Annotated in this window: 105 protein-coding genes and 11 pseudogenes (2 of these 116 cut by a window edge); 61 read left to right on the plus strand and 55 right to left on the minus strand. The window is 70.3% G+C overall.

What is annotated here, in order from left to right:
- Both ACHMXE_RS04240 and ACHMXE_RS04245 read left to right on the plus strand, forming a co-directional pair.
- A protein-coding gene (locus ACHMXE_RS04240; RefSeq protein WP_395347000.1) for a TonB-dependent siderophore receptor crosses the window boundary here: on the plus strand, positions 1-871 show its final stretch. The gene continues 1571 nt to the left of window position 1, outside the view; 871 of the gene's 2442 nt are visible here — the last part of the coding sequence; its start codon lies off the left edge, out of view; the stop codon is at positions 869-871.
- Positions 872-909: 38 nt separating this feature from the next.
- Entirely contained in the window at positions 910-1044 is a 135-nt protein-coding gene (locus ACHMXE_RS04245; protein WP_395347001.1) for a hypothetical protein, read from the plus strand.
- 37 nt (positions 1045-1081) lie between these two features.
- On the opposite strand, the pseudogene ACHMXE_RS04250 reads toward ACHMXE_RS04245, so the two are convergent.
- Both ACHMXE_RS04250 and ACHMXE_RS04255 read right to left on the minus strand, forming a co-directional pair.
- Positions 1082-1914, minus strand: a pseudogene (locus tag ACHMXE_RS04250) (YhcG family protein); the annotation flags it as partial.
- A gap of 28 nt (positions 1915-1942) precedes the next feature.
- Positions 1943-2179 (minus strand): hypothetical protein, encoded by a 237-nt coding sequence (locus ACHMXE_RS04255; protein WP_395347003.1) that lies wholly within the window; start codon positions 2177-2179, stop codon positions 1943-1945.
- Between the two features lie 260 nt (positions 2180-2439).
- On the opposite strand from ACHMXE_RS04255, the gene ACHMXE_RS04260 reads away from it, so the two are divergent.
- Both ACHMXE_RS04260 and ACHMXE_RS04265 read left to right on the plus strand, forming a co-directional pair.
- Positions 2440-2892, plus strand: coding sequence for a PaaI family thioesterase (locus tag ACHMXE_RS04260; protein WP_395347004.1), 453 nt, complete (start codon positions 2440-2442; stop codon positions 2890-2892).
- 169 nt (positions 2893-3061) lie between these two features.
- On the plus strand, positions 3062-4036 hold the full coding sequence (locus ACHMXE_RS04265) for a tripartite tricarboxylate transporter substrate-binding protein (protein WP_395347005.1): 975 nt from the start codon (positions 3062-3064) through the stop codon (positions 4034-4036).
- On the opposite strand, the gene ACHMXE_RS04270 is transcribed toward ACHMXE_RS04265, so the two are convergent.
- Both ACHMXE_RS04270 and ACHMXE_RS04275 read right to left on the minus strand, forming a co-directional pair.
- Complete coding sequence (locus tag ACHMXE_RS04270; protein WP_395347007.1) at positions 4023-4970, minus strand: LysR family transcriptional regulator; 948 nt, start codon at positions 4968-4970, stop codon at positions 4023-4025. The two genes, ACHMXE_RS04265 and ACHMXE_RS04270, sit on opposite strands and share 14 nt — an antisense overlap.
- A gap of 12 nt (positions 4971-4982) precedes the next feature.
- Positions 4983-6479 carry a M81 family metallopeptidase gene (locus ACHMXE_RS04275; protein ID WP_395347009.1) on the minus strand — a complete coding sequence of 499 codons (1497 nt, stop codon included), beginning with the start codon at positions 6477-6479 and terminating at the stop codon, positions 4983-4985.
- Positions 6480-6570: 91 nt separating this feature from the next.
- Between ACHMXE_RS04275 and ACHMXE_RS04280 the strand changes: the two are divergent.
- Together ACHMXE_RS04280 and ACHMXE_RS04285 are read left to right on the plus strand one after the other, a co-directional pair.
- Positions 6571-6729, plus strand: a pseudogene (locus tag ACHMXE_RS04280) (LysR family transcriptional regulator); the annotation flags it as partial.
- Between the two features lie 130 nt (positions 6730-6859).
- On the plus strand, positions 6860-7576 hold the full coding sequence (locus ACHMXE_RS04285) for a LysR substrate-binding domain-containing protein (protein ID WP_395347010.1): 717 nt from the start codon (positions 6860-6862) through the stop codon (positions 7574-7576).
- Here the strand turns inward: ACHMXE_RS04285 and ACHMXE_RS04290 are convergent.
- From ACHMXE_RS04290 to ACHMXE_RS04315, 6 genes and pseudogenes are all read right to left on the minus strand, one after another.
- Complete coding sequence (locus ACHMXE_RS04290) at positions 7548-8030, minus strand: MarR family winged helix-turn-helix transcriptional regulator (protein WP_395347011.1); 483 nt, start codon at positions 8028-8030, stop codon at positions 7548-7550. The genes ACHMXE_RS04285 and ACHMXE_RS04290 overlap by 29 nt on opposite strands.
- A gap of 51 nt (positions 8031-8081) precedes the next feature.
- Positions 8082-9593, minus strand: coding sequence for a penicillin acylase family protein (locus ACHMXE_RS04295; RefSeq protein ID WP_395347012.1), 1512 nt, complete (start codon positions 9591-9593; stop codon positions 8082-8084).
- 73 nt (positions 9594-9666) lie between these two features.
- A pseudogene (locus ACHMXE_RS04300) lies at positions 9667-10419 on the minus strand (penicillin acylase family protein); the annotation flags it as partial.
- The gene (locus tag ACHMXE_RS04305) at positions 10416-10808 is read right to left on the minus strand and encodes a Rid family hydrolase (protein ID WP_395347013.1); all 393 of its coding nucleotides are present in this window, start codon (positions 10806-10808) and stop codon (positions 10416-10418) included. The gene ACHMXE_RS04305 and the pseudogene ACHMXE_RS04300, both read right to left, overlap by 4 nt.
- Before the next feature lie 178 nt (positions 10809-10986).
- Positions 10987-11559 (minus strand): annotated as a pseudogene (locus ACHMXE_RS04310) (aspartate/glutamate racemase family protein); the annotation flags it as partial.
- A 13-nt stretch (positions 11560-11572) separates the two neighbouring features.
- Positions 11573-12562 (minus strand): tripartite tricarboxylate transporter substrate binding protein, encoded by a 990-nt coding sequence (locus ACHMXE_RS04315; RefSeq protein ID WP_209542157.1) that lies wholly within the window; start codon positions 12560-12562, stop codon positions 11573-11575.
- Between the two features lie 108 nt (positions 12563-12670).
- Here ACHMXE_RS04315 and ACHMXE_RS04320 point away from each other — a divergent pair, with 108 nt between their 5' ends.
- A complete protein-coding gene (locus ACHMXE_RS04320; RefSeq protein ID WP_209542159.1) occupies positions 12671-13693 on the plus strand; it encodes an AraC family transcriptional regulator in 1023 nt (340 codons plus the stop codon).
- Between the two features lie 40 nt (positions 13694-13733).
- On the opposite strand, the gene ACHMXE_RS04325 is transcribed toward ACHMXE_RS04320, so the two are convergent.
- Positions 13734-14138, minus strand: coding sequence for a hypothetical protein (locus tag ACHMXE_RS04325; RefSeq protein ID WP_281081517.1), 405 nt, complete (start codon positions 14136-14138; stop codon positions 13734-13736).
- A 206-nt stretch (positions 14139-14344) separates the two neighbouring features.
- Here ACHMXE_RS04325 and ACHMXE_RS04330 point away from each other — a divergent pair, with 206 nt between their 5' ends.
- A complete protein-coding gene (locus tag ACHMXE_RS04330; RefSeq protein ID WP_281081516.1) occupies positions 14345-14650 on the plus strand; it encodes a helix-turn-helix transcriptional regulator in 306 nt (101 codons plus the stop codon).
- On the plus strand, positions 14647-15873 hold the full coding sequence (locus ACHMXE_RS04335; protein WP_395347014.1) for a type II toxin-antitoxin system HipA family toxin: 1227 nt from the start codon (positions 14647-14649) through the stop codon (positions 15871-15873). Before ACHMXE_RS04330 ends, ACHMXE_RS04335 begins: the two co-directional genes overlap by 4 nt.
- 21 nt (positions 15874-15894) lie before the next feature.
- On the opposite strand, the gene ACHMXE_RS04340 is transcribed toward ACHMXE_RS04335, so the two are convergent.
- The 3 genes from ACHMXE_RS04340 to ACHMXE_RS04350 form a co-directional block, all read right to left on the minus strand.
- Complete coding sequence (locus ACHMXE_RS04340; RefSeq protein ID WP_209542162.1) at positions 15895-16731, minus strand: glutathione S-transferase C-terminal domain-containing protein; 837 nt, start codon at positions 16729-16731, stop codon at positions 15895-15897.
- 11 nt (positions 16732-16742) lie between these two features.
- Entirely contained in the window at positions 16743-17345 is a 603-nt protein-coding gene (gene wrbA / locus ACHMXE_RS04345) for an NAD(P)H:quinone oxidoreductase (RefSeq protein WP_209542163.1), read from the minus strand.
- 107 nt (positions 17346-17452) lie between these two features.
- Positions 17453-18349, minus strand: a complete 897-nt coding sequence (locus tag ACHMXE_RS04350; RefSeq protein ID WP_209542164.1) for a LysR substrate-binding domain-containing protein — start codon at positions 18347-18349, stop codon at positions 17453-17455.
- A 112-nt stretch (positions 18350-18461) separates the two neighbouring features.
- On the opposite strand from ACHMXE_RS04350, the gene ACHMXE_RS04355 reads away from it, so the two are divergent.
- Entirely contained in the window at positions 18462-18968 is a 507-nt protein-coding gene (locus ACHMXE_RS04355; protein ID WP_209542165.1) for a DUF2165 family protein, read from the plus strand.
- Between the two features lie 15 nt (positions 18969-18983).
- Here ACHMXE_RS04355 and ACHMXE_RS04360 read toward each other — a convergent pair whose 3' ends face one another.
- The 6 genes and pseudogenes from ACHMXE_RS04360 to ACHMXE_RS04385 all read right to left on the minus strand — a co-directional run bounded on the left by ACHMXE_RS04360 (position 18984) and on the right by ACHMXE_RS04385 (position 24098).
- Entirely contained in the window at positions 18984-19997 is a 1014-nt protein-coding gene (locus ACHMXE_RS04360) for a LysR substrate-binding domain-containing protein (protein ID WP_395347015.1), read from the minus strand.
- Between the two features lie 28 nt (positions 19998-20025).
- A complete protein-coding gene (locus ACHMXE_RS04365) occupies positions 20026-20928 on the minus strand; it encodes an ABC transporter ATP-binding protein (RefSeq protein WP_395347016.1) in 903 nt (300 codons plus the stop codon).
- Between the two features lie 82 nt (positions 20929-21010).
- Positions 21011-21160, minus strand: a pseudogene (locus tag ACHMXE_RS04370) (ABC transporter ATP-binding protein); the annotation flags it as partial.
- Positions 21157-21984 carry an ABC transporter permease gene (locus ACHMXE_RS04375; protein WP_209542167.1) on the minus strand — a complete coding sequence of 276 codons (828 nt, stop codon included), beginning with the start codon at positions 21982-21984 and terminating at the stop codon, positions 21157-21159. The pseudogene ACHMXE_RS04370 and the gene ACHMXE_RS04375, both read right to left, overlap by 4 nt.
- The gene (locus ACHMXE_RS04380; protein WP_209542168.1) at positions 21981-22907 is read right to left on the minus strand and encodes an ABC transporter permease; all 927 of its coding nucleotides are present in this window, start codon (positions 22905-22907) and stop codon (positions 21981-21983) included. The genes ACHMXE_RS04375 and ACHMXE_RS04380 overlap by 4 nt, the downstream gene beginning before the upstream one ends.
- A gap of 15 nt (positions 22908-22922) precedes the next feature.
- Positions 22923-24098, minus strand: a complete 1176-nt coding sequence (locus tag ACHMXE_RS04385) for a spermidine/putrescine ABC transporter substrate-binding protein (protein ID WP_209542169.1) — start codon at positions 24096-24098, stop codon at positions 22923-22925.
- Between the two features lie 242 nt (positions 24099-24340).
- On the opposite strand from ACHMXE_RS04385, the pseudogene ACHMXE_RS04390 reads away from it, so the two are divergent.
- From ACHMXE_RS04390 to ACHMXE_RS04410, 5 genes and pseudogenes are all read left to right on the plus strand, one after another.
- Positions 24341-24679 (plus strand): annotated as a pseudogene (locus ACHMXE_RS04390) (DUF1989 domain-containing protein); the annotation flags it as partial.
- Positions 24680-24749: 70 nt separating this feature from the next.
- Positions 24750-25046 carry a DUF1989 domain-containing protein gene (locus ACHMXE_RS04395; protein WP_395347432.1) on the plus strand — a complete coding sequence of 99 codons (297 nt, stop codon included), beginning with the start codon at positions 24750-24752 and terminating at the stop codon, positions 25044-25046.
- The gene (locus ACHMXE_RS04400) at positions 25043-25936 is read left to right on the plus strand and encodes a polysaccharide deacetylase (RefSeq protein WP_395347434.1); all 894 of its coding nucleotides are present in this window, start codon (positions 25043-25045) and stop codon (positions 25934-25936) included. The genes ACHMXE_RS04395 and ACHMXE_RS04400 overlap by 4 nt, the downstream gene beginning before the upstream one ends.
- Positions 25924-26580: pseudogene (locus tag ACHMXE_RS04405) on the plus strand (amidase family protein); the annotation flags it as partial. The gene ACHMXE_RS04400 and the pseudogene ACHMXE_RS04405, both read left to right, overlap by 13 nt.
- A gap of 274 nt (positions 26581-26854) precedes the next feature.
- Positions 26855-27277: a hypothetical protein gene (locus ACHMXE_RS04410; RefSeq protein WP_395347474.1), complete on the plus strand. Its 423-nt coding sequence runs from the start codon at positions 26855-26857 to the stop codon at positions 27275-27277.
- Here ACHMXE_RS04410 and ACHMXE_RS04415 read toward each other — a convergent pair.
- The 3 genes from ACHMXE_RS04415 to ACHMXE_RS04425 are packed head-to-tail and all read right to left on the minus strand — an operon-like array spanning position 27189 to position 29763.
- A complete protein-coding gene (locus tag ACHMXE_RS04415; RefSeq protein WP_395347017.1) occupies positions 27189-28172 on the minus strand; it encodes an NmrA family NAD(P)-binding protein in 984 nt (327 codons plus the stop codon). The genes ACHMXE_RS04410 and ACHMXE_RS04415 overlap by 89 nt on opposite strands.
- A 16-nt stretch (positions 28173-28188) precedes the next feature.
- Entirely contained in the window at positions 28189-29172 is a 984-nt protein-coding gene (locus ACHMXE_RS04420; RefSeq protein ID WP_395347018.1) for a tripartite tricarboxylate transporter substrate binding protein, read from the minus strand.
- Between the two features lie 33 nt (positions 29173-29205).
- Positions 29206-29763 (minus strand): DUF3237 domain-containing protein, encoded by a 558-nt coding sequence (locus tag ACHMXE_RS04425; protein ID WP_395347019.1) that lies wholly within the window; start codon positions 29761-29763, stop codon positions 29206-29208.
- A gap of 121 nt (positions 29764-29884) precedes the next feature.
- Here ACHMXE_RS04425 and ACHMXE_RS04430 point away from each other — a divergent pair, with 121 nt between their 5' ends.
- A complete protein-coding gene (locus ACHMXE_RS04430) occupies positions 29885-30823 on the plus strand; it encodes a LysR substrate-binding domain-containing protein (protein WP_209542176.1) in 939 nt (312 codons plus the stop codon).
- A gap of 9 nt (positions 30824-30832) precedes the next feature.
- Here ACHMXE_RS04430 and ACHMXE_RS04435 read toward each other — a convergent pair whose 3' ends face one another.
- Positions 30833-31741, minus strand: a complete 909-nt coding sequence (locus ACHMXE_RS04435; protein ID WP_208512720.1) for a LysR family transcriptional regulator — start codon at positions 31739-31741, stop codon at positions 30833-30835.
- 141 nt (positions 31742-31882) lie between these two features.
- Between ACHMXE_RS04435 and ACHMXE_RS04440 the strand changes: the two genes are divergently transcribed.
- Genes ACHMXE_RS04440 through ACHMXE_RS04450 form a run of 3 tightly spaced genes read left to right on the plus strand, consistent with a single transcriptional unit; the run spans position 31883 to position 34319 of the window.
- Positions 31883-32434 carry a cupin domain-containing protein gene (locus tag ACHMXE_RS04440; protein WP_209542178.1) on the plus strand — a complete coding sequence of 184 codons (552 nt, stop codon included), beginning with the start codon at positions 31883-31885 and terminating at the stop codon, positions 32432-32434.
- 20 nt (positions 32435-32454) lie between these two features.
- Positions 32455-33288 carry an alpha/beta fold hydrolase gene (locus ACHMXE_RS04445; protein ID WP_209542179.1) on the plus strand — a complete coding sequence of 278 codons (834 nt, stop codon included), beginning with the start codon at positions 32455-32457 and terminating at the stop codon, positions 33286-33288.
- Between the two features lie 44 nt (positions 33289-33332).
- Positions 33333-34319 (plus strand): tripartite tricarboxylate transporter substrate binding protein, encoded by a 987-nt coding sequence (locus ACHMXE_RS04450; protein WP_209542180.1) that lies wholly within the window; start codon positions 33333-33335, stop codon positions 34317-34319.
- A 6-nt stretch (positions 34320-34325) separates the two neighbouring features.
- Here the strand turns inward: ACHMXE_RS04450 and ACHMXE_RS04455 are convergent, their stop codons facing one another.
- Positions 34326-34937, minus strand: coding sequence for a response regulator transcription factor (locus ACHMXE_RS04455; RefSeq protein WP_209542181.1), 612 nt, complete (start codon positions 34935-34937; stop codon positions 34326-34328).
- Between the two features lie 182 nt (positions 34938-35119).
- Between ACHMXE_RS04455 and ACHMXE_RS04460 the strand changes: the two genes are divergently transcribed.
- Positions 35120-37126 (plus strand): PAS domain-containing protein, encoded by a 2007-nt coding sequence (locus ACHMXE_RS04460; protein WP_395347021.1) that lies wholly within the window; start codon positions 35120-35122, stop codon positions 37124-37126.
- Here the strand turns inward: ACHMXE_RS04460 and ACHMXE_RS04465 are convergent.
- On the minus strand, positions 37070-37465 hold the full coding sequence (locus ACHMXE_RS04465) for a hypothetical protein (protein ID WP_395347023.1): 396 nt from the start codon (positions 37463-37465) through the stop codon (positions 37070-37072). The genes ACHMXE_RS04460 and ACHMXE_RS04465 overlap by 57 nt on opposite strands.
- Positions 37466-37602: 137 nt before the next feature.
- Here ACHMXE_RS04465 and ACHMXE_RS04470 point away from each other — a divergent pair, with 137 nt between their 5' ends.
- The 6 genes from ACHMXE_RS04470 to ACHMXE_RS04495 all read left to right on the plus strand — a co-directional run bounded on the left by ACHMXE_RS04470 (position 37603) and on the right by ACHMXE_RS04495 (position 42171).
- On the plus strand, positions 37603-38349 hold the full coding sequence (locus tag ACHMXE_RS04470) for a response regulator (RefSeq protein WP_203206563.1): 747 nt from the start codon (positions 37603-37605) through the stop codon (positions 38347-38349).
- Positions 38350-38492: 143 nt separating this feature from the next.
- Complete coding sequence (locus ACHMXE_RS04475) at positions 38493-39341, plus strand: helix-turn-helix domain-containing protein (protein WP_395347024.1); 849 nt, start codon at positions 38493-38495, stop codon at positions 39339-39341.
- 105 nt (positions 39342-39446) lie between these two features.
- Positions 39447-40397: an alpha/beta fold hydrolase gene (locus tag ACHMXE_RS04480; RefSeq protein ID WP_395347027.1), complete on the plus strand. Its 951-nt coding sequence runs from the start codon at positions 39447-39449 to the stop codon at positions 40395-40397.
- Between the two features lie 50 nt (positions 40398-40447).
- Positions 40448-41269 (plus strand): alpha/beta fold hydrolase, encoded by an 822-nt coding sequence (locus ACHMXE_RS04485; protein WP_209542186.1) that lies wholly within the window; start codon positions 40448-40450, stop codon positions 41267-41269.
- Positions 41270-41296: 27 nt separating this feature from the next.
- A complete protein-coding gene (locus ACHMXE_RS04490) occupies positions 41297-41848 on the plus strand; it encodes a hypothetical protein (RefSeq protein ID WP_209542187.1) in 552 nt (183 codons plus the stop codon).
- Positions 41845-42171 carry a cell envelope biogenesis protein TolA gene (locus ACHMXE_RS04495; RefSeq protein ID WP_395347029.1) on the plus strand — a complete coding sequence of 109 codons (327 nt, stop codon included), beginning with the start codon at positions 41845-41847 and terminating at the stop codon, positions 42169-42171. Before ACHMXE_RS04490 ends, ACHMXE_RS04495 begins: the two co-directional genes overlap by 4 nt.
- A 265-nt stretch (positions 42172-42436) precedes the next feature.
- Here the strand turns inward: ACHMXE_RS04495 and ACHMXE_RS04500 are convergent, their stop codons facing one another.
- The 12 genes and pseudogenes from ACHMXE_RS04500 to ACHMXE_RS04555 all read right to left on the minus strand — a co-directional run.
- A complete protein-coding gene (locus ACHMXE_RS04500; RefSeq protein ID WP_395347030.1) occupies positions 42437-43024 on the minus strand; it encodes a gamma-glutamylcyclotransferase in 588 nt (195 codons plus the stop codon).
- A 51-nt stretch (positions 43025-43075) separates the two neighbouring features.
- Positions 43076-44287 (minus strand): amidase, encoded by a 1212-nt coding sequence (locus tag ACHMXE_RS04505; protein WP_395347031.1) that lies wholly within the window; start codon positions 44285-44287, stop codon positions 43076-43078.
- Complete coding sequence (locus ACHMXE_RS04510) at positions 44287-44910, minus strand: ANTAR domain-containing protein (protein ID WP_209542190.1); 624 nt, start codon at positions 44908-44910, stop codon at positions 44287-44289. The genes ACHMXE_RS04505 and ACHMXE_RS04510 overlap by 1 nt, the downstream gene beginning before the upstream one ends.
- Positions 44910-46028: a transporter substrate-binding domain-containing protein gene (locus ACHMXE_RS04515; protein ID WP_203206557.1), complete on the minus strand. Its 1119-nt coding sequence runs from the start codon at positions 46026-46028 to the stop codon at positions 44910-44912. The genes ACHMXE_RS04510 and ACHMXE_RS04515 overlap by 1 nt, the downstream gene beginning before the upstream one ends.
- Positions 46018-47469: an amidase gene (locus tag ACHMXE_RS04520; protein WP_209542191.1), complete on the minus strand. Its 1452-nt coding sequence runs from the start codon at positions 47467-47469 to the stop codon at positions 46018-46020. The genes ACHMXE_RS04515 and ACHMXE_RS04520 overlap by 11 nt, the downstream gene beginning before the upstream one ends.
- Complete coding sequence (locus ACHMXE_RS04525) at positions 47456-47671, minus strand: hypothetical protein (RefSeq protein WP_209542192.1); 216 nt, start codon at positions 47669-47671, stop codon at positions 47456-47458. Before ACHMXE_RS04525 ends, ACHMXE_RS04520 begins: the two co-directional genes overlap by 14 nt.
- 2 nt (positions 47672-47673) lie before the next feature.
- Positions 47674-48684: an alpha/beta fold hydrolase gene (locus ACHMXE_RS04530; RefSeq protein ID WP_209542193.1), complete on the minus strand. Its 1011-nt coding sequence runs from the start codon at positions 48682-48684 to the stop codon at positions 47674-47676.
- Between the two features lie 43 nt (positions 48685-48727).
- Complete coding sequence (locus ACHMXE_RS04535; protein ID WP_209542194.1) at positions 48728-49423, minus strand: ABC transporter ATP-binding protein; 696 nt, start codon at positions 49421-49423, stop codon at positions 48728-48730.
- Positions 49407-51260 (minus strand): ATP-binding cassette domain-containing protein, encoded by a 1854-nt coding sequence (locus tag ACHMXE_RS04540; protein ID WP_395347033.1) that lies wholly within the window; start codon positions 51258-51260, stop codon positions 49407-49409. Before ACHMXE_RS04540 ends, ACHMXE_RS04535 begins: the two co-directional genes overlap by 17 nt.
- A 13-nt stretch (positions 51261-51273) precedes the next feature.
- Positions 51274-52140: a branched-chain amino acid ABC transporter permease gene (locus ACHMXE_RS04545; protein WP_209542196.1), complete on the minus strand. Its 867-nt coding sequence runs from the start codon at positions 52138-52140 to the stop codon at positions 51274-51276.
- Positions 52141-52152: 12 nt separating this feature from the next.
- Entirely contained in the window at positions 52153-52482 is a 330-nt protein-coding gene (locus tag ACHMXE_RS04550; RefSeq protein WP_395347034.1) for a transporter substrate-binding protein, read from the minus strand.
- Between the two features lie 67 nt (positions 52483-52549).
- A pseudogene (locus ACHMXE_RS04555) lies at positions 52550-53491 on the minus strand (ABC transporter substrate-binding protein); the annotation flags it as partial.
- Between the two features lie 297 nt (positions 53492-53788).
- Between ACHMXE_RS04555 and ACHMXE_RS04560 the strand changes: the two are divergent.
- The 20 genes and pseudogenes from ACHMXE_RS04560 to ACHMXE_RS04655 all read left to right on the plus strand — a co-directional run.
- Positions 53789-54484 (plus strand): TetR/AcrR family transcriptional regulator, encoded by a 696-nt coding sequence (locus tag ACHMXE_RS04560; RefSeq protein WP_203206543.1) that lies wholly within the window; start codon positions 53789-53791, stop codon positions 54482-54484.
- A gap of 36 nt (positions 54485-54520) precedes the next feature.
- On the plus strand, positions 54521-55027 hold the full coding sequence (locus ACHMXE_RS04565) for a hypothetical protein (RefSeq protein WP_209542198.1): 507 nt from the start codon (positions 54521-54523) through the stop codon (positions 55025-55027).
- Positions 55028-55105: 78 nt separating this feature from the next.
- On the plus strand, positions 55106-55765 hold the full coding sequence (locus ACHMXE_RS04570; RefSeq protein WP_209542199.1) for a hypothetical protein: 660 nt from the start codon (positions 55106-55108) through the stop codon (positions 55763-55765).
- 520 nt (positions 55766-56285) lie between these two features.
- Entirely contained in the window at positions 56286-63719 is a 7434-nt protein-coding gene (locus ACHMXE_RS04575) for an amino acid adenylation domain-containing protein (protein WP_395347035.1), read from the plus strand.
- Between the two features lie 10 nt (positions 63720-63729).
- The gene (locus tag ACHMXE_RS04580; protein ID WP_395347036.1) at positions 63730-65043 is read left to right on the plus strand and encodes a glycosyltransferase; all 1314 of its coding nucleotides are present in this window, start codon (positions 63730-63732) and stop codon (positions 65041-65043) included.
- Positions 65044-65078: 35 nt separating this feature from the next.
- Positions 65079-65279, plus strand: coding sequence for an MbtH family protein (locus tag ACHMXE_RS04585; RefSeq protein WP_057591017.1), 201 nt, complete (start codon positions 65079-65081; stop codon positions 65277-65279).
- Between the two features lie 28 nt (positions 65280-65307).
- Positions 65308-65475, plus strand: coding sequence for a hypothetical protein (locus ACHMXE_RS04590; RefSeq protein WP_209542201.1), 168 nt, complete (start codon positions 65308-65310; stop codon positions 65473-65475).
- A 57-nt stretch (positions 65476-65532) separates the two neighbouring features.
- On the plus strand, positions 65533-66468 hold the full coding sequence (locus ACHMXE_RS04595; RefSeq protein ID WP_209542202.1) for a LysR family transcriptional regulator: 936 nt from the start codon (positions 65533-65535) through the stop codon (positions 66466-66468).
- Between the two features lie 170 nt (positions 66469-66638).
- Positions 66639-67646, plus strand: a complete 1008-nt coding sequence (locus tag ACHMXE_RS04600; RefSeq protein ID WP_209542203.1) for an MDR family oxidoreductase — start codon at positions 66639-66641, stop codon at positions 67644-67646.
- Entirely contained in the window at positions 67643-69772 is a 2130-nt protein-coding gene (locus tag ACHMXE_RS04605; protein WP_395347037.1) for an acetate--CoA ligase family protein, read from the plus strand. Before ACHMXE_RS04600 ends, ACHMXE_RS04605 begins: the two co-directional genes overlap by 4 nt.
- Before the next feature lie 12 nt (positions 69773-69784).
- On the plus strand, positions 69785-70420 hold the full coding sequence (locus tag ACHMXE_RS04610; RefSeq protein WP_395347038.1) for an enoyl-CoA hydratase/isomerase family protein: 636 nt from the start codon (positions 69785-69787) through the stop codon (positions 70418-70420).
- Between the two features lie 14 nt (positions 70421-70434).
- The gene (locus ACHMXE_RS04615; RefSeq protein WP_395347039.1) at positions 70435-70602 is read left to right on the plus strand and encodes a hypothetical protein; all 168 of its coding nucleotides are present in this window, start codon (positions 70435-70437) and stop codon (positions 70600-70602) included.
- 34 nt (positions 70603-70636) lie between these two features.
- Entirely contained in the window at positions 70637-71404 is a 768-nt protein-coding gene (locus ACHMXE_RS04620) for an ABC transporter ATP-binding protein (protein ID WP_209542205.1), read from the plus strand.
- Positions 71401-72240, plus strand: coding sequence for an ABC transporter permease (locus ACHMXE_RS04625; RefSeq protein ID WP_209542206.1), 840 nt, complete (start codon positions 71401-71403; stop codon positions 72238-72240). Before ACHMXE_RS04620 ends, ACHMXE_RS04625 begins: the two co-directional genes overlap by 4 nt.
- A gap of 38 nt (positions 72241-72278) precedes the next feature.
- Positions 72279-72437 (plus strand): hypothetical protein, encoded by a 159-nt coding sequence (locus ACHMXE_RS04630; protein WP_395347041.1) that lies wholly within the window; start codon positions 72279-72281, stop codon positions 72435-72437.
- Positions 72434-73381, plus strand: a complete 948-nt coding sequence (locus ACHMXE_RS04635; protein WP_395347042.1) for an ABC transporter substrate-binding protein — start codon at positions 72434-72436, stop codon at positions 73379-73381. Before ACHMXE_RS04630 ends, ACHMXE_RS04635 begins: the two co-directional genes overlap by 4 nt.
- A gap of 18 nt (positions 73382-73399) precedes the next feature.
- The gene (locus ACHMXE_RS04640) at positions 73400-74185 is read left to right on the plus strand and encodes a class II aldolase/adducin family protein (protein ID WP_395347043.1); all 786 of its coding nucleotides are present in this window, start codon (positions 73400-73402) and stop codon (positions 74183-74185) included.
- 129 nt (positions 74186-74314) lie between these two features.
- Positions 74315-75100, plus strand: coding sequence for an alpha/beta fold hydrolase (locus ACHMXE_RS04645; protein ID WP_209542209.1), 786 nt, complete (start codon positions 74315-74317; stop codon positions 75098-75100).
- A 75-nt stretch (positions 75101-75175) separates the two neighbouring features.
- A complete protein-coding gene (locus ACHMXE_RS04650; protein ID WP_208512467.1) occupies positions 75176-75856 on the plus strand; it encodes a heavy metal response regulator transcription factor in 681 nt (226 codons plus the stop codon).
- A gap of 47 nt (positions 75857-75903) precedes the next feature.
- A pseudogene (locus ACHMXE_RS04655) lies at positions 75904-77130 on the plus strand (heavy metal sensor histidine kinase); the annotation flags it as partial.
- 128 nt (positions 77131-77258) lie between these two features.
- Here ACHMXE_RS04655 and ACHMXE_RS04660 read toward each other — a convergent pair.
- The 6 genes and pseudogenes from ACHMXE_RS04660 to ACHMXE_RS04685 form a co-directional block, all read right to left on the minus strand.
- Positions 77259-77708 carry a type II toxin-antitoxin system YhaV family toxin gene (locus tag ACHMXE_RS04660; RefSeq protein ID WP_203206535.1) on the minus strand — a complete coding sequence of 150 codons (450 nt, stop codon included), beginning with the start codon at positions 77706-77708 and terminating at the stop codon, positions 77259-77261.
- The gene (locus ACHMXE_RS04665) at positions 77708-78025 is read right to left on the minus strand and encodes a type II toxin-antitoxin system PrlF family antitoxin (protein ID WP_395347045.1); all 318 of its coding nucleotides are present in this window, start codon (positions 78023-78025) and stop codon (positions 77708-77710) included. Before ACHMXE_RS04665 ends, ACHMXE_RS04660 begins: the two co-directional genes overlap by 1 nt.
- On the minus strand, positions 78009-79106 hold the full coding sequence (locus ACHMXE_RS04670; RefSeq protein WP_395347046.1) for a zinc-binding alcohol dehydrogenase family protein: 1098 nt from the start codon (positions 79104-79106) through the stop codon (positions 78009-78011). The genes ACHMXE_RS04665 and ACHMXE_RS04670 overlap by 17 nt, the downstream gene beginning before the upstream one ends.
- A 14-nt stretch (positions 79107-79120) precedes the next feature.
- Positions 79121-80026 (minus strand): isocitrate/isopropylmalate dehydrogenase family protein, encoded by a 906-nt coding sequence (locus ACHMXE_RS04675; protein WP_395347047.1) that lies wholly within the window; start codon positions 80024-80026, stop codon positions 79121-79123.
- A 194-nt stretch (positions 80027-80220) separates the two neighbouring features.
- Positions 80221-81597 carry an MmgE/PrpD family protein gene (locus ACHMXE_RS04680; protein ID WP_209542213.1) on the minus strand — a complete coding sequence of 459 codons (1377 nt, stop codon included), beginning with the start codon at positions 81595-81597 and terminating at the stop codon, positions 80221-80223.
- Between the two features lie 49 nt (positions 81598-81646).
- Positions 81647-82623 (minus strand): annotated as a pseudogene (locus tag ACHMXE_RS04685) (Bug family tripartite tricarboxylate transporter substrate binding protein).
- A 104-nt stretch (positions 82624-82727) separates the two neighbouring features.
- Between ACHMXE_RS04685 and ACHMXE_RS04690 the strand changes: the two are divergent.
- From ACHMXE_RS04690 to ACHMXE_RS04705, 4 genes are all read left to right on the plus strand, one after another.
- On the plus strand, positions 82728-83684 hold the full coding sequence (locus tag ACHMXE_RS04690) for a LysR family transcriptional regulator (protein WP_203206530.1): 957 nt from the start codon (positions 82728-82730) through the stop codon (positions 83682-83684).
- 91 nt (positions 83685-83775) lie between these two features.
- Positions 83776-84588: an alpha/beta fold hydrolase gene (locus ACHMXE_RS04695; RefSeq protein ID WP_209542215.1), complete on the plus strand. Its 813-nt coding sequence runs from the start codon at positions 83776-83778 to the stop codon at positions 84586-84588.
- Positions 84589-84593: 5 nt separating this feature from the next.
- On the plus strand, positions 84594-85724 hold the full coding sequence (locus ACHMXE_RS04700; RefSeq protein ID WP_209542216.1) for a PAS domain-containing sensor histidine kinase: 1131 nt from the start codon (positions 84594-84596) through the stop codon (positions 85722-85724).
- Positions 85721-85972 carry a hypothetical protein gene (locus ACHMXE_RS04705; protein WP_057591029.1) on the plus strand — a complete coding sequence of 84 codons (252 nt, stop codon included), beginning with the start codon at positions 85721-85723 and terminating at the stop codon, positions 85970-85972. The genes ACHMXE_RS04700 and ACHMXE_RS04705 overlap by 4 nt, the downstream gene beginning before the upstream one ends.
- Before the next feature lie 4 nt (positions 85973-85976).
- Here the strand turns inward: ACHMXE_RS04705 and ACHMXE_RS04710 are convergent, their stop codons facing one another.
- The 3 genes and pseudogenes from ACHMXE_RS04710 to ACHMXE_RS04720 form a co-directional block, all read right to left on the minus strand.
- Positions 85977-86309, minus strand: a complete 333-nt coding sequence (locus tag ACHMXE_RS04710; RefSeq protein ID WP_209542217.1) for a hypothetical protein — start codon at positions 86307-86309, stop codon at positions 85977-85979.
- Positions 86310-86526: 217 nt separating this feature from the next.
- Positions 86527-88057: pseudogene (locus ACHMXE_RS04715) on the minus strand (tripartite tricarboxylate transporter permease).
- A gap of 10 nt (positions 88058-88067) precedes the next feature.
- Complete coding sequence (locus ACHMXE_RS04720; protein ID WP_057591037.1) at positions 88068-88493, minus strand: tripartite tricarboxylate transporter TctB family protein; 426 nt, start codon at positions 88491-88493, stop codon at positions 88068-88070.
- Between the two features lie 215 nt (positions 88494-88708).
- On the opposite strand from ACHMXE_RS04720, the gene ACHMXE_RS04725 reads away from it, so the two are divergent.
- On the plus strand, positions 88709-89908 hold the full coding sequence (locus ACHMXE_RS04725; protein ID WP_209542219.1) for a hypothetical protein: 1200 nt from the start codon (positions 88709-88711) through the stop codon (positions 89906-89908).
- A 21-nt stretch (positions 89909-89929) separates the two neighbouring features.
- Here the strand turns inward: ACHMXE_RS04725 and ACHMXE_RS04730 are convergent, their stop codons facing one another.
- Positions 89930-90745: a helix-turn-helix domain-containing protein gene (locus ACHMXE_RS04730; protein ID WP_395347051.1), complete on the minus strand. Its 816-nt coding sequence runs from the start codon at positions 90743-90745 to the stop codon at positions 89930-89932.
- A 420-nt stretch (positions 90746-91165) separates the two neighbouring features.
- Between ACHMXE_RS04730 and ACHMXE_RS04735 the strand changes: the two genes are divergently transcribed.
- On the plus strand, positions 91166-91996 hold the full coding sequence (locus ACHMXE_RS04735; protein ID WP_395347435.1) for an autoinducer binding domain-containing protein: 831 nt from the start codon (positions 91166-91168) through the stop codon (positions 91994-91996).
- Positions 91997-92023: 27 nt separating this feature from the next.
- Here the strand turns inward: ACHMXE_RS04735 and ACHMXE_RS04740 are convergent, their stop codons facing one another.
- Positions 92024-93178 (minus strand): hypothetical protein, encoded by a 1155-nt coding sequence (locus tag ACHMXE_RS04740; RefSeq protein ID WP_209542222.1) that lies wholly within the window; start codon positions 93176-93178, stop codon positions 92024-92026.
- Positions 93179-93405: 227 nt separating this feature from the next.
- On the opposite strand from ACHMXE_RS04740, the gene ACHMXE_RS04745 reads away from it, so the two are divergent.
- Both ACHMXE_RS04745 and ACHMXE_RS04750 read left to right on the plus strand, forming a co-directional pair.
- Positions 93406-94410, plus strand: coding sequence for a PhnD/SsuA/transferrin family substrate-binding protein (locus ACHMXE_RS04745; RefSeq protein WP_209542223.1), 1005 nt, complete (start codon positions 93406-93408; stop codon positions 94408-94410).
- Positions 94411-94520: 110 nt separating this feature from the next.
- Entirely contained in the window at positions 94521-95132 is a 612-nt protein-coding gene (locus ACHMXE_RS04750) for a CHAP domain-containing protein (protein ID WP_209542224.1), read from the plus strand.
- Positions 95133-95148: 16 nt separating this feature from the next.
- Here ACHMXE_RS04750 and ACHMXE_RS04755 read toward each other — a convergent pair whose 3' ends face one another.
- Entirely contained in the window at positions 95149-96720 is a 1572-nt protein-coding gene (locus tag ACHMXE_RS04755) for a hypothetical protein (RefSeq protein ID WP_209542225.1), read from the minus strand.
- Positions 96721-96732: 12 nt separating this feature from the next.
- Positions 96733-97527 carry a CHAP domain-containing protein gene (locus ACHMXE_RS04760; RefSeq protein WP_209542226.1) on the minus strand — a complete coding sequence of 265 codons (795 nt, stop codon included), beginning with the start codon at positions 97525-97527 and terminating at the stop codon, positions 96733-96735.
- Between the two features lie 241 nt (positions 97528-97768).
- On the opposite strand from ACHMXE_RS04760, the gene ACHMXE_RS04765 reads away from it, so the two are divergent.
- Complete coding sequence (locus ACHMXE_RS04765) at positions 97769-98527, plus strand: hypothetical protein (protein ID WP_209542227.1); 759 nt, start codon at positions 97769-97771, stop codon at positions 98525-98527.
- Between the two features lie 33 nt (positions 98528-98560).
- Here the strand turns inward: ACHMXE_RS04765 and ACHMXE_RS04770 are convergent, their stop codons facing one another.
- The 4 genes from ACHMXE_RS04770 to ACHMXE_RS04785 all read right to left on the minus strand — a co-directional run bounded on the left by ACHMXE_RS04770 (position 98561) and on the right by ACHMXE_RS04785 (position 105486).
- A complete protein-coding gene (locus ACHMXE_RS04770; RefSeq protein ID WP_209542228.1) occupies positions 98561-99613 on the minus strand; it encodes a hypothetical protein in 1053 nt (350 codons plus the stop codon).
- A gap of 670 nt (positions 99614-100283) precedes the next feature.
- Complete coding sequence (locus tag ACHMXE_RS04775) at positions 100284-101357, minus strand: cupin domain-containing protein (RefSeq protein ID WP_209542355.1); 1074 nt, start codon at positions 101355-101357, stop codon at positions 100284-100286.
- 142 nt (positions 101358-101499) lie between these two features.
- Positions 101500-104859 (minus strand): glycosyltransferase, encoded by a 3360-nt coding sequence (locus ACHMXE_RS04780; protein ID WP_209542229.1) that lies wholly within the window; start codon positions 104857-104859, stop codon positions 101500-101502.
- A gap of 105 nt (positions 104860-104964) precedes the next feature.
- A complete protein-coding gene (locus ACHMXE_RS04785) occupies positions 104965-105486 on the minus strand; it encodes a helix-turn-helix domain-containing protein (RefSeq protein ID WP_203206512.1) in 522 nt (173 codons plus the stop codon).
- Between the two features lie 99 nt (positions 105487-105585).
- Between ACHMXE_RS04785 and ACHMXE_RS04790 the strand changes: the two genes are divergently transcribed.
- The 6 genes from ACHMXE_RS04790 to ACHMXE_RS04815 form a co-directional block, all read left to right on the plus strand.
- The gene (locus ACHMXE_RS04790) at positions 105586-106569 is read left to right on the plus strand and encodes a tripartite tricarboxylate transporter substrate binding protein (RefSeq protein WP_209542230.1); all 984 of its coding nucleotides are present in this window, start codon (positions 105586-105588) and stop codon (positions 106567-106569) included.
- Complete coding sequence (locus ACHMXE_RS04795; RefSeq protein ID WP_395347053.1) at positions 106569-107225, plus strand: glutathione S-transferase family protein; 657 nt, start codon at positions 106569-106571, stop codon at positions 107223-107225. The genes ACHMXE_RS04790 and ACHMXE_RS04795 overlap by 1 nt, the downstream gene beginning before the upstream one ends.
- A gap of 19 nt (positions 107226-107244) precedes the next feature.
- Positions 107245-108039, plus strand: coding sequence for an aldolase (locus tag ACHMXE_RS04800; protein ID WP_209542356.1), 795 nt, complete (start codon positions 107245-107247; stop codon positions 108037-108039).
- Positions 108040-108070: 31 nt separating this feature from the next.
- Positions 108071-108763 (plus strand): glutamine amidotransferase, encoded by a 693-nt coding sequence (locus tag ACHMXE_RS04805; RefSeq protein ID WP_395347054.1) that lies wholly within the window; start codon positions 108071-108073, stop codon positions 108761-108763.
- Positions 108760-109470 (plus strand): MOSC domain-containing protein, encoded by a 711-nt coding sequence (locus ACHMXE_RS04810; protein WP_395347055.1) that lies wholly within the window; start codon positions 108760-108762, stop codon positions 109468-109470. Before ACHMXE_RS04805 ends, ACHMXE_RS04810 begins: the two co-directional genes overlap by 4 nt.
- A 100-nt stretch (positions 109471-109570) precedes the next feature.
- A protein-coding gene (locus tag ACHMXE_RS04815) for a hypothetical protein (protein WP_209542234.1) crosses the window boundary here: on the plus strand, positions 109571-110795 show its 5' portion. Its footprint extends 407 nt past the window's final position; only the first 1225 of its 1632 coding nucleotides appear in the window; it begins with the start codon at positions 109571-109573; its stop codon lies off the right edge, out of view.

A 110795-nucleotide genomic window follows, 5' to 3' on the forward strand; every position in this document is an offset into this window, starting at 1 on the left:
CGCCGACCCGTGGTTCGATGCGCGCACCACGCTGTCGCAGACCGGCTTCTACCTGCAGGACCAGATCAAGTGGGGCGACTGGGTGGCCACGCTGGGCGGCCGCTACGACAGCGCGCGCGCCGTGTCCTTCAGCCACATCGACGGCTCGACCACGCGCATCGACGACCACAAGTTCACCAGCCGCGCCGGCCTGGTCTACCTGCATCCGAGCGGCTGGGCGCCGTACTTCGGCTATTCGGAGTCGTTCTCGCCCACGGTCACGGTCGACCCGCAGACCAACCAGCCGCTGAAGCCCGAGACCGGCCGCCAGTACGAGGTGGGCGTGCGCTACCAGCCCGCGGGCCGCAAGGACAAGTACAGCGCCGCCGTGTTCGACCTGCGGCGCCAGAACTACATCACCTACGACGCCGACTACACGCCGCGCCAGACCGGCGAGATCCTGGTGCGCGGCCTCGAGCTCGAGGCCTCGTTCGAGCCGCTGCCGCGCATGAACGTGACGGCCGCCTACACCTACACGCCCAAGGCCGAGGTCACGGCCAGCAGCACGCCCAGCGAGATCGGCAAGCAGATGCAGGCGGTGTCGCGCAACCAGCTCTCGGTGTGGGCCGACTACCGCTTCGCCAACGGCGTGAAGCTCGGCCTGGGCGCGCGCTTCATGGGCTCGAACCGCGGCTACCAGCAGAGCACGCCGGTGCCCGTGCCCTCGTACACCGTGTTCGACGCGTTGCTGGGCTACGACTTCGAGCGCTGGAGCCTCGCGCTGAACCTTCGCAACCTCGGCAACCGCAACTACGTGGCGAACTGCAGCTCGGGCAGCTGCTACTACGGGGAGCCGCGCAAGGTGCTGGCGACGGCGACCTACCGCTGGTAGGCCCTGGGGAGGCCGTCCCTTGGGGCCATCACGTCGACGTGCCGTCCAAGCTCGACGACGTGGATCGAAGATTTTTCTACCTTGAAGCGCGCCGCGATCAGTTGGAGTTGCAGAACCTGGCCGATACCCAGCCGGTGTGCCTGCGGCGCTGGGGCCGCTTCCCGCGCGTGTGAAGCTCGAGTCGGGAAGAGGCTAGAGCATTCTTCGGTCTCAGGATGAAGCCCCATCCACCTTGCGTTGTTCGATCTGCAACTGCGCCCGCTGGGCCGCCTGGTGCAGCCGCTCCATCAGCACCGCGCGCGGAGGCAGGGTGGTCAGGTACTCGGCAACATGGATACCGGATTTGTTCAGCTCCAGCAGTTCGATCTGTTCGGACTTCTTGCCGGTACGAGAATGATCCCCAGTGGCGAAGCCTCCTCGGGCTCCCTCTCGTACCTGTCGAGCCAGCGCAGATACAACTCCATCTGCCCCTTGTATGCCGCCTTGAACTCGCCGACTTTCAGCTCCACCGCCACCAGGCGCCGCAGCTTGCGGTTGTAGAACAGCAGATCGAGATGGAAATCGTCGCCGTCGATCTGGATGCGCTTTTGCCGGGCGACGAAGGTGAAGCCCGCACCCAGTTCCAGCAGGAAGGACTCCATTTCCCGAATGATGGCCGCCTCGAGATCGCTCTCCTGCCAGGTGTCACGCAACCCCAGGAAGTCGAGGATGTAGGGATCGCGCATGACCAGCGCCGGCGACATGCGCTCCGCGCCCTGCAGCGCCGCCAACTCCTGCGCGATCAACGCTTCCGGCTGCTTGGATAGCGCCGTGCGCTCGTACAGCATCGAGTCGATGCGCTCGCGCAGCGTCCGCACGCTCCAGCACTCGGCGCTGGCCATCTGCGCGTAGTAGTCGCGCTGGAACGGGTCTTTCAGCGGGATCAGGGCGATGAAGTGCGTCCAGCTCAATTGTCGTATCAGCGATACGACAATCTGCTCGTCCGGGAACGTGACGGCAAACTGCACCATGCGGCGCAGGTTCTTGACCGAGAAACTGCCGCCCCCGACAACCGACGCACACGCAGTCCGCTCAGCCAAGCACCCAGACCACGAACACCGCATCCGCCACCGCGAACGCCAGGTCGACGAAGAAGATGAGCCGCATCGGCCCGCGCAGCACTACCCAGCTGCCGGGCTGGCCGCGGCGATGCCGGCCCACCATGTGGGCATTGACCGCGAACTGCCCCGCATGCACCAGCGCGAGCACGGCGGCCATCGATGCGCGTTGCGCCGGCGTCTCGAACAGGCCGCTCCCCGCCAGCAGCACGAGGCAGAAACGCCAGCCAGGCCAGGTTCATCGCGCCGAGAAAGCGCACGGCGCCGGCGATCGCGGGCAGCAGCGGCGATGCACGCTCCGTCTTCGCCACGAGCAGCCGCGCGGCACGCAGCGAGTCGAGGCAGAAGAAGCGCGCGCCCAGCGCGAACCAGGCGGCATTGAGCAGCAGAAGAACTGTCCAGACCGTGGATTGCAATGCAACGTCTCCGGGCTTGTTCGTGAAGCCTCGACTTTAGGTCAATAATGTTGACATGACAAATCCCCAGCCATCGCCCTCCTCCTCGCCCGCCACGGGCCTCGACGTGCTGCAAGCCATGATGGACGGGCGCATCGAGCGCTCGGGCATCGCCCACACCATGCCGATGCAGCTCTCGGCGATCGAGGCCGGCAAGGTCAGCATGCGCGTCACGCCCGACGAGCGGCATCTCAATCCCGCGGGCATGGTGCATGGCGGCTTCGCGGCCACCTGCCTCGACGGCGCCGCGGCGCTCGCGCTGTATTCGGCGCTCGACGCGGGCACGGCCTACTCCACCGTCGACCTCAGCGTGAAGTACCTGCGACCGCTGGCGCCGCACACCGAATACCTGGCCAGCGCCACGCTGATCGAGCGCACGCGCTCGCTGGGCATCTGCAATGCCGAGTTGCGCGGTGCGGACGGCAAGCTGCATGCGATGGCTTCCGCCACGCTGATGGTGAAGGGCTGAACGCGACGGCCAGGCGGCACGACGCGCCCCGCGATCCATCGGAATTCACGATGCAATCGCATCGAAGACTCGCGCGTTCGCCGCGCGAGGTCCGCTGTAAGCTGGACCTGGCCGATGGGAAAGATCCCATCGCTTCGAACCGCCATCGCGTGTCAAGGAACCCAGTGCCATGCCGTCCGTCTCCCACCGCCGCCGCTTCCTGGTCGGTCTGACTTCACTGCTCGCCGGCGCTGCCGGCAACGGCTTCGCCGCCGACGCCTCCGCGCCCCTCAAGCTGATCGTGCCCACGCCGCCCGGCTCCGCGGCCGATGCGCTGGCACGCGCGCTGTCGGTGTCATTGGGGCGCCAGAGCGGCCGTGGCGTCGTCGTCGAGAACATCGCCGGCGCGGGCTCGCTGGTCGGCACGCAGCAGCTTGCGCGCGCGCCGAAGGACGGGCTGGTGCTCGGGGTGGTCAGCTCCAACCACACGATCATTCCCGGCATCTTCAAGAACGCTCCTTTCGATGCGATCGCCGACTTCGAGCCGATCGCGATGATCGGCAGCCTGCCGATGATGCTGGTCGCCTCGAACAACGTCGGGGCATCGACGGCGGCGGAGCTGGTGAAGCTCGCGAAATCCCGCTCCACGACCCTGGCGGAGGGGCTGGTGACCGGCAGCGTGTACCAGATCGCCAGCGAGGTCTTCAAGGAACAAGCGGGCATCGCGACCAACCGCATCTTCTACAAGGGCTCGGCACAGATCACGAACGACCTGCTCGCCGGCATCCTGGACATCGCGTTCGTCTCCGCGCAGGGCGCGGCGCCGCACATCGCCGCGGGCAAGCTCAAGGCCATCGCGGTGAACACGCCCACGCGCACGGAGATCGCGCCGCAGGTGCCGACGCTCGCGGAAAGCGGGTTCCCCAAGTTCGATGTCGATGCCTGGCTCGCGATCGTCAGCCCCGCAGGCATTCCGGCGGACAGCGCGGCGGCGCGGCGCCGGGAGATCGAAGCCGCGATGGCACAGCCCGAGATGAAGAAGGCGCTGCAGATGCAGGGGATTCAGCTGCGGCGCATGACGCCTGCGCAGATGGTCGAATTCATGAAGGCCGAGGTGGTCCGCAACGAGCAGGTGATCCAGCGCGTGGGCGTCAAGGTCGACTGAGGACGTGCACGCGCGGACTCGCGTTCGCCGCCACCGCGACAGCCTCCGGCGAGGCGGAGCGCAGCCTTCGAGACGCGCGTTCGAACACCCGCAGCACGATGGGATCGGCCTCGTCGCGGCGGCGCACGGCGTGGAGCTCCAGCGCGTGAGGCGCGGCCTCGATGTCCAGGCGCCGCAGCACGCCACGTGCCAGGTCCTCGCCCACCAGATGCTCGGGCAGCATGCCGATGCCGGCGCCCGCCCGCACGATGTCGATCATCGCCTGCATGTGGTTGCAGGCATTGATGCCCGAGGGGGGCAGGCCGGCCTCGCGCAGCATGCCCGTCGTCAACAGATGGTGGTGCGAGGGACGCGGCAAGGCCCAGATCGGGCCATCGTGCAGCGACACCCGGTCCTGCCTTGCGGCGAAGTAGGTGGCGCTCGCCATCCAGGCCAGCCCGGTCCGGCCGATCGGCTGGGCGACCAGTTCCTGCGCATCGAGGGGGCCGCTGACGATGCCCATGTCGAGCACGCCATCGGCGATCTTCTGTCGCAGCGCCGCGCCGGCATCGACGATCAGGTCCCAGTTCAGATGCGGCATGTCCGTGGCGACGTCGTGCACGAAGCCGAACATGCGCGGCGCCGCGGCGATCTCGTCGAGGCCGAGCCGCACGGTGCCGGTCGCGTAGGCCTCGTCGGTCACCGACAGCAGCACGCCATTCACCTGTTGCAGCAAGGGCTCGCAGCGCCGCACCAGGTCCCGGCCTCGCAGCGTCAGCAGCATGCGACGGCCTTCCTTCTGGAAGACGCGTGTCTTCAGCCGCGCTTCCAGCTCGCGCACACGGCTCGAGATGCCCGACTGGGTGGTGTTCAGGCGTTCCGCCGCGGCCGCGAACGAGCCGAGCCGATCGATCCAGAACAGCGTCTCGAGGTGGTGCAGGCCGAGGCGAAACATGGCCGCGCTCCCTCAGGGCCGCGTGCGCGTGGCCGGGGACAGCTTCTTCCACGTCAACGCCCCGGGGTCGGAGGGAAACATTCCCTTCGCGTGCGCGATCACGACATCGGTTTCGGGATGTTCGGTCAGCGGCTCGAAGTCAGCGCGGAAGTGGTGAGAACTCTTGACGACGACGATCTTCATCGCCTCCGGCGCGATGTCGACCATGCGAAAGAGCTCGCGGTCCTGTGTGCCGATGCGTCCGCTGGAGACCACGATGAGCACGCCCTCGATCTCCAGGCAGGCGGTGGGACCGAGCACGGCCTGGAACCCGGTCATCTTCGGCCCCTTGAAGGTGACCATGCCATCGGAGAGCGAACGGACCCTGAACCTGCCCTGCAACGGCGGCTCGCTCTGGCCTATGGGCGTGGCCAGCGACTCTCCGACAGCGCAGTCGATCGTCTGGCCGATGCCGGCACGGTGCGCCAAGGCTGCCGCCGCGGGGTCGTAGAGCACGCCCAGCGCCACCCGGCCCGGAAAGCGGCGACCCGCGCCGGCATCGAGCAGCGCATGCAGCATGCCGGTGGTGGACGCGGTGCCGCCGACGCCGGGGTTGTCCTGCAGGTCCGCGACCACCACGGTGCGCGGGCTCTGGTCGGCGCGCTGCAAGGCGGCGTTCACCGCCTCGTTGGCGTCCAGCGCCTTCAACCGCCACTGGCCGGGCTCGCCGACATGCGCATGGAGCAGGGCCACGGCCTCGCGCGCACGCTCGCCATGGGACCAGACGGTCGGCCCGCATTCATCGAAGTCCGAGGCCGGGAAAGCCATGCAGAAGCTGGAGACCGTGCCCAGCCGCCGGTCGATGTCCTCGAGCAGTTCATAGCAGCCTCGGGCAGGTTCGGCCGATGTGCTCTGCATGCTCACCGAGATGAGGAAGGGAAGACGTTCGCAATGCCAAGGCTCGCGCCCGCCATGGCGCGTCAATCGATCGAGCAGATCCGCCGCGCGCTCGCCCGTCTTCACATAGTCGATGTGCGGATAGGTGCGGAACGCCACCAGCGCATCGGCATGCGCGAGCATCGCGCGGGTGACGTTGGCATGCAGGTCCAGGCTCGCCACGAGCGGCACATTCGTGCCGACGGCCTTTCGGATGCGCGCGAGCAGCTCGCCCTCGGCATCGTCGAACGACTCGCTCATGGCGGCGCCATGCAGCTCGAGGTAGATGGCGTCGTATGCGAGCGTCTTCACGTCGCGCAGGATGGTGTCGCAGATGCGCTCGAAGGCATCGTCGGTGATGTATGAGGAGGGAACGGCGCCAGCCCACAGGCTCGGAACCAGCGTCCAGCCATGTCGCTTCGCGACGCTGGCGAAACCGCTGGCGGAAACGTCCACCTTCGAGATCATCTCCAGCATCGCGTCGCCGTGCGTGGGTTTCGGAAAGCTCTCGCCACGCTCGAAGGCGGCCCAATCGGCGCGGTTCGAGGCAAAGGTGTTCGTCTCGTGCTTGAACCCGGCCACCAGTACGCGCATATCGACTCCACATCAGTTTTGTTGAGGCGATTCTTTGCGTCGAGCCAGCAACCAGCAATGGATTTATAGTGCTTCTGCCTCAATGAAACTAATGAGCTCGAGCACCACGCCCTCGCTGTCCCCCTCGCTGCTGGCGTGGCTGCGCTGCTTCGACGCAGCCGCGCGCTGTTGCAGCTTCACCAAGGCGGCCGCGGAACTGCACGTCTCGCAGGGCGCAGTGAGCCAGCAGGTCAAGCGACTGGAGGACCGGCTCGGACACGTGCTGCTGCTGCGCACGCCCGCGGGACTGGCGCTGACGTCGCAGGGGGAGCATCTCTACGCGGCAACGCGCGAGTCGTTCCGCAACCTGGCGAGCACCGTGCACCGGTTGCAGCTCGCGCATGTGGGGCGAGCCGGTCAACATCAGCTGCTCGCCGTCGCTCGCCATGTTGTGGCTCACGCTGCGGCTGGGCAGCCTCTACCGCGCCAATCCGGACATGGCGTTCCGGGTGGTCGGAGAGTCCGACCGCGTCGATCCCTCGCGCATGTCGCGCGAAGGCATCGCCGCGGCGGTACGGCTGGGCGCCGCGGGCAGCGAGGATGCGAAAGCGGTCGACCTGCTCGACGAATGGCTGGTGCCGGTCGCCGCGCCGAGCTTCATGCAGGCCCATCCCGAGTTGCGCAAGGCGAGCAAGCTCAAGGGCTCGCAGCTGCTGCATGCCGCGGACCCGGGGGAAGGCGGCGAGCCGACGGAGGAGTGGGCGCAGTGGCTCGGCGCCGTGGGCATGGACCTGGCGCCCTCGGCGCTGCGGCAGGGGACGCAGTTCAACCTGTCGCTGTTGGCGGTGCAGGCGGCGCTGGGAGGCCAAGGCATCGCGATGGGGCGGCTGGCGCTCGTGCTGCACTACCTCACGTCGGGACGGCTGGTGCTCGCATTCCCCAGCGGGTGCTTTCCAACGCGACGTACCGCTTCATCGGCAGCCCTTCCCATCCCGCCACGCCGACCGTGCTGGCCTGGCTGCTCGACGAGGCGGCGCGTTTCCGCCAGCAGCGCGATGCCTACTTCGAGAGCGCGGGCATCTCGGCGGCCTAGATCTGCCGCGCCAGCTCGAGCATGACCTTGCGCCAGGCCTGGCGCTCGCTTTCGCCCACCGACTTCAGCGCGCGCTCCATCGCCGCGGCCTCGTGCGCGGACGCCTGTCGCTCGATGCGCGCGCCCTCGCGCGTGAGCCGCAGCAGCTTGCTGCGATGCTCGTGCGGGCTGCGCTCGGCCAGCACCAGCCCCTGTTCCTGCAGATGCTTGAGCGGCCGGTGCATCGCCTGCTTCGACACGCCCAGCAGCGCGATCAGCTGGCCGACCGCGATGCCGTCGGTGCGCGCGATCGCATAGAGCATGCGGTGATGGACGCGCGACAGGCCATGGCCGGCGAGGAACACATCGGCCTTCGCGACCAGGCCGCGGAACGCGAAATGCATCAGCAGCAGCGCGCCGTCGTCGGCGCGCGCTTCCTTCAGGCCGGCTTGCGCCACCTGCAGCAGATCGAAGATGTTCTCGGGGCGGGGGGCTGCCATGGGCTGGGCGATCGGAACGAAGAGACGACGGCCCGCCAGTCTAACGACGCCTCACTCGCGCAACACCAGCCGCTCGAGCTTCGGATCGGCCGCGATCTCCGCCTCGGTGAACGGCGGCGTCACGAGCTGCTTGTGCGAGAACAGCGGCAGCTGGTCGTCGTGGTGCGGCGAAGACGGGTCGCTGGACTGGCCGGCCGCCATCATCAGCCTGGCCACCAGCCGGCCCTGGTCCCAGGTCACGAGGTGCACGTACGAGGTGCCCGCAATGATGTCGCCGAAGCCCTCGCGACCGAGCGGCGCGCCGTCGAGCGCGTTGAGCACGCCCTGCTCGCCCGAACCGCCGTGCAGCGGCACGCGGCCTTGCGGCGTGGGGCGCGCGAGCATGTCGCCCCAGCGCTCGTCGCCACGCAGGCCCAGCGCGGCGAGCGCCTGCGCCGTGTCGCGCACCGCGGCGACGATGGCCGCGCTCACGGCCGGCGCGGTGGAGACCGGCCGCACGCGGTACGGCCGCGCGCTGTCGTAGGGCTCGGCGTAGAGGCCGGGCACGGATGCAAGCCGCGGGCCCAGCTCATGGAACAGCAGCGTGCCGCGGCTGTCCGCATCGTGGCGCCGGTCCCAGGCCGAGAGGATGCCGCAAGCCGCCTGCACCTGCGCATCGCCCTTCGCGCCCGCGCAGGCCGCGAGCACCGCATCGAGCGTGGTTTCCGCCAGGTAGTTGCGGTTGTCGAACACCATGCCGAGCGCCTCGGCGCTGTCGATGCGGCCGTCGCGTATACCGTCCTGGATCTGGCGCTGCGACATCAGCGTGCGCAGGCCGGGTGGCGCCTTCGGACTGCCAAGCAGCAGCGAATAGCCGTCGAGCTGCTGCCCCACCAGCGACAGGCTGTAGCTGTCGTTCGCGTTCTGCACGATGCCGCGCGTGGCGAGCGCCGGGATGCGGCTCGCGGGTGCGAGCTTCGGCCGGCCCTGCGCATCGCGCACGGCGCAGGCGCCGCGACGGCCATCGAGCGCGGCCGGCACCGTCATGTCATCGGGCGGCGGCACGGTGGCGCAGTCGCGCAGCGCCGTATCGTCGATGTCCAGCAGCGGGCCCGACTCGATGTACATCGCGCGGCCCTGGCTGTCGCCCGCGATCAGGTGGGCCGTGATGCCGCGGTTGCTGGCCACCGCCTGCTCGAAGCCCGAGATGTCGCGCGCCTTCGCGACCGCGAGCATCTGGTCGAGCGCGCGTGCATTCGCAATGCTGGGGTCGGTGATCGCATACCAGCCCGCGGCGCGGTCGCCATCGGCCGGCAGCCGGTACAGCGGGCCGAGGTGCGACACGGGCAGGTCGTGCTGCTGCGTGGCCACGCTGCCATCGGCCTGGCGCACGCGCAGCGCCACGCGCTTCGTGCCGAGGTCGCGGCGCTGGCCGTCGACCGTGTACGAGGGCTTGTCGCCGTCGCGCACGTCGAGCGCGATCAGCAATGGATAGGTCACGGTCGACGGCGCCTCGATGCTCCACGCCAGGTGCTGCGTGAAGCCCGACAGCGGCAGCGGCAGGCCGAGGAAATCGGCGCCCATCACGTCGATCTCGCCGGGGATGCTCCAGGTGCATCTGGTGCATCAGCAGCCAGTGGCCCTGCCACAGCGTGTGGGGGTTCGCGACCATGATCGATGCGCCCGTGCCCGTGGCCTCGGAACCGTAGGCCCAGGCATTGCTCGCCATGCGCTGCGCGGGCGGACGGTCTTCGGCGGCCTTGGCGACTGCCGGCGCGCCCAGCTGGTCCCAGGTCGAGGCCGCGGCATAGGGCGCGACGGCCAGTGCCTTCCACAGCGAGTTGACCTGCATCGTGGCGCGCACCACGTCGCTGGCGCGCATCCGCGGTGGCGCCGCGCCCTGGCAGGCGGTGGCGGCGGCTTCGACGCCGATGTCGCGCAGCCGGCGGTTGAAGCCGGCCGCATAGCCCTCGGCCAGGCCACGCGCATCGGCCGAGAGATCGCGCCATGCGGCCTCGACCTCCTCGTCGGACAGTTGCATGCGATAGAACAGGTCACTGTTCAGGTTCGAGGTCTGCAGAAAGGCCACCAGCGATGCCCCGTCGGGCCCGAAGCGTTCGGAACGCTCGCCACGCAAGGTGACAACGCGGTCGGCCAGCAGGCACAGGTGGTCGCGCGCCACCGCATAGCCGTAGCCATAGCCGAGGCCCGCGTAGTCGGCGGCTTTCACATGCGGCAGGCCGTACTGCGTCCAGCGAACTTCCGCGCTGTACATGTCCGGCGATGCGGGCGGATCGCCGCCGACGGGGCCGGGCAGAAAACCACCGCCGCCCCCGTCGCCGCCGCAGGCCACGATCGCGCCTGCCACCACCGCACCGCACGCCAGCGCGCGCAGCGGCGATGCCTTCATCGCACGCCTCCGCCGGCACCGTGGCTCTTGCGCGCGATCACCTGCATCTCGACCCAGGCCTTGGGCACCGCGATGCCGGCCAGCATCGCGGTGCCGGTGGGCTTGCTCGGCAGCACTTCGGACAACGTGCGCACCACCGCGCCCAGATGCTCGGCGCCCGCGATGATCAAGGTGTAATTGACGATCTGGTCGAGCCGTCCGCCACAGGCCGCGAGGTAGCGCTCGATGTTGCGCATCATCAGCCGGGTCTGGTCCTCGGCGCTCTCGGCGAGCTGCTGCGTGTCGTAGTCCATGCCGATGGTGCCCGAGACGAAGATCCAGTCGTCGTCGAACATCGCGCGGCTGTCGGGTGCATTGACGAAGGGCAGCGGGAACTCGGCGGTCTGCATGCGGTGTCTCTCTTTCTGGCGATGGAATGAACGGAGGGAAGGAAAAAATCAGGCGCGCAACATCTCGCGCACGATCGCGCGCGCATGGATCTCGGTCGCATCGAAGATCGGTCGCGCGGCAGCGCAGCCAGGGCCTGGCGTGGCTCAGTTCGGAGCAGCCCAGCACCACGCCCTCGGCGCCGCGCGCCACCAGTGCGTTGCACAAGGTCGAGACCATCAGGCCCTCGTCGCGGCCGGCCTCGCCGCGTGCCAGCGGCCCGAAGATCGCGGCATCGAGGGTGCGGCGCTGGGCTGCGTCGGGCAGCACCAGTTCGAAGCCCGCGTCCTCGCCGAGCAGGCGGCCGAAGAAGGGCGCGTCGAGCGCGAAGCTGGTGGCCAGCACGCCCAGGCGGCGCAGACCCGGCTGCTCGGCGGCGACGGCATCGCCGGTCTCGCGCGCCACGTGCACCAGCGGCACGCCGGCCGCGGCCTGCACCTCCTCGGCCGCGAAGTGGCCGGTGTTCGCGAGGATCGCGATCAGCTCGGCGCCCGCGGCGCGCGCCTGCCGCGCGGCCGTCTCCATCTGCGCGCGCGCATCGACCGGCCGGCCCGCGGCCATGGCCGCATGGATGCAGGCGAAGTCCAGGCTCACGATCACGCAGCGCGCCGAGTGCAGGCCGCCGAGTTCGCGCTGCACGCCTTCGTTGAGCAGCTTGTAGTAGCCGAGCGTGGAGGGCCACGCGACGCCTCCGATCAGGCCCGCGACTTTCATGATGAGAGGGCCCTCAGTCGAGCTTGAAGCCGAGCCGGTGGATCACCGGCGCATAGCGCGCCGAGTCGGCGTCGATGCGCGTCGCGAGCGCCTGCGGCCCGGTCTGGGCGGCCGGCTCGAAACCGAACACCAGCAGCTTCTCGACCACGTCGGGTTGATGCAGCGCCCAGTCCACGCCTTCGCTCACGCGCGCCACGATCTCGGGCGGCAGTCCCCTGGGGCCGACGATGCCGAACCAGACCGGGAAGTCCACGCCCTTGTAGCCCAGCTCCTCGAGCGTGGGTACTTCGGGCTGACCCGAGAAGCGGCGCGACGACGCGAAGGCCAGGATCTTCGCGCGGCCCGCCTTCACGAACTGCACGTAGGGTGCGATGCCGTCGAAGGCGGCGTCGATGTCGCCCGCGACCGTGGCCTGCGCGACCTCGGCGCTGCCCTTGTAGGGCACGCGCGTGCTCTGGATGCCGGCGCTGCGGTTGAACTCCTCGAGCGCCATCTGCGACAGGATCGCCGCCGCGCCGATGTTGACCTTGCCCGGCTCCGCCCTGGCGCGCTTCACGAGCTCGTGCACGTCGGCCACCGCGCCCGGAGCACCGGCCCGCACGATCACCGCGTTGGGCGAGGTGATCGCGAGCGCCACCGGCGCGAAGTCCTTGCGCGGGTCGTAGGGCAGGCGGTTGTAGAGCGAGGGGTTCAGCACGAAGGTCTGGTCGATCGACCACAGCAAGGTGTAGCCGTCGGGCTGCGCCTTCATCAGCTCCTGCGCGCCGATCAGCGTGTTGCCGCCGGGCTTGTTGTCGACCACGATCTGCTGGCCGAGCCGCTCCTGCAACTTCGCTGCAATGAGCCGCGCCGTCACGTCGGCGCCGCCGCCTGCCACGAAGGGCACCACCAGCCGGATCGGCCGGGCGGGCCAGGTGGCCTGGGCCGCGGACAACGCCGGCAGCACCAGCGCCAGGGAGGCCGCCGCAAGCCCCAGAAACCGGCAGACACGTCGCACATTCATACCTAAACTCCGCGCTCGATCAAAGTGTTGCAACGCTAACGCCGCAGGGCAGGGTTTTCTATGCCGATCCGCTCGCAGACTGTGCCGATCCCGTCGCTGCTCCCGGCCATGCCCCCGGGCGCGCTGCCCGAGGACGACTTCAACGCGGCCCTGGTCCGGCTGCCGGTCGAACGGCCGCTGGCGCTCGCGGGCCTGCACGACGGCGCGAGCCGCGAGGTGCGCTGGCCACGCGACGGCGGCCGCATCCTGCGGCTGCGCACCACGCCCTGGGAGGGCGCGAGCGCGCTGTACTTCGACTTCCGCCTCAACGACGACCTGCACGTGCAACTGCCGCCCGGCGACGAGCTGCTGGTCACCTTCTTCCTGGCCGGCCACGTCACGGGCCAGATCGGCAGCGCGCAGGGCCGTGCGCTCGATTTCCGTGTCGACCGCGCGCTGCTGCGCACGCCCAACCGCGACGGCGGCTACCTGATCCACATTCCCGGCGCCTGCCGCAACAACTTCGTGCAGTTCCGGCTGCGGCGCGCGCTGCTGCCGCGCTGGCTGCAGGCGCTGGGCGTGCAACTGCCGGCGCGCCAGATGGCCGAACTCGTGGACCGCGACGACGGCCGCGTGCTGTGCAACGCCGCGCTCACGCCGCGCGTGCGCGACTGTCTCGCGCGCATCCGCGACGAGCCCGCCGACCAGCCGGCCTTCGTGCCGCTTTTCCATGCACGCGCGACCGAGCTGCTGACCTGCGTGCTGCTCGACCTGCACCAGTTGCTGCGCCCCGCGCGCTCGGGCGCGGAGGAAGGCACTGCCGACGATGCCGAGGCCACGGTGCGTCGGCTGCGCGCGCTGATCGGCGAGATGCCGGCGCACGCCTGGTCTGTCGACGAACTCGCGCAACGCATCGGCGTGCGCACGGCGCGGCTTCAGGCGCAGGTGCGCGCGGCTTCGGGGCTGTCAGTGCATGGCCTGCTGGTCGACGAGCGGCTCGCGCTCGCGGCGCGGCTGCTGCGCGACACGCAGCTCGGCGTGCAGGCCGTGGCGGCCGAGGCCGGATGGGAGTGCCATGGCCGCTTCACGGCCGCGTTCCGGCGGCGCCATGGCATGGCGCCGCGGGACTATCGGGCGCGATACACGCACTGAGCGCCGGCCCTGTGCCGGACACTTCAGCGCGGTGCTGCCGTCAGATCTTGAACGAGCGAAGCGCCTTCAAGGACTGCGACTTCGACGGCAGGGCCTTCATGGCACGCGCCTTGAACGGCAGCACCTTCGAAGGCAAGGCCTGCAGCGCCTGCCAGCGCGAAGGCGGCGAGCGGCGCGCATAGACCAGCGCCGCGATCAGGCCCAGGCCCGTGAGTGCCGCACCGCCCCAGGCCACGGCCGGGCTGTGCAACGCGCGGCCGAGGGCCGAGCGCTGGCGTTCGGGTTTCGCGGGCGTGCCCGAGGCGGCGCGCTCCAGCGGGGTGATGGCGCGTGCGGTGTTGGGGTTTTCCTCGCCTTCGAGGACGGCCCGGGAAATCTCCAGCGGCGTCAACTCCTCTGCGTTCGGTTCGGACAGGGACTGGGGGGTATTCGGCTGGATCGTCATTGAAAGCTCCACTTTGCTGATGTGTTGGACACCAGCCTCTCCCACCCAGGCCGCGACGGTCTAAGGCAAGCGCCCGTCATTCGCGTAGGCAAAAGCCGCATGCCGGACCCTGGCCGGCATGGTCGTTTCATCGCAAACCTAACAACCATTAAAATGGCATTTACAGCACAAAATCTTAGATAAAGTCCATAAATATGGCATTTGCCTTGGCACCCACCACCGAGGTTCTGCAGACCCTGGGACAACGCGTGCGCGCGCAGCGGCTGGCTCAGCAGGTGCCTCAACGCGAGCTGGCGCAGATGGCCGGTCTGTCCCTGGGCGCGTTGCGCAAGCTGGAGAGCAGTGGCCAGTCCTCGCTGGAGACCCTGGTCCGCGCGGTGCAGGCGCTCGGGCTGGTGAATGAGCTGGACGACCTGTTCGTGCTCAAGCGCCAATCCATCGCCCAGATGGAGCAGGCAGAGGCCGTGAGCCAACGGCAGCGGGCAACGCGTCGACGAGGCAGCAGTTCATGAAGCAACTGGCCGTCCGCTACTGCGGCTGGGGCGAGGACTGGCCGCTGGGCCGGCTGGCCAACGACGGCCACACGCTGCTGTTCGAGTACGCGCCCGAAGCCCTCGGGCAAGGGCTGGAGCTCTCGCCGCTGCACCTTGCGTTGCGGGCCACGGCCTATGGCGGCTTTCCTGCGCATCTGCACCGCCTGCCCGGTCTGATCGCCGACAGCTTGCCCGACGGCTGGGGCTTGCTGCTGATGGACCGGCTGTTCCGCCAGCAGGGCCTGCGCCATCCCGGACCGCTGGATCGCCTGGCCTTCATCGGCGATCGCGCCATGGGCGCCCTGCGCTTCGTGCCAGCCATGCATCCCGATGCCGAAGAGCCGGACTGGAATCTGCTGACCCTGGCGAAGGAAAGCGAACGCGCCCTGGCCGGGGAAGCGGGAGCCGCCTTGCGCGAACTGGCGCTGGCCGGCGGTTCGCCGCAAGGGGTGCGACCCAAGGCCCTCGTGCAGTACGACGCGGCGTCCGGCCAGGTGAGCACGCGCGGCGATGCCCCGGGGGTGCCCTGGTTGGTGAAGTTTCCTGCCCAGGGCGAGCACAAGGAGGCCTGTGCCATCGAGCAGATGTACGCACGGCTCGCTCGCGACTGCGGTCTCGACATGCCGACCAGTGCATGGTTCGACCTGTCGCCCACGCTGGCGGCCTTCGGCGTGGCGCGCTTCGATCGCGAACAGGGATTGCGCGCACCGGTGCAAAGCCTCGCGAGCCTGCTGCACGTGGACTTCCGCATCCCGGGCAGCACGGACTACACCGCCTTCCTGCGCGCCACGCGCTTCCTGACCCGCGACGAGCGCGAGGTCGAGAAGGCCTACGCGCGGGCCGTTTTCAACGTGCTGTTCCACAACCGCGACGACCATCCGAAGAATTTCGCATGGCGACTCGAACGCGATCGCCGCTGGCGACTGGCGCCGGCCTTCGATCTGAGTTTCAGCGAAGGCCCGATGGGACAGCACCACATGGACATCTGCGGTGAAGCCCGTGCCGTGGAACGGGGTCATCTGATGCGCCTGGCGTCGGAAGGTGGCGTGCCGGTGGCCGCCGCCGAGGCAACCATCGACCGGATGCTGGCGCAAGCCGCGACCTTCACGCAACGCACGGCGGATCATCCAATCCGGCGAGCGACGGTGCGGCAGATGAAGGCAACGATCGATAGCTGCCGTGCTCGGCTCTGGCAGGGCTGATGCGGGACCGCAGGCTCGTCTTCAAGGCGGCCCATCCATCGTCCACAGCACCTCCGGCCCACGCGGCACGATGCCCGAAGGATTGAGCGCCGGCAGGCTGCGGTAGTAGTGCTGCGCGATGTCCTCCAGCCGCACGGTGTCCGCCACGCCGGGCCGGCCATGCAGGCGCCGCGCGAGCGCCCAGAGCCTCGGATGCTCGAAGCCATGGCGCCAGTTGCACTTGAAGAGCGTGTGGTAGACCCGGTCGAAGCGGACCAGCGTGGTGAAGAGCTGGATGTCCGCTACCGTGAGCCGGTCGCCGAACAGCCACGATGGGCCTGGCGGCAGCCGTTTCTCCAGCAACGCGAGCGCCGAGAACAACCGCTCGACGGCGCGGTCGTGCGCGTGCTGGGTGGTCGCGAAGCCGGCGTCGTAGACGCCATGGTTGATCGCCTCGGCGATGAAGCGGCTCAGCGCGCCGAGTTCGGGCTCCAGCGTTGGGGCGAAGAGGCTCGTGCCGGCGCCGCGGCCGAAGCGCCGGTCGATCCAGCGCAGGATCCGCATCGAATCGCGGCTGAGGATGCGATTCGCCCGCGCGTCGTAGAGCATCGGCACGGTGGCGCGCCCTTCGAAGCCGGGCTGAGCGCGGCCGCAGACCTCGCGCAGGGTGGTGGCGCCGGTGCAATCGTCCGGCGGATCGAGCACCCAGCCTTGCGGTCCCATCACGGGCTCGACCACGCGGACCGGCAGCCGATGGACCGCCTCCGTCAGCGCGAGCCCGATCAGCACGCGGTGCGCGAAGGGACACGCATGCGAGACGTAGAGCCGCAGCCCGTCGAGCTCGCCATGCAGCGGCAGCGCATGCGTTTCATCGACCATCGCGGCGCCGTTCAGGCGGCGAGCTTGCCGGCGATGGTGGCCACGTGCCGCCCCTGGAAGCGCGCGCCTTCGAGTTCCAGCGCCGATGGCCGCCGCGCGTCGTCGCTGCCCGAGAGCGTCGACGCGCCATAGGGCGAACCGCCCGCGACCTCGTCCATGCGGTTCAGTCCCGCGAAGCTGTAGGGCAGACCGACGACCACCATGCCCAGGTGCAGCAGCACCGTGTGGAAGCCGAGGATCGTCGACTCCTGGCCGCCGTGCTGCGAGCCGGTCGAGACGAACACGCCGGCGGCCTTGCCCACCAGCCGGTTCTCGGACCACAGGCCGCCGGTCTGATCGATGAAGTTCTTCATCTGCGCGGCCATCGCGCCGTAACGCGTGGGCGTGCCGAAGAGGATGGCGTCGTAGCCGGGCAGCTCGTCCACCGTCGCGATCGGCACGGCGGGGTCGCGTTGGTAGCCCGCGGCCCGCGCGACCTCGTCCGGCACGAGTTCGGGAACGCGCTTGACGTGCACCTCGGCGCCGGCCGCGCGCGCGCCCTCGGCCACAGCGCCGGCCATCGCCTCGACGTGGCCGTAGGAGGAGTAATAGAGAACCAGGATCTTCGCGGGCATCGCAGCAGCCTTCATGAGTGGAGTGAAGGCCGCGAAGTTAGCGACAGGACCGCGACGCGGGTAGCCCGGCAAAGCACACAACCGTGTTGCGCACGGCACAACGGCAATCAGAAACCCATGCGCTGGAAATGAGCCCCGAGGTGCTCGACGACCGCGCGGGCGCGGCCCGGCAGCCGCGCGCTCGAATGGAACAGCGCGAACAGTCCGGCCTCGGGCATGCGGAATTCCTCGAGTACGCGCACGAGCCGGCCCGCCTGCACATCGCCTTGCGTGATGAAGGCCGGCAGCCCGACCAGGCCGCGGCCCGCGAGCGCCGCGGCGCGCAACGCGCCGCCATCGTTGGTGCGCAGCCGGCCGCCCGCGCGCACGGCCTTCCATTCGCCGTCGACCAGGAAGCGCCATTGATCGGCCGCGCCCATGTTGGCGTAAGCCAGGCACTCGTGCGCCTCGAGGTCGGCAGGCGTCGACGGACGTCCGCGCCGCGCGAGGTAGTCGGGGCTGCACACCACCGCGCGGTGGATGGTGCCGAGCCGGCGCGAGACCAGGGTCGAGTCCTTGAGCTCGCCGATGCGCAGCGCCAGGTCGAAGCCGCCGCCCACGATGTCGGCATAGCGGTCGCTGAGCTCGATGTCGATCTCCAGCCCCTCGTGCTGCGCCATCAATTCGGCGATGGCCGGCAACACGTGCAGCACGCCGAGGTTGGTGGGCGCGGTGATGCGCACCAGCCCGCGCACGGCGGCCGCGCCGCGCGAACTCGCATCGATGGCATCGTCGAGGTCCTCGAGCGCCTTGCGCGCGCGCTCCTGGAAGCCCGTGCCCAGCTCCGTGAGCGTCACGGCATGCGTGGTGCGATGCACCAGCTGCACGCCGAGCCGCCGCTCGAGCGCGCCGACGCGGCGGCTCAGCACCGATTTCGACAGTCCGAGCCGCTGCGCGGCCTTGGTGAAGCTTCCCGTTTCGGCAACGAGCAGGAAGGCTTCGAGTTCTTCCAGAGGGGGACGCATGGAGTGACCTGGGTGGGCTGTTGCGCGGCCAGCAACATCGTGTTGGCGCGGCCGCGCCGCCTTCGCGGCGGTGCGGCTTCTACATTCTCGCCATCCCTTTCAAGGAGTGCATGTGGATCCAGAAATCTCGGTGTGGATGTTCCAGCTCGCGGTCGCGGCCGGGCTGGCGGCGTGGATGAGCGTCGCGGTCCTCAACAACCTGCAGGCCTTCCAGGCCTCGGCCGGCGCCATCGGCCTCACGATGGGCATGGTGCTGCTGCGCGAGCCGCCGTTCGACACGCTGCCGCTGCGGCGGCGCGCGATCGCATCGCCGGCCGTGCACCGGCTCGCGCTGCTCGGCGTGATCGTGCTGCAGGCGGCGAGCGCGCTGGCATTGCTGGCGGGCACGCTGCTGATCGCCTGCGAGCCGCTGCGCTTCGCATCGGCCTCCGCCCTCGCCTGCCTCAACCTCGGGCTCGGCGCCTTCGTGCTGTGCTGGGCGGCGATGTGCGTCGCGGGGCTGTGGTTCGGCGCCTGGATCAGGCAGGAAGGCCTGCTGCTCACGCAACTGCTGCTCGGCTGCTGGGGGCTGCTGGGTTTCGCCGTGCTCAACCTGCCATCGGCACTGGCGCGCGCCTGATGGAGCCCGCGCGCTTCACTCGACAACCGGCATCAACCCCGCCAGCCATCCCTCCACCCGCCGCAGCGTCTCGATCTTCGGGTTGTCCGCGCGCGAAACGCACTGGTACTGCAACCCATCGAGCGATTCGGCGCAGACCCGCAGCAGCCGGCCCGCGGCCTCGTCCCGGCTCACCAGCAGGTTGCTGACCAGCGCCACGCCCGCACCGTCGATCGCGGCCTGCAGGGCATGGCTCTCCTCGCTGAACAGCACGCAGCGGCCCTCGTCGAAACCGGCCACGGCCGCATGCTGCATCCAGCGCGGCCAGGTCGGCCCGCGCAGCGCGGGGTTCTTCCACGCATAGCTCAGCAGGCGTTCGTTCGACAGCTGCGCCGCCGCGATCGGCAGCGCGCGGCCGGCCACCCAGGCCGGCGAGGCACAGGCGAAGTAGCGGTCGGTGTACAGCGGCACGGCGCGCAGGCCGGGCGCGAGCGCGGGGCTCGCGGCATCGGCCGGCGGTCCGTAGCGCACGGCCAGGTCGACCTCGCCGCGCGCGACGTCGGCCAGGCGCTCGGTGGCATCCACGGTCAGCTGGATCTCGGGATGCGCGTCGTGCAGGCCGGCCAGCGACGGGATCAGGATCTTCGAGGCGAAAGCGGGCGTGACGCTGACCGAGATCGAATGGCTGACCTCGCTGAGTTCGCCGACCGCCTGCGCGAGCCGGTCGAAGCCGTCGCGCAGCACCGGGAACAGGCGCCGGCCGGGCTCGGTGAGGCTGATGGCGCGCGGCGTGCGGTCGAACAGCCGCATGCCGACCAGGCTCTCGAGGTGCCGGATCTGGTGGCTGATGGCGGTCGAGGTCACGCACAGCTCCTCGGCCGCGGCCTTGAAGCTCAGGTGGCGCGCGGCCGCCTCGAAGGCGCGCAGCGCATTGAGCGGTGGAGCTTGCCGCGGGTGGCCATGGTGCGGTTCGGGCTGGATGAGGAAAAAAACCGAGGCCGGGGCGGCGCCGATGCGGGCCCATGTATCGGCGGCGGGCCCGCGGCGCATCCGGTGCGTCCCGCAGGCGCGCCCTCGCTCAGTGGGCCGCGTGCGGCCGCTGCACCAGGTGGCAGTCCTCGGGATGCCACGAGGCGTAGAACTGGCGCCCCACGTCGAGCTCGATCTCCTCCAGGTCCTTGGCGTTGAGCTGCACCACGATCTGCTTGCCGCCCGAGGTCTCGAGGTGGCCGTTGACCGTCGAGCCGATGAACTCCTCGCCCACCAGGGTGCACGCAACCTCATTGGTGGCCCAGCCCGGTTGCGCGGTCAGCGAGATGCGGTCGGCGCGCACCACCAGGTCGATCGCCGCGCCGGCCGCGAGCGCCGCGCCGCCCTGCGCGCCCGCCTCCGCGGTGAAGCGGCCCTCGGGCGTGCGCAGCTCGAGCCGCGAGCCGTCGCGCGCGACCACGTCGGCCTGGAAGATGTTGTTGCCGCCGAGGAACTCGGCCACGAAGCGCGAGGCCGGCCGGTGGAACACCTCCATCGGCGCGCCGCACTGCGCCACCTCGCCGTTGGCCATGATCACCACGCGGTCGGCCATGGCGAAGGCCTCCGAATGGCTGTGCGTGACGTAGACGAAGGCGATGCCCAGCTCGCGCTGCAGCCGGGTCAGCTCGCCCTGCATCTTCAGCGACAGGTGATGGTCGAGCGCGCTCAGCGGCTCGTCGAGCAGCAGCAGCGGCGGCTCGGTCACCAGCGAGCGCGCGAGCGCGACGCGCTGGCGCTGGCCGCCCGAGAGTTCGTCGACGCGGCGCTGCGCGAAGTCGGCCAGGCCCAGGCGCGCGAGCCAGTCGGTGGCGCGCCGGCGGCGCTCGGCGCGGCCCACCTTGCGCATGCGCAGGCCGAACTCCACGTTCTCGATCACGCTGAGGAACGGGAACAGCGCGAGGCTCTGCCACACCATCGGCGTGTCGCGCTGCCAGGGCGCGAGGTCGCGCACCTCCTCGCCGTTGAGCCGGATCGAGCCGCTGCTCGGGTTCTCGAGGCCCGCGAAGCATGCGCAGCGTGGTGGTCTTGCCGCAGCCGCTCGGTCCCATGATCGCGACGAACTCGCCGCGCGCGATCTCGAGGTCGATGCCGCTCACGGCCATCACGCCGCCATAGGACTTGGAAACGCCGCTCAGTTGCACCAGCGGTGCGCGGCCGGATTCGGGGACAGGGGAGGAAGTCATGGCGTGGTGCCCTCTTTGCGTGGACGCGATGGAATGCGCTGCGATATGCGCTGGTTCAGCAGCACCTGGGCGATGCCCACGAGGCTGATGCTGACGATGAAGACCAGGGTGCCGATGGCGTTGATGCGCGGACTCACCTGTCCCTGGAGGAAGCCGAGCACGCGCACCGGCAGCGTCTCCTCGAGCCCGCCCACGAACCAGGCGATGGCGAACTCGTCGAAGGACACGGCCATGGTGAGCAGCCATGCGCCGAGCATGGCCGGCGCGGCGAAGCGCAGCACCACGTGCCACAGCGCGCGGCCCGGGCCGGCGCCGAGGTTCCAGGCCGCGGCCTCGAGCGAGGTATCGATCTGCGACAGCCGCAGCCGGATCAGCGCCACCGCGAACGGCGTGCAGATCACGACATGCGCGATCACGATCGAGAAGCGGCCGCCGGCCAGTCCGATGCGGGAGAGGTAGGCCAGCATCGCGAGCCCGAGGATGATCGCGGGCACGGTCGGCGGCAGCAGCCCGAGCGCGAGGTACAGCCGCTGACCGAAGAAGCGGTAGCGGTAGTCGGTGTAGGCCGCGGCGAAGCCGATCAGCGTGGCCAGAGTGGCCGAGGCCAGGCTCACCACGATGCTGTTGACCAGCGCCTCGCGCACCAGCTCGTCGCCGAACACGGCCTCATACCACTCGAGCGTGAACGATCCCAGCGGCAAGGTCGGGAAGCGGTCGGAGTTGAACGAGAACACGAAGCTGGCGCCGATGGGCGCGAACAGGAACGCGAGCACCGCCACCACGTAGGCCGCGAGCAGCGGCCGCACCCAGCGCGCGGCGCTCATTTGCGCCCCCGGTAGGCGTACGAAGTCATCGCCAATGCCACCGCCATCAGCGTGGCAATCATCAGCACGGCCAGCACCGCGGCGCGCGGCCACTGCTGGCCGGCCTTGGTGGTGTCGATGATCAGCAGGCTCATGGTGGGCGCGGTGCCGCCGCCGAGGTACAGCGGCGAGACGAAATCGCCGAAGGCGAAGATGAAGCAGAACAGCGCCGCCACCACCAGGCCCACGCGCGCGGCCGGGATCACGACCTGGAACACGCTGCGCAATGGCGCGCAGCCGAGATTGCGCGCGGCCTCGACCTGGCTGCGGTCCACCAGCAGCAGGCTCATGGTCTGGATCAGCACCACCAGCGGCAGCGTGAGCGTGAGGTAGCCGATCTGCGTGCCCAGCGCGGTGTTGAGCATGCGCGCCGGCCCGAGCCCCAGCGCGCCGAGCAGCGCGTTGATCACGCCCTCGTCGCTCAGGAAGATCTGCCAGGCATAGACGCGCACCAGGTAGCTGGTGAAGAACGGGATCACCAGCAGGAACATGCACAGCCGCCGCCGGCGTTCCGAGAGCTGGAAGGCGATCGCGAACGAGGCCGGGAACGCGATCAGCGACGCCAGCACGGTGGCGAGCAGCGCGTAGCCGAAGGTGCGCGCATAGGTCTGCCACACATGCGGCTGGCCCAGCATGCGCTCCCAGTTGATCCACGCGAAGGCGGGCTCGATGCGGAAGTCGCGCACCGTCCAGAAGCTCAGCACCAGCAGGAACAGCAGCGGGCCGAGGAAGAAGGCCAGCTGCCACGCGGGCAGCGGCAGCGCATGCAGCAGCGCGAAGCGGCGCCGGCGCGCGCGCTCGTGCCGGGCGGCCTTCGCCCGGTCGGTGGCGACCGGGGTCGTCGCCGGCAACGGCGGGCCCGCCGTGGAAGTGAGGGTGTTCATGGCGTGCTCCCCGGCTCAGGCGTTCTTGTAGCGCGACCAGAAATCGCTCCAGTCCTCGAGCGACTGGCGTACCGGCAGCGCGCGGTTGGTGATGCGGCCTTCGCGGATGTCGTCCATCGCGTTGCGCTTGCCGGGCTCCATGCGCGAGCGCTTCGCCTCCTGCGGCTGCTGCTGCGCGAGCAGTTCCCAGCCCTTGCGGTTGGGCACCAGCGCCGGATAGGCCTGCATGGTGGCCGAGCGCACCTGCCCGGGCGGCGAGGCCATGTACTGGATGAAGACGCGGGCCAGCTCGGCCTTCCTCGAGCCCTTGCCGATCGAGAACGACTCGGTCCACTGCAGCCCGCCTTCGTCGGGCAGCACGGTGCGCACGGTGGCGCCGTTCTTCTCGAGCACGCCGGTGATCCAGTCGCCGATGCCGGCCATCAGCACCATCTGGCCATTGCGCAGCGAGGCGAAGGTGCCGCCGTAGTCGAAGAAGCCGCCGACATTGCGGCGCATGCCCATCATCTGCTGCTGCACGCGGCCCCAGGCGGCGGCATCGATGTCGAAGGGCTTGCGCTGGCCGTCGAGCAGGCTGGCCTGGCCGATGCTCGGCAGGTGCCAGTCGAAATGGCCGACGCGGCCCTTGTACTTGGGGTCGGCATAGACCTTGTAGCTGCGCGCCTCCTTCTCGCTCACGGCCGTGGTGTTGTAGGCCACGCCGAGGAAGCCGAAGCGGATCATCACCGCGTAGAGCTTGTCGCCGTCCCAGTGGCCGGGGAAGCGATGGAACTCGGGAAAGAAGTCGTCGAACGGATAGTCGGCCGGCTGCAGCCGCTCGACATGGCCCGCGCGCACCAGCTGCTGCACGTACTCGGCGTCGGCCTGGATCAGGTCGTAGGTGCCGGGCGGCGACTGCGAGATCAGCGCGAGCATGTTGTCGCCGCCCACGTAGTATTTGGGGCGGATCTTCACGTTGTGCTGCGCCTCGAACTCGGCCACCACGTCCTTCTCGGCATGGCCGTACCACGCAAGCATGGTGAGTTCGGTCGGCTTGGCCTGCGCGAAGGCACGCTGCGCGAGGCCGGGCAACGCCAGCGCGGCACCGGCCGCGGCCGCGCCGCGGATCAGCCGACGCCGCACGGGATGCACGACGCTCGCGTCGTCGGGCGAAGCCGGTGCGTCGGACACGGCGAAAGGAGGATTCTTCATGGACTTGTCTCCGGGGTTCGGTTCGTCGAAGGCCGCGATGGATGCGGCCGGGGTCGAAGCTTCGGGGCCGCGGGCCGCGGCGACAACTGATGAGTTCTCGGCGTCGGGCTGAGATTTGTTCGTCGTGGCACCTGCGCACGGGCCATGGGTGAGCGGGGCTCATCCCCGGCTGAGAAATTCCCGTTTGTCGCGACCGGGGTCCGCGCGAACACTCGCCGCCACGCACCACGGAGACCAAGCGCTTGGACTGGATCAATCCCCACTACACCGACAACGGCCACGCCGACGGCGAGAACGACACGCTGCACACGCCGATCTCGCCCGACGGCACGCCCGAGCCCGGGCAGCTCTACACCCTGCCCGCGCGGCAGGGCCGCGCGGTCGCGCTGCGGCGCGGCCAGCAGCTGGCGCTGGTCAACACGCACGGCACCCAGGTCTGCGACCTCTGGGCCTTCTGCCGCAACGGCCTGCATGAGGCGCTGTCGATGGAGCACCTGCGCGCCGGCCTCGGCCGCACCACGCCGCGCGTGGGCGACGAACTCCTCACCAACCGCCGCCGCGCGATCCTGCGGCTGGTGGAGGACAGCTCGCCCGGCGTGCACGACACGCTGATCGCGGCCTGCGACCTGCCGCGCTACCCGCGCGCTGGGCGTGCACGGCTACCACGACAACTGCAGCGACAACCTGCGCCTGGCACTGCGCGCCATCGGCCTTCGCACCACCGAAGTGCCGGCGCCCTTCAACGTATGGATGAACAATCCCGTGGCCGCCGATGGCACCATCGGCTGGGCGCCGCCGGTGTCCAGGCCCGGCGACCGCACGGTGTTCGAGGCCTGCCTCGACTGCGTCGTCGTGATGTCGGCCTGCCCGCAGGACATGGTGCCGGTCAACGGCGCCGACTGCGTGCCGAAGGCCCTGCAGTTCTGCGTGACGGGGGCCGCCGCATGAGCAAGTCGACGAGCAAGGAGATCCTCTGCGCCTACAGCGTGGACTTCGATGCCGTGGCCGGCTGGCTCGGTTCCTACGGCGGCCAGGATTCGCCCAGCGATGTGTCGCGCGGCTTCTTCGCGGGCGAGGTCGGCGTGCCGCGCCTGCTGAAGCTGTTCGCGAGCCGCGGCATCGCCACCACCTGGTTCATGCCCGGGCACTCGATCGAGAGCTTCCCCGCGCAGGCGCGCGCCGTGGTCGAGGCCGGCCACGAGGTCGGGCTGCACGGCTACACCCACGAGAACCCGACCGCCATGAGCCGCCAGCAGCAGGCCGACGTGCTCGACCGCTGCATCGCGCTGATCACCGACCTCACCGGCCGCGCACCGGTGGGCCACAACGCGCCCTGGTGGGAGTTCAGCGCCGACACGCTCGAGCTCCTGCTCGAACGCGGCATCGCCTACGACCACAGCCTGATGCACCGCGATTTCGAGGCCTACTTCCTGCGCCGCGGCGACCGCTGGACGCCGATCGACTACGGCCAGCCCGCCGCGAGCTGGATGAAGCCGGTGGAGCGCGGCACCGAGACCTCGCTGCTCGAGATTCCCGCCAATTGGGAGCTCGACGACATGGAGGCGCTGCTCTACATCAAGTCCTTCGCCAATGCGCAGGGCTACGTGGGCGCGCGCAACCTCGAGGTGCAGTGGCGCGACCAGTTCGACTACGTCTGGCGCGAGTACGACTTCGCGGTGTTCCCGATGACCATCGATCCCGACGTGTCGGGCCGCGCGCAGGCGGTGCTGATGCACGAGCGGCTGATCGACTACTTCCTGAGCAAGCCCGGCGTGCGCTTCTGCACCTTCGCCGAGATCGACCGGCGCGTGCGCGAACGGATCGCATGCGGCGCCTGACGGTCGCGGGCCTCGCGGCGGATTTCCGACGCGGCGCGCGCAAGCCGTCGGAGGTGCTCGACGGCTGCCTCGCGGAGGCGGCGCTGCCCTGCGCGCAGTCAATCTTCATCGCGACGACCGCCGAACGCGCCCGCGCCGAGGCGGCCGCGGCCGACGCGCGCCTGGCGCGCGGCAAGGCCCTCGGCCCGCTCGATGGCATGCCCGTGTCGTGGAAGGACCTGTTCGACCTCGAGGGCCTGCCGACCACCGCCGGTTCGCGCGTGCTGCCATCGGCGCCGCGCGCGGCCGACGCGGCGGCCGTGGCCCGCCTGCGCGCGGCCGGCGCGGTGTGCGTGGGCAAGACCAACCTCAGCGAATTCGCCTTCTCGGGCCTGGGCCTGAACCCGCATTTCGGAACGCCCGCCAATCCCTTCGGCAGCGAAGCCGAACCGCGCGTGTGCGGCGGCTCCTCGAGCGGCGCGGCGGCCTCGGTCGCGCGCGGGCTTTGCGCCATCGGCATGGGCACCGACACCTCGGGCTCGGTGCGCGTGCCGGCCGCCTTCACCGGCCTGTGCGGATTCCGCGCGAGCCGCGGCCGCTATCCGATGGCGGGCCTGCGCGGCCTGTCGCCGCTGCTCGACACCCTCGGCGTGCTCGCGCGGGGCGTGGAGGACATCGCGCGCGTCGACGCGGTGCTCGCCGCCCGCACGCGGCCGGACGAAGACATCGGCCCGCCGCGCATCGTGCTGCTCGACGACTTCATGGACGACACGGTGGACGCGGCGCAGCGCGCCCATTGCCTCGCGCTGTTCGAGCGGCTGCGCCGCTCCGGCTTCGCCGTCTCGCGCGGTCGCGCCGCGCCACTGACCGCCGCGCGCGAGGCCATGGCGCGCCGACGGCACGGTGGTGGCCGCGCATGCCTTCCATCGCCACCGCGCGTTGCTCGACGGCCCAGAGGCCACGCGCATCGATCCGCACATCCGCGCGCGCCTGGAAAGCGCGCGCGGCTTCCTCGCGGCCGACTACCTCGCGCTGCTCGCGGCGCGCGACAGCGGGCTGCGCGCGCTGCGTGCCTGTGCGCCCGGAACGCTGTTCATGTTCCCCACCACGCCCATCGTCGCGCCCACGATCGAGCACGCCTCGGACCCCGCGCGACACGCGGCCCTCAACGCGCGCGCGCTCGCCCATTGCATGGTGGGCAGCCTGCTCGACATGCCGGGCATCGCGATGCCCAGCGGCTTCGATGCGCGCGGACTGCCCACCAGCGTGCTCTTCAGCATGCCGCGCGGCCGCGATGCGGAGCTGCTGCGCGCCTGCGCGTGCATCGAGGCGCTAGGCGCCACCGAGGCCGGTATGAGGTGACGCCCCGCGCCGCCTCGCCGGCATCGCGCAGCGAGGCCAGGAACTCCGGCCAGCCGCGGGCCGGGCGGCCCAGCAGCATCGAGAGCACGCGCGCGTTGCCCGCGGGCATGCCGTGGCGGTCGTAGTCGTCGAACATGGCGAGGATCTGCGCCACCTCCTCGTCGCGGAAGCGCTCGAAGAAGGGCTGCCCACGCGCGTGGGCGAGGTAGGCCTCGGGCGACTCCTTCACCGCCACCACCGGCCGGCCCAGCGCCTGTGCCATCAGCGCGGCGATCTGCGTGCGCGACAGATAGGCATCGGTCCCCACCAGCTCGTAGGTGCCCAGGGCATGGCCCGGCTCGGTCAGCACGATTGCGGCTGCCTCGGCCACGTCGTCGAGGTCGACCCAGGTCAGGCGCCGCGCGGGATCGTAGGGCAGCAGCCAGCGGCCGTCCCTGGCGATCGAGGGCCAGGTCCAGCTCACGTTCTGCATGAAGTTGGTCGGCAGCAGCACGGTGTAGGGCAGGCCGCTGCGGTAGAGCTCGCGCTGCACGATCTGCTTGGCCCAGTGGTAGTTGATGTTGTCGAGGTAGGGCGCGATCACGCCGTGCAGCACGAAGTGCGAGATCCCCGCGCGCGACGCGGCCGCCACCATGCGGCGGCCGAGTTCGGGCTCGTCGAGCGTGAGGCTCGGCGCGATGTGATAGACGCTGTCGGCGCCCTCCATGGCGCGCAGCAGGTCGGCGCTGTCCCATTCGTTGCCGATCACCGGTTCGGCACCGAGCGAGCGCACGCGCTCGGCGGATGCGGCGCGCTTGACCAGCGCACGCGGCCGCACGCCGCGCGCCACCAGTTGCCGGATGAGGCGCGTGCCGGTCTGTCCGCTCGCGGCGGTGATGAGGATGGTCTTCGTCACGTTCGGGTTCCTTTTTTCATTCGACGCGGATGTCGTTGTCGCGGGCGACCTTGCCCCACTTCTCGTACTCGCTGCGCGTGATGGCGGCGAACTCCTCGGCCGTGTTGCCCACCGCCTGGAGACCGAGCTGCGCGATGCGCGCGGCCACGTCCGGATGCCGCAACGCGCGCACCGCGTGTGTGTTCAGGGTGGCCACCACCTCCTGCGGCGTGCCGCGCGGCACGAAGAAACCCTGCCAGCCGTCGGCGCGGTAGCCGGGCAGCAGCGAGGCCACGGGCGGTACCTCGGGCGCGAGCGGATGCGGCTGCGCGCTGGTCACCGCCAGCGCGCGCAGCTTGCCGGCCTTGATCAGCGGCAGTGCGGTGGTGGCCGGCTCGAACACCAGCGCGATCTGCCCGCCCATCAGGTCGGCCAGCGGCGAGCCTTTGTAGGGCACGTGGTTCATGCGCACGCCAGCGAGGCTGTTGAACATCGCCATGCGCACGTGCGCGCCCGAGCCCACGCCCAGCGACGCGAAATCGATGCTGCCGGGCTTGTCGCGCGCCTGCGCGAGCACGGCCGGCAGCGAGTTGAGCGCCGAGCCCGGAGCGGTCACGAGGAAATACGGCACCTGCACCACCTGGGTCACGGGCACGAAATCGCGGAAGTGGTCGTAGGGCAGCCGGCTGTAGATGTGGGGCAGCACGCCGACGATCGATTCGACCGACATGAAGACCGTGTAGCCGTCGGCCGGGCTGCGCGCCGCGGCCTCGGCGCCGATCATCCCGGCCGCGCCCGCCCTGTTGTCGACCAGCACCGGCTGGCCCAGGGTGCGCACCAGCGCATCGCCAACCAGCCGCGCCACGATGTCGGGCGAGATGCCGGCCGCGAAGGGCACGACGATGCGGATCGGCCTGGCCGGCCAGTCGGGGGCGGCGCGCGCCCAGGCGAGCGCGGCGCACAGCGCCGCGGCGGCCAGCGACAAGCGGCGCCGCGCGGGGTTCGGAATCGCATCGGTCATGGTGTCTCCTTCGTCTTGATCCTGTCCCGATCCCTACTCGAGCTCGAGCAGCTCGAAGGCCACGTGCGCCTGCTCGCCGGTCTGGATCGAGAGGAAGCGGCCCAGCGCCTGCACGTCGTTGAGCCAGGCGTACTTCTTCGAGGCGGTCTCGAACTGGGGCGTGACCACGTAGTACCAACGCGGCGCGTCGATCCGCTCGCCGGCCATGAAGCGCGACCAGCTCGCCTCGTCGGGCTTGCGCAGCACGCCGCCGTAGGTCACGTAGAGCAGCTCCCCGTCGTCGAGCCGGGCCATCATCCGCACATCGATGCGCATGCTGCCGTTGGGCATCACGCGCACCCAGTCGCCCGTGGGATCGATCACCTCGGCATTGATGCGGCCGCGCAGCGTGCCGCCGGCGCGCGAGGGAGAGAACACCAGCAGGTTGGCGCTCGGCGCCTGCGGCGCGTGGAGCGGTGCAATCAGCGTGGCGAGGAATTCGGTGCGCAGCGGCGGCAGCGCGCCGCCGGCGGGCGCGGCCGGCACGATGGGCGCGGCGAGCACGCCGCCGAACAGCCAGGCGACAGAGCGCAGGAGTGAGGTCAGGGTCATGGTGAAGAAGGAAGAAAAGGAGATCGGTGGGGAACAGGCCTGCATTTGAAATTCGTGCACTGCCTGCCGCAATGCCCCGCGATACACATGACTTTTGCGTCGGGCGCACTAAACTTCCGCGATGACCTCCCCGCGCTCCGCTTCGATTCCGGCCTCGGTGGTGACGCGGCAGGCCAGCCAGCTCGACGAGATCCAGGCCTTCGTCGCGGTCGGCCGGACCGGCAGCTTCTCGGCCGCGGCAGCCCTGCTGTCGAAGGACGCCTCGACCATCTCGCGGCGCATCGCCGCGCTCGAGCGCCGCCTCGGCGTGCGGTTGATCGCGCGCACCACGCGCCGGCTGGCGGTCACCGAGGCCGGCAAGAGCTACCTCGCGCGCATGGGCGCGGTGCTCGAGGAGATGGCGAACGCCGATGCCGAACTGTCGGCGCGCGGCGACCGGCCGCAGGGCCTGCTGCGCATCTCGTTGCCGCGCACCTACGGGCGGCTGTGGCTCGCGCCGCTGCTGCCGCGCTTCATGGCCGCCTATCCCGAAGTGCAGCTCGACGTGCGCTTCTCCGACCAGTTCGTCGACCTCGTCAGCGAGGACTTCGACGTCGCGGTGCGGCTCGGCGCGCTACAGAGCAGCAGCCTAGTGGCGCGCAAGGTCGGCGAGGTGCGCCGCCACGTCTACGCCTCGGCCGCCTACCTGGGCGCGCACGGAATGCCGGCCGCGCCGCGCGAGATCGCGCAGCACCGCTGCCTGGGCTTCGCGGGCTACCAACGCAGCGCCGAATGGTCGCTGCGCAAGGGCCGCCAGCGCGTCACCGTGGGCGTGAAGCTCGCGATGCATACCGACGACTCCGATTCGCTGATCACCGCCGCGGCCGAGGGCGCGGGGCTGGTCATCGCCACCGGCTGGCTGGTCGAGAAGCATCCGCTGGGCGGCAAGCTGCGGCCGGTGCTGCCCGACTGGGAGGTCGGCGAGCCCGGTGCGATCTACATCGTGACGCCCACCGCGAGCTTCCTGCCCGCGAAGGTGCGCGTGTTCATCGAGATGGTGAGCGGCGCGCTGCGGCGCTGAGGGCCAGGCTCAGGCGTCGCGCGCGCAAGCCAGCATCAGCTCGCGCAGCCACTCGTGCGCCGGTGAATGGTCGGTGCGTGGATGCCAGACCATGCGCACGTCGAACAGCGGCAGGTCCAGCGGCAGGTCGAAGGCCTCGACCTCGGCCATGCGCGACATGCGGCGCGCGAGCCGCGCCGGCACGCTGGCCACCATGTCGGAGGTCTCGAGCACGAAGGGCAGCGCGAGGAAGCTCGGCTTGATCATCTGCACGCGCCGACGCAGGCCGTGCGGCTCGAGCGCGGCATCGATCTGCACGTTGTAGATCTGCGAGGCATCGGGCTCGATCGTCACGTGCGGCAGCGCGCAGAACGAAGGCACGTCGAGCGCCGCGCCATGCACCGGGTGCGAGCGCGCGGCCAGGCCCAGGAAGCGGTCGGAGAACAGCTTGCGGCCCTTGACGTAGGTCGGCGCGTTCGGGAAGTAGGTCAGCGCCAGGTCGAGCTCGCCGGCCGCCATCATCTCGCCGAAGTGGTGCGGGTTGGTCTGCAGCATGTGCACCCGCACGCCCGGCGCCTCCTGGCGGATGCGGCGCATCACCGAGGGCATCATCAGCAGGTCGATGTAGTCGATGACGATGAGCCGGAACACCTGCGTCGAGGTCGCGGGGTCGAAGCGCACGGGCTCGGTCAGGCGCTCGAGCGCGGCGATCGCCTCCTGCACGCGCGGCCACAGCACGAGCGCGAGTTCGGTGGGCATCCAGCCGGTGCCGGCGCGCATCAGCAGCTCGTCGCCCAGCAGGTCGCGCAGCTTGGCGAGCGACACGCTCATCGACGACTGGCTCATCTCGAGCCGCTCGCCCGCGCGCGTGACGTGCCGCTCGCGCATCAGCGCATCGAAGGCACGCAGCAGGTTCAGGTCGAGGTCTTGCAGCTTCATCGGGGGCGACAGCGGGGCGCGGGCGGGTAAACCCGCATGGATCATCACGAACGCGATGCCGGGCATCGGCGGCTTCGATGGACCGCGCGGCCGCGGCCTCGAATACTGGCGGCCATTATTCACTCCGCCAGAAAGATCGCCATGGCCATTCCCCAGATCCGTGTCACCCGCGAAGAGATGCGCCAGCGCGTCGCCTACTTCAAGGACCTCAAGGGCTTCGACGGCGGGCTGCCCGACAGCCGCCATCCGAGCGCCGAGCGCAAGCTCTACAACGCGGTGGGCTTCCAGCCGCCGCGCGGCAAAGGCGGCGACGAGGTGGTCTCGCCGGTCGGCGCGCAGGCGGCCGAGAACGCCGCCATCCGCATCAGCGAGGGCTTCAACCTCGGCTTCTGCGAGGCGAAGCCCGGCAAGGGTCCGATGATGCACAACCACGACACCAACGAGACCTTCATGCCGCTCACGGGCCGCTGGCGCTGTTCGTGGGAGCTCGACGGCCGCGAGGAATACTTCGACGTCGGGCCGTGGGACATCTTCTCGTTCCCGGCCGGCGTCAACCGTCGCTTCGAGAACATCACGCACGAGGAGCCGGGCAAGACGCACTTCCTGATGTTCGTGATCGGCGGCAACGCGCCCGAGGCGGATTTCACCGAAGAAGCCAAGAAGACGCTGCGCGAAGAAGGCCTGCTGGCCTGATGCACGCGACGGCCCACCGCATGACAACGATCGCCGAAGACCTGCCCGCGATGCCCGAGGCCCTGCGCCGCTTCGTCGCCGCGCAGCCCCTGCACCGCTTCACCGACACGCGGGGTTTGTCCTGGTCGCTGCGCGACAGCGGCGCGCGCGACGACACGGCCACCGCCGAGCCGCCGCCGCTGGTCCTGCTGCCGGGCGCGCTGGGCAGCGGCGACAGCGCCTGGCGCATCGCACAGACCTTCGCCGCCGAGCGCCGCGTGCTGAGCATCACCTACCCGGGCGGCGTCGCGCCCGAGCTGCTCGCGCTCGGGCTCGAGGAACTGCTGCGCGAACGGCGCACCGGCGCGGTCGCACTCTGGGCCTCGTCGTACGGCGCCTGGTGGGCGCAGGCCTTCGCGTTGCGTTTCCCTGATCAGGTGGCGGCGCTCTGGCTCGGCAACACCTTCGTCGACGGGCGCGACGTGGCGCAGCATCCGCTGTTCGATGCGCTCTGGCTCGCGGCCAGCGACAGCGCCACCGTGATCGCGCGCTGGGACCAGGCGCTGCGCGCGCGGCCCGACGACCTGCTGCGCGCGGTGCAGCTGCACATGCTGCATGCCGGCCTGCCCGCTTCGGACTTCCACGGGCGGCTGCGCCAGGTGGCGGGCGCGGCCGAGCTGCCGGCGCCGCAGGCGATCGCCAACACCGTGGTCTTCGAATGCGAGAACGACGCGATCATCGCGCCCGCGACCCGTGCCCGCGTGCGGGCGCGCTATCCGAAGGCTCGCCATCTCGCGCAGGCGCAGGGCGGCCACTACCCGCACATCGTCGCGGCCGACTTGCTGGTCGAGCGCATGCGCGACTGGCTGCAATGACAACACTCATGACACCTGCATCGACCCACGCTGAGGAGTTCCCCATGTCCGTCTCTCGTTCCCGGCGCCTCGCGCTCCAGCGCCTGGGCCTCGCGGCCCTGGCCGCCACCACGGGCCGCGCCGCCTTCGCGCAGGCCGCCTGGCCCACCAAGCCGATCAAGCTCGTCGTGCCGTTCTCGGCCGGCGTGTCGCCCGACGTGGTGGCGCGCATCCTCAGCGAGCCGCTGGGCCAGGCGCTCGGGCAGCCGATCGTCATCGACAACCGCGCCGGTGCGGCCGGCATCATCGGCGCCGAGGTCGCGGCGCGCAGTCCCGGCGATGGCTACACCCTCTTCATGACCGTCAACTCGATCATGGGGATCAACCCCAACGTCTACGCCAAGCTGCCCTACGACACCTTCCGCGACTTCGCGCCCGTGACGCAGGTCGCGCTGGTGCCCTATGTGCTGATCACCGGCCCGAACCAGCCCGACGCCAGCCTGCGCGAGCTGCTGGCGCGCGCCAAGGCCAAGCCGGGCTCGGTCGACTACGGCTCGCTCGGCGTGGGCTCGGGCCCGCACGTGGTGATGGAGATGATGAACAACATGGCCGGCGTGCAGATGGTGCACGTGCCCTACAAGGGCAGCCCGCTGGCCGACGTGATGGCCGGCCAGATGCCGATCGCCTTCGAGCCCGCGACCACGGCGATCCCGCTGGTGCGCAGCGGCAAGCTGCGCGCGCTCGCGGTGACGAGCCCGAAGCGCAGCGCGCTGCTGCCCGAGGTGCCGGCCGTGGCGGAACTGCTGCCCGGCTACGACGGCGACGGCTGGCAGGGCTTCTACGTGCCGGCCGCGACGCCCCAACCCATCGTCGCGCGCTACAACCAGGAGCTCGTGAAGATCCTGCGCAACCCCGAGGTCCAGCGCAAGCTCACCGAACTGGGGCTGGTGCCGGTGGGCAATTCGGTCGAGCAGTTCGGCGCGATCTCGCGCAGCGAGTTCGAGAAGTGGGGGCGCATCGCGAAGGCGAATCGGATACGCATCGACGGCTAGGGGAGGTCATCCGCAGACCGTTCCCGTCAGGCCGCGATGCTCGGCGACGACGACGGCCTGCGTCCGGGTGCGCACGTCGAGCTTCGCGAGGATGGCCTTCACATGCGTCTTGACGGTGCCAAGCTGGATGTCCAGCGTCCGCGCGATGTGCTTGTTGCCCGCGCCCTGCGAGATCAGGTTCAGCACGTCGCGCTCGCGCTTCGTCAACGGCGCGTGCACGAGGCTCTCGGCCATGCGCGCCGAGACCGCGTCGTCGTAGCAACGGCCGCCACGGGCCAGCGAGCGCACCGCATGAAGCAGGCGTTCGGCCGGGCACTCGAGCAGCAGGTAGCCGGGCACGCCACGGGTCAGCGCGCTGCGGATGTCCCACTCGCCGTCCCGCGAGGTGACGATCAGCAATCGCGGCGACGGCCCGTGCCGGAGCTCGGGCGATGGCGCCAGCGCCTCGATGCATCGCAGGCCCGTCGCGTAGTCGGCCACCAGCACATCGCAGCGAAGTTCCGCGGGCGCGGGCAAGGTGTCGCTCGCCACGGTCACCGAGAGATCGGCGTGGCCCTGCAGGGTGGCGCCCAGCCCCGCGCGAACGAGCGGCGATTCGTGGCACACGAAGACTTCCACGCGTGGAACCATGGTGATGACGCTTTCCGGTTGGGATGCGGACTCGAAGACGATGGCGCGCAGTCTGGAAGGGCCGTGTATCTCGACGGCATCACATTCGACCTCCTCATGTGTCATCTGACACACGGGCGGGCCGATCGCCGCTGCTGCTCGATAATCCCGCGCATCCCACTGGACACGACATGGCGCGACCTTCGACGGCCCCTTCGCTCCCGCACGAACTGCGCAAGGACCTCGACCGGGCCGAGGCGCGCTTCCACCACCTGGTGGAGGCCACGGGCGACGTGATCTGGATTACCGAGTGCGACCCCGAGCGCGTCGTGTACTGCAGCGAGAGCTTCGAGCAGATCTGGGGCTACACGGTCGCGCAGCTCTACCGCGAGCCGGGCCTCTGGATCCAGTGCATCCACGACGAGGACCGGGACCGGATCGGCCGGGCCTTCCACGACTGGCTCGCGCAACCGACCGAGCGCTGGGAGGCGGAGTTCCGGATCGTTCGTCCGGACGGCGAGCTGCGATGGATCCACGAGCGCGGTGTCGCCATGGTCGAGGGCGACGGCAAGCTGCGCGTCGTCGGCGCCTCGGCGGACATCACGCGGCTGCGGCTGACGGCGGCGGCGCTGCGCGAGTCCGAGGAGCGCTTCGCGCTGGCGGTGGAGGGCTCGGCCGACGGCATCTGGGACTGGGACCTGCAGACCGGCATGATGTTCATGTCCGAACGCGCGCAGTTCCTCTACGGACTGCCGCCGAGCGCCGATGCCTCGCGCCCGCGCGCCGAGTGGATGACGCTGGTGCTAGAGCCGCAGGCCGATGTCGCCGCCCGGCGCGATGCCATCGCGCGCTACATCGCCGGGGAAACCGACTCGCTCGATGCCGAATGGCTGTTCCGGCAGCCGGACGGCAGCGACCGCTGGCGAAGGATCCGCGGGCGTTGCCTGCGCAACCCCGAGGGCAAGGCGATCCGGCTGAGCGGATCGATCAGCGACGTGGACGCGCGCCGGCGCGAGCAGGCATCGCGCCAGCAGTCGCAGCGGCTGGAGGCGGTCGGCACCTTCGCCGGCGGCATCGCGCACGATTTCAACAACATCCTCGGCGCCATCCTCGGCTTCGGCGAGATGTCGCTGCGGCGGGCCCGCGCCGGAAGCCGCATGCGCCGCGACCTCGAATCGATCGTGACCGCCGGGGAACGCGGCCGCGCGCTGGTCGACCGCATCCTCGCCTTCAGCCGCAGCAGCGTCAGCGAGCGGGTGCGGGTTCATTTCGAGCAGGTCGCGCGCGAATCGGCGGACCTGCTCAAGCCGGCCTTGCAAGGCGAGATCGAACTCGCCTGCGATTTCCGGGCGGGAACGGCGGCAATCATGGGCGACCCTACCCAGGTCCACCAGGTCGTGGGCAACCTGGCGATCAATGCGATGCAGGCCATGCCCGACGGCGGAACGCTGCGCATCGCGCTCGCCTGCGAGTCCCTTCCGCAGGGCCGTTCGGCCACGACGGGCCCGCTGGCCTCGGGCGACTACGTCGTGCTGACGGTCTCCGATACCGGCATCGGCATCGCGCCCGAGAACCGGCAGCGCATCTTCGATCCGTTCTTCACGACCAAGGAAGTCAACGTCGGCACCGGCCTCGGCCTGTCGCTGGTGCACGGCATCGTGGCGGAACTGGGCGGTGCCATCGACGTCGCGTCGAGCCTGGGCTGCGGCAGCACCTTCGTCGTCTACCTGCCGAGGATGGGCGACGTGCCGGCGCCGCCGGCGATCGAGGCGCGGCGCCTGCCGCGCGGCGGCAAGCAGCGCGTCCTCGTGGTCGACGACGACCCGGCGCTGGTCCGCATGACCTCCCAGCTGTGCGCGGACCTCGGCTACGAATGGACGGCCTGCACCTCGGGTGCCGAGGCCGCCCGCCTCTTCGGCGAAGCGCCGGACCGCTTCGATGCCGTGCTCACGGACGAGCGAATGCCCGGCATGACGGGCATGGCGCTGCTGCGCCTGATGAAGGACATCCGCGAGGACCTGCCGGTCATCGTGATGAGCGGCTACCTGGGCGACACCCTGGTCCGCCGCGCCCGCGCGGAAGGTGCATCGCAGGTGCTGGCCAAGCCGGTCGCGAGGGCCGCGCTGGCCGCGGCCCTCTCCTCATTGTTCCCGGGCGCCGCCGGACGAACCACAAGCCGACGCGACCGCCGCCAGTAGCTCGTCCCGCGTATAGGGCTTGGGAAGAATGGCGGCGGCACCGATCCGGCGAGCGAGCAGCGGCGATGGCTGCGGCGCCTTTCGCTGGTGCGCCGACACCACCATCACCGGCGCCCGGTGCAGCGCGCGCAGCGCCTCGACGCGCCCGGAGGCACGGCCGGGGTTCGCGAGGTCCAGCATCACCAGGTCCAGTCCCGGCACCGGCGTGCGTTGGCGCTCGGCGAGCAAGACGACCGCGTGCCCCGCGTCGGACAGCCACCGGCTCGCCAGCTCCCGCATGAGAGAGTCGCCCTCGATGACCGCGATGCGAAAACAACCCCGCAAGATTTGAATCCTCAAGTCGTGCACCCCACGGGCCTCTCGCCGGACAATGAAGCCCGGGCAATCCGCCGAAGGACGCATGGTCGCCGACCCGTGCCGCAGATGGGTGCCTTTGTGTCGTTTGACATCTGCCGTTGCCTGAAGGAGCCCGTCGAATGCTGGAGAGCGATGCATTCACGCATGCCGCGCACGTGCTCGCGGTCGACGACGACCCGTCCATCCGCGAGCTGATCGTGCATTACCTCGGCGATCACGACCTGCGCGTCACCGCCGTCACCAGCGAGCGCGAGATGCGTTCGGTGCTCGCCCGCGACCCGGCCAACCTGGTCGTGCTCGACCTTCGCCTCGGACGCGAGAACGGACTGGAGATCGCCCGGGCGCTGCGCGCGGAGACGAAGCTGCCGATCATCATCCTGACGGCCCTGCAGGACGAGGCGGACCGCGTGATGGGCCTCGAGCTCGGCGCCGACGACTACGTCACCAAGCCTTTCTCGCCGCGCGAGCTGCTGGCGCGGATCCGTGCGCTGCTGCGACGCTCGCGCATGCACGAGACCGTCGCCGATGCCGTGGCCGACGTGCGCGCCTACCGGTTCGAGGGCTGGGAACTCAACGTGCGCCTGCGCAAGCTCCGGGCGCCCGCGGGCCACGGCGTCTCGCTGCGCAACGCCGAGTTCAACCTGCTGCTGGCCTTCCTGGCCTCGCCGCACCGCGTGCTCTCGCGGCAGCGCCTGCTGGAGCTGTCCAGGCTGCACGACGCGGAGGTCTATGACCGCTCCATCGACGTCATGGTCGGAAGGCTGCGCCGGAAGGTCGAGCAGGATCCCCGCAACCCGAGCCTGATCCTCACCGAGCGCGGGGCCGGGTACATCTTCACGCCGGCGGTCCACACGGTTCGCGGCTGATCCCTCGGCCCGTGGAGGCCCGGCGCGCAGGCTCCTTGTAAGGATTACGTAGACTTCATCGGCTACCTTGGGGCCACTCCTTCGTCCCTCCAGTCATCATGAATCTTCTGCGGCATGGCGACAGCAAGTTCCCCGAGGCACGGGTGCTCTGCTCCTCGAGCGGGCTGGGCTGGCGCGGGATTGCCGCGGAGATGCGCTCGCATCCCGCCGGCGACCTGCCGCCGTTCGTGTCGAGCCAGATCGAGATCACGATCGCGCCCGAGACCACGCCCGGCGCATCGGTGAGCCGCAAGGGCTGGGGACAGCGGCAGCAGACCCGGGTCGAGAAGGGCACCATCTGGATCAGCCCGATGGGCGTCGCCGAGGACGACATCCGGATCAGCCGCTACCTGCCGTCCATCTTCCACATCTACCTGTCGATGGACCGACTGCTCGCCCTGAGCGATCCCGAGGGCGACGCCGGCGCATCGCTGCACCACGTCCGCTACCTCGCGGGCGTGCGGGACGAATCGATCGTGCAGATCGGTCACGCCCTGGCCGAAGACATGAGGAATCCCTCTGCCGCGGGCCGCATGCTGGTCGACTCCCTGACCGCGGCCCTGGCGAACCGCATGGCCCGCGACTACTGCGACACGGGGATGCCGCGCGGCACCGCGGCGACGGCCGCGCGCGACATGCGACGCGTCCGGCTGGCGATCGATTTCATGCGTGCGCACCTCGACCAGCCCATCGGCCTGGACGAGATCGCCGCGGCCGTCGCGGTCAGCCCCTTCCATTTCGCGCGCCTGTTCCGTGCCTCGACCGGCCTTCCGCCCTACCGGTACCTCGCGAACCTGCGCATGGAGAACGCGCGGCGCCTGCTGGCCGATGGCCGGATGCCACTGGCGGAGATCGCGCTATCGATGCAGTTCTCGACGCCCGCCAACTTCGCGCGGGCCTTCCGGCAGGCCACCGGCGTTTCCCCGAGCGAGTACCGCCGCCAGTCGTCCTGACCCGTTTCAGGGTCGGGAGGACGAGCCCCGCTCCTCCTTTGGAGAGAGCTGTCCATCGCCAACGGGGAGGTTTGGCGACGCGCCGCGGCGGCGATGCTGACAGCCATGACGTCCTCACAGAATCTCCAGGCCCTCCATCCTTCGACCGCCGCAGGCGTGCCCGCGGGCACGTCGAGCGAAGGCACCGCCGCGCGCCGGGCATCGGGGCCCACGGTCTCGGCACCGACCTTGCGCATGCCGCTCGACGGGCAGGAGATCGCCTACCGCGTCATCGGGCACGGCACGGGCATCCCCTTGCTGCTGCTCAACCGCTTCCGCGGCACCATGGACCACTGGGACCCGAAGCTCATCGATGCGCTGGCGGCGAAGCGCCCGGTGCTCATGTTCGACCAGCCCGGGTTCGGGCGTTCCTCGGGCGTGCCCGAGGACTCGCTGCAGGCCTTCGCCGCCATGGCGACGCGCGTCGTCGCGCAGCTGAACCACCGGCAGGTCGACGTGATGGGCTTCTCGATGGGGGGCACCGTGGCACTGCAGCTGCTGCTGGACCATCCGGAACGGGTGCGCCGCGCGGTCATCGCCGGTTCCGGGCCCGGGCATGTGCCCGCCGAAGGCGGCGGCGTCGCGCCAGCGGATGCCTCCGTCTGGCAGGTGGCGACGAAGCCCGTCAACAGCGACGAGGACTTCCTGTTCCTCTTCTTCGAGCCGACGCCGACCAGCAGGGCAGCGGGGCAGGCCTATCTCGCGCGACTCGCGCAGCGCGAGGACGCCTTCGCCCGACAGGTGGAGCCCGCGGCCTGGCAGGCACAGCTCAAGGCCGCGATGGCCGTGGGCTCGGAAGGCGGTTCCCTGCTGCCGCGCCTGAAGGACGTGCCGCATCCCGTGCTGGTGGCCAACGGCCGCCACGACGTCATGGTGCCCACCTATGCCTCCTATGCGATGGCGCAGCGGCTGCCCCATGCCCGTCTCGTCGTCTATCCGGACTCGGGGCACGGCTTCCTGTTCCAGCACGCCGAGTCCTTCTCGGACGAGGTGAACCGATTTCTCGACGCGCCGTGAGCGATCGACATCCCACCGCTTTTTCAACCCCACCACGAGGAACCGCGACCATGCCCTGCATCACGACCAACGACGGCACCCAGATCTACTACAAGGACTGGGGCCAGGGTCAGCCGATCGTCTTCTCGCACGGCTGGCCCCTGTCGGGCGACGACTGGGACAACCAGATGCTGTACTTCCTGCACCAGGGATTCCGCGTCATCGCGCACGACCGCCGCGGCCATGGCCGCTCCACGCAGACGGCCACCGGCAACGAGATGGACACCTACGCGGACGACCTGGCCGCGCTCACCGCCGCGCTGGACCTCCATGACGCCGTGCACGTGGGCCACTCGACCGGCGGCGGCGAAGTCGCGCGCTACCTGGGCCGCCACGGCACGAAGCGCGTCGCCAAGGCGGTGCTCATCGGGGCGGTGCCGCCGCTGATGCTCAAGACCGCCGCGAATCCGGGCGGACTGCCGATCGAGGTCTTCGATGGCATCCGGGCCGGCGTCGCCGGCAACCGCGCCGAGTTCTACCGCGACATCACGCTGCCCTTCTACGGCTACAACCGCCCGGGCGCCAAGATCTCCGAGGGCATTCGCAACCACTGGTGGCTGCAGGGAATGATGGGCGGCATCAAGGCCCACTACGACTGCGTGAAGGCCTTCTCCGAGACCGACTTCACCGAGGACCTCCGGAAGATCGACGTGCCCACGCTGGTGATGCACGGCGACGACGACCAGATCGTGCCGATCGGCGCGGCGGGCCTGATGTCGGCCAAGCTGGTGAAGGGAGCCACGCTCAAGGTCTACCCCGGCCTGCCGCACGGCATGTGCGCGACGCATCCCGAGGTGATCAACGCCGACCTGCTGGCGTTCATCAAGGGCTGAGCCGCCCATGACGCCAAGGAGAAGCACATGTTCGGCCTGACGACGCTCGGCGCCATCCATACGGCGATCAGCCTGGTCGCGCTCGCGGCCGGCGCCTCGGCGCTGCTGCGCCACCGCGAGATCCCCGCCCGCACGATGCTGGGCCAGACCTACATCTGGGCCACGGTGCTCACCTGCCTCACGGGCTTCGGGATCTTCCAGCGCGGCGGCTTCGGCGCACCCCACGTGCTGGGCATCCTGACGCTGGCGGTGCTGCTCGTCGCGGCGGTGGCCGGCAGGACGAACGCCTTCGGCCGCGCTTCGCGCTACGTGGCAACCATCGCGTACTCGACCACGTTCTTCTTTCACCTGATCCCGGGCCTGACCGAGACCTTCACGCGCCTGCCCGCGGGCGCCCCGCTGTTCAGCAGCCCCGAGGATCCAGCCCTGCAGAAGACCGTGGGCGCCTGCTTCGCGGTGCTGATCGTGGGTTGCCTGCTGCAGGTGCGACGCCTGCGTGCCGAATCGGCACCGACGGCGGCGGGCCTCGCGCAGCCGCAGCGCCCTTGCGCTTCTCCTCCTCCCATGAACCTTCCATGAGCCTCGCCATGAACAAGCCTCTCTGCCTCCTGATCGCCGCCTTTCTCGCATCCAGCGCGTACGCCCAGACGAAACCGGGCGAACTCGACCCCACCGGACAGGGCCGACCGGCCGCGCGCGCCGAAGCCAAGGTGAAGGCCCGGCCGGCCGGCCAGGTCAAGGCGCCCGGCGGCGACGAACCGAAGACCGAGGAAGGCGGCGCGATCGGCACGGGCCGCGCGGCCGTCGCTGGCGACGCCCGTGCCCACACGCGGGACGAGCGCCGCCGGAACAAGGACGGGAGCCTCAAGCGCCGCACCACGCAAGGTGGCACGCCACAGTAGGGCCGGGAGGGCCGTGGGCAGCAGTCACCATGATTCCCCTGACCCTCTGGTGAGTCGTCCGCCTGCGTTGCGGCATTCCGCTGATGGCGGCCGTGTCGATCTACAGCATGGAAGGACTCACGGGCCGCGCTGTTCGGGTTCACCTGCGCGAGCGTGATGCCGCTGTTCGCGGTGATCGCGCGCGGCAACGGCCGATCGCCGCAGCCGTCTGAACGGCGTCAGGCCGGCCTCTCGAACGCCTCCGATCGCCAAAGGCCACCAGGTCTCAGGACACGACGCCCCGCGATCGATAGAGCTTGGCGTGCGCCATCGTGTATTCCGCCAGCGGCCCCAGCCTCGCCTGCGTCACGTCGAATTGCTCCGGCGGCTTGACGTAGGCGTGAACGGTCTGCCGCTGCCCAACGGCATCGCCAACGCCTTCGACAGCGATCGGGACACGCCGATAACCGTCCGACGCGTCGATCCTCTCGAGCAGGTCCATGGCGGCCAGCGCCGCGTCGTCGACCTCGAACAGCTGACCGACGATGCGCTCTCCTGCGCCGGGCAGGAAAACCAGCCAGGGCGAGAAGCGCTCGCCCATCAGGTACAGCGGATAGCGCTCCCGCGTGACGAAGTCGCCGGGGATGCGCCGGCCGCGGTTGGTGGCGAAGTTGGGGTAGCCCTCTTTCAGGGTGCCGAAGACGAAGACGAGATTCGATCCGACAGGGGTCGACGCCTTCGGCGTCGCCTCGCTGGAGTCCATCGGCCTGCCACGTAGGTGGGCCTCGATCTGCTCCGGCGCATGAACGGCGGCAAACTCGCCGCGCTTCATTTCATCGATCGACTGGAGCAGGTTCTGCTCGAACTGCTCCACCTCGTTATCCCTGGTCCTTGGCATCGATGGCCTCCTTCAGCCGAATGTAGTTCAAGCCCTCGCCGTCTTGTTCGCATCGCCGGATGCGATCCGCCCCGCCAACGCCAGCAGATCCCGATCCCTCCCCCGCCCCGCGATCAACCCCAGCCCCACGGGCAGGCCATCGACCACCCCCAGCGGCAGGCTGACCTGCGGCAAGCCGCACAGCCCCGCGATGCAGGTATGGGCCAGCACGCGCATGCGGGTCTGCGCATCGGGCTGCGCCGATGCGCCCAGCAGCGGCGCCACGTCGGGCGCGGTCGGCAGGCACAGCACGCCGTCGTGCGCGAGCAGGTCGTCGATCCTCGCGCGCAGCGCGTCGGCCTCGCGTTGGGCGGCATCGATCTCCCGGGTCGTGACCTGCGACACTGCACGCAGCCGCGCCGCGATCTCGGGCGCCATCGACGGCCGGGTGCGCTCGAACCATTCGCCATGCGTGCGCCAGACCTCGGCGCTCTGCAGCACGCGGTAGGTCTGTGCCGCGGCGGCCAGCGGCAAGCCTCGCGCGGGCGCATCGAAGGCCAGGTCCAGCGACGCGAGGCGATCGAGCGCGGGACGAAGTGCTGTCGCCACGCCCGGCGCGGCATCGTCGAAGGCATCGGCCATCGGCACGACGCGCCGCAGTGGCCGCGCCTCGCCCGGCGGCAGCAGCACCGCGCCCACGCGCTCGAGCACCGCCGCGGTCGCGGCGAACCAGCCGACCGTGTCGAAGGCCGGCGCCAGCGGCGTGACGCCGTGCGCCTCGATCGCGCCATGCGTGGGCCGCAGACCGTACAGACCGCAGTAGCTGGCCGGGATGCGCACCGAGCCCGAGGTGTCGGTACCCAGCGCGAAGTCGACGCAGCCACCGGCCACGGCAGAGGCCGAGCCGCTCGACGAACCGCCGGGCACGCGGCCGGGCGCGCGCGGGTTCAGCGGCGTGCCGTAGTGCAGGTTCTCGCCCGCGAGCGAGAACGCGAGTTCGTCGCTGAGCGTTCGCCCTTGCAACCGCGCGCCGGCCTCGAGCAGGCGCGCGACCGCGGGTGCGTCGGCCGTGGCCGGCGCATGCGTGCGCAGCCAGTCGGGATTGCCCGCGCGCGTGACGTGGCCCGCGAGGTCGAACACCTCCTTGGCGGCGAAGCCGAGGCCGCTCAACGGGCCATCGCCGCACGGATCGCTCGGATCGCGCGCGAACGAAGTATCGAGCCCGAAGCGTTCCGGACTCTCGAAAGGAGCGCGGGCCATCACTCGGCCGGATCCGAAGCGCCGCGATCGGGCGGCAAACCGTAGATCGCTTCCGCATGCACGATCGACTCGGCCATCGACGACACCGGCAACTGCTTGCGCATGGCCTCGCGCCGGATGATGGCGTAGGCCTCGTCCTCCGAGATGCCCTGGCGCGTAGCGAGGATCTTCATCGCGCGCTCGACGATGCGGCGCGTGCGCAAAGTCTCGTCGAGCTTGGCGATGCGGTTGAGCAGCCGCTCCTCGTAGCGGAACAGCATGCGCGCGACGTACAGCGTGGCGAGCACGCCGAAGGGACGAATCGGCTTGGGCAGCACGCCGTGCACGTTGGCGGCGGCCGCGGCCTCGAGCACGGCCGGGTTCTCGTAGGCCAGCAGCGCGATCAGCACGGCGTGCGAGGAGCCGGCCAGCCACGGGTGCGCGGCATCGCGCTCCGACTGGATGCTGAAGAACACGGCCTCGGTGCCCTCGGGCAGGTGGTTCGGCTCGGGCCACAGCGCGGTGACGCGGCAGCCGAAGCGGCGCAGCTGCTCGCACAGCACGCGGGCGTCCTCGTCGTCGGGATGGATGACGGCGACCCGGATGTCACGCAGGGAGCGCAGCTGGATCGGATCGGGCGTCATCAGAGGATCTTCCGTTCGTAGGCGACGAGGTAGGGATCGGGGCGGACGATGGAGGCATCCTCCCACAGCAGGTCGAAACCGCCATCCTCGCGCGAGCGCCCGATGCGGGCCTTGAGCGCGGTGTGGTTGGTGTCGGCGTCGATCTCGACCTCGCCCTGGGCCGAAGCATGGCGCGTGCCACCGAGGCTGCGCACGATGCGGTCGGGGTCGGGCGCACCCTCGCGCGGCACGGCGCGCGCGAACAGGTGCACCTGCAGGTAGCCGGCCTCGGCATACATGTTGGGCCGGCGGCCGGCGCCGTAGCGCTTCTCGTAGAGCGCGGTGAAGCGCGCGCTGGCCGGGCTCTCGATGCCCGCGAAATAGGGCGCGACCGTGAGGTGCCCCGCGCGCGCGGCCGGGCTCAGTGCCGCGATCTCGGCCTCGCTCGCGGTGAGGCTCGCGATCGGATGCTCGGCCGAGGTGGCGCCGATGGCATGGCAGGCGGCATAGAGCCGCGCGGTGTCGGCGCCCACCACGGTGCTGAGCACCACGTCGGGCCGCGCGGCGGCGATGCGCTCGGCCACCTCGGCGAAGGCGCTGTCGGGCGCGCCCATGGGCAGGTAGGTCTCGCCCGCGACGCTGCCCGCGCTCTCGAGCAGAAACTCCTTCGCGATGCGCGAGATCTCGCGCGCGAACACGTACTCGGAACCGACCAGGAAGAAGCGCCGCCCGTGGTGCGCGAACAGGTACTTGATCAGCGGCACGATGGTCTGCGCGGGCGTGGGCCCGGTGTAGATCACGTTGGGCGAATACTCGAAGCCCTCGTACACCGAGGGATAGAACAGCACCGCGCCATGGCGCTCGACCACCGGCAGCACGGCCTTGCGGCTGGCCGACGAGCAGCAGCCGAAGATGACCGGCACCTGGTGGTGCAGCACCATGCGGCGCGCGATGTCGCGGTAGCTCGCGGGATCGGGGCCCGGGTCCTCGATGATCGGCACGATGGGCCGGCCCGCGACGCCGCCGCCCGAGTTGATCTCGTCGATGGCGACCAGCGTGCCGCTCAGCAGCGCCTGCTCGGTCACGGCCATGTTGCCGGTCTGGGCGAACAGCACGCCCACGCCGATCTCATCGGACATGCGTGCCCTCCTCCTGGCCCATGGCCATCGCATGGCCGGGCCGCATCGCATGCCAGGCGGTGTCGTCCTGGAAGGCCGCGGCCAGCCCGAGCAGCGCGAACTCGCCGCCAGGGTGGCCGATCAGCGTGAGGCCCACCGGCAGGCCCGTGTCGCCGAAGCCGCAAGGCAGGCTCACCGCCGGCAGGCCGGTGAAGTTGGCGAGGCAGGGCATGGCGGTCATGGCGTCCTGGACGGTGGTCGTGCGGCCGGCGAATTCGATGCGCGATTCTGCCAAGGGTGGCGCGGTCACGGGCAGCGTCGGCAGCACGAGCGCGTCGAGGCCCGCCATGTCGCGCGCGAACGCGGCGCAGAAGGCGCCGCGGAACTGCTGCGCCGCGAGGTAGTCGACGGCCGACACGCTCTCGCCCGCATGCAGCAGCGCGCGCACGTCGGGGGCGTAGTGCCGCGCCCGGTCGTGCATCAGCGGACGGTGGAAGGTGCTGGCCTCGGCGTACATGATGGCCTTCCAGGCCGCGAACACCGCCGCCATGCCGCGCACCGGCACCGGCACGAGCTCGCTGCCGCGCTGGCCGAAGACTTCGAGCGCCGCCTCGAAGGCCCGGCCCACGTCGGGCGCGGTCTCGAAGCCCTCGCCCACCAGCACGCCGATGCGCAGCCGGGCGCGGCCGCGTGCCGCGCGGAACTGCGCGGCATGGCGCGACGAATCGCCGGCCGCGCCGGGCCACATCGCATCGAGCCCCAGCCACAGGTCCTCGGCGCTGCGTGCCATCGGCCCGGCGGCATCGAAGCTCCAGGCCAGCGGCAGCACGCCCTCGCCTTCGATGCGGCCGGTGCCCGGCTTGATGCCCGAGATGCCGCAGGCCGCGGCCGGAATGCGGATCGAGCCGCCGGTGTCGGTGCCGATGGCCAGCGGCAGCAGCCCGTCGGCCACGCAGGCGGCCGAGCCGCCGCTGGAGCCACCGGTGATCGCGCGCGGATCCCAGGGGTTGCGCGTGGCGCCATGGTGCGATCCCTTGTTGGTCGCGCCGTAGGCCCACTCGTGCATGTTGGTCTTGGCCACCACGATGGCGCCGGCCCGGCGCAGCCGCGCGACCAGCGGTGCCTCGCCCTGCAGCGGCGCGTCGGCCAGCACGGCCGAGGCCGCGCTGCTGCCGAGGCCGGCGGTCAGCACGTTGTCCTTCACCGCGATCGGCACGCCATGCAGCGGCCCCACGGGCAGGCCGCGCGCCAGCGCGCGGTCGGCCTCGCGCGCCTGGGCCATCGCGCCTTCGCGGTCGACGGCCACGAAGGCGTTGGTGCGTGCGGCACGGCGTTCGATGTCGGCCAGCCGGCGTTCGGTGAGTTCGACCGCGCCGAGCTCGCCGCGGCGAATCAGCGCGGCCAGCCGGGCCACGCCCGCGCTGTCGATGTCCTCGACGGAGGAGCGCTCAGCGATGGACATGATCGGTCTCCGTCGACGGTGGAACGAGCGCGAACCAGGCACGCGCCGGCATGTCGCGCAGGCCCGTGCGCAGGTCCTCGAGGATCGCCGCGACCTCTCCGCACAGCGCGGGGTCGAGCGCCGCGAGGCCTGCGGCGCGTCGATGCGCGGCCACGCTGTCGGCGTTCCATGGCGCCGCGATCTTGGTGGGAAGGTCTGCCATGGTCATGCCGCCAGCAGTTCGCGCAGCGCGTTGTCGATGAACGCGTTGTCGGGTTCGTGCAGGCCCTTGCCCGCCAGGTGCCCCCAGTCGGAAGGCAGCACGCGCAACTCGGCGTTGGGCATGTGCGCGACCTCGAAGGCCGAATCCTCGGGCGGAAAGTAGAGATCGCTCGACGATGGCATGACGATGGCGCGCGCCTTGATCGCCGACAGCGCCGCGACGAAGTCGCCCCGGTAGAGCGGGTTGTCGGCGATGTCGCCGTGCTGCCCGGTCCACAGCGACGCGACCAGATTGTTCGCATCCTTCGACAGCAGCCAGCCTTCCCAGAACTCGATCAGGAAGTCCTCGAGCGAGGCGAAGCCCAGTGCCTCGATGTCGAGCCGGTCGCGCAGGAACTTCTGCGAGAAGCCCCAGCCCGCGTACACCCGGCCGGCGGCGCGCAGGCCGCGCTCGGGCTGGCGATCGTAGAAGCCCTCGCGCCATTCGGCGTCGGCCTGCAGCGCGGCCTTCACGCCCGCGAAGAAGACCTGGAAGTGGCGCGACGCCCGCGCCGCGCCCTGGAACGGCAGCAGCCGCTGCACCATGTCCGGGTACAGCGCGGCCCAGTGGAACGCATGCACCGCGCCCAGCGACCAGCCCGTGACCAGCCGCAAGGTGTCGATGCCCAGGTGCTCGGTCACCAGCCGGTGCTGCTGCACCACGTTGTCGTAGACGGTCACGTCGGGGAAGCGGCCGCGGTCGTTGGGCGCGGGCTGGTTGCTCGGCGAGCTCGAGACGCCGTTGCCGAAGGAGTTCGGCACGACGATGAAGTACTCCGACGGATCGAGCGCCTTGCCGGGCCCGATCAGCCATTCGTTGTCGGCGTGCGTGCTCGCGAACCAGGTCGGGTAGACGATGGCGTTGTCGCGCCTGGCATTGAGCTTGCCGTAGGTCTTGTAGGCCAGCTTCGCGTTGCGCAGCATGCGGCCCGATTGCAGGGCGATGTCGCCCGCCTCGAAAATCTCGTGGTCCATGGTGTTCGTTCCTCTCTTTGGATGTGTGCGTGGATGTGGGGGCTCAGACGCCGAGCAGTTCCTGCAGGAGCGCGCGGTCGCCCTCGAGCTCGGCCTTGCGCGTCTCGCGCACGATGCGGCCCTGGTCCATGACGTAGGCGCGCTCGGCGATCGAGAGGCAGAAGTTCAGGTCCTGCTCGGCAACCAGCACCGACAGGCCGTCGCGGCGCAGCCGCAGCAGCACCTCGGCGATCTCGTCGACGATCGAGGGCTGCACGCCCTCGGTCGGCTCGTCGAGCAGCAGCAGCTTCGGCCGCGTGGCCAGCGCGCGCGCCATCGCGAGGATCTGCTGCTGGCCGCCGCTGAGCCGGCCCGCGAGGTCGTTGGCCTTGGGCACCAGCGCCGGAAAGTCGGCGAAGGCGCGCGCGATCGCCTCGGCGCGCGGATGGCCGCAGGCCACGGCCGCCAGCGCGATGTTCTCGCTGACCGACAGCCGCGGGAACACGAAGCGACCCTGCGGCACGTAGCCCAGGCCGCAGCGCGCGCGGTCGTCGGTGCGTTCGGGCAGCGGCCGGCCGTCGAGGCGCGCGCTGCCGCCCATGGACGTGGCCTGGCCGACCAGCAGGCGCATCAGCGTGGACTTGCCCACGCCGTTGCGGCCCAGCAGCGCGACGATCTCGCCGCGCCCCACGCGCAGGCTGGCGCGCTCGACGATCGATGTCTTGCCGTAGCCGCCGCTGATCTCAATGGCTTCGAACATGCTGCTGTCTCCCGAGATAGATGTCCAGGATGCGTTCGTCCTGGCGCAGGGTGTCGAGGTCGCCCTGGGCGAAGACCTCGCCGCGGTGCAGGACGGTCACTTCGGCGTCGAGCGTGCGCACGAAGGCCATGTCGTGCTCGACCACCACCACGGCCGCCGTTTCGGCGAGCACGCGCACCAGCTGCGAGAGTTCGCGGCGCTCGTCGCCGGTCATGCCCGCGGCCGGCTCGTCGAGCAGCACCACCGAGGGCTGCAGGCACAGCACCATGCCGAGGTCCAGCCATTGCTGCTCGCCATGCGAGAGGTCGGCCGCATCGCGCTCGGCCAGCGCCTCGAGGCCGAGCGCGCGCAGGGTGCGTTCGCTGAGCCGGTCGGCCACCGCGGCATCGCGGTCGCGGCTGTAGGCGGCGATCCAGAGGTTGGTGCGCACGCTCAGTTCGCCGAACACCTGCGCCACCTGCATCTTGATGCCCACGCCGGCCTGCACGCGGCGGTACGGCATCCAGCGCGTGACGGGTCGCCCGTCGAGCACGATCTCGCCCGCGTCGAGCAGGTGCGTGCCCGTGAGGCAGCGCAGCAGCGAGCTCTTGCCCGCGCCGTTCGGCCCGATCAGGCAGCGCACGCGGCCCGGCGCGAAGCGCTGGGTGACGCGGTTGACGGGCACCACGCCGCCGAAGCGCTTGACCCCGTCGCGGATCTCGAGCACCGGCGCCGGCACGGCCGCGCCTTCGCGCAGGCCGCGCACCAGGTCCACGTCCATCGCGGTCTTGGCCTGGCGCGCCTTGCCCTGCGCGCCGCCCGGCCCGCGCAGCGCCCACAACCGGCCGAGACCGCCGAGCAGCCCGCCGCGCAGGAACAGCACGAGCAGGATCAGCGCCACGCCCATGATCAGCGTGGTCTGCCCGCCGACCACGCCTCCGCCCAGCCAGTACGACAGGCCGCCGACCGCCACCGCGCCGACGAAGGGACCGGCCAGCGTGCCGAGCCCGCCGACCAGCACGTAGATCGGCACCAGCAGCGCCTGCTGCGCGCTGAACAGCGAGGGGTTCAGGTAGTTGGCCCAGGCACCGTAGAGCGCGCCGGCCAGGCCCGCGATGCCGCCGGCCAGCGTGAACACCACGAGCTGGCAGCGCCGCACGTCGTAGCCCAGCAGCTCGGTCTTGGGGCCGTCGAGGCGCACGCAGTCGACCACCGTGCCGAAGGGCGAGCGCAGCAGCGCGCGCACGCCCAGCAGCACCAGCGCCGAGACCGCCAGCACGCAGGCGAAGGTGCCCTGCGGCCCGAGCCCCTGCGCGTCGGCGCCGAAGCCCAGCACGATGCCCGGGATGTTCGACAGGCCGTTGTCCCCGCCCACCACCGCGTCGCCGAAGCGCGCCGAGAACGAGATGCTGCCGGTCCACAGCAGCAGGGTGACGGTGTAGGTCAGGATGGTGGCCTGCAGCGCGCCGAGGCGGCCGTGGAACAGCAGCCAGCCGACCGCGCCGGCGGCGGCCGCGCCCACGATCGCGCCGACCGGCAGCGACCACACCAGCGTGTTGCCGGTGACGCTCGCGAGGTTGATCGCCGCCACGCTGCCCGCGTAGCCGCCGAGGCCGAAGAAGGCCGTCTGCCCGAGGCTCAGCATGCCGCCGCGGCCCCACACCATGTCCAGGCTCAGGCCCAGCAGGCCGAAGATCAGCCAGGAGCTCGCGAGGTAGGCGAGGTACTCGTCGACGAAGAAGGCGCCGGCGCCCAGCACGACGGTGCCGGCGACGGTGGCCAGCCACCAGGGAAGCGCGCGGCGCGTGGTGGCCGCGGTCGTGGCCACGGGTGCGGCCAGGGTTCTGCTCATGTTCATGCGTGGCCTCCGTTCAGAGCTTCAGGCGCCAGCGCTCGGAGATGCCCTGCGGCCAGGCGCGCAGGGCCACGAGCGTGATCACGAAGAACACCACGTCGCCCGCGACGGTGGACCAGACGCTGGCCACAGCGCTCGCGGCCGAGCCCAGGATGCCGCCCGCGGCGATGGTGCCCGCGAGCGTGACCGGGCCCGCCACCACCACCGCCAGGAAGGCCTTGATGCCGAAGGCGAAGCCCATGCTGGGCGTGGCCGGCACGGCCGGCACCAGGATCGCGCCGGCCAGGCCCGCGAGGCCGCAGCCCAGCGCGAAGGTGAGGTTGTTGATGCGCACCGTGCGCACGCCCATCGCGGCCGCGGTGGCCGGGTCCTGGATCGCGGCGCGCGCCATCAGGCCGTAGTTCGTGCGCGTGAGCAGCGCATACACGGCCGCGATCAGCACCGCCGCCACCACGATCAGGAACAGCAGGTAGCTGGAGATCGTGTAGTCGCCGATGCGCACGTTCGATGCCGGCATGCCGATGCCCGGCGTGACCGTGCCGAACAGCAGCACCGCGCTCTGGTAGAGCGCGAGGCTCAGGCCCCACATGGCCAGCAGCGTGTCGAAGGGCCGGCCGTGCAGGCGCCGCACGATCAGCCATTCGACCAGCGCGCCGAAGGCCGCGGCCGCCAGCGCGGCCAGCGCCACCGCGATCGGAAACGGCACGCCCGCGCGCACCGCGGTCAGCGCCGCATAGGCGCCGAACATGATGAATTCGCCGTGCGCCAGGTTCACCACGCCCATCAGCCCGAACACCACGGCCAGGCCGAGCGTCGCGATCAGCAGCACCGAGCCGCTGGCGACCGACGAGAGCACGCCGGTCAGCAATTGATCCCATGCCATCGGGGGCCTCGCTCAGTTCGACGCGCCGGGCGTGAAGTGCTGCGCCGTCTGCGGCTTGGCGACCAGGTCGCAGACCTGGTCCTCGAACTTCGGCGCCACCGAGGCGTAGGTCTCGACGATGTCGAAGCTCTGCGTCTTCGTGCCCACGCCGATGTAGATGTTCTGGCGCACGTGGTGCGACTTCGGCTGCATCGACACCGGACCGGCCGGCGAATCGAAGGCCACGCCCTCGCCCTCCTCGAAGGCCTGGATCACCTTCGCGGGCTCGGCCGACTTCGCCTTGTTCGCGGCCTTGGCCCACAGGTGCACCGCGTTGTAGACGTCGACCGCGACCGCGGTCACCGGTTCCTTGTTGCCGTAGGCTTTTTCCCCAGGAGGCCTTGAAGGCCTTGTTGCGCGGCGTGTCGAGCCAGGCGAAGTATTCGAGCGCGGCCACGATGCCCTCGCCGGCCTGCGGCGACACCACCACTTGCTGGTTGCCGCCGCCGTAGTTGGTCGACACCACGCCCACGCGGCTCTTCAGGCCCGCGGCCGCCATCTGTTCGAGGAAGCCGGTCTGGTTCGCGCCCACCGGCAGCGCGACCACGAAGTCGGGCCTGGCCTGCTGGATCTTGTTGATGGTGGGCGAGTAGTCGGTCAGCGTGAGCGGCAGGAAGTCGGCGCCGACCACCTCGCCGCCGAACTCCTTGGCGTAGAGCTTGACCCACTGCGCCGAGATGGTGCCGAAGTTGTAGTCGGGCGCCATGATGTAGACCTTGGGCCCGTACTTCTTGATCGCCCACTTCACGAGCACGCTGAGCTGCTGCGAGGCGGTGGCGCCGGTCACGAAGGTCTGCCGGTCGCAGGCGCCGCCCTCGTAGAGCGAGGAATAGAAGTAGGGGATCTTCGAGCGCCGCACGATCGGGCGGATCGCCTCGCGGCTCGAGCTCGTGAGGCCCGCGAACAGCGCCTGCACCTTGTCCTTGAGGATCAGCGTGGTCGTGTACTGCGTGTACTTGGCGTCCTCCGACTGCGCGTCGGCCTCGGCCACCTCGACCCTGGCGCCGGCCACGCCGCCCGCCGCGTTGATCTCGTCGACCGCGAGCCGCAGCGCCCGGCTCTGCTGGATGCCGTAGATGTTGAGGCCGCCGGTCTTGTCGAAGATGGCGCCGATGCGCACCGGCTCGCCGGCGGCGAAGGCATGGGAGCCGAAGGCGGCGAGGCCCGCGGCGAGGAAGAGTCCGGCAAGCCGCGCGAAGGGACGCGAAGAAGGGGTGTGCATGGTGGCTGTCTCCTGGGGTGTCTGGATGGATCGACGTGCCCGGAACGCCATGCCGATGCATGCGCCGGCACGCGCGCATGGCCAGGCCATGCGAAGCGCGCGCAGGCGCGTCGGCAATGCGGTGCGACCGCGGACACGAGGGGGACGGCAGAACTGCCGAGGGGAGAACCAGCGAAGCTGCCGGTTGCGCCGCGAGGGCGCCGAGGGAAATCCGGCAAAGCTGCCGGAGAAGGGGAACGGCGGCGAGGTTAACGCAGCGCGCGCGCGGGTGTCAACGGGATGACACCCGAGGCCGTGCCGCACGCCCGATGCGAGACGAAGGCATCCCGAGCCGGTCGAGGGTATCTTCTAATGCAGGTGGATTAATCAACTTGCATTATTCCGCCCGTGCCCGCCCTCGCCCGCCGAACTTCCAAGCCCGCCGCTCCCACGCCGCATGCCGACGCCCCCGGCGACAGCACGCATGCGCGGCTGCTCGCCGAGGCCATGAAGCTGATGGCGCGCGAAGGCATGAACGCGGTCTCGCTGCGCCGCATCGTGGTGGCGGCCGGCGCCAACAACGCCTCCGCGCTGCACTATCACTTCGGCAGCCGCGAGGGACTGGTGGGCGAGATCACCGCGATGCTGCAGCAGTGGCTGGAGCCGCGTTCGTGCGCGGGCCTGGAGGCGCTGCGCGCGCGGCCGCATGGCGTGCGCGACATCATGGAGGCGGCCTTCGGCCCGATGATCGAGATGCTGCAGACGCCAGGCTTCGGCCGCGATGCGGTGAGCTTCATCGGCCGGCTCGGCTGGGACTTCGGCGAAGCCGGCCAGCGGCTGTCCGCGAAGCTGCACCGCAGGCTGCTGGGCCTCGCGGTCGAGCTGCTCGAGGCGCGGCTGCCCGGCACGCCGCGCGAGACGATCCAGTACCGGCTCATCCTCAGCATGAACGTCGTGTACTACGGCATCTCCTACCGCAGCTACCTCAAGCGCTCGCCCTTCGGCGTGATGCCGATGTCGGAGCGCGGCAACGAGGCGCGCGAGCGCCAGGAATTCATGGACTATCTCGAGGCCGGGGTGCGTAACGTGCCGGCCGCCGGCTGAGCGGCGCCTCGGGTTGCATCGGGAAGCAGCATGTCGATGACCTTTTCCCTGCCCGCCTTCGGCGCGCCGCATGTGCCGGCGCCCGCGAAGGCCAGGCGCCCGGCGGTCCCGCGGCAACTGGCGCTGCAACTGCGTGGCAGTTACGAGAAGCTGCGCGAGCGCCGCTGCGCCTGCGCGCGCGGCGAGGCGCTGATCTTCCATTGCCAGCAGCAGATCCTCGAGTACGAAGCCGATCCGCGGCAGTTCGCGCGCACCTACTTCCCGGGCAGCGCACCCGATGCGTTCGCGGTGCTCGCGAGCATGCGGCGCGCGCGCGAGACCCTGGCACGCTACCAGGGCGAGATCGCCGGCCTGCAGGCGGAACTCGCCGCGGCCGAGGCCGAATGCGCGCGCACCGAGCAATCGATCGAGGCGCGGCTCGCCACGCTCGGCGCGCCGCGGCCGAACTGGTGCCGCTGGCCCGAGGCGCCGCATGCGCTCGAGAAGATGCGCAGGAGCCATCTGAGCCACTTCCGGCTGCGGCCGCAGCCCGCGATCTCGTAGTCCCAGGTCCGCGCTCGCGCGGTGCATCGCCGCGCTTCGATAATCCCTGCCTTTGCCCGCACCGGATCCCACTGCCCCATGAGCGCCGCCGACTTCCTCCTGTCCCCCTCCGTCCAGAAGCTCCTGCAGGTGCTCTACGGCAATCCCGAGGAACCCTTCACCACGAACGAACTGGCGCAGAAGACCAGGCTCGACGCCGCCGAGGTGGAGGGCACGCTCGCGCACCTCGTCGGCAGCGGCATGCTGTCGCGGCATGCCGCGAAGGAGGAACTGCCCGAAACCTTCACGCTCGACCGCGGCTTCGTCTTCCACCGCGAGCTGCGCCGCATCGCGCTGAAGTCCTTCGCGGCGGCCGAGCCGGTGCGCGCGATGCTGCGCGCCAGGTTCAAGGACTCGGTGGTGCGCGCCTTCGTGCTCGGCGAGGACGCGAACGGCATCGTGGAAGTGCTCGTCGTGCATGGCGCCGTGACGCCCGACGAGGCGGCGATGACCGCGGCCTGCCGGAAGCTGTCGAAGGCCATCCATCGCCATCTGCAGGTGCACGTGATCTCGAGCGCGCGCTTCGACGGACTGGTGCCGCGCGATGCACTGGCCATGAAGCTCGCGGCCGACACGGCCTTCGAGATCGTCGCGCCAGGCGACACCAAGGCGCGGCTCAAGCCCGAGCGCGGCGGGCTGCTGAACAGCGCGAAGAAGACGCTGGCAGCGCTGTCGCGCTCGGCGCGACGCAGCGGATGATCGGCGTGAATCAGGGCTTTATTTAATTACGCTGAAAGTCCTCGCAATACTTTTCTATTCACCACGGAATCCCGTGGTAATTAGGCCGTTCTTATTCACGCAATTCACTCTTTGGCATCTCCAACATAGTTGCCATACCCCTGCTGCGCGTATTGAAGTTGTTGCGACGCAACAAACTTTTTCCTCCTGCTTCTCCCTCTGAAAGTAAGCCAAACCGCCTCGAAAATGAGGCTTTCTGGGTGCAGTGCGAAAAACCCCAGGAAACCTTTCTTGCTCAATCGAGAGCGTGAAATATTGCCGCACTCGAAACTGCCATCGAAGTGACTGCAACCGCTTGTACATTTGGTTTTTAAATGTCAACGGAATGTCAATTCGACCCGCTGCGGATATGCGAGAAGGCAGCTTCTGGCAATTCGCTTCGCGCCTGCAATGCCCCGTTGGCCACCCCATGTCCAACTTGGAGCAGCGCATGCAAGGCAGCGGTCCCCTGAGCAGTTCGGCGCCTCTCACCTCGGGTCAGATGGCGATGTGGCTGGGCGCGAAATTCGCGTCGCCCGACACCAATTTCAACCTCGCCGAAGCCATCGACATCGATGGTCCGATCGATCCCGCGATCTTCCTCGCGGCCCTGCGTCGCATCACCGAGGAGGTCGAGGCCACGCGGCTCAACTTCGTCGACGCGGGCCAGGGGCCGCGCCAGGTGGTGGCGACCAGCTTCGAGGGCGAGATCCCCTACCTCGACCTCAGTACCGAGTCAGATCCCGCGGCGCGCGCCGAGCGCTGGATGCGCGCGGACTTCGAACGCAACATCGACCTCGCGCACGGCCAGCTGTGGCTGTCGGCACTGATCCGCCTCGCGCCGGATCGCCACGTCTGGTATCACCGCAGCCACCACATCGTGCTCGACGGCTTCGGCGGCGGGCTGATCGCGCGGCGCTTCGCCGACATCTACAGCGCGATGGCCGAAGGCGCCGCCGAGGTGCCCGAGGCCTCGCGCCTGGCGCCGCTGTCGCAGCTGGCCGAGGAGGACCGCGCCTACCGCGAGTCGGGCCGCTTCCCGCGCGACCGCCAGTACTGGACCGAGCGCTTCGCCGACGCGCCCGATCCGCTGAGCCTCGCAGCGCAGCGCTCGGTCAACATCGGCGGCCTGCTGCGCCAGACGGTGCACCTGCCCGCGGCCAGCGTGCAGGCGCTGCAGCAGATCGCGCAGGAGCTCGGCACCACGCTGCCGCAGATCCTGATCGCCACCACCGCGGCCTACCTCTATCGCGCCACCGGCATCGAGGACATGGCGATCGGCATCCCGGTCACCGCGCGCCACAACGAACGCATGCGGCGCGTGCCCGCGATGGTGGCCAATGCGGTGCCGCTGCGGCTCGCGATGCGCGCCGACCTGCCGATCCCCGAACTGATCCGCGAAGTGGGCCGCCAGATGCGCCAGGTGCTGCGCCACCAGTCGTACCGCTACGAGCACCTGCGCAGCGACCTCAACATGCTGGTCAACAACCGGCAGTTGTTCACCACCGTGGTCAACGTCGAGCCCTTCGACTACGACTTCCGTTTCGCCGGCCATGCGGCACGGCCGCGCAACCTATCGAACGGCACGGCCGAGGACCTGGGCATCTTCCTCTACGAGCGCGGCAACGGGCAGGACCTGCAGATCGACTTCGACGCCAATCCCGCGGTGCACACCGCGCAGGGGCTGGCCGATCACCAGCGCCGCCTGATCGCCTTCATCGATGCCGTGATCCGGCAACCGCAGCAGGCCGTCGGCCATGTCGACCTGCTCGGTGCCGAGGAGCGCCGGCAACTGCTGTTCGGCTGGAACGACACCGACCACGCCGTGCCCGACACGCACCTGGTCGCGCTGATCGAGGCCCAGCTCGCCGAGCGGCCCGAGGCCGTCGCGCTGCGCTTCGAGGGCGAGGCGATGTCCAACGCCGAACTGAACCGCCGTGCCAACCGCCTCGCGCAGTTGCTGCGTGCACGCGGCGCAGGCCCCGAGCGCACGGTGGCGCTCGCGATCCCGCGTTCGATGGAACTGATGGTGGCGCTGCTCGCCACCCTGAAGACCGGCGCGGCCTACCTGCCAGTCGATCCCGATTTCCCGGCCGACCGCATCGCCTTCATGCTCGGCGACGCAGCGCCCGTGTGCCTGGTCACCACCGAGGCGCTCGCGCAGGTGCTGCCCGCCGATGCCCCGCGCGTGTTGATCGATGGGGCGCAAACGATTGCCGATCTGGCGAATTGCGACGAAGCCAATCTCGCCGTCGCGATCGACCCCGCGCACCCGGCCTACGTGATCTACACCTCGGGCTCGACCGGCCGGCCCAAGGGCGCGGTGGTGTCGCATCGCGCCATCGTCAACCGCCTGCAGTGGATGCAGGCGCGCTACGGCCTCGCGGCCGACGACCGCGTGCTGCAGAAGACGCCCTCGAGCTTCGACGTGTCGGTGTGGGAGTTCTACTGGCCGCTGATCGACGGCGCCACGCTGGTGCTCGCCAAACCCGGCGGCCACAAGGACGCGGCCTACCTCGCGGGCCTGATTGCCGACGAGGGCATCACGACGCTGCATTTCGTGCCCTCGATGCTCGAGGTCTTCCTGCGCGAGCCCGCGGCTGCCGGCTGCACCAGCCTGCGCCGCGTAATCTGCAGCGGCGAGGCGCTGTCGCCCGCGCTGCAGGCGCAATGCCACGAGCGCCTGGGCGCCGAGCTGCACAACCTCTACGGCCCGACCGAGGCCGCGGTCGACGTCACCGCATGGGAATGCGAACGCGGCGAGGCCGCGCCGAAGAGCGTGCCGATCGGCCGGCCGATCTGGAACACGCAGATGTACGTGCTCGACAGCGGCCTGCAGCCGGTGCCGGCCGGCGTGGCGGGCGAGCTCTACATCGCGGGCGCGGGCCTGGCGCGCGGCTACCTGGGCCGGCCGCTGCTGAGCGCCGAGCGCTTCGTCGCCAATCCGCATGGCGCGCCCGGCAGCCGCATGTACCGCACCGGTGACCTCGCGAGTTGGCGCGCCGACGGCAGCCTGGACTACCTGGGCCGCGCCGACCAGCAGGTGAAGATCCGCGGCCTGCGCATCGAACCCGGCGAGATCGAGGCGGTGCTGCTCCAGCATCCGCAGATCGCACAGGCCGCGGTAGTGGCGCGCGAGGACGCTCCCGGCGAGAAGCGCCTGGTGGCCTACCTCGTGCCGGCCGAGTCCGCCGATCCACAGGCAGCCGAGCTGCGCACGCACCTCGCGCAGGCGCTGCCCGACTACATGGTGCCCTCGGCCTTCGTGAGCCTGCCCGCGCTGCCGCTGGGACCGAGCGGCAAGCTCGATCGCAAGGCGCTGCCGCCGCCCGAGGTGCAGGCCGCCACGCCCTACGCCGCGCCGCGCACGCCCACCGAGAAGATCCTGGCCGGCCTCTGGGCCGAGACGCTACACCTGCAGCGCGTGGGCATCCACGACAACTTCTTCGAGCTTGGCGGCCACTCGCTGATGATCGTGCAGCTGGTCTCGATGATCCGCCAGCAGTTCATGATCGACCTGCCGCTCGACACGCTGTTCCAGGTCTCGACCATCGCCGGCCTCGCCGAGCTGCTCGACCAGGAATCGGTGGCGCGGCCCAGCCTGGTGCCGATGCCGCGCCCGGCGCGCATCCCGCTGTCCTTCGCGCAGCGCCGCCTGTGGCTGATGAACCAGCTCGAGGGCGCCAACCCGGCCTACAACATGCCTCTGGCGCTGCGCCTGTCGGGCACGCTCGACCGCGCGGCCCTGCATGCGGCGCTCGATGACCTGGTGCAGCGCCACGAGAGCCTGCGCACCATCTATCCGAACGAGGACGGGCTGCCGTGGCAGCAGGTGCTCGACGGCGCGCAGGCGCGCCCCGCCGTGCTCGAGGCCGACAGCAGCGAGGACGAGATCGCCGCGCAGCTGCATGCGGCCGCGGGCCATGCCTTCGACCTCGGCAGCACCGCGCCGCTGCGCGTTTCGCTGTTCAGACTGGCCGACGACGAGCACGTGCTGCTGCTGCTCACGCACCACATCGCCGGCGACGGCGCCTCGCTGCTGCCGCTGGCGCGCGACCTCAGCGTGGCCTACGCGGCGCGCTGCGAGGGCCGGGCGCCGGGCTGGACGCCCCTGCCGCTGCAGTACGCCGACTACGCGCTGTGGCAGCAGGAGCTGCTGGGCAGCGAGGACGATGCCGAGAGCATGGCCGGGCGCCAGCGTGCGTTCTGGCAGGCCACGCTGCAGGACCTGCCCGAACAGCTCGCGCTGCCGGCCGACCATCCGCGCCCGCTGGCGCCGAGCTACCGCGGCGACGTGGTGCCGCTGCAGATCGCGCCGCAGGTGCACGAGCGCATCCTGCAGCTGGCGCGCGACGGGCAGGCCAGCGTCTTCATGGTGCTGCAGGCCGCGCTCGCGGGCCTCTTGAGCCGGCTCGGCGCGGGCGACGACATCGTGATCGGCAGCCCGGTCGCGGGCCGCAGCGACCACGCGCTCGACGAGCTGATCGGCTGCTTCGTCAACACGCTGGTGCTGCGCACCGACACCTCGGGCCGACCCAGCCTGCGCGAGCTGGTTGCGCGCGTGCGCGCCACCAACCTCGCGGCCTATGCGAACCAGGAGTTTCCGTACGACCGCCTGGTGGAGCTGCAGCGCAGCGGCGCGGGCCGCGCACGCACCAACCAGCCGCTGTTCCAGGTGATGCTGGGCTTCCAGAACAGCAGCCGCCTGTCGTTCAGCCTGCCGGGCCTGTCGATCACGCCGCAGCCGGTGGAGATCGACACCGCGAAGTTCGACCTGTCCTTCATCCTCAGCGAACAACGCGGCACCGACGGCCTGCCGGGCGGCATCGGCGGCGGCATCCAGTACAGCAGCGACCTGTTCGAGCGCGCCACCGTCGAGGCCATGGCCGCGCGGCTGGCCCGCCTGCTCGAGGAGGCCTGCGACGCGCCCGACGCGCCGATCGCCGAGCTCGCGATCCTGAGCGCCGAAGAACAGCACCGGCTGCTCGCGCAGTGGAGCGGCCAGCCACGCGAACTCGCGCCGCGCTCGCTGGCCGCCATGGTGGCCGCGCATGCCGCCGAGCGCCCGCAGGCGCCCGCCGTGGTGCTCGACGATGCGACCGTCGGCTATGCCGAACTCGACGCGCGCGCCAACCGGCTCGCGCAGCTGCTGCGCGCCCGCGGCATCGCGCCCGGCGCCATCGTCGCCACGGTGCTGCCGCGCTCGCTCGACCTGGTCGTGGCCCACCTGGCGATCGTCAAGGCCGGCGCCACCTACCTGCCGATCGATCCGAACCACATGGCGGCGCGCAGCGCCTTCGTGTTCCAGGAGGCCGCGCCCGCGGCGGTGCTCACGCACGAGGCGCTGCTGCCGCAGCTGGCCGACGTCGCGCGTTGCATCGCGCTCGACGCCTCTGACACGCTTGAAGCGATCGCGATCCAGTCCGAGGCCGCGCCCTCGGCACCGCCCGCCGATCCGCGCGAGGCCGCCTACGTCATCTACACCTCGGGCTCCACCGGCCTGCCCAAGGGCGTGGTCGTGCCGCATGCGGGCCTGGCCAGCCTCGGCGCCGCGATGCAGGAGCGGCTGGCGATCACGCCCGACTCGCGCGTGCTGCAGTTCTCCTCCTGCGGCTTCGATGCCTCGGTGATGGACCAGCTCATGGCCTTCCACGCGGGCGCCGCGCTGGTGGTGCCGGGCGCGCAGCAGCTGCTGGGCAGCGACCTCGCGGAGCTGCTCGAGGCCCGGGCCGTGAGCCATGCGCTGATTCCGCCGGCCGCGCTCTCGACCCTGCCGGCCGGCGAGTTCGCGGCGCTGCGGACGCTGGTGGTCGGCGGCGACGCCTGCTCGGCCGAGCTGGCCGCGCACTGGGCGCCGGGGCGTCGCATGGTCAACGCCTACGGCCCGACCGAGATCACCATCTGCGCGAGCATGAGCGCGCCGATGGAAGCCGGCCGCCAGCCCTCGATCGGCCAGCCGATCTGGAACACGCGCATGTACGTGCTCGACGAGCAGCTGCAGCCGGTGCCGCCCGGCGTCGCGGGCGAGCTCTACATCGCGGGCGCCGGCGTGGCGCGCGGCTACCTGAACCGCGCCGCGCTCAGCGCCGAGCGCTTCGTCGCCGATCCGCACGGCGCGCCCGGCAGCCGCATGTACCGCAGTGGCGACCTCGCACGCTGGCGCGCCGACGGCAGCCTCGATTTCCTGGGCCGCGCCGACCAGCAGCTGAAGATCCGCGGCTACCGCATCGAGCCCGGCGAGATCGAGTCGGCGCTGCTGCAGCATCCGCAGGTGACGCAGGCCGCGGTGATCGCGCGCGAGGACACGCCCGGCGACAAGCGCCTGGTGGCCTACTTCGTCGCCGCCGCCGATCCGCAGCCGACCGAGCTGCGCGCCCACATGGCGCGCGCCCTGCCCGACTACATGGTGCCCTCGGCCTTCGTGCACCTGCCCGCGCTGCCGCTCACGCCAAGCGGCAAGCTCGACCGCAAGGCGCTGCCCGTGCCCGAGCAGCAGGCCGCGGTGCGGTACGTCGCGCCGCGCACGCCCACCGAGGAACTGCTGGCCGGCCTGTGGCGCGAGACGCTGCGGCTGGAACGCGTGGGCATCCACGACAACTTCTTCGAGATCGGCGGCCATTCGCTGATGGCGATCCAGCTCGGCATGCGCATCCGCCAGCAGGTGCGCGCCGACTTCCCGCATGCCGAGGTCTACAACCGGCCCTCGATCGCAGAGCTTGCCGCCTGGATCGACGACAACGCGGGCACGACCGAGGCGCTCGACCTGTCGCGCGAGGTGGTGCTGCCCGCGCATGTTCAGGCGCAGGCGATCGCGCCCACGCTGGCACCGCGACGCGTGTTCCTCACCGGCGCCAGCGGCTTCGTCGGCAGCCACCTGCTGGCCGCGCTGCTGCGCGACACCGAAGCCCGCGTGGTCTGCCACGTGCGCGCCGCCGACGCCGAGGCCGGCGCGCTGCGCCTGAAGCGCACGCTGGCCTCGCGCCAGCTCGAATCGATCTGGGACGACGCGCGCATCGAGGTCGTCACGGGCGACCTCGGCAAACCGCGCCTGGGCCTCGACGACAACGCCGTGCGGCTGGTGCGCGACGGCTGCGACGCGCTCTACCACTGCGCGGCGCAGGTCGACTTCCTGCATCCCTACGCCAGCCTCAAGCCGGCCAACGTCGACAGCGTGGTCACGCTGCTCGACTGGACCGCGCAGGGCTGCGCGAAGACGCTGCACTACGTCTCCACGCTGGCCGTGATCGACCAGGGCAACGACCAGGAGGGCACGGTCACCGAGCGCTCGGCGCTCCACTCGTGGCGCGGCCTGGTCGACGGCTACAGCCAGAGCAAGTGGGTCGGCGACGCGATCGCGCGCGAGGCGCAGGCGCGCGGCATGCCGGTCGCGATCTACCGCCTGGGCGCGGTCACCGGCGACCACACGCATGCGATCTGCAACGCCGACGACCTGATCTGGCGCGTGGCCCATCTCTATGCCGACCTCGAAGCCATCCCCGACATGGACCTGCCGCTGAACCTCACGCCGGTGGACGACGTGGCGCGCGCCATCCTCGGCCTCGCGGCGCAGCGCGCCTCGTGGGGCCAGGTGTTCCACCTGATGGGGCAGGCGCCGCTGCGCGTGCGCGACATCCCGCCGGTGTTCGAGCGGCTGGGCATGCGCCTCGAACCGGTGGGACTCGACCCCTGGCTCGAGCGCGCGCATGCGCGGCTCGCGGTGGGGCAGGACCGCGACCTCGCGGCGGTGCTCGCCATCCTCGACCGCTACGACACCTCGGCCACGCCGCCGCAGGTGAGCGGCGCGGCCACGCAGGCGCAGCTCGAGGCGATCGGCACGCCGATCCGTCCGGTCGACCGCGACCTGCTGCAGCGCTACTTCGTCGACCTCGGCATCCATACCAAGGCGCGCCGCGCCCTGGAAACCACCGCCTCCTGAGGAACATCCCATGGCACGCTATCTCATCGCGGCAACCGCCCTGCCCGGCCACGTCCTGCCGATGCTGGCCATCGCCCAGCACCTCACGGGCCTCGGCCACGAGGTGCGGGTGCACACCGCGAGCCAGTTCAGGGCCCAGGCCGAAGCGACCGGCGCGAGCTTCACGCCCTTCGCGCGCGCCATCGACGGCGACTACCGCGACCTCGACGAGCGCTTCCCCGAGCGCCGCCGGCTGAACTCGCCGCATGCGCAGCTGTGCTTCGGCCTCAAGCACTTCTTCGCCGACGCGATCGAGGCGCAGCATGCGGGCCTGCGCGCCATCCTAGAGGACTTCGAGGCCGACGCCATCGTGGTCGACACCATGTTCTGCGGCACCTTCTCGTTGCTGCTGGGGCCGCGCGACGAGCGTCCCGCGGTGGTCGCGATCGGCATCTCGGCGCTGCCGCTGTCGAGCTGCGACACCGCCTTCTTCGGCACCGCGCTGCCGCCGTCCGCCACGCCCGAGGGCCGCGCGCGCAACAAGGCGATGAACGCCAACCTGCAGCAGGCGATGTTCGGCGACGTGCAGCGCCACTTCGACGCCGTGCTGCGGCGCCTGGGCGCCGGCGCGCTGCCGGCCTTCTTCGTCGATGCGATGGTGCGCATGCCCGATCTCTACCTGCAGCTCACCGGCCCGTCCTTCGAATACCCGCGCAGCGACCTGCCGGCCTCGGTGCGCTTCGTCGGCCCGCTGCTCGCGCCCGCCAGCCGCGACTTCACGCCGCCCGATTGGTGGGACGAACTCGACGACGGCCGCTCGGTCGTGCTGGTCACGCAGGGCACGCTGGCCAACCAGAATCCCGCGCAGCTGATCGGCCCCACGCTGCAGGCGCTGGCCGGCGATCCGACGCTGCTCGTGATCGCCACCACCGGCGGTCCGGTGCCGCCCGCGCTGTCGGCCAACGTGCCGGCCAATGCGCGCGTGATTCCCTTCCTGCCCTACGACCGCCTGCTGCCCAAGCTGCATGCGATGGTCACCAACGGCGGCTACGGCTCGGTCAACCATGCGCTGAGCCTCGGCGTGCCGCTGGTGGTGGCCGGCAGCTCGGAGGAGAAGCCCGAGATCGCCGCGCGCGTGGCCTGGTCGGGCGTGGGCATCAACCTCGGCACCGCGCAGCCGGCCGCGCGCCAGGTCGGCGATGCGGTGCGCAAGCTGCTCGCCACCCCCAGCTACCGCGAACGCGCGAATGCGCTGCGCGAGGAGTTCGCGCGCCATCGCGCGCTGCACGGCATCGCGCAGGCGCTCGAGGCCCTGCCGCGCGTCGAATCCCTCGAAGCGGCTTGAGCCCCGGCCCTTCGCACCCCATCGAAAGAACCGCCATGACCAATCCCTTCGACGACAAGAACGCCAGCTTCCAGGTGCTGGTCAACGACGAGGGCCAGCATTCGCTGTGGCCCGCCTTCATCGCCGTGCCCGCCGGCTGGCGCGTGGCCCTGCCCACCACCGACCGCGCCGCGTGCAGCGCCTACATCGAGGCGAACTGGCAGGACATGCGGCCGCTTTCGCTGGCGGGACGTTGAGCGCGTCCATCGCATCGGGCCGCCGGCCATGATCTTTTTGTTCCTGCGCAGTCGCAGTGCCGCCGCGGTTCATGTGCGGCGGCTGCGAGCGCTCGGCCCCGAGGCTGCGGGCATGGCCTCGGCCGTGGAGAAGCGCCGGGCCGACAAGCCCCGCCGCCGGAAGGGCGAGGCCGGAAAGAAGCGGCTCGCGGAATAGCGCCTGGACGTCTGCGCATAGCATCGGCCTCGCCACAGGATTTCCAAGAGGCCCGCGATGTCCCGCGAATTTTCCGCCCAGCTCAAGAACCCGACCGCACTCCACTACTTCCGCGAGGTGGCGAAGGCCGGCTCGTTCCGCAAGGCCGCCGAGGTGACGCATGTCGCGGCCTCGGCCATCAACCGGCAGGTGAAGAACCTCGAGGACGAAGTCGAGGCGCCGCTGTTCGAACGCGGCCGCGGCCGCTCGGGACTCAAGCTCACGGCCGCCGGCGAGATCCTGCTGCTGCACGTGCGCACCATCGCGAACGAGCTCAATGCGGCGAAGACCCAGATCGATGCCCTCAAGGGCCTGAAGCGCGGCAACATCCGCATGGGCGTCAACGAAGGCTTCGCGCGCGAGCTGCTGCGCGAGACGCTGACGCCGTTCAACCAGCGGCATCCGCAGGTCACCTTCGAATTGCTGGTGGCCGCGTCACCGCGGCTGGTGGAGATGGTGATGGCCGACGAGGTCGATCTCATCATCGCCTACAACGTCGCGCCGCATGCGGGCCTGCAGGTGCAGGCGCGCTGCCTCGTGGGCTCCTGCATCATGGTGCCGCGCCAGCATCCGCTGGCCTCGAAGAGCTCGGTGCGGCTGGCCGATTGCGCGCCCTACGGTTTCATCATGCCGCACGAGAGCATGGCGCTGCGCCCGACCATCGACCGCATGTTCGCCAGCGTCGGCATCCAGCCGCGCATCGCGCTCACCACCGACTCCTACGAAATGATGCGCAGCGCGGCCTCGGCGGGACTGGGCATCGCAATCGTGAGCCAGTACCTGCACGGGCTCGATCCCAACTATCCGCACGCGGTGTTCGTGCCGATCCGCGACACGCGCGTGAAGAAGCAGGCGGTGTCGTGCTGCGTGCGCAAGGGACGCCATCTGTCGGTGGCCAGCCTCACGCTGCTCGAGAGCGTGGCCGCGGTGCTGCAGGCGCGCAGCGAACGTTGAACGGGGCCAGCGTGCGGCGCCGAGCGGCGCCTTCAATGCGCTAATAAAGAGAACGCGTATCGACGTTTATTGATCTTGAGTAGAGCGGACCTCGCTCATAGAGTGGCGCTTCTTATCGCGCTGTGCCCATCGAGTTTTTCGATGCGGTGCAGCAAAAAGCAGGAGCCCACGTGTTCAAAGCCATTCATCTGTCCCGGCCTGAAGGCGGCTTCGAAGCCGCCGAGGTCGAGCTCGACCGGTCCGTTCTGCCGCAGGCCGACGTGACCGTGCGCATCGAGCATTCCTCGCTCAACTACAAGGACGCGCTGGCCATCGCGAACCGCGGCCCCGTGGTGCGCCAGTGGCCCATGATTCCCGGCATCGACGGCGCCGGCGTGGTCGAGGCCAGCGACAGCGAGGAGTTTCGCGTCGGCGACCGCGTGATCCTCAACGGCTGGGGTGTCGGCGAAAACTGGTTCGGCTGCCTCGCGCAGTACGCACGGCTGAAGAGCGACTGGCTGATCCCGATGCCCGACCGGCTCGAATCGCGCTCGGCCATGGCCCTGGGCACCGCCGGCTACACCGCGATGCTCTGCGTACAGGCCATCGAGCGCCATCACGTGCGGCCCGGCGCGGGCGAGGTGCTGGTGACCGGCGCCGCGGGCGGCGTGGGCAGCATCGCCGTCGCGCTGCTGGCCCACCTCGGCTATCGCGTGGTGGCCTCGACCGGCCGCGCCGCCGAGGCCGACTACTTGAAAAGCCTGGGCGCCGCCGAAGTGATTGACCGCGCCGAACTCGCCGCGCCCGGCAAGCCATTGGCGCGCGAACGCTGGGCCGCGGCGGTCGACACGGTCGGCAGCCACACGCTGGCCAATGCCTGCGCGGCCACGCGCTACGGCGGCGTGGTGGCGGCCTGCGGCATGGCGCAGGGGCTGGACTTCCCGGCCTCGGTCGCGCCCTTCATCCTGCGCGGCGTGACCTTGCGCGGCGTGGACTCGGTGATGGCGCCGCGCGCCGAGCGCATCAGCGCCTGGCAGCGGCTGTCGCATGTGCTCGAGGCGCTGCGGCTCGGCGACATCGTCCACGAGATCGGCCTGTCGCAGGTGATCGCGCATGCGCACAAGCTGATGGCCGGCGAGGTGCGCGGCCGCATCTGCGTCGACGTCAATGCGTCGCACATCGCCGGGAGCCGCGCATGAGCATGAACCTGCAGGCGCTGTTCCGTCCCGCCGCCGTCGCGGTGCTGGGCGCCTCGCCGCGCGCCGACGCCATGGGCACCTATGTCGCGCGCAACCTGCGCGACGGTGGCTATGCGGGCGAGATCTACCCGATCCATCCGACGGCCACCGAGGTCGAGGGCATGCGCTGCTACCCCGACCTGGCCTCGCTGCCGCGCGTGCCCGATTGCGCCGTGGTCGCGCTGTCGGCCGACAAGGTGATGGGCGCGCTGCGCGATGCCGCGGCCCAGGGCGTGAAGTCGGCGGTGGTGTTCGCGAGCGGCTTCGCCGAACTCGGCGCCGAGGGCGCGGCGCTGCAGCGGCAGTTTGCCGAGCTGCACGCGCAGACCGGCCTGCTGGTGTGCGGCCCCAACTGCCTGGGCCTGATCGACGTGCATGCGCGCACCGCGCTCTACAGCGCGCCGCCGCCCGACCCGCTGCCCGCCGGCGGCGTGGCGGTGGTGTCGCATTCGGGCTCGGCCTGCATCGCGCTCGGCGGCACCGGGCGCCTGGGCCTGAGCCACATGGTCTCGGTCGGCAACGCGGCCGTGCTCGACATCCACGACTACCTCGCCCACTTCGCGGGCGACGACAAGGTGAAGCTCGCCGCGGTGTTCATGGAGACCGTGCGCGACCCCGAAGGCTTCGCGCGTGCCGCACGGCTGATGCGCGCGGCCGGCAAGCCCGTCGTGCTGCTGCGCGTGGGCCGCTCGAACCAGGGCGCCGCGGCCACCGCCGCGCACACCGGCTCGCTGGCCGGCTCCGACGAGGCCTACCTCGACTTCTTCCGCGGCCTCGGCGTGGTGGTGGCGAACGACATGGACGAGTTCGTCGAGACCTGCGTGCTGTTCGAGAGCGGCGCCCGCGCGCCACGGGGCGACGGCGTGGCGGTGCTCAACGTGAGCGGCGGAGAGATCGCGCTCACCTGCGACCTCGGCGAAGCCGCCGGCTTGCGCTTCGCCAAGCCGGCCGCGGCCACGCTGCAACGCCTGGCCGAGGTACTGCCCTCGTTCGCCACGCCGAGCAATCCGCTCGACGTGACCGGCGCAGCGGTGTCCGATGGCAGCCTGTACCGGCAATGCGTCGACATCCTCGCGGCCGATCCCGACGTGGCGGTGCTCGCGATCTCGCAGGACTGCCCGCCGGGCATCGGCGAACGCGCGGCCGGCAACTACCGGCTGATCGCGCAGGCGGCGGCGCAGGCGGCCCAGGCGCTTTCGAAGCCCGTGCTGTTCTACAGCAACGTCGGCGGCGGCATGCATGCGGATGTCGTCGCACCGCTGCATGCGTCGAGGGTCGCGGCGCTGCAGGGCGCGCGCCCCGCGCTGCAGGCGATCGCGCACTGGCTCGCCTGGCACCGCTGGCAGCCCGAGCCGGCCTTCGAGCCCGCTCTCTCGCAGCCGCAGCCCGCCTGGCGCGACCGCTTCGCGAGCGGCGAGCCGCTGTCGGAAGGCGAGGCCAAGCGCTTCCTCGCCGACCACGGCATCGCGACGACGCGCGAGCGCCTGTGCACCAGCGCCGAGCAGGCGGTCGCCGCCGCGCGCGAGATCGGCCATCCGGTGGTGATGAAGATCGAGTCGCCCGACATCGCCCACAAGACCGAGGCCGGCGGCGTGGCCCTGGGCCTGGCCGACGACGCCGCGGTGCGCGCGGCCTTCGACCGCATCCTGGCCGACGTGAGCCGCCACCAGCCGCAGGCGCGCCTGCGCGGCGTGACCGTGCAGGAGATGGTGCGCGGCGGCATCGAGATGATCGCCGGCACCTCGCGGCGCGCGCCCTTCGGTCCCGCGCTGGTGGTCGGCACCGGCGGCATCTGGGTCGAGCTGGTGCGCGATTCGGTGCTGGCGCTGGCACCGGTGAGCCCGGCACGCGCGCACCGGATGCTGCGCGCGACGCGGGCGGCGGCGCTGCTCGACGGCTTCAGGGGCGCGGCACCCGCCGACGCCGCGGCCCTCGAGGCCCTGATGGTGCGGCTGTCGGAGATCGCCGCCGCCTACGCGGACCTCGTGGAGGCCATCGAAATCAACCCGGTCGCCGTGCTTGCCACGGGGCAGGGCGTGCGCGTGCTCGACGCCCTGGTCGAGCTGCGCGGACCGACGCTCAACTGAAAGGAAAGACCCATGGACTACCAGGCCATCCAGCTCGCCATCGACGGCAGCATCGCCACGCTCACGCTCAACCGCCCCGAGAAGATGAACGCGCTCGACGACCAGCTGCTGCTCGAGATGCAGCATGCGCTCGACAGCCTCGAGGCGAACCTGGCCGTGCGCGCCCTCATCGTCACCGGCGCGGGTCGCGCCTTCAGCGCGGGCTTCGACCTCAGCCCGCGCGAGGAGCCGTTCACCACCGTGCAGGACTGGCGCGAGCACGTGAAGCTGGGCAACGACACCTGGTCGCGCATCTGGCGCTCGCGGCTGCCGGTGATCGCGGCGGTCAATGGCTTCTGTCTCGGCGGTGCCTGCGATCTCTCGATGGTCTGCGACATCACGCTGGCCGCCGACACCGCGCAGTTCGGCGAGCCCGAGATCCAGTTCAAGTCGGCCCCGCCCTACGCGATCATGCCCTGGGTGCTGGGCATGAAGAAGACCAAGGAGCTGCTGCTGACCGGCGACCGCGTGGACGCGCAGGAGGCGCAGCGCATCGGCCTGGCCAACCGCGTGGTGCCGGCCGACCAGCTGCTGACCGAGGCCCGGCGGCTGGCGACCAAGCTGTCGATGATTCCGCCGCCCGCGATGCAGCTCAACAAGATGGACTGAACCGCGCCTACGAGATGCGCGGCTTCCAGTCCACCATCGACTACGGCGCCGAGGTCTTCACGCTGGTGCTGATGGCGGAATCGGCCGAGGCCGACGAGTTCTTCAAGGTGGCCGGCGCGCAGGGCCTGAAGGCCGCCTTCAAGTGGCGCGACGCGCGCTTCGCGCTCGAAGGCCCGCAGTGAGGCGAGGCCGGGCGCACCTCGAAAGGCACGCACCATGATCGAGATCTCGGGACTCAACAAGCGCTACCTCACGCGCGACGGCGTGGACATCGACGCGCTGAAGGACGTGAACCTCTCGGTGGCCGACGGCGAGTTCGTCACCGTGGTCGGGCCCAGCGGCTGCGGCAAGTCCACCCTGCTCAAGATCCTGGCCGGCACGCTGCGACGCAGCTCGGGCTCGGTGAAGGCGCGCGACATCCCGCTCGACGGACCGAGCCGCGACGTCGGCGTGGTGCTGCAGGCGCCGGTGCTGCTGCCCTGGCGCACGGTGCTCGAGAACGTGATGGTGCCGGTCGAGATCCAGCGCCTGGACCGCAAGGTCTACGAGCCGCGCGCCCGTGCGCTGCTCAAGCTGGTGGGCCTCGAGGGCTTCGAGGGCAAGTACCCGTCCGAACTCTCGGGCGGCATGCAGCAGCGCGTGGGCATCTCGCGCGGGCTGGTGCACGACCCGGCCTTCGTGCTGATGGACGAGCCCTTCGGCGCGCTCGACGCGATGACGCGCGAGACCATGAACCTCGAGCTGCTGCGCATCTGGAAGGAGAGCGGCAAGACGGTGGTGCTGGTCACGCACAGCATCCCCGAGGCCGTGTTCCTCGCCGACCGCGTGGTCGTGATGTCGCCGCGGCCGGGCCGCATCACCGAGATCCTGCCGATCGACCTGCCGCGCCCGCGGCGGCTCGAGATGATCAATTCGGAACGCTTCGGCGGCTACGTCTCGGCCATCCGCAGGCACTTCCATTCGCTCGGAGCACTCGACGCATGAACACCCGCACCGCTTCCACCGTGCTGCCCGCAGCGCCTTCGGCGCCTCCCGCGCGGCGCATCGCCCGGCCCGAGATCCCGCTGGCCATCGCGCTGTTCATCGTCGTGGTCGGCGGCTGGGAGCTCGCGGTGCGCGCGCTCGACATCTCCGCGCTCGTGGTGCCGCCGCCCTCGGCGGTCGCGCTGGCGCTGTGGAGCGGACTGATCTCCAACGCCTTCACCTACCACTTCGGCGTGACCGCCTACGAGACGCTCGCGGGCTTCGCGGTCGGCGCGGGCCTCGGGCTGGTGCTGGGCTCGCTGGTGTCGCAGTTCGTGCTGGTCGAGAAGACGCTCTATCCCTACATCGTCGCGTTCCAGACCATCCCCAAGGTGGCGATCGCGCCGCTGTTCGTGATCTGGTTCGGCTACGGCATGACCTCCAAGGTGATCATCACCGCCACCATCGCCTTCTTTCCCGCGCTGGCCAACACCATCGTCGGGCTGCGCGCGGCGCCGGCGGACCAGATCGAGCTGCTGCGGGCCTTCACCGCGACGCGCTGGCAGATCTTCCGCATGGCACGCGTGCCGCATGCACTGCCCTACATCTTCGCGGGGCTCGACGTGTCGATAGTTCTGTCGGTGATCGGTGCGGTGGTCGGCGAGTTCGTCGGCGCGCAGGCGGGGCTGGGCTACCTGATCCTGCAGCGCACCTTCTCGATGGACACGGCGGGCATGTTCGCCATCCTCATCCTGCTGTCGGCCATGGGCATCGTGCTGCATGCGGTCATGAAGTACGCCCGCAAGCGGGTCGTGTTCTGGCTCGAGACGCAGAAGGACGCCACGCTCGGCGCCTGAGCCCCGGTTTCACCTCGCACTTCACTTCTGGAGTCTTCATGACCACTCGCATCCTCGCCGACGGCCTGCGCGCCCTCCTGCTGCTGCTCCTGACCTGCGCGCTGCAGGCATCGGCCCAGAGCGCCAAGCCCCTGAAGAAGGTCACGCTGGCCGTCGGCGGCGTGAGCGTGCTGACGCGGCCTATCCCTGGCTCATGATGCCGCTGGCGCTCGGCTACTGGCGCGACGAGGGCTACGACGTCGAGGTGGTGGCCACGCCCGGCTCGCTGCAGACGGTGCAGCAGCTTGCCGCGGGCAGCATCGCGCTGTCGCAGATGAGCGCGGGCGCCCTGATCCAGGCCAACGTGATGAACAACCTGCCGATCCGCGCGATCAGCGTGAACAACGTGCTCGACTGGGCCGTGGGCGTGCAGGCCGACGGCCCGGTCGCGAAGGTGGCCGACCTCAAGGGCAAGAACATCGGCATCGTGAGCCTGGCCAGCGGCGGCCTGCCGATGCTCAAGGCGCTGCTGCGCGCCGGCGGCCTCGATCCCGACAAGGACGTGACCATCGTCGCCGTGGGCACCGGCGCGCCCGCGCTGGAGGCGCTGCGCGCCAACCGGGTGCAGGGGCTGATGTTCTGGCACACGGCGCTGGTGGGCTTCGAGAATGCCGGCGGCCGGCTGCGCTACCTGTCGGACCCCGCCTGGGAGACCTTCGCCGACTTCAGCCTCGCGACCACGCAGCGCACCATCGACAGCGACCCGGCGATGGTCGAGGCCATCGCGCGCGGCGTGGCCAAGGCCAGCCTGTTCACCGCCACCAATCCGCAGTGCGCGCGCCAGCTGCACTGGAAGCGCTTTCCGCAGAGCAAGCCCACCGGCGCCGACGAGGCCACGCTGGCGCGCAACGACGACCGGCTGGTGGCGGCGGTGGTCGGGTCGATGGACAAGGCGCGGCGTCTCGACGGCGGCCAGGCCTGGGGCCGCGTCGATGCGGCCGGCTTCCAGCGCATGCAGGACTTCCTGTTCGACAACAAGGTGATCGACCGGAAGGTGGCGCCAGAGACCTTCGTGATCCGCACGCCCGGCTTCGCCGAGCGCGTGGACCGCTACGACCACGAGACCGTGATCCGCCAGGCCAAGGCCTGTGCCATCTCCTGAGGCGAAGGAGCGCGATTGATGACCACCCTGCATGGTGCCTATGCGGCGGACGCCGCCGGACCGAACCGCTCGCAGGCCGAGATCGCGGTGCGCTGCGACCTCGCCGCCGCCTACCGGCTGATCGCGCTGCACGGCCTGGACGACAGCATCTACACGCACATCTCCGCGCGCGTGCCCGATTCCGAGAACCAGTTCCTGATCAATCCCTTCGGCCTGCTGTTTCGCGACGTCACGGCCGGCTCGCTGGTGAAGATCGACCTCGAGGGCCGCCAGCTCGAGGACTCGCCGCACGACGTGAACCCCGCGGGCTTCACCATCCACAGCGCGATCCATGCGGCGCGCCACGATGCCGCCTGCGTGCTGCACACCCACACGGTGGCCGGCGTGGCGGTGTCGACGCTCGAGGAAGGGCTGCTGCCGCTCAACCAGTGGTCGCTGTTGTTCCACCAGCGCGTGGCCTATCACGACTTCGAAGGCATCGCGCTCGACCTCGACGAGCGCGAGCGCCTGGTGGCCGATCTCGGCGCCACCGCCAAGGTGCTGATCCTGCGCAACCACGGCCTGCTGACGGTGGGGCGCAGCGTGGCGGACGCGGTGCTGACCATGCTCGCGATCGAGAAGGCCTGCCGGGCGCAGATCGCGGTGCTCTCGACCGGGCGGCCCGTGCGCGCGATCCCCGAGGCCATCCGCCAGAAGACGCTGCGGCAGCTCGAGAGCGGCGACGGCAACCGCATGAAGGGGCAGACCGATCCCGACCAGCGGGCCTGGCACGCCATGCTGCAGCGGCTGGCGCCGGCCAGATGACATTTTTGTAATCGAAATGTGCGATCCAGGTCGATGGCCTGGCGCCATAGTCCGCTCCAGAGCAGTGCCGGTCGTCACTGCATGACCCCTCGGCGCCGCAGCCGGCGCCGCCAGAACCTGGAGCCTTTCATGCATCGCAGAACCCTCATGGGCCGCATCGCGGCCATCGCCCTCGCCGGTGTCTTCTCCGCGGGCGCCGCCAGTGCGCAGACCGCGCCCCCGGCGCCGGTCGCCGTCCACAACGTGGTGCTGGTGCACGGCCTCTATGCCGACGGCTCGAGCTGGGGCAAGGTGATTCCGCTGCTGCAGGCGCAGGGCCTGCACGTGACCTCGGTGCAGAACCCGCTGAGCGGCTTCCAGGACGACGTCGACGCGGTCAAGCGCGTGCTGGCGCAGCAGGACGGCCCGACGCTGCTGGTCGGCCACTCGTACGCCGGCATGGTGATCAGCGAGGCGGGCACCGACCCGCACGTGGCGGGCCTGGTCTACATCGCGGCGCGCGCGCCCGATGCCGGCGAGGACTACCCGGCCCTGACGCGCAAGTTCGCCGCCGCGCCCGCCGGCGCCGGCCTGCAATGGGACACCAACGGCTGGGGTTCGCTGAGCCAGCCGGCCTTCGTGAAGGACTTCGCGGGCGACCTGCCGCCGGCCGAGGCACTCGCCTACTACGCGGTGCAGCAACCGTTCGCGCGCGCCATCACCACCGCCAAAACCACGGTGGCGGCCTGGCACGACAAGCCGACCTGGTATGCCGTCTCGCGCCAGGACCGCACCATCGATCCCGAACTGCAGCGCTTCATGGCCCAGCGCATGAAGGCCAGCACCGTCGAGCTCGACGCGAGCCACGTGTCGCTGCTGTCGCAGCCCAGGGCCGTGGCCGACCTGATCGTGAAGGCGGCGCAGGGCCGGCGCTGAACGGGCGGCCCGGCGATAGACTGCGGAACCGCCGCGCCGGTCGAGCCGCCGGCGGCGGCCCCGGAAGGACACAACATGCGCGTGCTCGTCGTCGAAGATCATCCCAAGCTGGCGGACTACCTGCGCAAGGGGCTCACCGAGAACGGCTACGTCGTCGACGTCGCGGCCGACGGCATCGATGGCCGCCATCTCGCGGTGAACGGCGAGTACGACATCGTGGTGCTCGACGTGATGCTGCCCGGCCTCGACGGCTTCGCGGTGCTCAAGGCGATCCGCGCCACCAAGGACGTGGCGGTGCTCATGCTGACGGCGCGCGACCAGGTCGAGGACCGCGTGCGCGGCCTGCAGGACGGCGCCGACGACTACCTCGTCAAGCCCTTCGCGTTCTCGGAGCTGCTGGCGCGCCTGACCGCGCTGCGCCGACGCGGCGTGCGCTCGGGCGGCACCTCGGAACCCACCGTGCTGACCCTGGGCGAGCTGCAGCTGGACCTCGCGCGGCGCAAGGCCTCGCGCGGCGGCCAGGCGCTCGAGCTGACCAACAAGGAATTCCTGATCCTGGCGCTGCTGATGCGGCGCCGCGGCGAGGTGCTGTCGCGCACCGTGATCGCCGAGCAGGTGTGGGACATGAACTTCGACAGCGACACCAACGTGGTCGAGGTGGCGGTGCGCCGCCTGCGCGCCAAGCTCGACGAGCCTTTCGAGACCCCGATGCTGCGCACCGTGCGCGGCATGGGCTACGTGCTGGAGTCCGCGTGAAGGCACCGCGGGTGCGCTTCGGGTCGATCTCGGCGCGCCTGGTGCTGATGCTGGCGGTGGTCGCGGTCGCGGTGTTCGCGGCCACCGGCTTCCTGCTCCACAAGGCGCTCGAGCAGGTGCTGATCGCCGACGAGCGCTCGGACCTCAGCGGCAAGACCGAGGTGGTGCAGCATTTCATCGACGAAGTGCGCACGCCGGCCGATCTGCCGATGCTGCGGCGCCACCTCGCGGCCACCAGCGTGGGCGGGCGCTACCGCTGGAACGTGTGGCTGATCGCGCGCGACGGCGAGATGCTCTACGGCGCCGAGCCGATGCCGCCCACGCTGCGCGGCGAGGGCAACAAGGTCTGGCTGCAGCGGCAGGACGGCGTGGTGCTGCGCGGCGCGCACTACCGACTCGACGAGCACGCCATCTTTCCGGGCGCGCAGGTGCTGATCGGCATGGACCCGCGGCCGCGCGCCGAGATGCTCGACCGCTACGACAACTACGGCCTGCTGGTCGGCGCGCTCGGCGTGCTGTGCACCGTGGCGCTCGGTGCCATCGCCACGCGGCGCGGCCTGCGCGCGCTCGCGGACCTGTCGCGCGAGGCCTCGGTGATACGCCCCGGCGGGCTGTCGCAGCGCCTGACCCTGCCGGCCGACAGCACCGAGCTGCTGCCGCTGGCCCTGCGCTTCAACGAGGTGCTGGCGCGCATGGAGGATGCGTGGACCCAGCTCGAGGGCTTCAATGCCGACGTGGCGCACGAGTTGCGCACGCCGCTGGCCATCATGATCAACGGCGCCGAGCTCGCGCTCGCGCGCGACCGGCCCCAGGACGAGATGCGCGAGGTGCTCGAGTCGCACCTCGAGGAACTGCGCACGCTGGGCTCGATGGTCAACGACATGCTGTTCCTCGCGCGCGCCGACCGCGGCGACGCGGCCGAGGACCTGCGCGAGCTCTCACTGGGCGAGCAGGCGCGGCAGGTCGGCGAGTTCGTCGAGGTCTTCCTCGAGGAGAAGCGCCAGCGGCTCGAGATCGAGGGCGATGCCTCGGTGCCGGTCAACCGCGTGCTGCTGCGCCGCGCGCTCGTGAACCTGCTGACGAACGCATCGCGGCATGCGCCGGTGGAGGCCGTGATCGGCTTGCGGATCGAGGCGCTGCCGGAGGGCGCGCGCATCACGGTCGCCAACCCGGGCGATGCGATTGCGGAGGAAGTGCGGCAGCACATGTTCGAGCGCTTCTGGCGCGGCGACAGCTCGCGGCCGAGGACGGGCGAGCGCTTCGGGCTCGGGTTGGCGATCGTGCGGGCCATCGCGCGGATGCATGGGGGAGACCTTCGTGCAGGGCGCGCCAGGCGTCAACGAGATCGGGTTCACGCTGGGTCGCAATGGGGCCAAGCGCGACCCGGCTGGCGCTCGTTGAGCTATCGCCAATCGACCTTGCTCGTGGCCATCAGCGCCGCCCAATCATCGGGTGGACTGCCTCGCCCCAGCATCTTTTCAAAGACAGCGTACGGATCCGACTTGCTGCCCGCCGATCGCAAGGTCTGCTCGTCATTGACCCATGCATAGACGATGGCTTTCGCCTTCGAGTCGTAGCGAAAAAACAATCGAAAGCGCCTGCCGACCTTCGCGCGGCGCCAGTGGCGAAATTCAGCCCCCAGGGTGTTGCCCTGGCGGAATTCGTCTCGGGCCGGATCGCTCGGCACTACATCCACGATCAGTTGGCTCAGCGCACGAAACAACTTGACGTTGGCATTGCCTTCGAATCCTTGCGGGTCGCTCTGCTCGGCTTTTTCCGCCGCCGCTTGCAGCTTGCGCAACTGCTCGATCACGCACTCGTGAAACAGCAGCGTCCAGCCATGCCGTTGCATCAGAGCGCCACCTCGCCTTCGATGTCTTCATCGAGGTTCGCCGCGTAGCCAGCGCTCGCCAACATGGCCCGCGCCGAGTCCTCCGGCAGCGACTGGAGGTGGCGCCCGGCGCGGATGTCCGCTTCCAGCAATGCCAGGAAGGCGCCGATGGCAGGGTCCTCGTGTTCCGCATGGGCGCGAGTCACGACGACCTCTCCATCGCGCAGATCGAACGCCACCTTGCCGCCGATGTCGACGCCTAAGGCTTGCCGGATGGACTTCGGCAAGGTGAGCTGCCCCTTGGAGGTCAGCGTCGCAATTTCATGGATTTCGGACATGGCGGCCTTTCGTGCTGGCAATGTTCCGATGGTAAGGAAATTTCCTTACCACGTCAAACAGTGGCACCTTCAGGCGCGATCGCTGTTCTGTCCGCCCGGCATGCGCAGCACGATCTTCCCCGACATGCGCCCCAGCCTCCATCCGCGCCTTGGCCGCCGGCAACTCGGCGAACGCCACCACCTGGTCGATGCGCGGCCGGATGCGCCCGGCCGCGAACAGCGGCAGCACCTCGGCGACGAAACGCGGCACGCCCGAGACGCGCTGGGCCTTGGTGCGCAGCTTGTTCGACACGCCGAACAGCACCAGCCGGCGCGCATGCAGGGCCTCGAGGTCGAGTTCGGCATGCAGCACGCCGTCGACATGGCCCACGGTCGCGTGCCGTCCCTCGAAGGCCATCGCGCGCAGGTTCTCGGCGAACACCGAACCGCCGACCGTGTTGACGACGAGGTTCGCGCCCTTGTCCTCGGTGGCCCGCAGCACGGCCGGCGCGAAGTCGGCGGCGCGGGTGGGCAGCGCGACATCGAGCCCCAGCGGCGCGAGGGCCGCGAGCTTGTCGGCCGAGCCCGAGGTGCCGATGACGCGCGCGCCGAGCGCCTTGCCCAGTTGCAGCGACGCCACCCCGACGCCCGAGGACACGCCGTTGACCAGCAGCCATTCGCCGGGCTGCAGCCGGCCCTGCAGCACCAGCATGTCGAACGCGACCAGGAAGGCCAGCGGAATGCTCGCGGCCTCTTCCCACGACAGGACTTCCGGCACGGCCATGGCCTCGGCCGCTTCCATCAGCGCGTACTCGGCGAAGGCTCCAGCGCAGCGGCCCATCACGCGATCGCCGACTTGAAATCCACTAACGGCATTTCCAACATCGACCACCCTGCCAGCACCCTCCCCGCCGGCCGGGCGCCACGCACCCGAAGCGCCATGGCTCGCCAGGAACTCGCCGCGGTTGAGCGATGCCGCATGCAGGCGCACCAGCAACTGTCCCGGGCCCGCGGTGGGCACCGGCACCTCGCGTTGCTCGAGCACGCCGCCCGCCTCGCTCATCCGCATCCAGAAGGACTGCATAGTGGTCGCTTCGGTCATCGAAAGATTCCCCTTCAGGCACTCAGATTGCGCAGCACGGCCTGCGTAAACGCCACCGTGTTGCCGCTGCCGCGGATGTCGCCGGTGCGCGCCGAACGATCGGCCAGCGCGGCCGTGGTGGCGCGCGACATCGACGCCGCCATGCGCACCGCGCCCTCGTTGCCGCGGCTGTGGCCCAGCCAGTCGAACAGCATGCGCGTCGACTCGATCATCGCGTAGGGATTGGCGATGCCCTGGCCCGCGATGTCGGGCGCCGAGCCGTGCGTGGCCTGCGCCATCGCGATGTCGCCGTCGCCGATGCACAGCCCCGGCGCCATGCCGAGGCCACCCACCAGCCCGGCCGCCTCGTCCGAGAGGATGTCGCCGAACATGTTGGTCGTGACCACCACGTCGAAGCTCTGCGGGTCGCGCACCAGCCGCATCGCGAAGGTGTCGACGATCACGTCGTCGACGCGCACGTCGGGGTACTCCTCGGCGAGCTTTTTGCACTCCTCGACGAACATGCCGCAGCCGAGCTTGAACACGGTGTCCTTGTGCACATAGGTCAGGTGCTTGCGGCGCTGGCGTGCGAGTTCGAAGGCCGCGCGCGCCACGCGCCGGCTGCCGGTGCGGGTGATCACGCGCACCGACAGCGTGACTTCGTCGTTGGGCCGGAACTCGCCCGAGCCCGCGACCATGTTGCGGTCGGGCTGGAAGCCCTCGTTGTTCTCGCGCACGATCACCAGGTCGACGCCATCGTGCAGGCAACCGATGTCCGGGTACGAGCGCGTGGGTCGCACGTTGGCGAACAGGTTGAAGGTCTTGCGCAGGATCGGATGCGGGTTGATCGCGTTCGGTCCCTTGGGATAGGCGCGGTGGCCGATGGGCCCGAGGATCCAGCCGTCGAGCGTGCGCAGGGTCTCGAGCGTGCCGGGCGGCATGGTGTGGCCGTGGGTCTGGACGCGCGCGCGCGCCGATCGGCAGCGGATGCCAGTCGATGGCCACGCCGTGCAGCTCGGCGGCCGCGCGCGCGATGTCGACCGAGGCGGGCACGATCTCGTGGCCGATGTCGTCGCCGTCGAGGATGCCGATGCGAAGCGATGGAATGTTTTGGTTCGTCATGCCTGCCTCCTTTTCAAGCCGAAGGCGCGGTCAGTGCGGTCAGCGTGCGCAGGTCGGGCAGCGCGGCCAGCGTGCGGCACACCTCGGTGATCCGGCCCGAACGCTGCGCGCCGAGCAGCGGCACCGCGAGCGCGTCGAACTTGGCCTCGAGCTGCGCATCGGAGAGCGGGTTGTGCATCGAGCCGATCGCGTGATCGACCTGCACCTCGACGCGCCGACCATCGCGCAGCAGCGCGCTCACGTGCACCGACTCCTCCGCGATGCCGTCGTCGACCACCGCCTGCACCCGGTTGCGCAGCGCGACCACGCGCGGGTCATTGACCACCGCATCCGAGAACTCCTCCTCGCCCGCACGGCCATGGATCAGGCCCACGGCGCAGCCGTGGTAGACGCTGAACTTGCCCTGCAGCCCGTCCTTCGGCTCCTTCTTGCCCGTGAGCTCGAGCACCAGCGAATGCACGCGCAGCTCGATGCGCTCCACGTCCTCGGGCGCGATGCCCTGCGCGCGCAGCCGCACGCAGGCGTCGATGCTCGGATGGATCACGATGCCGCAGGCGAAGGGCTTGTAGGTGTTGAAGGAGATCTCGAAGCGCTCGCCGAGCTCGTCGGTGACCTCGTGCCAGGCTCGCTTGTCGGAAGCCACCTGCACGAAGCCGCGCGGCGCCTCGAGCGCGCGCTCGCTGGCCGTGAAGCCCTGGCTCGCGAGCAGCGCCGACATCAGGCCCGCGCGCGCCGCGGCGCCCGGATGGAAGGGCTTGGTCATGGTGCCGAACTGCTCGCGCAGGCCCACGGGCTGCGAGGCCGCGATGCCGATCGCCATCGCCGTGCGGTGTTCGTCCAGTCCCAGCAGCCGCGCGCAACCCGCGGCCGCGCCGAGCATGCCGGTCGAGCCCGTGATGTGCCAGCCGCGGTCGTAGTGGTCGGGGTACATGGTGTTGCCGATGCGGCAGGCCACGTCGATGCCGAGCACCAGCGCGTCGATCAGCTGGCGGCCCGAGGCCCCGCGGTGTTCGCCGAGCGCGAGCAGCGCCGAGGCCACCGGGCCGGCCGGATGGATGATGGTCTTCAGGTGCGTGTCGTCGAAATCGAAGGTGTGCGAGGTGATGCCGTTGACGAGCGCCGCGCTGGCCATGTCGACCTTGTCGGCGCGACCCGGCACGCTGGCCTGCGGCGCCGGCTCGAGCATGCGCACGGCGGCGATCGCGGCCTCGGCCGCCTCGTGGCGCGCCGCGCCGATCGCGCAGCCGAGCCAGTTGTAGAAGGTGCGGTGCGCCTCGCGCTCGACCGCGTCGCTCCAGCCGCGCGAGGGATGCGTGGCGACGAAGCGGGCCAGGATGGCGGTGACGGGAGGGGCCGAGGTGTCGGCGGAAACGTGCGTGTTGCGGGCCACTGGAGTTCTTGCTGGTTGCGTTGAGAAAAGGAAAGGGAGCCGGCCGGGCCTACTCGTCGAGCTGGATGTTCCGGGCCTTGGCAAGGGCGGTCCAGCGCGCGATCTCCGAGCCGATGTACTTGCCGAACTGGTCCGGCGTCATCGGCCAGGGCTCGACGGCCTCGCTGGCGAGCTTCTCGGCGAGGTCGGGCGCCTTGAGCACCGCGACCTGGGTCTCGTTGAGGCGGCGCACCACGTCGGCCGGCATGCCGGCGGGGCCGACCGAGCCGTACCACTGCATCGCGTCGAAGCCCTTGAAGCCGACCTCGTCCATGGTCGGCACGTCCTTGAGCTGCGCGCTGCGCTTGCTGCCGGTGACGGCCAGCGCGCGCATGCGGCCGAGCGCAGGTGCGGCAGCGCCGCCGCGAGCCCCGGGAACATGGCCTGGGTCTGGCCGCCCAGCACGTCGTTGATGGCCGGCGCGATGCCGCGGTACGGCACGTGCACCATGACCACGCCGGTCTCCTGCTTGAACAGCTCCATCGTCATGTGCGTGAGCGAGCCCGCGCCGGCCGAGCCGTAGCTCACCTTGCCGGGGTTGTGCTTCACGTAGTCGACGAACTCGGCCACCGTCTTGGCGGGCACGTCGGCATTGATGGCCAGCACGTTGGGCGTGGCGCCGATCATGCCGATCGGCGTGAAGTCCTTGATCGCGTTGTAGCTCACGCGGCGCGTCGCGGGCGTGGTGCCGTGGGTCGCGACGTAGCCCTGCATCAGCGTGTAGCCGTCGGCCGCGGCGCGCGCCGTGTTCTGGCAGGCCACCACACCGCCGCCGCCGCTCTGGTTGTCGATGACGAAGGGCTGGCCCAGCGCGCGGCCCCAGCGTTCGGCGACCACGCGGGCGATCATGTCGTTGCCGCCGCCGGCGGCGACCGGCACGATGTAGCGGATCGGCTTGCTCGGAAAGTCCTGCGCGATGGCGAAGCGGGGCATCGCGATGGTGGCCGAGACCGCGGAAGCGGTCAGCAGCAGTTGGCGGCGTTGCATGTCGTTGTCTCCTTGTTCTGCCGCGCATCTTCTGCCTGGGCGTCATTGCAGTAAATTGCAAGTTTTTCGGGGGTTTATTGCATGAACTGCATGAGTGAGACCCGATGCTGAAGCCCTCGCTGGCCGACCTGCGCGCCTTCGTCACCGTGGGCGAGCTGCAGAGCTTCGCCGCGGCGGCGCGCACCCTGCACTTGTCGCAGCCCGCGCTGTCGCGGCGCATCTCGCACCTCGAGGAGCTGCTGGGCGTGCGCCTGTTCGACCGCACCACGCGCAGCGTAGAGCTCACGCTGCTGGGCCGGCGCTTCCTCGGCCAGATCCGCGGCCTGGTCGACGACCTCGACCGCTCCGTGCTGAGCCTGCGCGACGCGGCCGAGCTCGAAGCCGGCGATGTCACCATCGGCTGCGTGCTGTCGACCGTGCACCACTTCATGCCGCCGGTGATCCAGGCCTTCCGCGCGCGCCATCCGCACGTGCTGGTGCGCATCATCGAGGAGGGTGCCGACGAGGTGCTCGCCAGCGTGAAGCAGGGCGAGGCCGATTTCGCGCTCAACTACATCGGCATGCAGGACTCCGAGGTGGAGTTCACGCCGCTGCTCAAGGAACCCTACGTGCTCGCCTGCCCCGCGGACCATCCGCTGGCGCGGCGCAAGTCCGTGGGCTGGGAGGAGCTCGCGCAGTACCCGCATGCGCGCGTCTCGCAGGCCAGCCGCAACCGCCTGTTCATCGACCAGGCCCTGGCCGAGCTGCCGCCGCTGCCGCGCCCGGTGTGCGAGGTGCGCCACGTCTCCACGCTGATCGGCATGGTCGAGAACGGCCTCGGCGTGGCCGTGGTGCCGCAGCTCACCTTGCCACGCAAGCCGGCGGCCGTGGTGGGCGTGCGGCTGGAACGGCCCGAGATCGGGCGCACCATCGGCGTGATCCGGCGCGCGGGGCGCAGCCTGTCGCCGGCGGCGGCGGCGTTTCTGGAGATGCTGGCGCTGGCGAGCCGCTCGAGCGTGGGGCCGGCCAAGGCGGCCAAGGCGGCGAAGGCCCGGTCGCCGCAACGCACGCGCCGGTCTTGAACGAGCGGCTGGCGTTCACCGAATCGGCGCAAAATGGATACTTCTTGCTACTCCTCTCGCCTCATCGCCTCAGACCGCGTCTGAGCTTTTCATGAACGTCCACCACCGAAACAACATCCGGATCCAGGGTTCCGGGCCGACAGCCATCGTCTTCGCCCATGGATTCGGATGCGACCAGAACATGTGGCGACTCGTGGCGCCACGGTTCGCGGATCGCTACAAGGTGGTGACCTTCGACCTGGTGGGCGCCGGCCAGTCGGACCTCGATGCCTACGACGCCGCGAAGTACTCGAGCCTCCAGGGTTACGCCGACGACCTGCTCGAGGTCGTCCGCGACGTGGCGACGGGCCCGGCGATCTTCGTGGGCCACTCCGTCAGCGGCATGATCGGCCTGCTCGCCGAGCTGAAGTCGCCCGGTACCTTCGCGGCGCAGGTGATGATCGGCCCGTCGCCGTGCTACATCGACGATGGCGACTACGTCGGCGGGTTCGCGCGCGAGGACATCGACTCGCTGCTCGACACGCTCGACAGCAACTACCTCGGCTGGGCGAGCAGCATGGCGCCCGCCATCATGGGCCTGCCCGAGCGGCCCGAGCTCGGCGAGGAGCTCACGGCGAGCTTCTGCCGCACCGACCCGGACATCACCAGGCAGTTCGCTCGGGTCACCTTCCTGTCCGACAACCGCGAGGACCTGGGGAAGCTGCGCACGCCCACGCTTATCGTCCAGTCGTCCGAGGACCTGATCGCGCCGCTCGTCGTTGGCGAGTACATCCACCGGGTCCTCCCCCGCAGCACCCTGCGTGTCGTCGAGAACGTCGGCCACTGCCCTCACCTGAGCGCGCCGGGCGCGTGCTGCGATGCGATCGAGGCCTTCCTCGCCGCGCTGCCGCGTGCGTCGGCGTGAGCCGGATGACGCAGGCCATCCCCGACCTCGCCAGCCTCTTCGACGAGGCACCGTGCGGCCTGCTCGTGACGACGCGCGACGGCACGATCGTCAAGGCCAACGGCACCTTCTGCGACTGGATCGGCATTCCTCGCGACGAACTCGTCGGCGCGAAGCGACTGCAGGACCTGTTCACCATGGGCGGCCGGATCTTCCATCAGACGCACTGGGCGCCTTCGCTGCAGATGCAGGGATCGCTGGCCGAGGTGAAGTTCGACCTGCGCCATCGCGACGGCCGGACCATCCCCATGATCCTCAACGCCCGCCGGCGCCAGCGGCCCGAAGGCGAGTTCGACGAGATCGCGGCCTTCGCCGCCGAGGACCGCAGCCGCTACGAACGCGAGCTGATGGGTGCCAGGCGCAAGGCCGACGCGCTGCTCGTGGCCGAGCGCGAGACGCGCAGCCTGATGCGGGACCGGGCGTTGTTCGCCGAGCAGATGGTCGGCATCGTGAGCCACGACCTGCGCAATCCGTTGTCGGCCATCGTGATGGGCGTGCAGATGCTCGAGCGCGTGGACGGCGAACGCCGCACCCGCATCCTGGGGCATGTGCGCAATTCGGCCGAGCGGGCGCAGCGGCTGATCGAGGAACTGCTCGACTTCACCCAGGCGCGCGTGGGCCAGGGGCTCACGGTCAATCGCCGGGCGATCGACCTGCACGAGGTGGTCGACGGCGCGCTGGCGGAGTTGCGCCTGGCCTACCCGGGCCGGACGATCGAGTACATGCCCGAAGGCGACAGCGCCTGCGTGGCGGACGCCGACCGTCTCGCGCAGCTGATCGGCAACCTCGTGAGCAACGCGGCCGCCTACGGCCAGGTCGACACGCCCGTGTTCGTGCGCTCGGGCGTGGCCGGCGCCACGGCCGAGATCGTGGTGCGCAATCTCGGCGCGCCCATTCCCGAATCGATGCTGGCCGACATGTTCGAGCCCATGGTCCGCGGCGAGACCGGCAGCAACACCGTGCGCAGCGTCGGGCTGGGCCTCTTCATCGTCCGCGAGATCGCGCGCGCCCATGGCGGCGACATGAGCGTGACGTCGACGGTGGCCGATGGCACTTCGTTTGGCCTGCGCTTTCCCGCGCATGCCGAAGCGCCATGATCGCCAGGGTCATCGCGAACCTGTCATGGGCCGCACTGGGCTTTGCCATGCTGGCCGGCGTCTTTGCCGCGTTCGGAGCGCTGCTCCACCTGCTCGCACTTGCCAACGGCCTGCTGCGCGGCTTCCGGCACGACGACGCCGCCGATGACCGCCGCCATGCGACGCACATGTTGGCTGCCGCCGGCATCTGCGCGCTGATCGCCGCTGCCGTGGGCGGTCTCGTGCTGCTCATCGCGTCATTCCAGTGAACGCCTACACATGTCCCAGGTCATCGAGCCGGCGAAGCGCCTCGGCCCCCTCCTCGGACGCCTGCAAGATGTTTCGCAGGATCGCGGGCGTGATGGGCCGGCCATCCTCTGCGACGAGAGGCCGATGCCCGCCGCCCTCCAGCGCCGAGAGCAACGCGCGCGCCTTGGCGAAGACGTCTTCCGTCCGATTGGAGAAAAGCTCCTGATCGAACACCGGGATTCCGCTGGAAAGGCGCCCTCGCACATCGAGGACCCCGAGCTTCGTCACGCGCCGGATCTCGCTCACCAGCGAAGCGGATGGGTCGCACGGCGCAGTGGAAATGGTGACGCGGCTCATCTTCGTGGGGAGGCGACAGGAAATGGATGGTCTTGGCCGGATGCTACCGCCCCTGGACATGCCGACGAGCGAGAGGCGCTTCCACCGCACAAATGAAAACGCCCGATGAGATCCATCGGGCGTCCATCGCCGGCTTCAACGGGCCGGCTCCGTGTCCTTCTCGGGCATCAGCCCGTGAACGACGGCTCAGTGCGAGCTTGCCAGGCGCAATCGCCCCTCAAGCCCCATGCGCATCGCTCGCCGGCAACACCGCCGGCCCCTCGCGCCGCGCCTTCTGGATCGAGCGCACGAAGGCCACGAGCTGCCACACCACGAACACGCCGATCAGGCCCAGCAGCGTGGCGCTGATCGGGCGGTTCACGAACACGCCGAAGCTGCCACGGCTGATCAGCATGGCGCGCCGGAAGTTCTCCTCCAGCATCGGCCCGAGGATGAAGCCCAGCATCAGCGGCGCGGCGTCCAGCTCCAATCGCATGAAGGCGTAGCCGAGGCAGCCGAACACGGCGGTGATGAAGATGTCGTCGAGGCTGTTGTTGACGCTGTAGGTGCCGATGCAGCAGAAGAACAGGATCGACGGGAACAGCACGGCGTACGGGATCTTGAACACCGACAGCCAGTAGCGCACCAGCGGCACGTTGAGCGCGAGCAGGAAGCAGTTGCCCACCCACATGCTGGCCACCAGGCCCCAGAACAGGTCGGGGTGGCTGGCGATCATGTTCGGACCGGGCTGGATGCCCTTGATCACGAACGCGGCCAGCATCAGCGCCATCACCGGGTTCTCGGGGATGCCGATGCTCATCAGCGGGATGAAGCTGGTGCGCGCGGCGGCTTCGTCGGCAGCGGCCTGGCCGGCCACGCCTTCGATGCAGCCGGTGCCGATCTCGTGCTTGTACTTGCTGACCTTCTTGTCGATGGCGTAGGCCGCGAACTGGGCGATCGAGGGACCGCCGCCGGGCAGGATGCCCAGGAACGAACCGATAGCACCGCCGCGCAGCGCGCTCGGGATGATCCGCTTGAACTCGGCCCAGGTCGGGATCAGGTTGATCTTGCCGTTGAAGGGCGAGCGCTCCTCGCGCGCGTCGAGGTTCTTGGTGATCTCGGCGATGCCGAAGCAGCCCAGCGCGATGCTCACCAGGCCCACGCCGTCGGCGAGGAAGGGCAGGTCCATGGTGTAGCGCTGCATGCCGCTGTTGACGTCGGTGCCGATCTGGCCGAGCAGCACGCCGATGAAGCACATCGCGAGGCCGTTGAGCAGGCTGCCGGTGGTCACGAAGCTCACGCACACGAAGCCCACGAGCATCATCGAGCAGTAGTCGGCCGGGCCGAACAGGAAGGCCACTTCGCCGAGCATCGGCGCCATCCACGCCAGCACGACGATCGCGATGGTGCCGCCCACGAAGCTCGAGAAGCCCGCGGTGAACAGCGCCAGGCCGGTCTGGCCCTTGAGCGTCATCGCGTACCCGTCGATACAGGCCACGATGCTGCTGGCATGCGGGATCTTCATCGTGATCGCGCTCACGCTGTCGCCGTACTGGGCGCCATAGTAGATGCCGGCCAGCATGATCAGCGCGCCGCCGGTGGGGGATCGAGTAGGTCAGCGGCAGCAGCAGGCTGATGGTGGCCAGCGGGCCCAGGCCCGGCAGCAGGCCCACCAGGGTGCCCACGGTACAGCCGATGGCGCAGAACAGCAGGTTCTGCATCGTGAGCGCGTGCGAGAAACCGAACGCGAGATTGTTCAAGACTTCCATGGCGCGGTCCTCAGAGCAGGGGCAGGTTCAGGCCCAGCAGCTTCTGGAGCGCGAAAGCCATCGCGACCAGGCCGAGGGAGATCTTGACGTTGCGCACCCACGAGTACGAGAGGCCGGCAGCCGTCGAGGCGAACACCATGAACACGATGCCCGCGACCATGTTGATGTGCTCCGAGATCAGCGCGAAGCCGCAGAGGCTGCCGATCACGATGCCGATGTTGCGCAGGTTGAGCTCCATCGGCTGGCGCGCGACGAAGCGCGAGCGGATCACGGTGGCCACGCCGATCAGGCCGAGCAGGATGCTGACGATGAACGGGAACATGCCGGGACCCGCGCGCGAGAAGTCGCCGATCGGGTAGTTGCGCGCGGCGGTGATGCCGAACAGGAGGGAAATGGCGATGAGGAAGAGCCCTCTGCCTAGGTTGCGGTCGTTCATGTCTGTCTCTGTGGGCGTGCCTGCGCAGCGCGCTTGCGGCCTGTTGTGATGGAGGCAGGGATGCTCGGCGTCGGCGGCTGACCGAAAACTGACACGCGGGCCTCGGGAACTACGTACGGCCGACTACGCCGCAGGTAATCGACGGCCCGCGCCGGCGCGGCGAGGATGCGCGCCTTGCGCCGCTTCTACGCGTTTACCCGAATACCGGAGTCCGCTTGAAAACCTCTAGCCCCCTCGCCCCGATCCGCCCCGCCTGGCTGCTGCTGGCCGGCGCGGTCCATGCCGCCGCCCTCGCGCAGAGCGCGACCGTGACGGCCTCGCCGCCGCCCGCGCCTTCTCCCATGGCCGCGAACGCGCCCGATGCCTGCAGGCTGATGCCGCGCGCCGACATCGAGGCGCTGTTCCCCGGACGCCCGGTCACCGACAAGGGCCCGACCCTGAGCCCCCTGAGCCGCGGCCCGCAGTACGCCGAGAGCTGCACCTACGTGGTGCGCCTGCCGAGCCCAACCTCGAAGACCGATGTCGCGCGTTTCGCGAGCCTGACCGTGATCCGCTGGGGCGACTCGCCCGCGGTCGGGCGCGGCACGGCCAGGGACAGCTTCGCCTCGCTGCGCACCGCGCGCGAACGCGTGGCCGCCGATCCCAAGCTCAGCCTGCGCATCGAGACGCTGGCCGATGTGGGCGAGGAGGCCTTCATCGAGACCAGCGCGCACCGGGTCGCGGTGCAGGCGCGCAAGGGCGACCTGATCGTGCTCGCCAGCCTCGATCCCTATTCGAGCCAGACGCCCGGCAATGCGAGCGCGCTCGCGCGCCAGGCGCTCGCGCGCTGGCAGCCGGGCGTCGGCATGGTGGCGGCCGCGGCGCCGATCGCCGCGCAGGCGGCGGTGGCGGTGCCGGCCGACACGCGCGTGTCGCAGACCGCGCCCGCCGACCAGTGGCCCGATGCCTGCGCGCTGATGACGACCGAGGACGTGAAGGCCGTGTTCCCCGACATGACGATCGCAACGCCGGTGCAGTTCAAGGGAAAGATCACGCACGAGTCGCGCGAGAACCGCATCGAGGAGATTCCCAAGCCGATCGGCTGCCTCTACAACCTGCGCCGCACCGACACCGTCGACGGCAAGCGCGTGACCGTCTCGCACCAGGTGCAGATGAGCGTGCGCAACCTCGCGTCGACGCCCGCGTTCTCGCAGCGCTATTTCGAGATCTCGCGCAAGGTCGGCGAGCCCAAGACGCCGGTGGCGGGCCTCGGCGACGAGGCCTTCATCGACATCCTCAACCGCATCCAGATCCGCAAGGGGCTGCTGAGCGTGGAGGTGCGCGTGGGCGGCGGCGAGCGCGACGCGGCGCTGCATGCGGTGGCGCGCGAACGCGTCAACGCGCTGGCCGCGCGCGTGGCGGCGAAGCTGCCCTGACGCCGCGCCGGCGTTACGCCCTCAGCAGCAGGCCTCCGCTTCGGCATCGGCGTCGCTCATCACCTCGCGCGTGTGCGCATCGGCCGCGAACCACAGCTCGATGCGCAGCGACGAGGAGTTGATGTCCTGCGGAATGCCGAAGGCGCTCTGGAAGGTGGAGAAGCTCAGCACGCCCAGCGACGTGTCGAAGCTCAGGTTGAGGCTCGGCGTGGCGAGCCCCAGCGAGGGCATCTCGGGCAGCCGGCCGTAGCGCCGGTGCAGCGACTCGGCCAGCCGATCGACGCGCGGGCGCAGCGACGGGCGCAGCCAGCTCTCGGTCTGCAATTGCGCGAGCAGGCTGGCGCCGACCTGCGCCGCGTTGCGCGAATGGCTCAGCAGGCCGTCGTCGTGCGCCACGCAGTCGATCATGTCCAGGCCCTCGAAGCGATGCCCGATGGCCTCGCAGTAGGCCGGCATCACGACCGTGCAGAGCCACTGGCCCGCGCAGTTGGTCGCGAGCATCTTCCAGTCGGGATCGAACACCAGGCCCGGCAGCGGGTTGTGCAGCTGCACCATGCGCTGCAGCGCGGCCTCGTTGGCGTCGGTCATGCCGATCCACGACGCGCCCTCCTCGCCGGCGACGGTGGTGAAGCCGCCGAGCGACAGCGCCGCGTTGCGCAGCGAGGTCGGCGCCTCGACCTCGTTCATCCAGGCCAGCAGCAGGTCGCGGCTCGGCGCGGCGCGGCCGGTCTCGAGGAAGCTGACGTGCCGCTGGGACACGCCCAGCCGCAACGACAGATCGAGTTGGGAGATGTTCTTGCTCGCCCTCGTATGGCGCAGCAGCGGAGGCAGGCTCATGGGATCGGGATCCAGGGATCGAAAAGCCCGCCATTGGACCCGATCGGCGCGCCAAACGCTTCGTCTCGCACGCAACAAACACGCGTAATCGGGGTAACAGGCGGTAGCGCCATTGCGCATCGCGGCGGCCATTATCTGGAAGGTTATCGACGCCCTTCGGCAGCGGCGGCAACATGCCTTCGCACCGTTGCCAGAGGCCTCTCGCGCACCGGTCGCAGCGCCGGTCCGGCGTTCCCCGGACCGCACGCTCGCCGCGCGCCGCGCGCGGCCTCCACCCGCCTCGTCCACCGCATCGAACCCTTGCCCGCCGCCCATGTCTTTCTGCCGTACCGACGCAGCGCGCGCTCGTCCGAACTGCCGCAGCCGCGCGCCGAAGCGCCTCCGTCCGCCCTGCCATCGGGAGACCCCACGGTGCGCGGCATGACGGGGCTGCCGCCGCACGGCGCGGCGCCGGTGCGCTTCGTCACCGACGGCCCGCTGCCGCACGCCATCGACGGCGGCGCTCCGACCGGCGAGGACGACCCGCTGCTGCGCATGGGCCCGATGCTGCAGGCGCTGGGCTTCCAGTGGTTCGCCTACGGCACCGTGGCGCTGGCGCAGGGCCGGTGGCGGCCCTCGAGCTTCTTCACCGGCCATGCCAATCCGCGCTGGACCGAACGCTATTTCTCGCAGCAATACCAGGAGGTCGATCCGCGCGTCGAGGCCGCGCAGCGCAGCGCCGGCCCGTGGGTCTGGGACCGCGACGGCCTCGCGCGCCAGTGGCCGCCCGAGGACACCCGCTTCGCGCTGCATGAGCGCTTTCTCGAGGACCTGCGCGCCAGCGGCATCGGCAGCGGCGTGCTGTTCAGGCTGCCGGCGCCGCCGCTGTCGTTGCCGCTGGGCGAGCACACGCTGGTGAGCCTGCAGTCGGAGCGCACGGACAGCGCGTGGATCGGCGCGGGCATCGTCGCGCTGGCCCGCATGCTGGCCGAGGACTTCCACCGTCGCGTGCAGTCCTGTGGCCTCACCTCGGCACCGGCGGCCAGCCCGCTCGGCGACATCGGCCACGCTTCGAGGATGCTCAGCGCGATGCAATTGCGCATCCTCGAGGAACTGCGGCAGGGCCGCGGCGACAAGGAGATCGCGCACCGGCTGCAGATGTCGGGCCATGCGGTCGACTACCACCTGCGGCAATTGCGCGCGCGCTTCAAGGTGCGCAACCGCGTGCAGCTCGTGAACGCGGCCGCGCGCGCGATGCCGCCGGGCGCCTGAGCGCGATGTGCGCGAGGCCTTTCGGCCTCACTCCTGCGGAAAGCTCGCCACCAGCAGGCGCACCAGCTCGGCCTGCCGCTGCACGCCCAGCTTGGCGAAGATCTGCTTGAGGTACTGCCGCGCGGTGCCCGCCGACAGCGCCATGAGCCCGGCCGCGCCGGCCAGGTCCTCGCCCTTGCCGAGCAGCACGGCCAGCTCGGCCTCGCGCGCGGTCAGCCCGTAGGCCTCGACCAGCCGGGCCGCGGCGATGGTGCCGTCGGCGCCGGCGTTGTGCACCATCACCGCCACGCGCGCGCTGCCGAATTCGGCCTGCGCCGACAGGCTGGCCGCCGGCACCACGGACAGGATCAGCGGCCGCAGCGGCGGCATGCGCCGGATGGTCACCGGCAGGCCCCGCGCCGCCACCGCGCCCTCGCTGAGCGCCGCGCGGCGCGACTCGGGCGCGAGCTCGGTCGCGAGCCGCACCGCCTGCCGCAGTCGGCGGTCTTCGGCGCCGTCGCGCGCGCGCAGGCCCTCGCGGTCGGCACGCAGGCCGCAACCGGGTTGCGCCAGCAACGCACTTGCGCTGCGGTTGAGGAACACCACGCGGCCCGCCGCGTCGAGCAGCATCACCGCCTGCGGCGCGAGGTTCAGCATGTCGTGCGCCGCATCGACGCTGGCGCGCGTGCGTTGCCGCAGTTGCGCATGCAGCTGCTCGATGGTCCGCAGGTGCGGCACCAGGGCCTGGATCGAGGCCAGCTCGTCCTCGCGGAAATCGTGGCCCGATTCGAGCGAGCGGCAGTAGCTGAGGCCACGCCAGCCGTCGTGCTCGCGCCAGTACGACACCGCGGCCAGGCCGCCGTTGAGCGGCCGCAGCACCTCCTGGTAGAGCTCGGTGCTGGCCATCGCCCGGCGGCTCAGGAAGGTGGAGGTGCGCACCGGCAGGCCCGAGGCCGTGAGCCGGATCAGCGACTCGTGGTCGGCCATGGTGAGCCACTGGCCGAGCTCGCGCTCCTCGACTTGGCCGAACTGCGTGCAGGCGCGCCACTCGGTGTCGCCGTCGTGCATGCTCGTCATCACCACGTGCTCGGCGCCGATGCACTCGCGCAGCACGTTGAGGTCGACGCCGCCGGCACCCGGCGCCGCCACCTCGGCATACAGGCGCCGGACCGCGTCGGCCAGCGCCGTGGATTCCAGACCCATGTTCCCTCCTGTTCGGGAGTAGCGCGCGCGAAGGCGGATGCGCAGACTCCAAACCCTGCTGTCATTGGCCGGACGGCGGCCGCGCCATGGCGCGCCGCGGCGCGTTCGGGCTCTGCCAGCGTTCTTCGTGAATCCGCATGGCACCGTCCTTCCTTCCCCCTTCGCATGCACCAACGGGTGCCACCCGGCGCGACGCATTGCTGCGTGTCGCGCGCGGCGGCGCCGGCATGCTCCTGTTGTCGGGCTCGCGTCTCGCGCCAGCCTCGGCGGCCTCGAGCGAGGCCTTCTCCCCTGCGTCTTCCGCCCGGCTGCGCTTCGCCCTGCCGCTGCTCGACGAGGCCCTGGCCTCGCGCGCCGCGTGGGAACCGCTGCTGCACCCGCTGTGCGCCGCTGTCGGCTGCGCGCTCGAGACCGCCACGCTGTCCAGCCTCGAATCGCTGGCACGGGCCGTCGCGCACGCCGAGGTCGACGCCGGCTTCCTGGCCCCCGAGGCCGCGCTGCAGGCGGTGGTCGAGGGGCGGATGCGGATTCTCGCCCAGGCGAGGCGCCCCGCGGCCCAAGACCCCAATCGCGCGGTGCTGCTGGTGCGCCGCGCCGCTCCGCCCGACGCGCTCGACCGGCTGCTGGCCGAGCCCCAGGACTGGCGCGTCGCCTACGGCGAGCGGCGCTCCATCGCGGGATACGTGCTGCCGCAGGCGCGGCTGTTCCTGCCGCGCGGCATCGACATGGAGACCGCCTTTCGCACCGAGACCGTCGGCTCCACCTTCGCGGGCAGCCTCGCGCTGGCCAACGGCGATGTCGACATCGCGACCGGCACGCTCGACGACCACCGCCTGTTCTGCCGGCGCTTTCCGCCCGAGGGCCGGCAGCTCAGGATCGTCTGGCAATCGGAGCCCCTGCCCGCCGAGCGCTTCGCCATCCGCGCCGACTGGCCGCGCGCCACGCGCCAGGAGCTCCGCCGCTTCCTGCTGCGCTACGGCACCGCCGCCGGGCCGCGCAGCGCCCGGGAACGCGCCGTGCTGCGGGCGCTGAACGCGCCGGCCGGCTACGAGGCCGCGCCGCATGCGGCCCTGCTGCCGGTGGCGCAGCTGCAGCGCGACCTCGCGCTGCAGCGCGTGCGCGCCGCTCGATGGACCAGCGATGCCGCGCGCGGGCGCCGGCTGGCGCAGATCGCGGCCGACTACGAGCGGCAGAAGGCGGTGCTGCTGCGCGACGAGGAGCGGGCGGCCTGAGTGCTGGTGCGCCGCCATGGTCACCGGTTTCCGTGGCTGCTCGGCAGGACGCTTCGGGCTTCGTGCGAGGATGGCGGGCGTTCATGCCCGCCACCGTTCCTTCGCCACCGATGCCCCTTCGCCGCCCCGCCCTCCTGCTCGCCACCCTCGCCGCCATCGCCGCGCTGGCCGTCGCCGGCTACGGGGGCGCCACCTACTTCAACCTCAACCCCGCGCGCAAGGTCGGCGCGGTGGTCGACGAGTTCAACGGCGTGAAGGTCTACTACAACGGCGGCGTGAACAACGCCGAGGGCCGCGCGCTGTCGAGCGACGGCTACAACCTCGGCATCCAGTACCAGTGCGTGGAGTTCGTCAAGCGCTACTACTTCGAGCGCTTCGGCCATCGCATGCCCGACGCCTACGGCCACGCCCGCGATTTCTACGACGCGACCACGCCGCAGGGCCAGCCGAATGCAAAGCGCGCGCTGCTGCAGTACCGCAACGGGCAGGCCGAGAAGCCGCGGGTCGACGACCTGATCGTGTTCGCGCCGACGCTGCTCAACCGCTACGGGCATGTCGCGATCGTGGCGGGCGTGGGCGAGCGGGAGATCGAGATCGTGCAGCAGAACCCCGGGCCGTTCGGCGAGAGCCGCGCGCGGCTCGTGCTCAAGGCGCGGGACGGCAACTGGCATGTGAAGGGCGGCACCCTGGGCTGGCTGCGGCGCGCGCAGGCGCCGTCCTGAGTCGGGCGCAGGCAGCTCAACGCCAGGGCCGCATCTCCACCCGCAAGGTGCCCGTGAGGCCGGGCCGCGCGTCCTGGATGATCGTCATGTCGAAGGCATAGCCGTCGGTGCCCTGCAGCGGGTACAGCGTGGCCTCGATGCCGGGCTTGCCCGGATGAACGTCCTGCGCACCATAGAAGACACGCCACCCATAAGGAGCGGCGGCATCCGGAAAGGCCTCGACGATGATCAGGTCGCGAAAGACGAAGCCGCCTTCGTAGTGGCGCTTGAGGAACAGCAGCCCGTCGATCTCGTAGTCGGGCACCAGCACCTTGATGTCGAAGGCGAAGCTGACCGAGCCCGAGGCCACGACGCTCTTGCTCGGGTCGAGGAACAGCGAGAACAGGTGCGGGCTCTTGCTGCGGTCGGGCGTGCGCTGCTTGCCCTGGGCCGGAAACAGCTCGTCGTAGCAGCGGAAGATGGCCGAGTTCTCGCGCGCCTCGCGCCGCGTGATCTGCCACTGGGCACCGCGCACGCTGGCCACCACCTCGAACTGGTAGGAGGCCTTCACGCTCTTGCCCTCGTCGAGCGCCGCCTGCACTTCTTCGGGCAGCGTGATGTCGTCGATGTCGAGGATGCCGTCGGCGCGCAGCTGGCCGAACAGGAAGCGCGTGAGGTTCTGGTAGCCCTCTTCCGAATTGACGATGCCGTAGTGCCCCGAGTGGCTGCGATTCACGAACGCGCGCGGCGATCCGACATCCGTTCCGTCGGCCGCCAGACCGTGGGTGGTGGCGTTCTCGATGCGCACCAGGCCATCGCTGGCATCGCCCGCGGCCCAGGCCGAGAGGCCGCCGGCCACCGCGTAGTCGCGCGCGTTGGTGCCCACGAGGTTGAACACCCGCTCGGGCGGGAAGTTCGTTACCAGCGACACGTCGTCGCCCTTGGGCACGGCCATGTAGCCGGCCATGCGCTCGCGGTTGAAGTTGTTGGCGTCGCCGAAGGACAGCCAGCCCGGCACGTTGCGCACGATGCGCATGTCGATGCCGTTGTGCGGCGTGGCATAGGTGAAGAGCTTGTCGACCGCCGCGCGCGCCTCGGCCGAACCCAATTTCGGGTTCTGCAGAAAGGCGCGGCAGACCAGGCCGCCCATCGAATGCGCGACCAGGTAGACCTTGAAGTCCGCCGGCGTCATCTCGTTCTTCGGGTTCGCGCACACCCGCTCGCGCAGGCGCAGGATCAGCTGGCCGAGCCCCTGCGCGAAGGTCTCGATCGGCGGCGTCTTGCCGTTGCCGAAGTCCTTCGAGGCATCGTCGTAGTAGCGGTAGATGACGATGCTGCGGTAGGGCACGGCCTGGTCGGCGCGCGTGGCGGCCATCAGGTCGTCGCCATCGACGAACACGTCCTCGTAGCGGTGGTCGCCCATCAGCCGGACCAGCGGCGACTCGAAATAGAAGCGGCGCATGTCGCCGGTCCAGGCCATGCGGGTCTTGGTCGAGCCGATGTTGAAACCCATGTAGGGGTCGGCCACGGTCTCCTCGATCTCGCCCTGCGTGGCGGCGAAGCCGCGCACGTAGATGATCGGGTGGTAGGGATGCTGTGCGTTGCTCATGGCCGGCGTTCCTCAGAGACCCGCGTAGTCGATGAAGCCCTTGTTCACGCTGTTGACCTTGCGGGTCAGCCTGAACACGCCGATCCCCTCGCGCGATCCGCCCACATTCGAATTGCCCTCGAGCGTCGTCATGATCCCGCCCGTCACGCTCTCGACCAGGCCGGTATGACCCAGGCCGCCACCGTGGTCCATGATGAAGATCATGCCGGGCTGCAGCACGGCCGGGTCGGCCTTGGCCGCGGATGCGTTGATGCGGCGCGCACCCTTGGAAGGCGCGCCGTTCCAGTGCGCGAGGCAGCCCGCGGTCTTGAACAGGGGGTTGGCGCGGCCGAGTTGCCGGGCCGTCTGCTCGAAGCACCAGTAGACGTAGGCCGCGCACCACGAGTGGCCGCCGCCGAGCCCGGTGCTGCGCAGGTAGGCCTCCACGTCGGGCCCCCGGTTGGAGCCGGGCGGCACTTCGCGCACCTGGCGCGCTTCCTCGCCCGACGCGACTACCAATGCGCGCTTCAGCAGATCGTCGGTGGTGCTGGTGGACACGGGCACCTGGTCGTCACCGAACAGCGCGGCCCAGGTGATGCTGCCGACCTCGCCGTCGATCTTCAGCGCATGGCCTTCGCTGTCCACGCTGCGCGACTGGAAGAGCTTGACCGCGCTCTTCATCATCGGGCCGAAGCTCGGCTGCTGGGGATCGAGCTTGACCGCTTCGCCGCCCTTCAGGACCAGCACCCGATTCAACCGGTTCTTGAGTTCCTTGACGATGCGGGCATCGGTTTCGCCCTGCTTGATGACGCGGCCGGGATATTGCATGGCATGGTCCCCCCAAGTTGATCGAATCGACCTCGAATCCACCGTGCGACTGACATGCCCGCCGTTGCACGCGGGTCATGTTCTTGTTGTTGTGGGTTCGAGTCTTTCACCGCCGCCATCCCACGCCTATATCCCGCTTGCTCTACTTCCTCGGGAGGATGGTCGGTGCCGGACGCGCGCCTTACCGTCACGGCCATCGGCAGGTTCCCTGCGGCACGGCGGACATCGCGTCCGGTTCCCCATGAGCGATCTTCCTTCCCAGGCATCGTGGCTGCAGCGGGCCACCACCGTGGTGGGCATCGCCGGTTCGCTGGTCACCATCGCGCTCACGGCATGGAACGCCCAGACCAAGCAGCAGATCGACCAGCGCGAGGCCGACCTGAAGGTGCAGACCGCCGCGCTCGATGCCGAACTGCGCCGGCGCAGCACCAGCGTCGAGGAGTCCAAGGAGCGGGTGGAGCGCTACAAGTGGGTCTATGGCCTCGTGCCCGAGCTCAGCGCGGCCGACGGCTCCAAGCGCAACGCGGCCCTGGCCATGGTGCGGCTCGCGCTGTCCAAGGAAGAAGCCGAGGGCCTGCTCGCGGGGCTGCAGCAGTCGCCCGATGAACAGGTCCGCAAGGCCGCTGCGCAGGGCGTGGCCACCATCGCCAACATCGAGAACGCCGAGCTCGTGCGGCTGGTGTCGCAGGTGAATGCCGCCGGTGCCGACGAGCGCCGCCGCGCGACCGGGCGCCTGCAGCGGGACTTCAACGATTCGGCCGAAGCGATCGCGCTGGCCCTGAAGCTGCTCGATGCGGACCAGCTCGACAAGCTGTCGCCGAGCGGGCTGATCAACGTCCTCTATTTCCTGTCGCGCACGGATCCGCGCGCGTGGACGCCGCCGGATATCGCCACGGCCAACCGGGTGCTGCCGGCCGTGCGCGCGCGCAATGCCGGACCGCAGACTCAGGCCGAACTGGGGCGGGTGGAGGACACGGTGAAGGCGGCGGGTCGGCAGTAGATTGCGCCGACGACGAGCTTCACCAGGGCAGCGCTAGCAGAGCAGCCCTCTGCAATCGAAGGCCGTCATGAAGAGGATGTAGGGACGCCCGCCGTCCTGGTACGTGCGCAAGGGCCTGGCCCCCACCGCGCCTTCGCGATTGAGGACGGCCAACAGCTCCGCTGCCTGTTCGACGGTGTTCGGCCTGGACGTCGCCGTCACGTCCACGGCTTCGAACTTGAAGCTGGAGGTTTGCGTCTCGTCCCTCACGTACAGGTTCATCACGTTCTCGCCGACGAGGGCCGAGGTCACGAACACCGACCCCTTGGCGCCCTGCTCGTTCTGTTCCGCGACGAAGCCGGTGTTCCCACCGGACTTGGCGGCCACCAGCTCGAAGACGCAGCGCGAGGTCGACGGCGTTTCCTTCACCAGCGCGAAGCCCGTGCCCTGGACCTGGGTGCCGCAGTAGCCCAGCTTGCCCAGGTCGTTGAGCGGCCGCAGCAGCTCCTGCGACGTCGCGGCGGCGAGCGGAAGCTTGATCGCATCGACATAGCCGTACTGGATGGCTTCGCCGAACACCTTGCTGAAGACACTCTTCGGCTGGGCACCGCTGCCCGGCGTGAGGCGATAGCCCTCCGCGCCCTGCGCCTGGAAATCGGCCAGCGTCAGCGGCGCGCCCGTCGAGACGAAGCGATGCTCGTAGCGGGCCGTCTGGCCCTTGCGCTGGTAGATCGCCCGCCATTGGCCACGCGCCGTTGCATCGACGAAGACGATGCGATCCAGCAGGTAGCCGGCGAGCGCGGGACTCGTGAGCTCCGTCGAGAAGGTGTCGAAGCTGCTCGCATCGACGGTTCCCAACTGGAAGGTGTAGACCGTTGTCCGCAGCGGGCGGGTGACGGGATCGGGCACGGTCGCGGGGGGATTGCGGGCTTCCTCGATGGTCGCCAGCGCGGCCGCCGTGGCCGGTGGCAGCCCGCCATAGCTGCCGGCTCCGCCGCCACCTCCGCCGCAAGAAGACAGGATGACCGAGATCCCGAGGACGGCCGGCAGCAGGCGAAGCGATGTGTTCATTGTTGTCTTGCCGGGACAGGGAAGCGAGTTGGCCACGCCTCCCCATGTCTCCTCGTCCCGTGTGTAGTTGTAAATAAATTTTACTCGCCCGGAGAAGCGATCCCCGGCGGAGCAGGTCGTCAGTGCGCGGAAATTTCTCCTGCTGTTGCACGCATGTCACGGCGGGCAGCGTGGGCACCGGCCGCGGCGATCGGAGGGGTGCCTGCCTGGGGGGGACCGCGAACACGGAGCCAGGCCGCAGATGGCGCTCGAGATCGGTCCGCATCGTCTCGTAGGCAGCCGACCTGAATTCGGTGACGGTGATCTTCTGATAGGCCGCGGCCGGAACGGCGGGCCGTCCGATCTTTCAGCTGAGACCCAGGACGCCCGGCAGCGGCTGCTGGGCCGAAATGGCCAGTGCGGCCAGCCAGCAGCATCCGCCCAGCAGGGCCTTGCAGATTCGGGAGATGACCTTCACGCATGCTTTCTGTCAAAGCGCGCCGCGCGCCACGTCGATTGGGGGAGTGAAAGCGAGCTTCGGGGGGACCCGGCCGAGCATGCCGCGATGCGCGCGCTGCACGGCCTTCCTCGTCCTGCGTGTGCTTGCGGGCCGGATCTTAGGGGCCGGAAGCAGCGCCCTGGTGACGGATCGATCGCATGCCGACGGAATTTCGTCGCGGCGTTGCGCCCGACGCACGCCTCATCCAACTGGGGGATGGGCGCACCCTTAGGCAACGTGCGACGGCGAACTCCCGAGTTCGCGCTTGTAGGCACGCGCGAGGATCGCGCCGGTCGAATAGCCCACCGCATCGGCAGCCTGCTGCAGGGTCAGCCGGCGTTCGCGCAGCAGCCGCGAGGCCAGGTGGATGCGCCAGCGCGCCAGGTACTGCATCGGCGAGAGATTCATCTGCGCGCGGAATCGGGTGGCGAAGGCCGTTCGGCTCATGTGGCACAGCGCGGCGAGCGATTCGAGCGTCCATGGATCGGCGGGCCGGTCATGGATCGCCTCGAGCGCCGTGAGCAGCCTGGCATCGCAGAGCTCGAGCCCCGGGGAACCCGCGAAGGGAATGCCCACCTCGGGATTGCGCAACCAGGCCAGCACCGCATGCTGCATCAGCGCGACCAGCATCTCGGTCACGCCCACGCCGTTGCCGCCGGCCCTGCGGTCGGCCATCCAGCGCACCGCGTCCGCCATGGAGCGCAGCCAGGGCGCGGCATCCGCGGCACGCAGATGCAACACGGGAGGCAGCGATGCCACCAGCGGATGGGTGGCCAGTTCCACCGAACGGTAGAAGCCGCCGCTCCACACGCTGTGCTCGCCGCCCGCCTGCGCGTGCCGCTCGGCGCCGGAGGAACGCGCCAGCAGTTCATCGAGGCTTGACGCGGGAAGGCCGGGATCGGAGAAGACACGGTGCGCATCGCCACGCGGCAGGAACACCACGTCGCCATGCCGCAGGTGCAGCGCCGGCTCCCTGCCGACCTGCAGCCAGCAATCGCGGCCGCCGACCACGTACAGCGGCGTACGCCGCCGGCTCTCGACGCGCACGCAGAAGCGGGGACCGAGCTCGACCTGGAAATGCAGAGCCGGCTCGAAGCGTATGCTGCGGACCAGGGACTCGGGCGCGTATTCGGCGGGCGTGGCCTCGGGCACCGGAATGCGAGGCGCCTCCCTGGCCAGCAAGGCCGCGAGCGCGGCCGAATCGCCATGCCGCCAGCGCTCCGATGGCCGCTCGGACCGGCGCGGCGCGGCATGCGGCGACGACGGGAGCGGGTTCTGCCCGCGCCGGCAGGAGAAGGACATCCAGAGCATGAATTCGTGGTGAAAGGGTGGTGGCATGGGCCCGAAGCACCCACCCGCGATTTGTAAGCCCTTGCCCCGCGTCCCGCCCCCTCCCATCCGTGAGTAACGACCCGATTTCCGGGTCGGCCATTCGGCCTACGCCTCAGGCGCCGGGAGCGTCGCCATGCACGGCGATCGGGATCACCGGCGCGCGCCACGCCCGCTGCGTCGTGTCGACGACGCGCGCCTCCGGCGCTGCGATGCGCTGCAGATACGCCTTGAGTTCGGCGGCCTGCTCGTCGTAGCCGCGGATGCGCGGCAGCATCGCGTTGACGCCACCGAGCGGCAGGCGATCGGGACTGGCCAGTGCGTCCTCGATCGCGCCGCGGAACGCATCGGTGTCGCCGATCTCGACCACGCGCCCGTTGACGCCATCGACGATGTCCTCGACGACACCGCCCGCCGCGGTCGCGATCACCCAGATGCCGCGCGCCAGCGCCTCGCGCACCACCAGGCCGAAGCTCTCCTTCCACAGCGAGGGCACCAGCAGCACGTCGATGTCGTCGTAGAACGCGTCCATCTCGGCCTGCTCGAAGGGCGCGACCACGCACACGCGGCCCGGCACGCGCCACTCGGTGGCGTTCACGGATGCCGCGCCGGTGCGCAGGGCGATGTCGGTGATGACCAGTTCGTAACCGCCCTCGCGCATGCCCGCCAGGATCTCCCGCAGCCAGAAGTAGCCCTTGTGCACCGCGCGGCCGCCGAGGTAGGCCATGCGCAACGGCGATTCCGGCCGGCGCGCCGGCCGCGGGCGCGCGGGCAGCGGCACGCCGTTGCGGTTCACCGCGATCCGTTGCGGCGCGACGCCGTTCGCCAAGTAGAGCTCGCGCTGGAATTCGCTGGGCGCCAGCAGCAGGCTCGCGCGGTCGAGCACATCGCCGAGGAAGAACCTGCGCTTGAAGGTGAAGCCGCTGTCCGGCACGCACTTGGAGCAGGCGCGCAGGTCTATCGCCTTCTGGTTGCAGTACGCGCCGTCGTCGCGCACCATGAACTGGCGCTCGCACAGCCACCAGGCGTCGTGCAAGGTGATGGCGTAGGGCACGCCGGCGTCGACGCAGGCGTGGGCCATGGTCGCGCCGAGCCGCTGCACCGAATGGAAATGCACGACATCGGGCCGCAGCGACTTCAGCAGCCGCGCGAAGATCTCGCCCACCCGGGGATCGTCGTAGTCGAGCGCGCGCTGCGTGTCGTCGGCCACCTGCACCGCGATCACCGGCAGCCCGTCGACCTCGTAGCGCATCACGCTGTACGGCTCGAGTTCGGACCCGAGGATGGCGGTGAAGACGGTGACGTCGCAGCCGTCGGCCTGCAGCCGGCGGCACAGCTGCTCCGCGACCACGGTCGCGCCGCCGAAGCTCACCGGCGCGAACAGCACGTTCACGGCCAGCACCTTCAGCCGCGTGGAAGGCGCGGGCAGCAGCGGTTCCACCACCTGTTGCAGCTGCCGCGTGGCCACCACCCGCGGGTGGTAGCGCGACAGCACGGCGCGGCGGGCTTCCTGCGCGATGCCGTGGCGCAGGCCGGCGTCGAGCACCAGCCGCGTCAGGGCCGCCTCCCATTCCTCGGGCGTGTCGGCGATCAGGCCGGTGCGGCCGTGCTCGATGGCTTCGCGAAACGGCGCCGTGCCCGAGCAGATGCTCGGCACGCCGAGGATCGCCGCCTCGATGAACTTGATGTTGCTCTTGGCCTCGTTGAACAGGCTGTCCTCGAGCGGCGCGATGCTGATCTGCCAGGAGGCCAGCGCGCGCAGGTAGTCGTCGCCCTGCAGGAACGGGATCTGGAATACCCGGTCGGCGAAGCGCCGGAACGGCGCCGGCAGCTCGAGCGGACCGTGGATCGCGAGCCGCACCTGCGGATGGCGCTGCATCACGGCCAACAGCGCCGACGCCACGATGCCGAAATCGCCGTCGTGCGTGCGCGATCCGCTGCCGTAGCCGATGGTGACGAAGCGCGGATCGGTCTTCACAGGACGCCGCTCGAGCTCCGCGGCGAGCGCGAGGATGCGCTCGTCCAGCGCGTTGGGCACCACGTGCGTCTTGCCCGGAACGATCTCGCCCATGCCGCGCGCGATCGCGGCCGTGCTGCCGATGCCATGCTGGCAATGGCTCAGCATCTGGCGGTACCGGGCCGTCGTCGCCTTCGCCGATGCCAGGCCATCGGAGGCGGCACCCGAGGCGAGCAGCTGCCGCCGATAGGCGTCCCAGTCGAAGATCAGGTCGTCGACGTCGAAGAAGCTGGGCACGCCCAGGCGCCGGGCCTCGGTCGCCAGCAGCACCATGTGCGGCACGGCCGGCACGCGATAGAGGATCAGGAGGCCATGGAACGGCAAGGCCGCGCGGCATGCTTCGGCGTCGCGCCAGTCGAGCACCGTGGTCTCCAGGCCCAGGTGCTCGAACATGTCGACCTTCTGGTCGACCCGGTAGCGTTTGCAGGCCGGCAGCGACAGCTCGGCGACGATGAGGATGCGTGCGCCCAGGCTCTGGCGCGACAGCGGCGTGAGCGGCGCGAGCCAGGGCCGCTGCCGCGCGAAATCGCGCGGGGCCAGCGCGGCGATCGCTTCGAGCGATGGGAGCGCGCGCCGGTCCGATCGATGTGCGACCCAGCGCCGGACCAGCCGCAGCAGCTGCCCGCGGCAGCGCTCGTAGAAATCGCCGTGGCGGGTGCCCGCCGGAAAGACGCGCAGCCGCAACCCGCCGTAGAACACCACCAGCTGCAATCCGAGGCTGCCCTCGAAGCTGTCGATGCGCGCGGCCTGCGCCACGGCATGCGCCTTCAACGCGAGGATGCGTGCATCGCGCTCGGCGATCTCCACGTCCTTCTCGAGCGATTCGAAGTGCCGCGTCTCGAGCATTTCCTCGGCCCGCTCGCGCTTGGCCGTGGCGTCCGCGGCCTGGTTGCGCAGCCGTTCGAGTTCCTGCGCCTGGCCCTCGATCCGGCGCGCGAGCATGCCGTCGAGCGGCGGCACGCGCGGCCCGAGGCACAGCACGCCGAGCCCGAGGCCCTGCTCGAACTCGAAGGACGGATGGCGTTGCCGCAGCAGCGCCCACAGGCGGCGCAGCTTGCGGCTGGCGCGGGTTCCGTGCACCAGCACCAGCGCGCGCGGGCCGAGCTTGGCGCGCCACGCCGCGAGGTCCAGCGTGGCCAGCCGGGCCGGATCGCCGGCATCGACGTGCAGCAGGTCGATGCTGCCGTCCGCGAAGGCCGCGGCCGCCTCGCGGTGGCCCGCGAGCCGCGTGTCCACCGCATGGCAGGCCGCGCCGCGCGCGATGCACTGCCTGAACGTGGCGCCCGGCACGCCGCCGTCCGCGCCCAGGTCGACGACGATGGCAGGCCGGGTGTGCTCGAGCAGCAGCGCGACGAAGGGCGCATGCACGCTCCAGGCGCGCGACGCCGGTGCCTGCGAGGCGGACGAGCTCTTGGGGGCGAGGCCGCGAGCGGCGGTGAAGGTGGGGAGCGTGGACATTGGAAGGCTTTGCGCGGGCGGACTCGGAGCCCGACGATTCTTCCGACGCAAGGCCCGACGGGCCACAGCCGGCAGGACTGAAATCGCAGCCCGGCGTTCAGTCCCTCACTCCGCCTGCGCGATCACCAGCAGCACCGAGGCCGGCGTCTTCCCCACCGAGGTGATCTTGTGCGGGATGCCCGCGTTGAAGTGCGCGGTGTCGCCGGCCGACAGCGTTTCGGTGCGGCTCGCGAGCTGCAGCGTGATGCGGCCCTTGAGCACGTGGAGGATCTCCTCGCCCTCGTGGTGGCTCATCGGATGGTTGCGCACCGGCTCGTCGGTGGGGTGCAGCACGAAGGCCACCATGCGATGGCCCGGCAGCGAGCCCGACACCAGCCGCGCCGCGCCGCCCGCGGCCGCCGGCTGCTGGCGGTGGATGACCACCGGGTCCTCCTCGGACGACTCGGCGAACAGCTCCTCGACCTGCACGCCCAGCGCCTTCGACAGCTTGAGCGCCGCGCCCACCGAGGGCGTGGACACGCCGCGCTCGAGCTTGGACACGTAGCTCTTGGTCAGTCCGGTGGCCTGCGCCAACCCTTCCAGCGTAAGCCCGGTCTGGACCCGCAACAACTTCAACTTGATGGACATGGCTTCTCTTTAGGACACTTGTGTCCTAAAATAAATTTGTTTCTCGACCCTCGATCGCACACGCAACGCGGCCGATCCCGCGCCGCACAGGAGTATGGTATGTCCGCACGTTCGCCGTTCCGCCGCTGGATCGCCCCTGTCCTCGCACTGACGCTGGCCTGCGTCGGCGCGGCGGCCCAGGCCCAGCCCTATCCCTCCAAGCCGATCCGGCTGGTGATCCCGTTCGGCGCCGGCGGCATCACCGACATGGCCGGCCGGCTCATCGGCCAGGCGCTCGGCGAGGAGCTGAAGCAGCAGGTGGTGATCGACAACCGTCCCGGCGCGGGCGGCTCGATCGCGGCGCAGGCCGTGGCGCAGGCGCAGCCCGACGGCTACACGCTGCTGCTCGGCACGGTGGGCACGCAGGTGGTCAACAAGATGATCTATGCGCGGCTCGGCTACGACCCGGCGGCGCTGACGCCCGTTTCGCTGGTCAGCAACTCGCCCTATGTGCTCGCGGTCGCGGGCCTCGATGGCGTGAAGGACCTGCCCGCGCTGGCGGCCTACGCGAAGAAGAATCCCGGCACGCTGAACTTCGGCTCGGCCGGCAACGGCAGTTCGCCGCACCTGGGGCTGGAACTGTTCAAGCTCGCGACGCACAGCGACATCCTTCACGTGCCGTTCAAGAGCGGCGCCGAGGCGGTGAACGCCGCGCTCGGCGGCCAGGTCCAGATCGTGATCGACGCGATTCCCGTGATCCAGCCGCAGGCCAAGGCCGGCAAGCTGCGCATGCTCGCGATCGCCGCCGACCACCGCAACCCCGCAGTGCCCGACCTGCCCACCAGCAAGGAACAGGGCCTGGGCGAATTCCAGATCGGTTCGTGGAACGCGTTGCTGGCACCGCCCGGCACGCCGCCGGCGCAGGTCGCGCTGGTCGACGAGGCGCTGGCGCGCGCGCTCAAGCGCCCTGCCCTGGTGGCACGCCTGGCCGAGCTCGGCATCGAGCCGCTGCCCACGGGCGCCGCCGCCTACGGCAAGCACCTGCGCGCCGAGACCGAGAAGTGGACGCGCGTGGTGCGCGCCGCGGGCACCAAGGTCGACTGATGGCCATGAAGCTCCACGACACCCTGCGCTCGGGCAATGCCTGGAAGGTGCGGCTGATGGCCGGCCTGCTCGGCGTGCCGCTCGAGCGGCACACGCGCTCGATCGACCGCGGCGACCTGCGCCGGCCCGACTTCCTCGCGATCGCGCCGCTCGCGCAGGTGCCGGTGCTCGAGCTGGACGACGGCCACTGCATCGCCGAATCGATGGCGATCCTCCATTTCCTCGCGCAGGGCTCGCCGTGGTGGCCCGCCGAGCCGCTCGCGCAGGCGCGCGTGCTGACTTGGCTGTCCTTCGAGCAGGAGCGCCACATGAAGCCGCTCGCGAAGCTGCGCCTGCACCTGGCGCTGCACCGCGACCGCGATCCCGCGAGCCCCGAATTCCGCGCCCATCGGCATGAGGCCCTGGCCGCGCTCGCGCTGCTCGAAGCGCGGCTCGAACGGCAACGCCCCGACGCCTGGGTCGCCACCGACGCGCATCCGAGCATCGCCGACGTGGCGCTGTACCCTTACACGCGACTCGCGCCCATGGGCGGCATCGAGCTGCAGGGCTTCGCGGCGATCCGCGGCTGGCTCGCACGCATCGAGGACCTCGACGGCTACCAGGCCCTCTTTCCCGGACATCCCGAGAAGAACTTCTCGACCCAAGAAACCCCTTAAGGAGAACCATCCCATGGCGCTGCAAGACACCTTCGAACTCGCGAAGGAAGAACTCGTCGCTCAATCCATCGTCCAGATGGACCAGCACTTCGCCGAGAGCCGCTACACGCCGCGGCAGAAGCTCGCGCTGACCTGCCGCATCCTGTTCGACAACGGGCACGACTCCGGCCTCGCGGGCCAGATCACGGCACGCACCGGCAAGCCCGGCGAATACCTCACGCAGCGCCTGGGCCTGGGCTTCGACGAGATCGCCGAGGACAACCTGCTGACGGTCGACGAGGACCTCAACGTGCTCGACGGCGCGGGCATGCCCAATCCCGCGAACCGCTTCCACTCGTGGGTGTACCGCGCGCGGCCCGACGTCAACTGCATCATCCACACGCACGCGCTGCATGCCTCGGCGCTCGGCATGCTCGAGGAGCCGCTGAAGATCAGCCACATGGACAACTGCGTGCTCTACGACGACGTGGCCTTCGTCGGCGAATGGCCCGGCGTGCCCGTGGGCAACGAGGAGGGCGAATTCATCTCGGCCGCGCTCGGCCAGAAGCGCGCGCTGCTGCTGTCGCACCACGGCCTGCTGGTGGCGGCCACGAGCATCGAGGAGGCCTGCGTGCTGTCGATCGCCTTCGAACGCGCTGCCAGGATGCACCTGCTGGCCGCCGCGGCCGGCACCATCCGGCCGATCGACCACCGGCTCGCGAAGGAAGCGCACGACTGGATCGTGCGCCCGCGCCGCAACACCGTGGCCTTCGAGTACTACGCGCGCCGCTCGCTCAAGGACCCGCGCAACGCGGACTGCCTGCGCGCGGCCTGAGTTCCATCGCCTGTCGATAGAGGAGCCCGCCATGCGATGCATCGCGCTGCAGCACCTGGCCTTCGAGGACCTCGGCCTGTTCGCGCCGGTCCTGCGGGAGGCCGGCTGGACCATCGACTACCGGCAGGCCGGCGTCTCGCCGCTCGAGCCCGCGGAATGGCGCGAGGCCGACCTGGTCGTCGTGCTCGGCGGCCCCATCGCCGCCTACGACACCGGCCTCTATCCCTTCCTGCACGACGAGATCGCGGGCCTGCGTGCGCGCCTCGCGCTCGGCCGGCCCACGCTGGGCCTGTGCCTGGGCGCGCAGCTGATGGCCAGCGCGCTCGGCGCGCGCGTGTACTTCTCGGGCACCAAGGAGATCGGCTGGGCGCCGGTCGCGCTGAGCGCGGCCGGCCAGGCGTCGTGCCTCGCGCCGCTGGCCGATGTGCCGGTGCTGCACTGGCATGGCGACACCTTCGACCTGCCCGAGGGCGCCGAGCTGCTCGCGAGCACGCCGCTCACGCCGCACCAGGCCTTCAGCCATGGCCGCAACGCACTCGCGTTGCAGTTCCATCCCGAGGCCGATCCCGCGCGCATCGAACCCTGGCTCATCGGCCATGCCTGCGAGCTCGCGCAGGCCGGCATCGATGTTCCGGCCCTGCGCGCCCGAAGCGCCGCACAGGGCAACGCGCCGCAAGCAAGCGCCTCGGCGATGCTGCGCGCCTGGCTGGGCCAGCTCGCATGACGCTGGCGCCGATGCGCATCGACGCATTGCTCACGGGCCCCGTCGCGCCGCTGGCCGATGGACGCACGCAAAGCGGCATCGTCAAGTCGCCGAGCGACGATGCGCTGTGGCTCTCGGCCACCGGCCTCGCGGGCGACGCGCAGGCCGACCTGCGCATCCATGGCGGCCCCGAGAAGGCGGTGCACCACTATCCGCGCGAGCACTACGCCGCCTGGGCCGCATGGAGCCGCCGCCACGACCTGCTGGCCGCGCCCGGTGCCTTCGGCGAGAACCTCTCGACCATGGGCTGGGACGAATCCAGCGTCTGCATCGGCGACGTGCTGCGGCTCGGCGAGGCGCTGGTGCAGGTGTCGCAGGGCCGGCAGCCCTGCTGGAAGCTCGACGTGCGCTTCGGCGAACCGGGCATGGCGCGCGAGATGCAGGACAGCGGCCGCACCGGCTGGTACTACCGCGTGCTGCAGCCCGGCGCGGTGCAACGCGGCGCATCGATCGCGCTGGTCGAGCGGCCGCATTCGGAGTGGCCGCTGTCGCGTCTGATTGCCCTGCTGTTCGCGCGCGACGAGCGCTTCGCGCCCGAGTGGGAACGCGCGGCCGAATTGCCCGCGCTCGCCGAGCGCTGGCGCGCCACCTTCCGGCGCCGCGCGGCCTCGCGGCAGGTCGAGGACTGGACACCGCGGCTGTGCGTGCCCGACGCCGATACAGCCTGACGCAAGGCGGGAATACCCGCAGCCGATGGACAGCCGACTGACAGCGCCATCCGCGAACATGTGACATCGACCGCGGGAGAAACCCGCGCACAGGAGACACATGCCCTTCCCGACATTCCGGCCGGCTGCCGCCGCCATCGCCGCGTGCATCGCGCTGGCCGCCTGCACCACCGCCCCCAACTCTTCGACGCCCGTCGCGCGCGCCGTGCCGCCCACCGACTGCAAGGCCTGGGTCGGCACCGACCGCAACGCCGAGCTGCCCGGCTACACGCTGCGCCAAGCCGACGGCACGTCGCGCTGCGTGCCCCTGCTGCTCACGGCCGCCCACGCGCCCGCCGGCTACGCGGGCGACTTCCACGTGCAGGAGTTCACCGACGCCAAGCTCAAGGAACGCTGGGCCGCATGCAAGAGCGACGCGGCCTGCTTCAAGCGCATCAACGACCAGATGCAGCGCTGGCTGCCGCCGAACAAGGAGCGTGCGACGCGCGTCACCGGCATGGTCGATCCGGTCGGCAAGATCGATTCGGACGGGCAGGTGAACCTGCGCGACATCCGCAAGCCGGGCTTCTTCGCGAAAGCGCCCTACAACGAAGCCGTGGCCGAGGCGAACGGCCGCACGCACGTGGTCGAGTTCACCGTGCCGCGCGATCCGCTCGAGCGCCTCAAGCTCAACATGCAGGGCGACATCAAGCTGCGCGGCTGGTACGTGGAAGGCGCGGGCGTCGACGACGGGCGCGGCGGCCGCAAGCGCGCACTGGTGATCATGAGCCCGGGCGGCGGCGGCCAGCTCACGGCCATCGACCATCCCGACGAGGTGACGGTGCGCGTCGATCCCGCCACGCGCCGCGCGACCTCGGTGCGCTTTCCCAACGCGACCACCGAAGGCCCCGGCATGCGCTTCTGGCGCGACCACCTGCATGCGCTGAACCGCGCGGGCTTCGACGTGCTGGCCTACGACCGGCGCGGCGAAGGCCTGTCGGGCGGCTTCAGCGACACCAACACGCTCGAGCAGAGCGAGGACATCTTCCGCGTGCTCGAGCAGATGGACAGCGGGCGCGGCCTGCGCGTGCTGATGGCCTCGGGCCAGGAGCTCGCGGGCGCGCCGGCGGCCGGCAAGCTGATGGCCGGCATGAAGTCTCGCGAGATCCCGCTGCTGCTGCTGGGCTACTCGCGCGGCTCGATGACCACCGGCTGGGCCATGACCAAGAACTACGCCGGCGGCTGCAGCTACGACATGCCGACGGTGCAGTGCAGCGCGCCCAAGGGCTACGCCAACATCAAGGGCGCGATCCTCTACGCCTCGTTCGTGAGCGGCGCGGGCTACC

It is taken from the genome of Variovorax sp. UC122_21 (assembly GCF_044056785.1).
GTDB lineage: Bacteria > Pseudomonadota > Gammaproteobacteria > Burkholderiales > Burkholderiaceae_C > Variovorax.

Excerpts from the sequence above, each read along its gene's own strand:
- ACHMXE_RS04480 (WP_395347027.1), top strand. The coding sequence starts at position 39,447 with ATGACGTCCTCACAGAATCTCCAGGCCCTCCATCCTTCGACCGCCGCA.
- ACHMXE_RS04750 (WP_209542224.1), top strand. The coding sequence starts at position 94,521 with ATGCCCCTTCGCCGCCCCGCCCTCCTGCTCGCCACCCTCGCCGCCATC.
- wrbA (WP_209542163.1), bottom strand. The coding sequence starts at position 17,345 with ATGCCCGCGAAGATCCTGGTTCTCTATTACTCCTCCTACGGCCACGTC.
- ACHMXE_RS04445 (WP_209542179.1), top strand. The coding sequence starts at position 32,455 with ATGACAACGATCGCCGAAGACCTGCCCGCGATGCCCGAGGCCCTGCGC.
- ACHMXE_RS04575 (WP_395347035.1), top strand. The coding sequence starts at position 56,286 with ATGGCGATGTGGCTGGGCGCGAAATTCGCGTCGCCCGACACCAATTTC.
- ACHMXE_RS04625 (WP_209542206.1), top strand. The coding sequence starts at position 71,401 with ATGAACACCCGCACCGCTTCCACCGTGCTGCCCGCAGCGCCTTCGGCG.
- ACHMXE_RS04710 (WP_209542217.1), bottom strand. The coding sequence starts at position 86,309 with ATGAGCCGCGTCACCATTTCCACTGCGCCGTGCGACCCATCCGCTTCG.
- ACHMXE_RS04320 (WP_209542159.1), top strand. The coding sequence starts at position 12,671 with ATGCCCCCGGGCGCGCTGCCCGAGGACGACTTCAACGCGGCCCTGGTC.
- ACHMXE_RS04580 (WP_395347036.1), top strand. The coding sequence starts at position 63,730 with ATGGCACGCTATCTCATCGCGGCAACCGCCCTGCCCGGCCACGTCCTG.
- ACHMXE_RS04425 (WP_395347019.1), bottom strand. The coding sequence starts at position 29,763 with ATGACCCTGACCTCACTCCTGCGCTCTGTCGCCTGGCTGTTCGGCGGC.
- ACHMXE_RS04790 (WP_209542230.1), top strand. The coding sequence starts at position 105,586 with ATGTCCGCACGTTCGCCGTTCCGCCGCTGGATCGCCCCTGTCCTCGCA.
- ACHMXE_RS04510 (WP_209542190.1), bottom strand. The coding sequence starts at position 44,910 with ATGACGCCCGATCCGATCCAGCTGCGCTCCCTGCGTGACATCCGGGTC.
- ACHMXE_RS04515 (WP_203206557.1), bottom strand. The coding sequence starts at position 46,028 with ATGTCCGATGAGATCGGCGTGGGCGTGCTGTTCGCCCAGACCGGCAAC.
- ACHMXE_RS04620 (WP_209542205.1), top strand. The coding sequence starts at position 70,637 with ATGATCGAGATCTCGGGACTCAACAAGCGCTACCTCACGCGCGACGGC.
- ACHMXE_RS04705 (WP_057591029.1), top strand. The coding sequence starts at position 85,721 with ATGATCGCCAGGGTCATCGCGAACCTGTCATGGGCCGCACTGGGCTTT.
- ACHMXE_RS04650 (WP_208512467.1), top strand. The coding sequence starts at position 75,176 with ATGCGCGTGCTCGTCGTCGAAGATCATCCCAAGCTGGCGGACTACCTG.
- ACHMXE_RS04780 (WP_209542229.1), bottom strand. The coding sequence starts at position 104,859 with ATGTCCACGCTCCCCACCTTCACCGCCGCTCGCGGCCTCGCCCCCAAG.
- ACHMXE_RS04535 (WP_209542194.1), bottom strand. The coding sequence starts at position 49,423 with ATGTTCGAAGCCATTGAGATCAGCGGCGGCTACGGCAAGACATCGATC.
- ACHMXE_RS04380 (WP_209542168.1), bottom strand. The coding sequence starts at position 22,907 with ATGAACACCCTCACTTCCACGGCGGGCCCGCCGTTGCCGGCGACGACC.
- ACHMXE_RS04765 (WP_209542227.1), top strand. The coding sequence starts at position 97,769 with ATGAGCGATCTTCCTTCCCAGGCATCGTGGCTGCAGCGGGCCACCACC.
- ACHMXE_RS04485 (WP_209542186.1), top strand. The coding sequence starts at position 40,448 with ATGCCCTGCATCACGACCAACGACGGCACCCAGATCTACTACAAGGAC.
- ACHMXE_RS04290 (WP_395347011.1), bottom strand. The coding sequence starts at position 8,030 with ATGGCAGCCCCCCGCCCCGAGAACATCTTCGATCTGCTGCAGGTGGCG.
- ACHMXE_RS04275 (WP_395347009.1), bottom strand. The coding sequence starts at position 6,479 with ATGCGCGTACTGGTGGCCGGGTTCAAGCACGAGACGAACACCTTTGCC.
- ACHMXE_RS04490 (WP_209542187.1), top strand. The coding sequence starts at position 41,297 with ATGTTCGGCCTGACGACGCTCGGCGCCATCCATACGGCGATCAGCCTG.
- ACHMXE_RS04285 (WP_395347010.1), top strand. The coding sequence starts at position 6,860 with ATGTGGGGCGAGCCGGTCAACATCAGCTGCTCGCCGTCGCTCGCCATG.
- ACHMXE_RS04545 (WP_209542196.1), bottom strand. The coding sequence starts at position 52,140 with ATGGCATGGGATCAATTGCTGACCGGCGTGCTCTCGTCGGTCGCCAGC.
- ACHMXE_RS04270 (WP_395347007.1), bottom strand. The coding sequence starts at position 4,970 with ATGTTTCGCCTCGGCCTGCACCACCTCGAGACGCTGTTCTGGATCGAT.
- ACHMXE_RS04505 (WP_395347031.1), bottom strand. The coding sequence starts at position 44,287 with ATGGCCCGCGCTCCTTTCGAGAGTCCGGAACGCTTCGGGCTCGATACT.
- ACHMXE_RS04440 (WP_209542178.1), top strand. The coding sequence starts at position 31,883 with ATGGCCATTCCCCAGATCCGTGTCACCCGCGAAGAGATGCGCCAGCGC.
- ACHMXE_RS04605 (WP_395347037.1), top strand. The coding sequence starts at position 67,643 with ATGAGCATGAACCTGCAGGCGCTGTTCCGTCCCGCCGCCGTCGCGGTG.
- ACHMXE_RS04785 (WP_203206512.1), bottom strand. The coding sequence starts at position 105,486 with ATGTCCATCAAGTTGAAGTTGTTGCGGGTCCAGACCGGGCTTACGCTG.
- ACHMXE_RS04420 (WP_395347018.1), bottom strand. The coding sequence starts at position 29,172 with ATGACCGATGCGATTCCGAACCCCGCGCGGCGCCGCTTGTCGCTGGCC.
- ACHMXE_RS04585 (WP_057591017.1), top strand. The coding sequence starts at position 65,079 with ATGACCAATCCCTTCGACGACAAGAACGCCAGCTTCCAGGTGCTGGTC.
- ACHMXE_RS04570 (WP_209542199.1), top strand. The coding sequence starts at position 55,106 with ATGAGCGCCGCCGACTTCCTCCTGTCCCCCTCCGTCCAGAAGCTCCTG.
- ACHMXE_RS04740 (WP_209542222.1), bottom strand. The coding sequence starts at position 93,178 with ATGGGTCTGGAATCCACGGCGCTGGCCGACGCGGTCCGGCGCCTGTAT.
- ACHMXE_RS04665 (WP_395347045.1), bottom strand. The coding sequence starts at position 78,025 with ATGTCCGAAATCCATGAAATTGCGACGCTGACCTCCAAGGGGCAGCTC.
- ACHMXE_RS04495 (WP_395347029.1), top strand. The coding sequence starts at position 41,845 with ATGAGCCTCGCCATGAACAAGCCTCTCTGCCTCCTGATCGCCGCCTTT.
- ACHMXE_RS04530 (WP_209542193.1), bottom strand. The coding sequence starts at position 48,684 with ATGGACCACGAGATTTTCGAGGCGGGCGACATCGCCCTGCAATCGGGC.
- ACHMXE_RS04335 (WP_395347014.1), top strand. The coding sequence starts at position 14,647 with ATGAAGCAACTGGCCGTCCGCTACTGCGGCTGGGGCGAGGACTGGCCG.
- ACHMXE_RS04460 (WP_395347021.1), top strand. The coding sequence starts at position 35,120 with ATGGCGCGACCTTCGACGGCCCCTTCGCTCCCGCACGAACTGCGCAAG.
- ACHMXE_RS04690 (WP_203206530.1), top strand. The coding sequence starts at position 82,728 with ATGCTGAAGCCCTCGCTGGCCGACCTGCGCGCCTTCGTCACCGTGGGC.
- ACHMXE_RS04810 (WP_395347055.1), top strand. The coding sequence starts at position 108,760 with ATGACGCTGGCGCCGATGCGCATCGACGCATTGCTCACGGGCCCCGTC.
- ACHMXE_RS04435 (WP_208512720.1), bottom strand. The coding sequence starts at position 31,741 with ATGAAGCTGCAAGACCTCGACCTGAACCTGCTGCGTGCCTTCGATGCG.
- ACHMXE_RS04630 (WP_395347041.1), top strand. The coding sequence starts at position 72,279 with ATGACCACTCGCATCCTCGCCGACGGCCTGCGCGCCCTCCTGCTGCTG.
- ACHMXE_RS04745 (WP_209542223.1), top strand. The coding sequence starts at position 93,406 with ATGCTCCTGTTGTCGGGCTCGCGTCTCGCGCCAGCCTCGGCGGCCTCG.
- ACHMXE_RS04755 (WP_209542225.1), bottom strand. The coding sequence starts at position 96,720 with ATGAGCAACGCACAGCATCCCTACCACCCGATCATCTACGTGCGCGGC.
- ACHMXE_RS04375 (WP_209542167.1), bottom strand. The coding sequence starts at position 21,984 with ATGAGCGCCGCGCGCTGGGTGCGGCCGCTGCTCGCGGCCTACGTGGTG.
- ACHMXE_RS04315 (WP_209542157.1), bottom strand. The coding sequence starts at position 12,562 with ATGAATGTGCGACGTGTCTGCCGGTTTCTGGGGCTTGCGGCGGCCTCC.
- ACHMXE_RS04590 (WP_209542201.1), top strand. The coding sequence starts at position 65,308 with ATGATCTTTTTGTTCCTGCGCAGTCGCAGTGCCGCCGCGGTTCATGTG.
- ACHMXE_RS04540 (WP_395347033.1), bottom strand. The coding sequence starts at position 51,260 with ATGAACATGAGCAGAACCCTGGCCGCACCCGTGGCCACGACCGCGGCC.
- ACHMXE_RS04305 (WP_395347013.1), bottom strand. The coding sequence starts at position 10,808 with ATGCAGACCGCCGAGTTCCCGCTGCCCTTCGTCAATGCACCCGACAGC.
- ACHMXE_RS04795 (WP_395347053.1), top strand. The coding sequence starts at position 106,569 with ATGGCCATGAAGCTCCACGACACCCTGCGCTCGGGCAATGCCTGGAAG.
- ACHMXE_RS04450 (WP_209542180.1), top strand. The coding sequence starts at position 33,333 with ATGTCCGTCTCTCGTTCCCGGCGCCTCGCGCTCCAGCGCCTGGGCCTC.
- ACHMXE_RS04595 (WP_209542202.1), top strand. The coding sequence starts at position 65,533 with ATGTCCCGCGAATTTTCCGCCCAGCTCAAGAACCCGACCGCACTCCAC.
- ACHMXE_RS04760 (WP_209542226.1), bottom strand. The coding sequence starts at position 97,527 with ATGCAATATCCCGGCCGCGTCATCAAGCAGGGCGAAACCGATGCCCGC.
- ACHMXE_RS04735 (WP_395347435.1), top strand. The coding sequence starts at position 91,166 with ATGACGGGGCTGCCGCCGCACGGCGCGGCGCCGGTGCGCTTCGTCACC.
- ACHMXE_RS04325 (WP_281081517.1), bottom strand. The coding sequence starts at position 14,138 with ATGACGATCCAGCCGAATACCCCCCAGTCCCTGTCCGAACCGAACGCA.
- ACHMXE_RS04565 (WP_209542198.1), top strand. The coding sequence starts at position 54,521 with ATGACCTTTTCCCTGCCCGCCTTCGGCGCGCCGCATGTGCCGGCGCCC.
- ACHMXE_RS04360 (WP_395347015.1), bottom strand. The coding sequence starts at position 19,997 with ATGCGCCGCGGGCCCGCCGCCGATACATGGGCCCGCATCGGCGCCGCC.
- ACHMXE_RS04805 (WP_395347054.1), top strand. The coding sequence starts at position 108,071 with ATGCGATGCATCGCGCTGCAGCACCTGGCCTTCGAGGACCTCGGCCTG.
- ACHMXE_RS04675 (WP_395347047.1), bottom strand. The coding sequence starts at position 80,026 with ATGCCGCCCGGCACGCTCGAGACCCTGCGCACGCTCGACGGCTGGATC.
- ACHMXE_RS04520 (WP_209542191.1), bottom strand. The coding sequence starts at position 47,469 with ATGTCCATCGCTGAGCGCTCCTCCGTCGAGGACATCGACAGCGCGGGC.
- ACHMXE_RS04265 (WP_395347005.1), top strand. The coding sequence starts at position 3,062 with ATGCCGTCCGTCTCCCACCGCCGCCGCTTCCTGGTCGGTCTGACTTCA.
- ACHMXE_RS04775 (WP_209542355.1), bottom strand. The coding sequence starts at position 101,357 with ATGTCCTTCTCCTGCCGGCGCGGGCAGAACCCGCTCCCGTCGTCGCCG.
- ACHMXE_RS04635 (WP_395347042.1), top strand. The coding sequence starts at position 72,434 with ATGATGCCGCTGGCGCTCGGCTACTGGCGCGACGAGGGCTACGACGTC.
- ACHMXE_RS04385 (WP_209542169.1), bottom strand. The coding sequence starts at position 24,098 with ATGAAGAATCCTCCTTTCGCCGTGTCCGACGCACCGGCTTCGCCCGAC.
- ACHMXE_RS04610 (WP_395347038.1), top strand. The coding sequence starts at position 69,785 with ATGGACTACCAGGCCATCCAGCTCGCCATCGACGGCAGCATCGCCACG.
- ACHMXE_RS04720 (WP_057591037.1), bottom strand. The coding sequence starts at position 88,493 with ATGAACGACCGCAACCTAGGCAGAGGGCTCTTCCTCATCGCCATTTCC.
- ACHMXE_RS04525 (WP_209542192.1), bottom strand. The coding sequence starts at position 47,671 with ATGGCAGACCTTCCCACCAAGATCGCGGCGCCATGGAACGCCGACAGC.
- ACHMXE_RS04695 (WP_209542215.1), top strand. The coding sequence starts at position 83,776 with ATGAACGTCCACCACCGAAACAACATCCGGATCCAGGGTTCCGGGCCG.
- ACHMXE_RS04400 (WP_395347434.1), top strand. The coding sequence starts at position 25,043 with ATGAGCAAGTCGACGAGCAAGGAGATCCTCTGCGCCTACAGCGTGGAC.
- ACHMXE_RS04645 (WP_209542209.1), top strand. The coding sequence starts at position 74,315 with ATGCATCGCAGAACCCTCATGGGCCGCATCGCGGCCATCGCCCTCGCC.
- ACHMXE_RS04730 (WP_395347051.1), bottom strand. The coding sequence starts at position 90,745 with ATGAGCCTGCCTCCGCTGCTGCGCCATACGAGGGCGAGCAAGAACATC.
- ACHMXE_RS04470 (WP_203206563.1), top strand. The coding sequence starts at position 37,603 with ATGCTGGAGAGCGATGCATTCACGCATGCCGCGCACGTGCTCGCGGTC.
- ACHMXE_RS04640 (WP_395347043.1), top strand. The coding sequence starts at position 73,400 with ATGACCACCCTGCATGGTGCCTATGCGGCGGACGCCGCCGGACCGAAC.
- ACHMXE_RS04340 (WP_209542162.1), bottom strand. The coding sequence starts at position 16,731 with ATGGTCGATGAAACGCATGCGCTGCCGCTGCATGGCGAGCTCGACGGG.
- ACHMXE_RS04430 (WP_209542176.1), top strand. The coding sequence starts at position 29,885 with ATGACCTCCCCGCGCTCCGCTTCGATTCCGGCCTCGGTGGTGACGCGG.
- ACHMXE_RS04660 (WP_203206535.1), bottom strand. The coding sequence starts at position 77,708 with ATGCAACGGCATGGCTGGACGCTGCTGTTTCACGAGTGCGTGATCGAG.
- ACHMXE_RS04350 (WP_209542164.1), bottom strand. The coding sequence starts at position 18,349 with ATGCGTCCCCCTCTGGAAGAACTCGAAGCCTTCCTGCTCGTTGCCGAA.
- ACHMXE_RS04670 (WP_395347046.1), bottom strand. The coding sequence starts at position 79,106 with ATGACCGAAGCGACCACTATGCAGTCCTTCTGGATGCGGATGAGCGAG.
- ACHMXE_RS04260 (WP_395347004.1), top strand. The coding sequence starts at position 2,440 with ATGACAAATCCCCAGCCATCGCCCTCCTCCTCGCCCGCCACGGGCCTC.
- ACHMXE_RS04615 (WP_395347039.1), top strand. The coding sequence starts at position 70,435 with ATGCGCGGCTTCCAGTCCACCATCGACTACGGCGCCGAGGTCTTCACG.
- ACHMXE_RS04700 (WP_209542216.1), top strand. The coding sequence starts at position 84,594 with ATGACGCAGGCCATCCCCGACCTCGCCAGCCTCTTCGACGAGGCACCG.
- ACHMXE_RS04295 (WP_395347012.1), bottom strand. The coding sequence starts at position 9,593 with ATGGGCGCCGATTTCCTCGGCCTGCCGCTGCCGCTGTCGGGCTTCACG.